Origin of the sequence: Aliivibrio fischeri (genome assembly GCF_009727955.1) — a bacterium.
Taxonomy (GTDB): domain Bacteria; phylum Pseudomonadota; class Gammaproteobacteria; order Enterobacterales; family Vibrionaceae; genus Aliivibrio; species Aliivibrio fischeri_A.
This window is the reverse complement of sequence record NZ_WOBR01000001.1, coordinates 1-107,664: the sequence shown is the minus strand read 5'-3', so window position 1 is coordinate 107,664 and position 107,664 is coordinate 1. Positions and strand designations below refer to the sequence as shown.

Below are 107,664 nucleotides of genomic sequence, written 5' to 3'. Positions count from 1 at the left end.
CAGATTAATAGGTTTCTAATTGTTAAAGAGCTTTTCTTCTACTTTCAAAGCGTTTCCGCTTTTCTGTGAAGAGGACGGTCATTTTATCGATTTAAGCTTCAGTGTCAAGCACTTATTTGAAACTAAATTTTTAATTGCCGTTCTGACCTTGATTGCTAACCCCTTATGGGATGGGCTCTCCGTGTCAGTGAGGTCGCATTATAGAGAGTTAGATCACATTAGCAAGCCCTTTTTTCAAAAAAAATCGTTTTTTTGTTTTTATGGTTAAAGTCCATACAAATCGGTGCTAAATTATCTTTTATAACGCATATTATTAACACTAAATTATCATTTTTAAGGCTTATTCTATGATTTCTTCATTACGACGCTATAAATCAAACTTTCCTTCAATTGGTTCTAATACTTATATAGATAGATCTTCAGTATTAATTGGAGATATCACTATTGGCCATGATTCTAGTGTTTGGCCTTTGGTTGTTGCTCGAGGTGATGTAAATAGCATTTCTATTGGCGATAGAACGAATATTCAAGATGGATCCGTTTTGCACGTTACTCATAAAAACCCTGAGAATCCAAAAGGTGCTCCTTTGTTTATTGGTAATGATGTCACTATTGGTCATAAAGTTATGCTGCATGGATGCGTAATTAAGGACCGAGTTCTAGTTGGTATGGGAAGCATTATTCTAGACAACGCTTATATTGAGGAGGATGTAATGATTGGGGCGGGTAGTCTTGTTCCACCAAATAAACGACTTGAAAGTGGCTACCTTTATATAGGTAGCCCAATAAAACAGGTTCGCCCTCTATCTATAGAGGAAATTACATCACTCAAAAAGTCTGCGTTAAATTACGTTAATTTTAAGAATGACTATATAGAAGAAGAAACTAATTGATTTCAATTTCTCCTGAAGCATTGAATTCTTCATCTTCAATCAATGCTTCAGCTCTCTCTTCTATATCAAAGCGTAGTTGATTAAAAATCTCATTCGCTTTATCTTGATGACAAATAGATTCTCCGCTTTCTTGTTCAAGCCATGAAAACGAAACTGAGCAGTTAATCAAGTTTCCCATTTGTTGCGCTGAAAAACGCACACACCGTTTTTCTAACTCTACGGTTAAATCATCTGAAAATAGAATCGATTGATTCATTACATACCTTCTAAGTTTTTTCGTAATTCACGTAAAATTTGTTTACTACCTGGGCGTAAGCCTCTCCATACAGTAAAGCTTTCTGCCGCCTGACCAACCAACATGCCTAATCCATCATAAGCTTGGTAGGCATCATGTTCTAACGCCCATTGATTAAAAATGGTTTTACCTGAGCCATACATCATGTCATAGCTAATCGCACCACCAGAGAATATTACCGGATCAATGTGAGGAAGCTCTCCAGATAAACTTGCCGATGTTGAATTAATAATGACATCAAATCCTTTATTAATATCACTCATCTCTTTTGCTTCTATCCTTCCATAAGAAGAAAACAACCCTGCAAGTTGTTTTGCTTTTTCGTAAGTTCGATTAACAAGAGTAATAGAAGCTGGTTTTTGTTTTAGCAAAGGAAGAATGACGCCACGAGCTGCGCCACCAGCACCAATTAATAAAATGTGCTTATCTTCTAAAGGTACTTGGTACTGCAGTAAGTCTTGAACTAACCCCTCGCCATCTGTGTTATCACCTAAAATAATCCCATCATCCAATTTTTTAAGTGTATTTACCGCACCTGCTAGTTTTGCCCTTTCTGTTAGTTGATCAGCAAACTGAAACGCTTCTTCTTTAAAAGGAACCGTTACATTACAGCCTTTTCCTTGTTGAGAAAAAAACACGGTCACTGATTCAACAAAGCCATTTATTGGTGCTTCAATTGCTGAATATTCTAAATCCTGCATTGTTTGACGAGCAAATAGAGTATGAATAAAAGGTGATTTGCTGTGTTTAATAGGGTTACCAAAAACGGCATACTTATCCATGTAAAAATATTCCCTGCAATGAAAGTACTAAAATGATGTGAGTAACCTTACCTTAAACCTATCATTGATGCATTAACCCTGACGTAGCGTATTACCTGTTTTCGCATCACGAATTTCAGTTGGTTGAGTTCGATTACCTACTTCGCCTTGAAAAATGACTACACCCGTATTTCCTAGTTGAGCTTCAACTTCGGCAACACTTCGACAAGGCTCTAATCCTGAAAGGTTAGCACTCGTTGAAGTAATAGGTTTACCGAATGCATTACAAATAGCTTTTACTTGAGGGTGAGCCGTTACTCTGACAGCAATACTATCAAATTGCCCCGTCACTAAAGGCAATGTGGTTGTTTTAACAGGAACAATCCAAGTCACAGGACCTGGCCATGATGCTTTAATGGTATTTACTTGCTCTTCTGTTAATTGTTCTAAATCGATATAAGGCAATAATTGCTCTATAGATGCAGCAATCAAAATTAGTCCTTTTTCTTTTGGTCTCTTTTTTACATCCAATAAATTTAGTAACGCTTGTTCGTTATCAGGATCGCAACCAACACCAAAAACACCTTCGGTTGGATAAGCGATAACATTCCCTAGCTTCAAAGCATCTACGACTTGATTTAGATTCTTCACATTAATACCACTCTCTTCTATATATAGTATCTATTCTATTGATCTACTCAAATCACACAACCGCTTTCCTTTTTTGAATTGTCATCATTCATTAATAAGTTTAGCTTTTCCTTACGCAAACGTTTTCCTTAATAAAAAATAACCGTATAATGCGGATAACTTTTCTATATTGCCAATATCTTTATTTAAGGAGTTCACAATGAAAGTCGGTATTATCATGGGTTCAAAATCAGACTGGCCAACAATGAAACTAGCCGCTGAGATGCTTGACCGCTTTAATGTGCCTTATGAGACAAAAGTGGTTTCTGCCCATAGAACACCTCAATTACTTGCCGATTATGCAACTCAAGCAAAAGATCGTGGAATTACAGTAATTATCGCAGGTGCGGGTGGTGCGGCACATCTTCCTGGAATGGCTGCAGCATTCACAAGTGTTCCAGTTTTAGGGGTTCCAGTACAATCTCGCGCACTTAAAGGTATGGATTCATTACTTTCAATTGTACAAATGCCAAAAGGTATTGCTGTTGGTACTCTTGCGATAGGTGAAGCGGGAGCGGCTAATGCGGGTATCCTTGCAGCTCAAATCATTGGAACATCAAACGAAGAAGTAATGGCTGCGGTTGAAGCTTTCCGTAAAGAACAAACTGAATTGGTGTTAGAGAACCCAGATCCATCAGAGGATTAATCATGAATGTTCTTATTTTAGGTTCAGGTCAATTAGCTCGAATGATGTCTTTAGCTAGTGCTCCACTAAATATTGATGTGATCGCTTATGATGTTAATAGCCAACAAATTGTACATCCATTAACTCAACAGCCGATTGATTTATCTTTAGAGCAAGCAATTAAGAAAGTCGATGTTATTACGGCTGAATTTGAACATATTCCCCATCATATTCTAGATATTTGCAGTATAAGTGGAAAATTCCAACCAACGCCTGATGCAATAAAAGCAGGCGGTGATCGCCGCCTTGAGAAAAAGTTATTAGATAATGCGCATGTTGCAAATGCTAAGTACCATAACATCAATACTAAACAGGACTTTCTGAAAGCCATCGATACCGTAGGGATCCCCATGGTCTTGAAAAGTGCTTTAGGCGGTTATGATGGAAAAGGTCAATGGCGCTTAAAAGATCTATCTCAAGTAGATGCTATTTGGAAAGAAATGGATGAACTAATTAAAAGCTCTCCAAATCAAGCAATGGTTGCTGAACAATTTATCCCATTTAATCGTGAAGTTTCACTCATTGGCGCTCGTAATAAAAACGGTCAAATGGTGACTTACCCACTAACTGAAAATATTCATGTGGATGGTGTTCTTGCTTTATCAACCGCTTTAGAAGGGACAAGCAATTTACAACAACAAGCCGATAAAATGTTTACCGCTATCGCTGATGAACTTAATTATATCGGGGTGCTTGCTATTGAGTTTTTCGATGTAGACGGAACGCTACTTGTCAATGAAATTGCTCCTCGAGTGCATAATTCAGGACACTGGACTCAACAAGGGACCGATATTTGCCAATTTGAAATGCACATTCGAGCGGTATGCAACTTACCATTAACGGGTAATCAATTACTTCGCTCAACAGCGATGATTAATATTTTAGGTGAAGATAGCTTACCAGATGAAATATTAACAATGCCAAATTGCCATATTCATTGGTATGGAAAAGAGAAGCGAGCGGGTAGAAAAATGGGGCATATTAACGTGTGTGCCGACTCCCCTGAAATGCTACAAAAAGAGCTTTCTAAACTTGCAAATATTTTAGATAAACAAGCCTTTAAAGCTCTTTCTTAAATCTCAGGGTATGAGTAACTTAATACTTGTGATTAAGTTACTCTGATTGGCTCTGAACTTCTGCACATTTTTTATCTGCACAGATTAAACGAGATCCTGCTGCTGTTTCTTTTTTTAAAAGCAATTCAAAACCACATTTTTGACAACACCCTTGCTGTGGCTCTAAATTAACCGCAAAACGACAAGCAGGGTAAGCATCACATGCGTAAAATGATTTACCAAAGCGAGATTGTTTCTCTTGTAGATGTCCTTTATGACAACTAGGGCAAACCGTTTCTGTCTGCGACGACTCTTTCTTTTGTTCTAAAGATTCAATATGAGTACATGATGGATATGCAGAACAACCGATAAACATTCCATATCGGCCTTGTCTCAACACCAATTCACTTTCACATTGAGGGCATGGGATCCCTAGTTCTTTCACTACATGACCATCATTACTTTTTAATGGACGAATATAGTCACATTCAGGGTAATTTTGACAGCCTAAAAATGGACCTCTTTTTCCATAACGAATGCTTAGTTCACCGCTACATTGAGGGCATATTTCATGCTCTAACGCATGCTCATGCGCTTGAAATAAATCTTTATCAATCTTTCCAGACATTCTCTCAGCCTTAGTGAGTCAAGCCTACATCAGAGGTATACAACAACTCTTCCATCTGTGTATAAGCGCTTTCCTGTCCTGGAACATTAAACAATACCATTAGAACAACCCACTTTAGATCATCTAATGACAGTTCATCCGTTTCTAAAGCCATTACTTGCTCAATTACCATTTCACGAGTTTCGCTAGTAAGTACTTTAATTTGTTCTAAGAAAAGTAAAAAACCACGACATGCCGTATTTATCCCATCAATTTCTTGTTGAGTATAAATTCGCATTGACGTTGACGTTCCTGTTGCAACACGAGCGTGCTCGTCCGTATCCTGTAAACGAGCCAGATCTTCTAGCCAATCTAACGCTTTATATACTGCTTCTTGGTGAAAGCCTGCTTTTAGCAATTCATCTTCTAATTTTTCTTGTTCTACATTCAGTTCAACATCACTATGGATATATGTTTCAAATAGATACATCAGAACATCCATCATGGCTAGCCCCTCCGCTTTTTAATGTAACCCCCTGGGACTGCAGCGATGAAACCTTGCAACTCTAATTCAAGTAATTGCATCATGATTTCATGTACAGGCATCTGACACCGCTCTGCGATTATATCGACAGGCGTCGCCTCACCGCCTACGGTAGCGAACACTTCAGGAAATGGCAATTGTTCTGTGATAACTTCTTGTTCGAAAAGTGATGGTTGATGAGATAGTGCACACTCAGTCAGAGCCCCAATTTCATTAAAAATATCATCAGGAGATGATACTAATGTTGCTCCAGATTTAATTAAACCATTCGAACCTTGAGCTGTTGGATTTTGAATGGAGCCAGGTAAAGCAAATACCTCTCGTCCCTGTTCATTTGCATATCTTGCTGTAATTAAAGACCCAGAGCGCTCTGCTGCTTCAACAACCAGAACCCCTGTTGATAAACCACTAATGATTCGATTTCGTCGTGGAAAATTATCCGCTCTTGGTGGAGCATCAGGCCTAAACTCAGAAACTAAGGCGCCATTTTCACTCACTCTCTGAGCTAAGGAGCGATGCTTGGCTGGGTAGATCTTTTCTAGACCAGAACCAAGAACAGCAATGGTCTTCCCTTTTGCTTCTATTGCACCATGATGTGCATATCCATCGACACCGAGTGCAAGACCGCTGGTTACAACATAATTATGCTGAACAATAGAACGAGCAAACTCTTTAGCACAATCCAATCCTTCCAGACTGGCATTTCGGCTCCCGACAATCGCCACTTGTGGCTCAGATAAACAGAGAGCATCCCCTTTAACAAACAACACTGGAGGTGGAGCGCTAATCTCAGACAACAATTTAGGGTATCTAGGATCTGTTAATGGCAATATCGTATGTTCAGAGCTCTTTTCTTGCCAAGTCAAACAGGTTTCAACCTGCTTATTTGTCGTCTGCTTTAGATAGGATATTTGAGATGAAGAGAGACCTAAAGCTTGTAATTGCTCATCATTGTATTGAAGAATATTTTCAGCTGAATCGACACTGAGTAAACGGGACATGACCTTCCCGCCTACTCTAGGACAAAAGCATAAGGTTAGCCAAGCCGACAGATGTTCTTCGGAAATGGACATAACGTTATTTATTCCTCATCAGGAGAAACCGCTATAACACCTTTGTGTATTGGCATTTCACTTTTTGTAATGAGTGCTAAGCTAAATTTTTCATAAGGCCTAATAACAATTAATTCACCAATTTCCGTTTGAGGTAATTGAATGCCTTTTTTCTTGGTGTCTTTATCGACTTCATAGTAATACTCGCCTTTATTGCCATTAACAATGTTTCCTTCCTCCTTCAAAGAAAACATACTTCCTTGCAATAAGCCGTCATTACTACCTTTATCTATCACTGCAACTTGATTAACCGCTAAGTATTCACCACCATCAATGGAACCAAGTATGGATACATCAATATCTTTTGGTGCAGGTTGAGGGTAAAACGTTGTGGTTAATTCTGTTTTTATTTCATCTGAAGAAATAGGTAAAACCACATCATTAATCGCAATTTCTTGTTGCTGTTTAACGATTTTTAATCCACTCATATCTTCATTACTTTCGGCTAGCTCAGCGACACCAACAAGACGAAGGGCATAAGATGAAGCTTTGTCATCCTTACGAGAAAATTCATTAACGACTCGGTATATACCCCATTCTTTATGCGATAGCTCAGCATCAACGTACACTCTTTCACTCGAACTTAAAAATTTACGACCATCACTAGTGCCAAGTACTCGGTAAGACGTTTGGTAATTCACATCATCAATTAAACGATCTGACTGTAAATAAGGTACCACTAAGCTAGTAGCTAAGGTAGGAACAGGCTCTTTCACCACCTTACGCATTTTAGGCGACAATTTTTTAAGCGGTTTAACACTTAATACCGGATTACCATTGTGCCAACTTAACGTTAATTCATCTCCAGGATAAATTAAGTGAGGATTATTTATATCTGGGTTAATTTTCCATAATTTTGGCCAAAACCAAGGGCTATCTAAAAATAACGCCGAAATATCCCAAAGAGTATCCCCTTTTTTAACGGTGTATTGTTCCGGATAATCTTGTTTTAAAACCAATTTATCATCACTTGATATCGATGGTGATGAGAATAAAATTACGCTAATTAATGATGAAAAAATGAGTGTTTTTTTTAACATGGTCCGCTTTCCTTGTCAGACATACCAACCGATGCTGTCATTTGCTCAATAAAATGTCTAGAATTGGAACTATTAGGTTTATGCCGTTTTCGGCGCAGTTCAACATTTTGAGTATTTATGGCTTTATTAGAAGTATTAACGTTCCCGGATGACCGTCTACGTACCGTAGCAAAACCGGTAGAAGCAGTAACACCTGAAATCCAAAAATTTGTCGATGACATGATTGAAACCATGTACGACGAAGAAGGTATTGGCCTTGCTGCTACACAAGTCGATTTTCACCAACGTATCGTTGTGATTGATGTTTCTGAAACTCGTGACGAACCAATGGTTTTAATCAATCCTGTTATCACACAAAAAAGTGGTGATGATGGTATTGAAGAAGGCTGTTTGTCTGTTCCTGGCGCAAAAGGACTCGTTCCTCGCTCAGCAGAGGTATCAGTTAGCGCTCTTGATCGCGATGGTAATGAATTTAGCTTTGATGCTGATGATTTATTAGCTATCTGTGTTCAGCACGAACTGGATCACCTTGATGGCAAGTTATTCGTTGATTACTTATCGCCGCTAAAGCGTAAGCGTATTAAAGAAAAACTAGAGAAAATCAAAAAATTCAACGCTAAAAATCAGTAATTGATACCGAGGTTAATTTGAGCAAACCATTACGCATTATTTTTGCGGGCACACCCGATTTCGCTGCTCGCCATTTATCAGCACTTATCGACTCTCACCATGAAGTGATTGGCGTATACACTCAACCTGATCGCCCTGCGGGTCGCGGTAAAAAGCTAACAGCAAGCCCAGTAAAAGAGCTGGCGCTTGAGCACAATATTCCTGTGTTCCAGCCTGAAAACTTTAAGAGTGACGAAGCAAAGCAAGAACTTGCTGACCAAAATGCTGATTTAATGGTTGTGGTTGCTTATGGCTTACTGCTACCACAAGCGGTGTTAGATACACCAAAACTGGGTTGCATTAACGTTCATGGCTCGATTCTTCCTCGTTGGCGTGGTGCTGCACCTATTCAACGCTCTATTTGGGCTGGTGATGCAGAAACTGGCGTAACCATCATGCAAATGGATATTGGTTTAGATACTGGCGATATGTTGAAGATTGCAACTTTGCCTATCGAAGCAAGCGATACAAGCGCCTCAATGTACGACAAATTAGCTGAACTAGGCCCAATCGCTTTAGTTGATTGTTTATCTGATATTGCTGATGGCTCTGCTATTGCACAAAAACAAGATGATGAACTGGCTAATTACGCGAAAAAACTAAGCAAAGAAGAAGCAAAGATTGATTGGACAATGGATGCCATTGCTATTGAACGCTGTGTTCGTGCTTTTAATCCATGGCCAATGAGTCACTTCTCTGTTGAAGATAAAGCCATTAAAGTATGGCAATCTCGTGTTGAAAGCTATACCGGAAATGCAACACCAGGCACCATTATCCAAGCGGATAAAACGGGCATTTATGTTGCGACAGGTTCAGATGCCATTGTCTTTGAACAACTGCAAGTACCTGGAAAAAAAGCAATGGGTGTTCAAGATATTTTGAATTCTCGTAAAGAATGGTTTGAAGTGGGTAATACCCTTAACTAATTCTTCAAAAATATAAAAAGGTGGCATAATTGCCACCTTCGTTTTTAAATGGCAAATATCGTATTTGCCTTTTTATTTTTGCCAACCATATTTTAGGTGATGACATGAACGTTCGTGCTGCGGCAGCCAAAGTTATTTATCAAGTTGTCGATCAGGGTCATTCTCTCTCTTCAGCGCTTCCAAAAGCTCAATCTGAGATCAAACCTCGTGACCAAGCTTTACTGCAAGAGATCTGCTATGGCGTACTGCGCTTTCTTCCTCGTTTAGAGTCTGTTGCTCAATCATTAATGGATAAGCCATTAAAGGGAAAACAACGAGTATTCCATCATCTAATTCTTGTGGGTATTTACCAACTGAGTTTCATGCGTATTCCTGCACACGCAGCAGTAGCGGAAACCGTTGAAGGTACAAAGAATTTAAAAGGTCCAAAACTACGTGGACTGATCAATGCGGTATTACGCAATTATCAACGTAGCCAAGAAGAGTTGGATGCGAAATCAGTAAGTCATGACTCAGGTAAATATGGTCATCCGGGCTGGTTATTGAAAATGCTACAACAAGCTTACCCAGAACAATGGGAAAATATTGTTGAAGCCAATAACAGTAAAGCACCAATGTGGTTACGTGTTAATAGCCAACACCACACTCGTGATGAATATATAGCTCTACTTGAAAAAGAAGAGATCAGTGTTACGCCACACAGCCAAGCGACGGATGCTCTGCTATTAGATAAAGCGCGTGATGTCTATACACTTCCTGGCTTTGAACAAGGTTGGGTATCGGTACAAGATGCTGCTGCTCAATTATCAGCAGAGTACCTACAACCTCAAGATGGCGAATTAATTCTTGATTGCTGTGCGGCTCCTGGTGGTAAAACCGCGCACATTTTAGAGCGCACACAAGATACAAGTGTGGTTGCCATTGATTGTGATGAAACACGTTTAAAACGAGTTTATGAAAACTTAGAGCGTTTAAACCTTAAAGCACAAGTTATTTGTGGTGATGCTCGTCATCCAGAAGAGTGGTGGAAAGGCGAACAATTTGATCGCATTTTATTAGATGCTCCTTGTTCTGCAACAGGGGTTATTCGTCGTCACCCTGACATCAAGTGGTTACGTCGTTCTGAAGACATTAAAGCATTGGCTGAACTGCAAAGTGAAATCTTTGATGCTATGTGGCTACAGTTAAAGTCTGGCGGTACCATGGTTTACGCGACTTGTTCAATTACGCCTTTAGAAAACTGCGATCAAGTAAAAGCGTTTTTAACACGTACAAGTGATGCAACGTTAATTGATAATACAGATCCTGAAAAACCAGGACGTCAAATTCTTCCAGGTGAAGAGAATATGGACGGCTTCTACTACGCTGTTCTACAAAAAGCCTAATCGGAATACGAGCGAGCAAACGGTATGAAAATCATCATCTTAGGTGCAGGTCAAGTAGGCGGCACATTAGCTGAGAACTTGGTGGGCGAAAACAACGATATTACGGTTGTTGATAAGAGCTCTGAACGACTGCGTGAGTTGCAAGATAAATACGATTTACGTGTAGTTCAAGGGTTTGCTAGTCACCCAGATACATTAAGAGAAGCCGGTGCACAAGATGCCGATATGTTAGTTGCCGTCACTAATTCCGACGAAACGAACATGATCGCCTGTCAAATTGCATTTACTGTATTTAATACACCAAACCGTATTGCTCGTATTCGTTCTCCTGAATATTTAAGAGAAAAAGAACGCCTTTTCCAATCTGATGCGATTCCAGTTGATCATTTGATCGCTCCAGAAGAACTCGTTACTGGATACATCGAACGCTTAATCGAATACCCAGGAGCACTTCAAGTAGCCAGCTTTGCAGAGAAGAAAGTAAGTCTTGTTGCTGTTAAAGCCTATTACGGTGGTCCTCTCGTCGGTAATGCGTTATCCGCACTTCGTGATCACATGCCTCATATTGATACTCGTGTTGCGGCTATTTTCCGTCAAGGCCGACCAATTCGTCCTCAGGGAACGACCGTTATCGAAGCTGACGATGAAGTATTCTTTGTTGCTGCAAGTAACCATATCCGTGCAGTAATGAGTGAATTACAGCGTTTAGAGCGTCCATACAAACGAATTATGATTGTTGGTGGCGGTAATATCGGTGCAGGTCTTGCGAGACGCTTAGAGCAAAACTACAGCGTTAAACTGATTGAACGTAATATGAAACGAGCAGAAGAGTTATCTGAACTGCTTGAAGAAAGCATTGTATTTTGTGGTGATGCAGCAGACCAAGAGTTACTAAGTGAAGAACACATCGATCAAGTTGATGTTTTCATCGCTGTCACTAACGAAGATGAAGCCAATATCATGTCAGCCATGCTAGCAAAACGCATGGGTGCTAAGAAAGTCATGGTATTGATTCAACGTGGCGCTTATGTTGATTTAGTTCAAGGTGGCGTTATTGATGTGGCGATCTCTCCACAGCAAGCGACAATTTCAGCGCTATTAACGCATGTTCGTCGTGCTGATATCGTTAACGTATCTTCTCTTCGTCGTGGTGCAGCCGAAGCGATTGAGGCCATTGCACATGGTGATGAAACCACATCAAAAGTGGTTGGTAGAGAAGTTCAAAATATTAAACTGCCACCGGGCACAACCATTGGTGCAATTGTTCGAGGCGAAGAAGTATTAATCGCTCACGATAAGACCGTGATAGAGCAGGATGATCACGTTGTTATGTTCCTAGTGGATAAGAAATACGTTCAGGATGTAGAACGCTTATTCCAACCGAGTCCGTTCTTCTTATAATTATGGTTAACTACAAACCGATCCTATTTGTAATAGGGCTTGTTTTATCAAAACTCGCCCTATTTATGTATATCCCGACACTCGTAGCACTGTTTACAGGTACTGGTGGTTTTATCGAATTTGGACAAGCGGTTGCCATTACTCACATAGTGGCATTTGCTTGTTTAACTTTGGGCCGCAGTAAACAGTTTAAAATGAACGTGCGGGATATGTTTTTAATAACAACACTTGTGTGGACCATTGCAAGTGCTTTCGCTGCACTTCCTTTTGTGTTTATTAACCACATCAGCTTTACCGACGCTTACTTTGAAACCATGTCAGGCATCACAACAACAGGTTCAACAGTGCTTAGTGGGTTAGATGATATGGCACCAAGTATTTTATTATGGCGTTCAACGCTACAGTGGCTAGGTGGTGTAGGTTTTATTGTAATGGCGGTAGCCATCTTACCTATGCTTAATGTAGGTGGTATGCGACTGTTCCAAACGGAATCTTCTGATTGGTCAGATAAAAGCGCCCCGAGAACCAAATATGTCGCCAAATACATAGTGAATGTGTATTTAAGCTTAACCTTGCTGTGTTTCTTAAGCTATTTAGTGACAGGGATGACACCATTTGAAGCCATAAACCACGCATTTACTACGCTATCCACAGGAGGATACTCCACCTCTGATAGTTCAATGAATCGTTTTTCAAATAGCACGCACTGGGTAGCATCATTCTTTATGTTTGCAGGTGGTTTGCCTTTCTTACTCTTTATTCAAGTACTTAAAAAGCGCGATCCCAAAGTTCTCTTTAAAGATGCTCAGGTCGTTGGGTTTCTAAAATTAGTATTAATCACCAGCTTATTAGTTGCGATTTGGTTAGTGATTCATAATGACTATGCCATTATGGATGCGTTACGTGTATCAGTGTTTAATATCATTTCTGTTGTAACTACAACCGGTTTTGGTTTGGATGACTTTACATCATGGGGCGCATTTCCAGCCATCATCTTTGCTTTTGTTATGCTAACAGGTGCATGTTCAGGCTCGACTGCAGGTGGTATAAAGATCTTCCGATTCCAGATTGCATCAACCATGTTGAATAAACAAATGATGAAACTGATCCACCCATCAGGGATCTTTGTTCAACGTTATAATGGCCGTCCAGTAACCGATGACATTGCACGTTCGGTTGTTGCGCTTGTCTTTACCTTCCTATTAACCATCATCATCATCTCAGCATTATTAGGTAGCTTAGGGCTCGATCCCGTAACGAGCATCACCAGTGCCGTTACAGCTGTTGCTAACGTAGGTCCGGGGATGGGGCATATTGTTGGTCCAACAGGTAACTTTGCCACACTACCAGATACGGCAAAATGGATACTCAGTATTGGAATGTTAATGGGGCGATTAGAAATTTTAACCGTATTGGTTCTATTCTTCCCAGCCTTTTGGAAGGGTTAATATTAAATTTAACTCACTAACGGATAACACAGTAACAATGAAAAATGGCCTAGTATTTCTACTAGGCCATTTTTATTTATAAACAGGTATTAAACCGGCTTTACGTAATAATAAATTGAAAAGAATTGAGTAATGCAGCCACCTAAAACAAACAGATGCCAAATAGCATGGTTGTATGGGATCTTTTTCGAGACATAAAAAATAACCCCTAAAGAGTAAATTACGCCACCAAGCCCCAATAAAATCACGCCATTAATATCAATATGAATAACCAATTGATACACAGCAATCACTGATAACCATCCCATAATGAGATAAGTAATTAGCGACAATTTTTTAAATCGATATACAAATACAATTTTTCCAATAATGCCGATAAGCGCAATAGCCCAAATAACGCCCATCAACCAGTAGGCTAATGGTGTTCTCAAACTCACCAATAAATAGGGTGTATAACTACCTGCAATCAAAAGAAAAATTGCACAATGATCCAAGGTTTTTAATAATCTTTTCGCTTTAGGTGCGGCAATAGAATGGTAAAGCGTCGACGCTAAAAAAAGTAAAATAATACTCGCACCATAAACAGACATACTGGTTATGGTTAACCAATCAGCATTGACTGTATTGGCTTTTAAAAGCAATAAGATTAAAGCAACAACACCAAAAACCATCCCTAAAGCATGGCTTAAACTGTTCGCTAATTCTTCTTTTTTTGAATATGGAGCGGAGGTAGGCATAATTATCTCATAGAGTGATTACTCGATAAGATCAGTATGACACATTTAAGCGTACAGTTGTAAGCTTAAATGTGTCATTTTTTCATCAAACCTATCAATTAGGTGGTTTGATTTAAGAAATCAATTACTTGCTTTCCGGCTTCTTCTGGCGTTAAACGAGTTGGTAGGCTTAATTTTCTTTTTAATTCACCACGTCCAAGCATTGAGGATAATAAACCTAAAGCCCCACCTTGGTGCCTTCTATCTATCTCGAACCATAATTGCAGCTCATCAGCCGCTCTATGAGCAATCATTTCAAGCTCTCGCCAACGACCATGATAAGGACCATCGAATGGTACGAACTCAAACTCTTGAACAAAAGGTAAATCAAACCCTTTAATGAATTCACACTCAACTTGGCGAATTCGTAATCCTTCGGTTTCTAAAGCAGTTAATACACCATCAAAGAGATCATCAGGGCGAACAGTAATCGGATCTTTATCAGTAGGATCTAAACCAAGAGAGATATCTAACCCTGTTTGAACCCACACTTTGGCATCACCAATCGTAATTGGTGTGTTTAATGGAAGGTCTAATTCCAATTCAAATTTACGCTCTTGTTTTGGCTCTATCGTAAACGCATAAGGCAAACTCCAATCTGCTAACACATGAGTTTGTTTAATAATTTGGGTTTGTGAACCGTTTTCACTTTTACGATGAACCTCTTTTTTGTACTGACAACATAATTTCAAATCAATATTATCAATATCTTGAGCCGTTGCACCGCCAGTAACTTCGATGGTTACTTGAGCTTTTTGTCCTGGAATCAAAACTTCATGGTGAATGATCGTATCCACGTTTGCAGAACCAATGCCTAATGACGCTAACGTTTTTTTAAAAAAAGACATTTTTATCTCCTAACCAATCCATGTTTTATGCTCTTATTATTACTCAGTTATCATAATTACGCTGAGATGCACCTCGACTAATTGACAGTTTATGTTACCCTTATAGGGTGTTTTTTAAACACATTATCCTGACTATTTATTTGGATTGGCGAAAGCTAAAAAGAGTTTCACCTTGATGTAACTCATAAATAGTTAGGTCATTAATTTGGCCAAGGAAGTGCCTGACTATAGAGATAGATAATGCGTCCTATGACTGTCAGGTTCTCACGCTCTGCTTCAACTCATAGCGTGGATCGTCGTCGCAGCCACTTTGTAAAAGCAGCTGTTGCGAAAAAGAACGTACCTGAAATGACTTTAGTGGTTTCAGAAAAAACAGAAACTGAAAAAGAAATTTCATGTGCGGCATAATTTAAAAGCGTAGCCTATTGGTTGCGCTTTTTTCTTTTCTGAGAATCATTTTTTATGTACCGTTATCAGACCACTTACTTAGTCTAATTGGTATTAACATCCCTTATAACTGATATATACTAACCCTAATAATTATAAGGAGAATGCTCAATGAAATGTCACCGCGTAAATGAATTAATCGAATTAATTCACCCTGAATGGAAAAAAGAACCAGAACTAAATCTTATGCAGTTTATTGTAAAACTTGCAGAAGAAACAAAATATGAAGGCAAATTAGAAGATCTTACTGACGATGTTCTGATTTATCACCTAAAAATGCGTAATAGCGAAAAAACAGAAATGATCCCAGGTCTTGCTAAAGACCAAGAAGATGATTTTAAAACTGCAATTCTAAAAGCTCGTGGGATTTTATAAGTAACTCACCATGCGATGATCTGGTTTGTCACCGAACCAGATCGATTTCCTATCAAATAAAACACACTTTTTTAACTAAATTTGAACCTTCTTACGTATTCCTTTTAGTCATCAGGCTATAATTCATCCGCAATGTCATCTAGTTACCAAGTAAAAAATAATGCTCAACATTACTCACTTGGTATCATAATAATAATATTTAGGAAGAATAATGAGTCAGGAAAAAATAGACATCAAGGATGTGACTCCAAAGCAATTTAACCCTAAGACCCACAAATCCAGTAGTGATCGCTTTAATCCAAGCTCTGGAATTTATGTTCGTCAAAGCAAAGGAACTTTTCAAAAATTACGCCGCTATGGAGCATGGTTTCTCCTTGCCTTATTTATTCTCACCCCTTGGATTTCCTTTGGTGAGCGCCAAGCTATTTTACTTGATATTGGAAATCAGCAGTTTAGCTTCTTTGGTACGACTCTTTTCCCTCAAGACCTGACTCTTCTTGCGCTTCTTTTTGTGATTGCAGCCTTTGGGTTGTTTTTTATCACCACTTTTTTAGGACGAGTATGGTGTGGTTATTTGTGTCCACAAACCGTTTGGACTTTCATGTACATTTGGTTTGAAGAAAAATTAGAAGGCTCAGCCAACAAACGTCGTAAACAAGATCAAATGAAAATGACCCCAAACTTGTTTCTTCGAAAAACACTCAAACACCTCGCATGGATTGCTATCGCCATTGCAACAGGCATTACTTTTGTCGGTTATTTTGTTCCTGTAAAAGAACTCGTTGTTGATTTTTTTACTTTCAATAGTGATTTTTTACCTGCATTTTGGGTTCTTTTCTTTGCTGGCTGTACTTATGGAAACGCAGGGTGGATGCGTTCAATCGTTTGTTTGCATATGTGTCCTTACGCTCGCTTCCAATCAGCCATGTTTGATAAAGACACTTATATTGTTGGTTATGACCCAAAACGAGGGGAAACTCGTGGTCCTCGTTCACGCAAAAAAGATCCAAAAGAATTAGGATTAGGCGACTGCATTGACTGTAATTTATGTGTACAGGTCTGTCCGACAGGTATTGATATTCGTGATGGTCTGCAATACGAATGCATTAACTGTGGCGCTTGTATTGATGCGTGTAACGAAACCATGGATAAGATGAAATATGACAAAAACCTTATCAGCTATACCACTGAACATAAATTAGCAGGACATAAAACTCATGTTCTGCGTCCAAAGTTAATTGGTTATGGCGTCGTTATGTTGCTGATGATAGGGCTATTTATTACTCAAATAGCAACGGTAGAACCTATGGGGCTAGATGTTTTACGCGATAGAAACCAATTAGCCAGAGTCAGCAGTTCAGGTTTAATCGAAAATACTTACACCTTAAAAATCATTAATAAAACCCAACAAATTCAAGAATACGAACTTAATGTAACAGGCATTGATAATCTTACTTGGTATGGAGAGCAACGTGTGAATGTTAAAGCCGGTGAGGTATTAAGCTTACCTATAAGCTTAGGAGCAAGTGAAACCAAATTAAATAAAACCATCACAACAATTGAATTTGAAATAACGAATTCTGATGGCCAAGTGATAAAAGCTGAAAGTCGATTCTTTAAAAAGCTATAATCACCTTATTACTGACACAAAAGGCTCATGATGAGCCTTTTTTATTGAGAATGACTATGTCTGAACACGCTTTTAATTTCAGTACGCTTACCCCTGATTTACTCTGGAATGCTCTTGCTGATATCGGCATTAGAGCAGAGTCAGGTTTTCTTGCTTTAAACAGTTATGAAAACCGTGTCTATCAATTTACCGACGAAGAACGACGTCGTTATGTTGTGAAGTTTTATCGTCCACAACGCTGGTCTGAAGCGCAAATTCTTGAAGAACACTTATTTGCTCGACAACTTGTTCAACAAGATATTCCAATCGCTGCTCCATTGGAAATTAACGGCAAAACCCTACACTCAGCCAATGGTTATTGGTTTGCACTTTTTGACAGCTTAGGAGGCCGCACATTTGAGGTCGATAATTTTGATCAATTAGAGTGGGTGGGACGTTTTTTAGGCCGCATTCATAAAGTAGGGGAATCCGAGTTATTTCAACATCGTCCAACAATAGGGCTAGATGAGTACTTGTATCAACCAAGAAAACTATTAGAAAACAGCTCGTTTATCCCGACACATTTAGAAAATAGCTTTTTCTCTGATATGGATATGTTGATTCAACAAATCGAACAACACTGGCAACCAAGTAAATCCATTCGACTGCACGGTGATTGTCACCCTAGCAATATTTTATGGCGTGATGGTCCATTATTTGTTGATTTGGATGACGCCAGAAATGGCCCAGCCGCACAAGATATCTGGATGCTGTTAAATGGTGATCGCCAAGATAAGCTTGTTCAGTTAGATATTTTGTTGGAATCTTATTCTGAGTTTTGCGATTTTGACCACAACCAGTTGAAACTAATTGAACCTTTACGTGGTCTACGAATGGTGCACTACATGGCATGGCTTGCAAAACGTTGGCAAGATCCTGCTTTTCCTATTGCATTTCCATGGTTTGCCGACGCAAAATACTGGGAAAGTCAGGTACTCGGATTTAAAGAACAAATAGCCGCATTAAACGATGCGCCTTTAGAACTGATGCCACAATGGTAAAATATAATACTAATCACAAATGGATTGGAGAGAGTTACACATGATGAAGAAAATGATGGCACTGTTTGGTGCTTTAGTACTGAGTTTTTCAGTAAATGCAGCAAACTTTACAGAAGGCGATTACTACAAAGTTCTTGACCTACCTGAATCAAAAACACCAACAGTGAATGAATTTTTCTCTTTTTACTGCCCACATTGTAATAGCTTTGAACCGCTTATTCAGGGTCTAAAGAAAACACTACCAGATAATGCAACGTTTAAGAAAACTCACGTTTCATTCATGGGTGGACCAATGGGCTTATCAATGAGTAAAGCCTATGCAACAATGGTTTCTCTAGGCATCGAAGATAAAATGGTTCCTGTTTTCTTCAACCGTATTCATACAATGAACAAACCACCACGTAATGAAAAAGAAATTCGTCAGATCTTCCTAGATGAAGGCGTTAATGCTGATGAGTTCGACGGTACATACAATAGCTTTGCTATTAACTCTATGGTTAACCGTTTTGATAAATCATTCCAAGACAGTGGTTTAACAGGTGTTCCTGCGTTAATCGTTAACAACAAGTACCTTGTTGAAACAGGCAAAATCAAAAGCGCTGATGAGTACTACGAGTTAGTAAACTGGTTACTTAAAAAGTAAAAAATAAACAAATAAAAAGGGAGCGAATTATCGCTCCCTTTTTTTATTCTTTGGTTTTTAAAACACCTTGAAGGTACTCATCTTTTTCTTTCCATAAGTCGTTTACCCACTTATGAAAGCCACGCTTAAAAGTTTTATCTCCAAAATAATCGCCATTCACTTTTTCATCATTTGGATGCAAGTTAATACGAACAACAACTTTGGTCAATTTCCCTTGTAGCATATCGATAAATGGTGATTCTTGGTTATCAGGATACGCAAGTGTGACATCAACAATCCCATCAAATAATTCACCCATAGCTGAAAGAGTAAAAGCGATACCACCAACCTTTGGCTTAAACAAATGTTGGTAAGGTGTTCTTGCATCTTTCAGCTTTTCAGGCGTAGCTCGTGTTCCCTCAACAAAATTAACCACCGTTGTAGGAACAGCACGAAAGTTTTCACAAGACTTTTGAATCGCTTTAAAATCATCTTCACGACGTTCAGGATCTCTGCGCATAAATGGCATATCCGCCCCCCAACACGCAAGCCCCACAAAAGGAACGTAAAGCAACTCATACTTCAAGAAAAACTTAGTCATCGGTATTTTATCTTTCATTACCGAAGACAAAATGACGATATCGGCCCAGCTCACATGGTTTGATAATAAAAGGTACCAATTATCTTGAGATAAGCTTTCACCACCTTCAATCTCCCACTCAATATTATTGTTAATATTGAGCATCCACAGATTTAATGTTGCCCATCCCCATAATGTTTTATTTGCCATCGATACTGTAATTTTTTTCACGATAGCAAAAGGAAGAAGCAATTTAATTATTGCAAAGAAGCTGATAATTAAAGATGTTAATGCTGTATTCAGCATTACAAGTAATACACTGATAACCAGCCTAATATTAGCAATCATAGGACTCTTCATTTATAGATTAGAGTGAATATTATCCACATGATAACAAGTCAGGCCTTCTTTTGTGAGTAATCTTTCATTACATCTCAATTAATGGATTAGACCGCTTGTGCAGATAATTGTTTTAATAATCGATCCATCGCTCGATAACCAACGGCTTCAGCTAAGTGGATTCGTTGAATTTTATCTTCCGCAGATAAATCAGCAATAGTACGCGCTACCTTAATAATCCGATGATAAGCACGAATAGATAACCCTAACTGATGTAGCGTATTTTCTAAAAATGCGGCATCTTCTTTATCTAGCGGACAATGCTTTTCAATTTCTCGACTTCCTAATAGCGCATTCACTTTACCATTACGCTCTAACATTCGAGCACGAGCCTGTAAAACTCGATGTTTTACTGCTTGCGTACTTTCGCCTCTATCTCCACCCTCGGTTAGCGTTCCCTTCGGCAATAGCGGTATTTCTAATGACATATCAAAACGATCTAACAAGGGGCCAGATATTCGATTAAGGTAACGTAAAATCAATTGCGGATTGGTTCGAGTTTGGTTCCCTTCATAATAACCCGTAGGGCTTGGGTTTAATGCTCCGACCAATTGAAAACGAGCAGGAAAACGTGTTTTACTCGCGGCGCGTGAGATGACTATCTCACCAGATTCTAGTGGTTCCCGCAGTGAATCAAGCACTTTTCTTTCAAACTCCGGCATCTCATCTAAAAATAAAATACCATTGTGAGCTAATGATATTTCCCCCGGTCGAGGAATAGAGCCGCCACCCACTAATGCCGCCATAGAACTAGAATGGTGAGGGGAACGAAAAGGGCGGGCTCGCCAATTAGATTCTGTAATATTTTGATGAGTTAACGAGGCTACCGCTGCGGTTTCTAACGCTTCATCATTGGTCATTTCTGGTAATAAATCACTCATACGAGAAGCGAGCATGGTTTTGCCTGTACCGGGAGGACCTAAATACAATAAATTATGTCCTCCCGCCGCCGCGATTTCTAATGCTCGTTTACCCTGCTGTTGACCAATAATATCTTGTAAATCACGCTCTAAAGATAAAGATTGCTCTTCTATCTGAGGGCTAGTTAATAAACTGAGTTGCTGTTGCCCACACAAAAAACCACACACAGCTAGTAGATGAGGCGCAGATTTGTGAATATCTTTGCCGACTAAAGCCGCCTGATCCCCATTGTCATCCGGAACAACTAAGCAACGTTTAGCATTAAGTGAGGCTAGGGCGGCAGGTAAAACACCTTTTACTCGACGTAACTCACCAGAAAGAGCTAACTCGCCAACAAACTCATGACCATCCAATTTATTTTCAGGTATTTGACCTGACGCAGCTAGGATCCCAAGAGCAATAGGAAGATCAAATCGTCCACCTTCTTTTGGAAGATCCGCAGGTGCTAAATTAACGGTGATCTTTTTAGATGGAAACTCAAAGTTAGCATTAATAATTGCACTTCTTACTCTGTCTTTTGCTTCTTTTACTGTTGTTTCTGGTAAGCCAACCAGACTAAATCCTGGCATCCCATTACTGATATGAACTTCAACCGTCACTGGTGGTGCTTCTACACCGACACAAGCTCGACTGTGTATTATTGCTAATCCCATTTATCTACCCAACTTATTTTATTAAAGACCAATCTGTATTGATTTTATGTTTTTGTTATATATAAGCGCTAAATGAACGAGAATTGTGAATTAAATGATAGTTTTTTCTTGTCATGAGAGCCATGTCTGTGTTACCACTAAGTTAATGTAACGAAATATCAAAAAGAAAACGTTTACGGATAGATTAAATGACCTTTTTTGCTCAACTGAATATTCTGATTATTAACATTCTAGTGGTGATTCTGGTCACCGCTCGGGGATGTGTGAGCAAAAAATAGAGTTACAAGCACACTAAAAACCCCCAAGCCAACAAGCAAGGGGGTTTTTTTATAAGTTCAGGAAGATATATGGGGGCACATGATGTGCGAGAGAAAACAGACAACCACTCACGCAGGGAGCGAAAGAGTATGAATGGCTCACAATTAGTAGTTAAAGCCTTAAGAGACGAAGGGATTGAAACTGTCTTTGGTTATCCTGGTGGGGCAATCATGCCTATTTATGATGCATTATATGATGGTGGCGTTGAGCACATCTTATGTCGTCATGAACAAGGTGCAGCAATGGCTGCAATAGGAATGGCAAGAGCAAGCAAAGATGTTGCTGTATGCCTTGCAACATCAGGCCCTGGTGCAACAAACCTAATTACCGGTCTTGCTGATGCCATGTTAGATTCCATTCCTCTTGTTGCTATCACAGGTCAAGTGGCGAGTAATTTAATCGGTACAGATGCTTTCCAAGAAATGGATGTCATCGGTATGTCTCTCTCATGTACTAAACACAGTTATTTAGTTACTGATATCAATGAACTTGCACCTGTGATTGCTGAAGCATTTGAGGTAGCAAAGTCAGGACGTCCCGGCCCGGTATTAATTGATATAGCCAAAGATGTGCAACTCGCTGAAGCCCCTGTTACTTCTCTTCCATATTTTGAAGCACCTAGTATCCCTGTTGTTGTTACTGAAGCAATTGAAGCCGCCAAGACGTTACTAAAAGCCAGTAACAAACCGGTATTGTATGTGGGTGGTGGTGTTCAACTGGCTCACGCAACCGACTCTGTTCGTGATTTTTTAACTAATAACCCTATGCCTTCAGTGAGTACATTAAAAGGCTTAGGTTCAATAGGAAGACACGATCCTCACTATCTTGGTATGGTAGGTATGCACGGCACTAAAGCTGCTAACTTAATAGTTCAAGAATCCGATTTATTAATTGTTGTTGGTGCCCGTTTCGATGACCGTGTGACAGGAAAATTAGAAAGCTTTGCACCTCACGCAAAAGTAATCCATATCGATATTGATGCAGCAGAATTCAATAAGCTTCGCCATGCTCATTCAACACTACGTGGTGATATAAAGGTTATTCTTCCTCAATTGAAACTAGAACAAGACCTTACCCCTTGGTTAGAACATGTTTCTTCTCTTCGCTCTGAATTTAAATGGCGCTACGATCACCCGGGTGAATTAATTTATGCCCCTCTGCTATTAAAGCAACTTTCTGACATGATGCCAGACAGCTCTATCGTATCGACAGATGTTGGCCAACATCAAATGTGGGCAGCTCAGCACATCCAACCTCGAGCTCCAGAAAATTACCTAACATCCGCAGGTCTTGGCACCATGGGGTTCGGTTTACCCGCTGCGATGGGAGCAAAAGTGGCTCGTCCTGATGATCAATCTATTCTGATTTCAGGTGATGGTTCTTTCATGATGAATGTACAAGAACTCGGTACGATTAAGCGTAAACAAATCCCTGTGAAGATGGTTCTTATTAATAACCAACGTTTAGGTATGGTTCGTCAATGGCAATCACTATTTTTTGATGGCCGCCACAGTGAAACTATTCTTGATGATAATCCTGATTTTGTTGCTCTTGCTGCCGCCTTTGGTATTCCAGGAAAAACCATAACAACAAAAGAAGAAGTAGAACCTGCTTTAAAAGAAATGCTTGAAAGCGATACCGCTTATCTGCTGCATGTTCTTATTTCAGAAGAAGAAAACGTATGGCCTTTGGTTCCGCCAGGTGCTGCAAACCAAGATATGGTGGAGGGAGAATAATGCAACGTTATATTTTAGAGATTGAAGCTAACGATAGACCAGTTTTATTAGAACGTGTATTACGCGTTATTCGTCACCGTGGTTTTATCATCAAGCAAGTATTAGCAACACAAAATCAAGCCAGCAAAGTAGCTGCAATTGAAATCATCGTAGAAAGTGACCGACCAATTAGCCTTCTTACTAATCAAATAGAAAAGCTTTGGGATATTACCGCCGTTAACGTTTCTACATTACATCGCGCATAAGGATTAGTGACAATGTCAAAGACAGCAGATTTTATTTGGTTTAATGGTGAGATGGTTCCTTGGGCAGACGCAAATGTGCACGTTCTAACTCACGCAATGCATTATGGAACATCCGTTTTTGAAGGGGTGCGTTGTTATAACACGCCAAATGGTCCAATTATTTTCCGCCACCCAGAGCACGCAAAACGTTTAAAAAATTCCGCTAAAATTTATCGCTTCCCAATTCCATATACTGAAGAAGAAATTATGGAAGCAACACGTGAAACCTTACGTCAAAACAAACTCGATTCTGCTTATATTCGTCCTTTAGGTTTTGTAGGAAACGTAGGTTTAGGTGTTTGCCCACCAGAAAATACGGAAATGGAACTCATTATTGCTGCATTCCCATGGGGATCTTACCTAGGAGAAGAAGCATTAGAAAATGGGGTTGATGCCATGATTTCAAGTTGGAATCGTGCTGCACCAAATACCATTCCAACCGCAGCAAAAGCAGGTGGTAACTATTTATCTTCTTTATTGGTTGGTGGTGAAGCTCGTCGTCATGGTTACGATGAAGGTATCGCGTTAAGTGTTGATGGCTATCTTTCTGAAGGTGCAGGTGAAAACCTATTTGTTGTTCGTGATGGTATTCTTTCTACACCACCAGCAACCAGTGCCATTTTACCGGGAATTACTCGAGACTCTATCATGACGCTTGCAAAAGATATGGGATATGAAATCCGCGAAGAAAACATTGCACGCGAAGCATTATATCTTGCAGACGAAGTATTTATGACAGGCACAGCGGCTGAAATCGTTCCAGTACGCTCTGTTGACAAGATTACCGTTGGTGAAGGTAAACGTGGTCCTATCACAAAAGAGATCCAAGCCGCTTACTTTGGTCTGTTCAATGGAACAACCGAAGATAAATGGGGTTGGTTAGATTACGTATACCCAGAAAATGCACCATCAGCTAAATAATTTATAAGGATATAACAATGCCAACTTATCGTTCAGCCACCACAACTCACGGACGTAACATGGCCGGAGCACGCGCTTTATGGCGTGCAACTGGCGTTAAAGAAGATGACTTTGGTAAACCCATCATTGCTGTTGTTAACTCATTTACTCAATTTGTTCCGGGTCACGTACATCTTAAAGACATGGGGCAACTTGTTGCTGGTGAGATAGAAAAAGCAGGTGGTATCGCCAAAGAATTTAATACTATCGCCGTTGATGATGGTATCGCTATGGGTCACGGTGGCATGCTTTATTCTCTGCCATCACGTGAACTCATTGCAGATTCTGTTGAATACATGGTTAATGCTCACTGCGCTGATGCAATGGTATGTATTTCTAACTGTGACAAAATTACTCCAGGAATGATGATGGCTGCAATGCGTCTTAATATTCCGGTGATTTTTGTGTCAGGTGGCCCAATGGAAGCGGGAAAAACGAAGCTTTCAGATCAAATCATCAAACTGGATCTTGTTGATGCAATGATCCAAGGTGCCGATCCTACGGTTTCCGATGCTCAGAGTGAGCAGATCGAACGTTCAGCTTGTCCAACTTGTGGATCGTGTTCAGGAATGTTCACCGCTAACTCAATGAACTGTTTAACCGAAGCTCTTGGTTTATCTCAACCTGGTAATGGGTCAATGCTAGCCACTCACGCCGATCGTGAGCAGCTGTTTATTAATGCAGGTAAACGTATTGTTGAATTAACAAAGCGTTATTATGAGCAAGATGATGAATCCGCTCTTCCAAGAAATATTGCCGATCGCGCTGCATTTGAAAATGCCATGGCACTTGATATCGCAATGGGTGGTTCAAGTAATACCGTTCTTCACCTTTTGGCTTCAGCTCAGGAAGGTGAAATTGATTTCGATATGAGTGACATTGATGAAATGTCTCGTCGAGTTCCTCATCTATGTAAAGTAGCTCCATCAACACCGAAATATCATATGGAAGATGTTCACCGTGCAGGTGGGGTAATGGCAATCCTTGGTGAGTTAGATAGAGCAGGACTTCTAAACAATCAAACAAAAACAGTTCTTGGTTTAACCATGCAAGAGCAACTTGCACAATACGATATTATGCAAACTGAAAACGAAGAGGTGCTTAAGTTCTTCCGCGCAGGCCCAGCAGGGATCCGAACAACTAAAGCATTCTCACAAGATTGTCGTTGGGATCGCCTTGATGACGATCGAAAAGAAGGGTGTATTCGAACCAAAGAAAATGCCTTTAGCCAAGAAGGTGGTCTAGCTGTCCTATCTGGTAATATCGCTGTTGATGGTTGTATTGTAAAAACCGCTGGCGTTGATGAAGAAAATCTAAAATTCCAAGGTCCTGCCATTGTTTTTGAAAGCCAAGACTCTGCGGTAGAAGGAATTCTAGGTGGAAAAGTTAAAGCCGGTGAAGTGGTTGTTATTCGCTACGAAGGTCCAAAAGGTGGGCCGGGTATGCAAGAAATGCTTTACCCAACCACTTACTTAAAATCAATGGGCTTAGGCAAAGCATGTGCTCTTTTAACTGATGGTCGATTCTCTGGTGGTACATCGGGCCTATCTATAGGTCACGCATCTCCTGAAGCAGCAAGTGGTGGTACGATAGGTTTAGTGAACGATGGCGATATCATTACCATCGATATCCCAAGTCGTTCAATTACTCTTGATGTACCTGAATCAGAACTGCAAGCTCGTCGAGCGAAACAAGATGAACTCGGTTGGAAACCTGTTAATCGTCAACGTGAAGTCTCTTTTGCACTAAAAGCCTATGCAAGTATGGCAACCAGTGCAGATAAAGGTGCAGTACGTGATAAATCTAAGTTAGAAGGGTAAGCCTATGAGCAACTCTTCATATCAAACTGGCGCAGAATATCTGCGTCAGATCTTACGAGCGCCAATCTATGAAGTAGCAACAGTAACACCACTTCAAGATATGCCTCGTTTATCTGAGCGCATTAATAACCGAGTTCAATTAAAGCGAGAAGACCGTCAACCGGTTCACTCCTTTAAACTTCGTGGCGCTTATAATATGGTTGCAAGTCTAACTAAAGAACAAAAAAATGCAGGGGTTATTGCTGCATCTGCGGGCAATCACGCTCAAGGTATGGCGCTATCAGGAACCAAGCTTGGTATTCAAACGACCATTGTTATGCCTAAAACGACACCTGATATCAAAGTTGAAGCCGTAAAAGGTTTTGGTGGGAATGTGGTTCTACATGGCAGTAATTTCGATGAAGCCAAAGCAGAAGCAGAACGTTTATCACAACTCCACGGTTATACTTTTGTACCTCCGTTTGACCACCCACTTGTTATTGCAGGTCAGGGGACAATTGGAATGGAGATGCTGCAACAAAATGGTCATCTCGATTATATCTTTGTGCCTGTTGGTGGTGGTGGTTTAGCCGCGGGTATTGCTGTGCTAATAAAGCAACTCATGCCTGAAATAAAAGTCATCGCCGTTGAGCCAGAGGACTCTTCTTGCTTAAAAGCGGCTTTAGATGCTGGCGAGCCTGTCGTTCTTGATCAAGTGAGTATGTTTGCCGATGGCGTAGCCGTTAAACGTATTGGTGATGAAACGTTCCGTTTATGTCAAAAATACCTTGATGGCCATATTAGTGTATCTAGTGATGAAATTTGTGCTGCTGTAAAAGATATTTTTGAAGATACAAGAGCGATTGCTGAACCTTCAGGTGCATTGGCATTAGCTGGTCTGAAAAAATTTGCAGATCAGCATCAATTAGAAAATAAACAATTAGGAACCGTACTTTCTGGTGCAAACACTAACTTCCATGGTTTACGTTATGTATCTGAACGCTGTGAGTTAGGTGAAAAAAGAGAAGGGCTATTAGCAGTAACGATTCCTGAACGTCAGGGCGCTTTCTTTGAATTTTGTAATCTAATTGGTGGCAGAGCTGTTACTGAATTTAACTACCGCTACAACGACGATAAGCTAGCTAACATTTTTGTTGGTGTTCGCTTACAAGAAGGGCAAGAAGAGCTTGATAACATCATTAATGATCTACAAAAGGGAGAATACCCGGTTGTGGATTTATCTGATGATGAAATGGCTAAGCTACATATACGTTATATGATTGGTGGTAAACCATCAAAAACAATACAAGAACGTTTATACAGTTTTGAATTTCCAGAATATCCAGGAGCGCTCGTTCGCTTCTTAAGTACTCTAGGTACTCACTGGAATATCAGCCTCTTCAATTATCGTAACCACGGTGCAGATTATGGACGTGTGTTATGTGGTTTTGAACTAACAGATTCTGATCTTGCTAGTTTTTCAAAACACCTTGAAGAGCTTGGTTATCAATGGAAAGATGAGACAGATAATCTAGCTTATCGATTCTTTTTATCCTAAGACCGTACGGCGTAATAAGGCTAATTAAAATTTAGCCTTATTTTCATTCAAATTTGAAATTATGCTATACAATCGGTTAAAAAATGCTATTATTTTGCTCGGCCTGTAAACAGACCTATTTATCTGTAATATTATGCTTTTGAAACCTTCGTTATACTGCTTTACCAGTTATGCTTGAAGCTTTTTATACATATGTTTTACCTCAAATAAATAATTCTTTATGGCTACAACTTCGCATTATGCGAATTATTTAATTTAAAAAAATTAGGATTTATTATGTCTAAATCAACTGGTATCGTTAAGTGGTTCAACGAAGAGAAAGGTTTCGGTTTCATTACTCAAGATAACGGCGGCGCTGACGTATTCGTTCACTTCCGTGCTATCGCAACTGAAGGTTTCAAAACTCTGAAAGAAGGCCAAGCGGTAACTTTCACTGTTGAACAAGGTCAAAAAGGCCCACAAGCTGCAGACGTTACTCCAGCTTAATTCGAATTTCTCGAATAGAATTTTTAAAAATGCTGACTTCGGTCAGCATTTTTTTTGTCTCAATTTTGTCTATAGATTAGACAGATAAAAAAAGAAGCCTAATGGCTTCTTTTTACTATCAATAGATTATCTATTAATTATTTTTTAGTTGGACGCTGCCAATTAGCAATGCGACGCTCTTTAGCGCGGCTGATGTAAAGTTCATTTTCATTCACATCTTTAGTCACTGTAGAACCAGCACCAACCGTTGCGCCATTAGCAACAGTAACAGGAGCAATCAACTGACTATCAGAGCCAACAAATACGTCATCACCAATAATTGTTTTAAACTTGTTCGCACCATCGTAATTACAAGTAATTACACCAGCACCTACATTTACACGCTTACCAATTTCTGCATCACCAAGATACGTTAAGTGATTAGCTTTAGAACCTTCACCTAAACGAACGTTCTTCACTTCAACAAAGTTACCAACGTGTGCATCATTACATAACTCAGCGCCTGGACGTAAACGAGTAAATGGACCAACTGTACACTCTTCACCAACTGTAGCACCTTCAATTACACTGTAAGGACGAATAACAGTATTATCATCGATCTCACAATCTTTAAGTACACAACCAGCACCGATAACCACGTTATCACCTAACGTCACATTACCTTCGATAATTACGTTCGCATCAATCTCAATATCCATACCACATTGTAATGTACCACGAAGATCAAAACGACTTGGATCACGAAGCATAACACCTTGCTCTAATAATTTTTGAGCTTGAGCTGCTTGATAAGCTCTTTCTAATCGAGCTAACTGAGCACGATCATTTACACCTTCAACTTCAATAGGACTAACAGGGTGAACCGCCTCGACAGCACGACCTTCATCATGCGCTGCCGCAATAATATCAGTTAAGTAATATTCACCTTGAGCATTTTCATTTTTAAGAGCCGCTAACCAACGTTTTAAATCACCGCCTGTAGCAACCATTACGCCCGTATTAATCTCTTTGATGAGCTTCTGCTCTTCGGTTGCATCTTTTTGTTCTACAATCGCGATTACAGGGCCATTACGACGAATAATACGTCCATAACCCATAGGGTTGTCTAGAACAACAGTTAATAAAGCAATACCGCCTGTAGGTTGTGCATCTAATAAGTTTTCTACAGTTTCAGCACTAATTAGTGGCACATCACCATAAAGAACCAGTACTTTTTCATCATCAGCAAATTCTGGTGCAGCTTGGTTTACAGCATGACCTGTACCTAATTGCTCTGCTTGAAGAACCCATTGAACACGCTCTTCACCCAGTTCAGCTTTCATCTGATCACCGCCGTGACCATACACTAAATGGATATTTTGAGCGCCAAGACCTTCGCATGTATCAATAACATGCTTAGCCATAGGTTTGCCCGCCAAAGTATGAAGTACTTTAGGTTTATTTGAGTACATGCGAGTGCCTTTACCCGCTGCTAAAATTACTGCACTGAAGTTCATGAAAAGCCCATTCTATTATTATGCTGACTTAATTTGCCTAGCTTGTTAAAAACCAAAATATGAAATCCATTACTTACTAACGCAATAGATAATGGAATTAATACTGAAGGTAAATTATATGCTAAAAAACCGATCGACGGGTGAGATAAAAATAAGAAATAAACAAAATTAAAAAGAAAAGGCGACCAATTGGTCGCCTTCTTTCTAATGGTGCTTGATTAACGCGAACGTTTTGTCAGCTCGATAACTCGAAGCTGTGCGATCGCTTTAGCCAAATCACTGGCCGCTTGAGCGAAGTTAATGTCGCCATGCTGATTTTGGATATTCTCCTCAGCCTTGCGCTTAGCTTCTTCTGCCTTAGCTGCGTCTAGGTCTTCACCACGGATTGCGGTATCTGCAAGAACAGTTGCCGAACCAGGTTGAACCTCAACAATACCACCAGAAACATAAATGATTTCTTCGTGGCCATGTTGTTTAACAATACGCACCATACCAGGCGTGATAGCGGTCAGCAGCGGTGTGTGTCCATGGAAAATACCAAGTTCACCTTCGCTACCGGTCACCTGAATCGTTTCAACCAGTCCTGAAAATAATTTTTTCTCAGCACTTACAACGTCTAGGTGAAAGGTCATTGCTGCCATATCGCCTCCTAATCAGCCTTATAGCTTCTTCGCCTTCTCAAGCGCGTCTTCAATCTTACCGCAGTACATGAAGGCTTGCTCAGGAACGTCATCGTAATCACCAGCAAGTAGACCTTTAAAGCCAGCTAATGTGTCTTTAAGTGGTACGTAAATACCTGGGTCACCAGTGAATACTTCTGCTACGTGGTAAGGTTGAGTTAAGAACTTCTCAATCTTACGAGCACGAGATACAACTTGCTTATCTTCTTCAGATAGCTCGTCCATACCTAGGATAGCGATGATGTCTTTTAGCTCTTTATAACGCTGTAATGTCGATTGAACGCCACGAGCGATATCATAGTGCTCTTGACCAACAACTAGTGGGTCAAGTTGACGAGATGTAGAATCTAACGGGTCAATCGCTGGGTATAGACCCATTGCTGCGATATTACGGTTAAGTACAACTGTCGCATCTAAGTGAGCAAACGTTGTTGCTGGAGATGGATCCGTCAAGTCATCCGCTGGTACGTATACCGCCTGTACAGACGTGATAGAACCTTGCTTAGTTGACGTGATACGTTCTTGAAGAACACCCATTTCTTCAGCTAGTGTAGGTTGGTAACCTACCGCTGATGGCATACGACCTAGAAGTGCTGATACTTCAGTACCTGCTAGTGTATAACGGTAAATGTTATCAACGAACAATAGAACGTCACGACCTTCGTCACGGAAACGCTCAGCCATTGTTAGACCAGTCAGTGCAACACGTAGACGGTTACCTGGTGGCTCGTTCATTTGACCGTAAACCATTGCTACTTTTGACTCTTCAGGTTTTTCGATGTTTACAACACCAGCTTCCTGCATTTCAAAGTAGAAGTCATTACCTTCACGAGTACGCTCACCTACACCTGCAAATACAGATAGGCCAGAGTGTTGTAGTGCGATGTTATTGATAAGTTCCATCATGTTAACGGTCTTACCTACACCTGCACCACCAAATAGACCGATTTTACCACCCTTAGCGAATGGACAAATTAAATCGATTACTTTAACACCTGTCTCTAGAAGTTCAGTCGAGTTTGACTGCTCTTCGTAGCTTGGCGCTTCACGGTGAATTGAATAATGCTCTTCAGCACCAATCTCACCACACTCATCAATCGCATCACCAAGAACGTTCATGATGCGACCTAGTGTTTTAGTACCCACTGGAACTGTAATTGGCGCGCCAGTATTTTTTACTGTTAAGCCACGACGTAAACCATCTGAGCTACCCATTACGATACAGCGCACAACGCCGCCACCGATTTGCTGTTGTACTTCAAGAACAAGACGTTCTTGTGCATCAACAACATTCAGAGCATCGTATACACGAGGTACTTCGCCCTGTGGGAACTCTACATCGACTACCGCACCGATGATCTGTACGATCTTACCTGTAGTCATCGTTAATCCTCTAAACTGTTTAAATACCTATGCTTAAACCGCTGAAGCGCCTGAAACAATTTCAGAAAGCTCTTGTGTAATCGCCGCTTGACGGGCTTTGTTATACACAAGTTGCAGTTCATCAATAATGTCACCAGCGTTATCCGTCGCTGCTTTCATCGCAATCATTCGCGCTACGTGTTCGCAGGCTAAATTCTCAACCACACCTTGATATACTTGTGATTCAACATAACGAACCAATAAAGCATCTAGTAGTGGTTTTGGCTCAGGCTCATAAATGTAGTCCCAAGCATGAGTGCGTTGCATTGCTTCATCTTCAGATTTAGGCAAAGGAAGTAATTGTTCAATTGCTGGTTCTTGTACCATAGTGTTGATGAACTTATTGTTCACAACATATAGTCGATCCAACTGGCCTTCATCGTATTTCTTTAGCATCACGCCAACAGTACCGATCAGTTCTTCTAGGCTAGGGTGATCCCCAAGGCCTGAGTTCTGAGCGACAACGTTACCGCCGTAGCTATTAAAAAATGCTGTTGCTTTTGAGCCAATAACGGCTAAATCAATTTCAACACCATCTTCTGACCATGTTTTCATTTCTGCCATGACTTTCTTAAACAAGTTAATGTTTAAGCCGCCACACAGGCCACGATCACTAGAAATAACGATGTAACCAACACGCTTAGCTTCACGTTCCTCAAGATACGGATGACGATACTCAAGGTTACCAAGCGCTAAATGACCGATTACTTTACGCATTGTGTCAGCATATGGACGAGACGCTTCCATCGACTCTTGCGAGCGACGCATTTTTGAAGCGGCTACCATTTCCATTGCTTTCGTGATCTTTTGAGTGCTTTTTACACTCCCGATCTTGTTACGAATCTCTTTCGCACCGGCCATCGTTACTCTCCGTTTTCGGGTGACCCATTACAGGCCACCAACGAATTACCAGGTCTGGGTTGCTTTGAAATCTTCAACCAGTTTCACGAACTGAGCTTCAATTTCATTATTCCAAGCACCCGATGTGTCGATCTCTTTTGCTAGATCGGCAAACTGACCACGAGCATACGACAGCAATGCTTCTTCAAAATCTGCAAGCTTAGCAAGCTCAACATCTTTCAAATAGCCTTTTTCAGCTGCGAAGATAACTAAAGCTTGGTCAAAAACAGACATTGGAGCGTACTGTTTCTGCTTCATAAGTTCAGTTACTTTCTCACCGTGGTCTAGCTGCTTCTTAGTCGCGTCATCAAGATCAGATGAGAACTGAGCAAACGCTGCAAGTTCACGATACTGTGCAAGAGCAGTACGAATACCACCAGACAGTTTCTTAATGATCTTAGTTTGTGCAGCACCACCTACACGCGATACAGAGATACCAGGATCTACCGCAGGACGAACACCAGCAGTGAACAGTTCTGTTTGTAGGAAGATCTGACCATCAGTAATCGAGATTACGTTGGTTGGTACGAATGCAGATACGTCACCAGCTTGAGTTTCGATGATAGGTAGGGCAGTTAAAGAACCTGTTTTACCTGTCACTTCACCGTTAGTGAATCGCTCAACGTACGCTTCACTTACACGAGCAGCACGCTCTAGTAGGCGAGAGTGTAAGTAGAATACGTCACCTGGGAATGCTTCACGGCCCGGTGGACGTTTCAGTAGTAGAGAGATTTGACGGTAAGCTACCGCTTGTTTAGATAGGTCATCATAAACAATCAGAGCATCTTCACCGCGGTCACGGAAGTATTCACCCATCGCACAACCTGAGTACGGTGCAAGGTATTGCAGCGCAGCAGATTCAGAAGCCGATGCAACAACAACGATAGTGTTTGCTAGTGCGCCGTGCTCTTCTAGTTTGCGAACTACGTTAGCAATTGTTGATGCCTTTTGGCCAATCGCAACATAGATTGAGAAAATACCAGAATCTTTCTGGTTAATGATCGCATCGATCGCCATTGCTGTTTTACCAGTTTGACGGTCACCGATGATTAGCTCACGCTGACCACGGCCGATTGGGATCATTGAGTCAACTGACTTATAGCCAGTTTGTACTGGTTGGTCTACTGATTTACGATCGATTACACCAGGTGCAATCACTTCTACTGGAGAAGTCAATTTAGCTTCAATTGGACCTTTACCATCAATTGGCTCACCAAGTGTGTTAACAACACGACCTAGTAATTCAGGACCAACAGGAACTTCAAGGATACGACCAGTACCTGTTACTTTCATGCCTTCCTGTAGGTCAGCATATGGGCCCATTACTACCGCACCAACTGAATCACGATTCAAGTTAAGTGCTAGCGCGTAACGGCCACCCGGTAATTCAATCATTTCGCCTTGCATTACATCAGCAAGGCCGTGGATATTGATGATACCGTCGCTTACCGACACGATAGTACCTTCATTGCGAGCTTCAGTTACAACGTTGAATTTTTCAATACGTTGTTTGATTAGATCGCTAATTTCCGTGGAATTAAGTTGCATGCTCCATTCCCCATCAAGACTGCAATGTTTCGCTCAGACGACCTAAACGGCCACGTGCTGAGTTATCAATGACTAGGTCTCCGGCTCGAATAATAACCCCTGCTAGAAGGGTCTCATCTACGCTACAATTCAGCTTCACTTTACGCTCTAGACGAGCTTCAAGTTTGGCACCAATGTCAGCTTTCTGCTGCTCTGTTAGTTCAATTGCAGATGTAACATCTGCATCAATCACTTTTTCAAACTCATGTTGTAAAAGGATAAATTGCTCTAACACTCCTGGTAGAACTTTCAAACGACCGTTTTCAGCCATTACATGAATTAAGTTCTGTCCAAACTCGTTCAGTTGTTCGCCACAAATAGAAATAAAAATTTCAGCTAATTGCTCTGATGCTACTGCACCATCCAACAATTGAGCGACGTCTTTATTTTTCGCGACTTCTGAACAAAAAGTTAGCATTTGAGCCCATTGGCTCAATTCGCCTTTTTCGACCGCAAAGTCAAAAGCTGCTTTCGCGTAGGGGCGTGCGATGGTTGCCATTTCCGACATATCTTGGCCCCTTTTCTTTACAATTTCGCAGTGATGTTATCAAGAATATCTTTCTGCGCTTCTACATCAATAGAACGCTCTAAGATTTTCTCGGCACCGATCACAGCCAGAGTTGCAACTTGTTTACGCAGTTCATCGCGGGCACGGTTGCGTTCAGATTCAAGTTCAGCTTCACCTTGTGTAAGAATCTTCTGGCGTTCAACCAGAGCTTCTTCACGAGCTTCGTCTAAAATTTGACTTTTACGCTTGTTAGCCTGTTCGATGATCTCAGTTGCAGCGCGCTTTGCTTCTTTTAATTGATCAGAAGCATTAGCTTGTGCCAAATCAAGGTCTTTAGCTGCGCGTTCAGCGGCAGATAAACCGTCAGCAATTTTTTTCTGACGTTCCTCGATCGCTTCCATGATTGGTGGCCATACATATTTCATGCAGAACCAAACAAACAGTGTAAAAGCGATTGCTTGACCAAGCAGAGTTGCGTTCATATTCACAACAGCTACCCCTCGTTAAGAATCAGCTACAAAAATTCAATTAGCAATGACTAGATTAGCCTGCTAGTTGACCAACAAATGGGTTAGCAAATGTGAATAGTAGCGCGATAACGATACCGATCATTGGAACCGCATCCAATAGACCAGCGATGATGAACATCTTAACTTGTAGCATTGGAGCCATTTCAGGTTGACGAGCTGCGCCTTCTAGGAATTTACCGCCAAGAAGTGCGAAACCAATCGCTGTACCAAGTGAAGCAAGACCTACAATAATGCCCACGGCGATTGCAGAAAAGCTCAGTAAAGTTTCCATTTACTTTCTCCAGTTTTATGTTGTCGGCAAAGTGCCATTGATAAATAAATTGTCTAAATTAGTGATCAGAGTCTTCATGTGCCATCGACAGATATACGATAGTCAGCATCATGAATACGAAAGCCTGAATCAAAATAACCAAAATGTGGAAGATAGCCCAAGGTAGTGCACCTACCCATTGTAAATACCACGGTAGCATTGCCGCAATAAGAATAAACACCACCTCACCAGCAAACATGTTACCAAACAAACGCATACCTAATGAAAGAGGTTTCGCTAATAGCGAGATAACTTCCAATAGTAGGTTGAATGGAATCATAATTGGGTGATTAAACGGGTGAAGTGCTAATTCTTTAGCGAACCCACCAAGTCCTTTCACTTTGATGCTGTAATAGATCATCAATGCAAAAACACCTAACGCCATTGCCATAGTGATATTCACATCAGCAGAAGGAACCACTTTAAGATAAGGGATACCCAACCAATGCTCTGCAGGATATGGTAAGAAATCGATAGGAACTAAATCCATCAAGTTCATTAAAATAACCCAGCAGAAGATAGTTAGTGCCAGTGGGGCGATCAACGGATTGCGTCCATGGAAAGTTTCTTTTACGTTGTCAGCAACGAATTCCACTATCATTTCAACAAAACATTGTAGCTTTCCTGGTACTCCTGTTGTTGCTTTCTTTGCTACAGAACGAAAAACCCAAAGGAATAACATCCCTGTAAACACAGAAAAGAACAGGCTATCTATATGTACGTTCCAGAAACTTGCTTCATCAGCTACCAGACCTAACTTAGCTAAAGATAGATTTGTTAAGTGATGCTCAATGTAACCAGATTGTGTTAGCGCTTCGCCTGGCGCAGCCATAACTTTTCCTATTTTCTGTTGTTAATAAAGAGAACTGGTGCAAAGATATTAATACCTAGTACCAGCAAATAGGTTAGTTTGAGGGGAACAAGTTCCACCTCCATATACACGTAGGCAACAGAAAATAAGACTACTGTAATCAGAATTTTTAGCACTTCGCCAGTATAAAAAGATACTGCAACCTTTTTAGCAGCTCTTGCTCCACTGAACATAAATGCACACCCTGCAAATACCGCATTAGCAATGACAAAAATGCCGCCACCAATGAGTGCAGAGATCCCCCAGCTAGCACTAACGGCTAAGCTCATTCCTACTGCCATAAAAATAACCACGCTAAGCTGGATCATTATGAGTCGTTTGGCTAGCAAACGGCCTGGTCTGGCTAACGTAGTTACCATGTATTCTTCCTTTAAAGCATCTTTGCTTTGATTTAAATCAAGTTAAAACAAAGATTTTACAAAAATTATACGTTGAGCTGATATGAATGCAATCAAATAGCATTAAAAAGTTACATTTATGAGAACATAACGGTGACTTTTACGACGTAAAGTACGGTTTTTATATCAACACACGTTTTATATCACATTTAGCTTTCTAGCTTTGCGATAAGTTGTTCTAATTTGTGAGCCTCGTCAAAGGTAATCGTTACCTTTCCTTTGCCCGCTGCATTTCGGCTTATCACAACTTTAGAGCCAAGAGTTGATGATAATTTATCCGAAATTGTCATCATTTCAGTATCAACTTCTTTTGGTTCTTCCTCTTTTTGAGGAGCCAATAACTCTTTTACTTTTTGTTCAGTTTGACGAACAGTCAGTTTCTTTTTGATTACAAGGTAAGCTAATTCAACTTGCTGTTCATTTTCTAATGCTAACAATGCACGAGCATGACCCATCTCAAGTTCTTTCTGCTCAACTAAGCCTTTCACTTCATCAGTCAATGCATTTAAACGCAGTAAATTCGTTACTGTTGTTCGAGATTTACCAATAACATCCGAAATTTGTTGATGAGTTAATTCAAATTCTTGTTGTAAACGCTCTAATGCTTGTGCTTCTTCAATCGCATTCAAGTCTTCACGTTGAATATTTTCAATTAAAGCCATTGCGATTGCGGCTTTATCTTCAACAGATTTAACCACACATGGAACGTGTTTTAGGCCTGCTTTTTTAGCAGCACGGAAGCGTCGTTCGCCAGCAATGATTTCATATTGTTGAGGTGCAACTTCACGTACAACGATCGGTTGGATGATACCTTGAGAACGAATAGAAGCAGAAAGCTCTTCAAGGGCTTCTTCTTCCATTACTTTACGAGGTTGATATTGACCAGCACTCAATTGGTGAATACCTAACTCAACCAATTGAGCATCTTTAGAAATGGACTCGCTTTGTGCAGCAGCTGTCTGCTTTTCACGTGCAATTGAACTTGTTGCTAATAGGGCATCTAATCCTTTGCCTAAACCACGTTTATTACTCATGAATTTCTGTTTCCCTTTCTTTTTCCATTTCGTCACGGCGAATTATCTCTCCGGCAAGGGCTAAATAAGCCTTTGCACCATTTGAGTATTTATCATAATACATTGCAGGTTTACCATGACTAGGCGCTTCTGCTAGGCGAACATTTCGAGGGATCACAGTGCGATACACTTTTTCACCAAAATGTTTTTTCAATTGATCAGATACATCATTCGCTAAGCGATTACGAGGATCAAACATGGTTCTAAGCAACCCTTCGATCTTTAAATCAGCATTCACTACAGCGGCTAATTTACCTATGGTATCAATTAAAGCCGTTAGTCCTTCAAGTGCGTAATACTCACATTGCATAGGAACTAATACAGAATCAGATGCTGCCATGGCGTTAATTGTAAGGAGATTTAGAGCGGGAGGGCAATCGATAAAGATGAAATCATAGTTACCACGAATTGGGTAGATCATGTTGCGCAAGCGAACTTCTCGCGCAAACACTTCCATTAACTTGATTTCAGCAGCAGTCACGTCACCATTGGCAGCAATTAAATCATAACCACCAGAGGTTTCCTCTATCACAACTTTGTCAAAAGGCACTTCGTCAACCAACAACTCGTAAGCGGTTGCATCCACATCATATTTATCAACACCACTGGCCATGGTTGCATTGCCTTGGGCATCAAGGTCAATTAATAAGACCTTTCGATGTGTTGCAGCCATTGATGCTGCAAGATTCACCGCTGTTGTTGTTTTACCTACGCCACCTTTCTGGTTCGCAATAGAGATAATCTTTCCCACACTAACCTCATTCCATTATTTTTTTCCGGCTAAGGTGACTAAATGTCTTTCACCCTCTAACTCCGGAACGATCAATGTCGCTACATTTTTAACTGAGCACCATTCAGGAAGATCATTCGCTTCTTCTTCTGAATAAATACCTTTTAATGCTAAAAATACACCATCTTCTTCTTTCGGTAGATGATGACACCAATTCACCATGTCTGTCATTGATGCAAATGCACGACTTAGGACTGCATCAAACTTTTCTTCAGGTTGAAACTCTTCAACACGGCTTTGAATCGGTGTTACGTTGGTGATTTTTAGCTCATGAATAACTTGTTTAATAAAGCGAATTCGCTTTCCTAAACTATCCAATAGTGTAAATGATTTATCTGGATTCATGATAGCTAATGGGATACCTGGTAACCCAGGACCTGTACCAACATCAATAAAACGTTCACCAGATAATTTTGGACTAACTACAATGCTGTCCAAAATGTGCTTAATAACCATTTCACTTGGATTTCTCACAGAGGTTAAGTTATACGCTTTATTCCACTTATGGAGTAGTGCAACATAACCAAGGAGTTGTTCTTTTTGCAATTCAGAGACATTTAAGTCAGTTTGAGCAATTAAACGGTCGAATTGTTGAGATAAATCGGTCACGTTACTCACCTTTCTTTAATAAACCGTGTTTTTTCAAATGAACTAATAAAATTGAAATAGCAGCAGGTGTGATACCTGAAATACGAGAAGCAATACCAATCGTTTCTGGTTTTGCATCACTCAGTTTAGCCACAACTTCATTTGAAAGACCTTTGACTTCTTTATAATCAAGGTCGAACGGTAATTTTGTATTTTCATGACGTAATGATTTTTCAATTTCATCACGTTGACGTTGAATGTAACCCGCATATTTTACTTGGATTTCAACTTGTTCAGATGCTTGTGAATCTTCAAGAGCAGGACCGAAGCCATCAATTGAAACTAGAGATTGATAATTAACTTCCGGACGACGTAGAAGATCCTCACCACTAGCTTCACGAGCAATTGGTGTTTTTAGGATCGCATTAACTTGATCCACTTGTTCTGATTTTGGATTGATCCAAATATCTTTCAAGCGTTGACGTTCTTGTTCCATGTTCTCTACTTTTTCGTTAAAGCGAGCCCAACGAACATCATCAACAAGACCTAAAGTACGACCTTGCTCAGTTAAACGTAAATCAGCATTATCTTCACGAAGTAATAAACGATATTCGGCACGAGATGTGAACATACGGTACGGTTCTTTAGTACCTAATGTTGATAAATCATCAATCAATACACCCATGTAAGCTTCATCACGACGTGGACTCCAGCCTTCTTTGCCTTGAGCAAACAAACTTGCGTTAAGACCTGCCATTAAACCTTGAGCAGCAGCTTCTTCGTAACCTGTTGTACCGTTAATTTGACCAGCAAAGAATAGACCTTCAATAAACTTAGTTTCATAAGTTGATTTTAAATCTCGAGGATCAAAGAAATCATATTCGATCGCATAACCTGGGCGCACAATGTGTGCATTTTCAAAACCTTTCATTGAACGTACGATTTGCAGTTGTACGTCAAATGGTAAACTTGTTGAAATACCATTTGGATATAGTTCGTGTGTCGATAAACCTTCTGGCTCAATAAAGATTTGGTGACTGTCTTTATCTGCAAAACGCATTACTTTGTCTTCAATTGAAGGACAGTAACGAGGACCTATACCTTCGATAACTCCAGCGTACATAGGGCTTCTATCAAGGTTATTACGAATTACATCATGTGTTTTTTCATTAGTATGAGTAATAAAACAGTTCACTTGCTGTGGGTGATGTTCACGCTTACCTAAAAATGAAAAAACGGGTGTTGGATTATCACCTGGTTGGGCTTCTAATCCTGAAAAATCAACTGAACGAGCATCAATACGTGGAGGAGTACCAGTTTTTAGACGATCAATTCTAAATGGACGCTCACGTAGACGTTGAGCAAGAGTGATCGAAGAAGGATCTCCTGCACGGCCTCCTGAGAAGTTTTCCATACCAATATGTATCTGACCCCCTAAAAAGGTTCCAGCGGTCAATACAACTGATTTAGCACGGAATTTAAGGCCCATTTGAGTTACAGCACCCATCACCTTATCGTTTTCGATAATAAGATCATCAACGGCTTGCTGAAATAACGTTAAGTTTGGTTGGTTTTCTAATACTGAACGAACATAAGCTTTGTATAACGCTCTGTCTGCTTGTGCGCGAGTTGCTCGAACAGCTGGACCTTTTGAAGCATTCAATGTTCTAAATTGAATACCACTATGATCGATGGCTTGTGCCATTAAACCACCTAAGGCATCAACTTCCTTTACCAGATGTCCTTTGCCGATCCCACCAATTGCAGGGTTACACGACATTTGACCTAATGTATCAATGTTATGAGTGAGTAGAAGTGTATTTTGTCCTGTTCTTGCTGCAGCAAGTGCTGCTTCAGTACCAGCATGACCACCGCCAATAACAATGACATCAAAGTTGTCTTGGTAAAACATGATTCGACCTTAGGAGTAATGAAAAGAGTTAGAAGAATTTAACTTAAGAGATGTATTTTACCCTTTTTCTAGCTTGGAAAGAAATGAAAAAGTGATGAAGTTCAAAAAAGAAAGATCACTTAATATATATAAGATCTTTTAAAGAGATCTTTTATTAGATCTATTATATAGATCGTCGATCTCTGTGGATAAGTGATAAATGATCAATAGGATCATATACTTTAGATGGATCCAAAGTTGTTATCTTTCTTTGATCTTCGATCGGACAGCTTGAGGACAAAAGAGTTAGTTATCCACAAGGGGGGAGGGCGTTAGATCTTATTCAATGGATAACTATAACTTGATCACTGGATCTTTCTATAGTTATCCACATAGTAGGTGTCATCTATTTAATAACTTTTATAGATCGGATTACACTTTTTATTAACAAATGTGTTGTTTTAGCCACAATTCTGCTGGTTCTTCTGGGATGCTATTTTGAGTTACATCTATCTCTAATAGAGGGAACTTTTCGATAGCGCCATGCTCTTTTAAGGTATTTTGAAGTGATTTACCTGCTGCGCAGAAAGTGTCATAACTTGAATCACCAATAGCAACAACAGCAAATTCAACGCTCGATAGTGGTTGGGTCATTGTTTCTAACTGTTGAATAAATGGCTTAATATTGTCAGGATAATCGCCTGCACCATGAGTTGATACAACAAGAAGCCATAAGCTATTGGTATTAATATCATCTAAATTAGGTTGATTATGGATGTCTGTGGCAAAATCTATTTCTTCTAATAAATCAGCAAGATGGTCGCCAACATACTCAGCTCCACCAAGAGTACTTCCTGTAATAATAGATACTTTTTTCATGAATTTATCCTATAAAAAATGGGCCTACATCGGCCCATTATCAATCTTATTAGTATTGGTTTTATTTACCAATACAGAACGAAGTAAATATACGTCCAAGTAAATCATCAGAGGTAAATTCACCAGTGATCTCACTTAGATGTTGTTGTGCAATACGAAGTTCTTCTGCAAGGATTTCTCCCGCCATGTAACCTTCTAATTGCTGTTGACCTATATCAAGATGCTGAGCGGCTTTTTCTAACGCTTCTAGATGGCGTCGGCGAGCCATAAAGCCACCTTCTTGGTTGCCTGAGAAGCCCATGCATTCTTTTAAATGGTTACGTAGAGCATCAACGCCTTCACCAGTTTTAGCTGATAGACGAATTAATGTTGGATCATTTACATGACAAATACCAAGATCTTCACCGGTTTGATCTGCTTTATTTCGGATCACTGTCATGCCCATGTTTTTTGGTAGACGATCAAGGAACTCTGGCCAAATTAATTTAGGGTCTGTTGCATCGGTTGTTGTTCCATCTACCATAAATAAAACACGGTCAGCTTGTGCTATTTCATCCCAAGCTCTTTCAATACCAATACGTTCAACCTCATCAGATGCTTCACGAAGGCCTGCGGTATCAATAATATGCAATGGCATACCATCAATATGAATGTGTTCTCTAAGCACGTCACGGGTTGTACCTGCTATGTCGGTAACGATAGCGGTATCTTTACCTGATAATACGTTAAGAAGGCTAGATTTACCTGCATTTGGACGCCCTGCGATAACAACCTTCATACCCTCACGCATGATAGCGCCTTGGTTTGCTTCTTTACGAACCGCATTAAGGTTATCAATGATACCTTGTAAGTCACCGCTGACTTTACCATCAGCAAGAAAATCAATTTCCTCTTCAGGGAAGTCGATGGCAGCTTCAACGTAAATACGTAGATAGATAAGCGATTCAACTAAGGTGTTAATCTTATTTGAGAAAACACCTTGTAATGAATTTAAGGCTGATTTAGCCGCTTCTTCAGAGCTTGCATCAATTAAATCAGCAATCGCTTCTGCTTGAGCTAAATCCATTTTGTCGTTTAAGAAAGCTCTTTCTGAGAACTCACCTGGACGTGCTGTACGGATGCCATCAATCTTTAGAATGCGTTTGATTAGCATATCCATGACGACAGGACCACCATGGCCTTGAAGTTCTAATACGTCTTCACCGGTAAATGAATGTGGGTTTGGGAAGTAAAGGGCAATACCTTGATCAAGCTCCAATCCATTTTCATCTTTAAATGGCGCATATTCTGCGTAACGAGGTTTTAGTTCTTTACCAATAACAGCAAGCGCAACGTCTTTTGCTTTTGGACCTGATACGCGAATGATACCAACGCCGCCTCGGCCTGGTGCTGTTGCTTGTGCAACAATGGTGTCTGTATGTAGTGTCATGATTATTCTTTATGTCTATTGCTTACTGATATTGTATGCTCATTGAACAAAAAAGGCGACCAATGGCCGCCTTTTGTTTTACTTCAAGAGTGAAAGGTTACTTAGAATGTAAGCCTTTTTTCTCTAGAGCACGGTAAATCAGAGTTTGCTGAATTAACGTTACGATGTTTGATACTAACCAGTAAAGAACTAGGCCAGATGGGAACCATAAGAAGAATACAGTGAACATAACAGGCATGAACGTCATGATCTTCTGTTGCATTGGATCCGTTACTGTTGTTGGGCTCATCTTCTGGATTAAGAACATACTTGCACCCATTAATAATGGCAGGATGTAGTATGGGTCTTGTGCTGATAAATCCGTGATCCAACCAAAGAATGGAGTATGACGAAGTTCAACAGATTCCATTAATGCCCAGTACAGTGAAATGAAGATTGGCATTTGAAGAAGAATTGGCAAACAACCACCTAGTGGGTTTACTTTTTCTTTCTTGTAAAGCTCCATCATTTCTTGGCTCATACGCTGACGGTCATCGCCAATACGTTCACGCATCGCTGTCAACTTAGGTTGAAGCATACGCATTTTAGCCATTGATGTGTATTGTGCTTTCGTTAGTGGGTACATTGCACCACGAACGATGAAAGTAAGAACAATGATTGCTAGACCCCAGTTCACAACGATGCCTTGGATGAAAGACAATAGTTTATGAAGTGGTGAAGCGATAAACCATAACCAACCGTAATCAACTGTTAGGTCTAGGTAAGGTGCTGTTGCAGCCATTTCTTTCTGAAGTTTTGGACCAGTCCAAAGTGTTGCAGAAAGTGTCGCTTCTTGACCTGCTGGAATAGTCACAGAAGGCATACGAACGCCAATGTAACCATAGTCACCTGCTACGCGAGATGTCAGTTTTGCATCATTTACGTTGCGAGGGATCCAAGCTGAAGCGAAGTAGTGTTGTAACATACCCGCCCAACCTTGACCGTTTGTCATGTCGATAGATAAGTTTTTATCTTCCATGTCGTCAAAGCTGTATTTTTTATAGCGTGTATCTTCTGTTGAATAAGCAGCACCACGGTATGTTGGCATAGTAAGGCTACCACCATCATCCATTAAGTTTTGCTTTAGGTTTGTGTACATTTCAACAGTTGCTGGTGCTGAAGATTGGTTATCAACTGTGTAATCAACATCAATAGCGTAGCTGTCGCGTTTAAGGATTAGTGTTTTAGTATAAGTAATACCGTCTTTCACTAATGTTAAAGGAACGCGTAATTCGTTTTGGCCTTCAGCTAAAACGTAATCTGTTTTTTGTGCTGTAAATTGAGCACGGCCAGAGTTTGAATCGATACCTTGAGGACCGATTAGACCACTTTGAGCAACGTAGCTGTGTGTTGCGTCGTTCTTAAGAAGAACAAACTTAGCTTTAGAGTCTAGTTCTGCGTCGTATTTATTAAGAACAGATTCAATGATGTCACCACCCAATGTATCTACTTTTAAAGTAAGCACATCAGTTGTGATTGTGATCAGCTTGTCAGACTGTGCTGAATCGGCTGGTGTATCACTGTTTGCTGTTGAAGAAGTTGGAACATCACCATCCGTTTGTGTTTGTTGAACGGTACTAACTGTAGCTGGTTGCTGCGGATTAGTTTCTACTTGCCATTGTTGGAAAAGTAAAAAAGAAACTAAAGCCAGTGCTAGCAACAGAATATTACGTTGGGTATCCATCGTTATTGTTCTCTGTCTTTATGCTGCTTGGGTGGGACGGGGTCATAGCCCCCATCATTCAAAGGATGACATTTTAATAGACGTTTGCCAGATAGCCAACACCCTTTTACTAAACCGTGTGACTTTAGTGCTTCAATTGCATAATGTGAACACGTTGGAGTAAATCGACAGCGAGGTCCAATCATTGGACTGATGACGAGTTGATAAAAACGGATGAGACCGATTGCTATCCACGAGAAGGGCGAGACAGGCGATGCCATAATTTGTCTAATAGCTTGTTGAAGTCTTCGTTACTCAATTCTTGAGCACTCTTTTTAGCGATAACTACAAAGTCTTTCGCAGGTAAGGAATGTTGCTTATTGCGGAAACTTTCACGAACGATACGTTTGAACTTGTTGCGACCAACAGCAGTTTTAATTTGCTTTTTAGGAACAGCGAGACCTAAACGAGGATGTGAAAGAGAGTTTTCTCTAGCAAGAATGGTGAAATGAGGCGAGCCAGCTCGATGAGCTTGCTTGAAGACAAATTTGTAATCTTCGGGAGTTAACAAGCGTAACTCCCGAGAGAAATCGTAATTCATCAAAATAATCTAGGATTACTTAGATAGACGCTTACGGCCTTTAGCACGACGAGCGTTAATTACGTTACGACCGTTCTTAGTAGCCATACGTGCACGGAAACCGTGAGAGCGTTTACGCTTAAGAACTGAAGGTTGGAAAGTGCGTTTCATTGGTATTACCTTATTACTGATCAGTAGTTATTAGGTTTAATTAAACCCGGCGTGGGACGTACATTCCGACGCCTCTCAACAAAGAGGCGGAATTGTAATCATTGACTCATAAATAGTCAACAAGAGGTTCCACGTATTTTCCGGATGGTGAATTATACGTTTTGTGAGCCAGAGCGCAAGGATCTTTATTCGATCCCAACTTGATTTAAGAATTTCTGCAATTTAGGATCCTGTGGATAACCAAAAATTTGCTCTGGTGTTCCTTGTTCGACGATCTTTCCATCAGCCATATAGATGACACGATCGGCTACTTCTCTCGCAAACTGCATCTCATGAGTGACAACTAACATCGTTTGATGCTGTGTCGCCAGTTTTTTCATTAAAGTAAGTACTTCGTTTACCCATTCAGGATCTAGTGCTGACGTGGGTTCATCAAAGAGTAAGAGCTCCGCCTCTAATGCCATAGCACGGCCAATACCTACTCGTTGTTGTTGGCCTCCTGATAAAGCGGCTGGGTAACTGTCTCCTTTATCACCGAGACCAATATCATCTAATATTTGCTGTGCTTTTTTGAGAGCGTCGTCTTTTTTCCACTTGTGGACAGTTATTAGACCTTCTGCAATGTTTTGACGAGCAGTTAAATGGGAAAAAAGAGCGTAGTTTTGAAAGATAAATCCTGTTTTTCTTCGTAATGCCAGTATTTCACTTTTTGTATGTTGTTCGCTATCGACGCTAACATCATCAATACTGATCACGCCTTTGTTTGCTGTTTCAAGAAAATTAATACAACGAAGTAGAGTGGATTTACCTGTCCCACTAGAACCGATAACAGCAATGATCTCTCCTTTATTTATTTCAAGATCGATTCCTGCAAGAACTTGAGTGTCGCCAAAGCTCTTATGTAAGTTTTTCACTTTTATCATCGTACATACGCCTTATTTAGTTTTTCTTCAGCCCAAATTTGCACTCGAGTCAGAATAACAACGACTCCCCAATAAATAAGTGCTACTGCAAGGAAAGCTTCAAAGAACTTAAAGCTGGATGAGGCTTCCATTTGTGCTTTTGCCATGATTTCTGCCACACCTAAAGTAAAAGCAAGAGAAGTGGATTTGATCATATCGATGAAGTAATTCATTAAAGAAGGCAGAGCAACACGAGTAGCTTGGGGTAAAATAATTCGACGCATCGCCTGAGAAGTTGTCATACCTATGGATAAACTTGCTTCCATTTGACTGCGATCGATACCAATAATCGCCGCACGAATACTTTCAGCCATGTAAGCGGCAAAATGGAGAGTAAGGCCTATAACAGCTGCACTAAATGCATCTAATCCAACAAAGATAGGAAAGACTTGAGGAAGCCCGTAATAGAGGAGGAAAAGTTGGACCAATAATGGTGTTCCTCGGAAGAAGCTAATATAAAGTTGGCTTAGTTGATCAAATACAGGCACTTTAAATACACGCAAGTTAGCGAGTACTAACGCGAGGATTAATGAAAAGAGTAATCCCCATAATGCCATTTCCATTGTGGTACCTAAATATTTAAATAATATAGGTAACAGCTCAATCATGTAGGTAAAATCAAATCCCATAATGCTCTCTGTAATTGTTCTTAGAAGAAAGTGGGTAATCCGAGCTTAGGCTGGTATTACTTGCTTGTGGGTTAGAAAGATGAAACCCACTAGTAATATAGTGGGCTTATTTGATGGATGGTAAGTAATAACTTACTTTGCGATCAGGCTAGCTTATTGAGTGATATCTGAATCAAACCATTTCTGAGAGATTTTTGCTAACGTACCATCTTCTCTCATAGTGTTTAATGCTTGGTTCACTTCTTTTTGTAGCTTTTGACCTTTTTCATTGTTTACGAATGGCCATGCATTTTCGATGGTTTCAAATGGTTTACCTGCCAATTGCAAAGGAAGACCTGATTTTTTAATTAATTGGGCCGCTGAAAGACGATCCATTACAAAAGCATCAGCACGTCCTAAAGCCACATCATGTTCGATACCTGTATCGTACGTTTTGATATTAATTTGCTCTGATTTGTCGTGATCACGCAATAACTTTTCAAAATTTGAACCTAAATTGACAGCCACGGTTTTGCCATTTAAATCATCAATACCTTTAATACTGTCATTGCCTTTACGTACTGTGATTTGAGCACCATCTACAACGTAAGGATCTGCAAATAGATATTTGGCTTCACGTTCTTTGGTTTTGGTAATTTGATTTGAAATAGTATCAATTCGACCGGTTTCTAATAAGCCAAACAGACCTGAAAAGCTCGCTGTTACGTATTCAACGTTATAATCGTTACGGCGACCAATCTCATCCCATAAATCGACTTCAAATCCTTGCAGTTTATCTTGCTTCACAAAGGTAAATGGGAAATAGCGTCCTGACATTCCTACTTTAACTTCTGTTGCTGCTTGTGCAAATTGAGTTGCTGCTAATGTTAGCGCTAATCCTGCTAGGATATTTTTAGTCCATTTCATGATTGATACTCCTATTATTCATTCAGTATTAGGATGATACTTTTTTTGCGACTGAGTTCTAAATACCCGATGGTTATGTGTAATAACTAAATCATTAAATTATGATCATTTTTTCCGCATTGTTGATGGTTTTGGGTATAAGTCAGGTAAAAAGTGTGTTGATCTAGGTAAAAAAGCGTGATCAGTGTGAATAACTTCGATCTTATTCACTGGATCATCGATCTAATACTGGCACTATAGTTATCCACAGTATAAAATTAACGACCTTTTGAAATTAATTATGAGTGGGGTTGTCCGTGTCTTCATCGCTTTGGCTGCAGTGTTTACAGCGCCTTCAAGAAGAATTACCTTCCGCAGAATTCAGTATGTGGGTTAGACCACTACAAGCAGAATTAAATGACAATACCCTAACGCTATTTGCGCCGAATCGATTTGTACTCGATTGGGTACGTGATAAGTACTTAAATAGCATTAACTCATTATTAAATGAGTTCTGTGGTAATGATATTCCTACTTTACGTTTTGAGGTGGGAAGTAAACCTGTATCTGCTCCTGCAGTACCAAAGCAGACCGCTGCTGATGTTGCGGCAGCTACTTCTGCACCTGCACAACTTCAAGCGCGTCAATCTGTTCATAAACCGTGGGAATCTGAGGGTGCTGGCCCTGTTGCTGCGGATTTAAATCATCGTTCAAATGTGAATCCTAAACATAAATTTACTAACTTTGTTGAAGGTAAATCAAACCAACTTGGTTTGGCGGCGGCACGTCAGGTTTCTGATAATCCTGGTACTGCTTATAACCCTCTCTTTTTATATGGTGGTACAGGTTTAGGTAAAACGCACTTATTACATGCGGTAGGTAATGCTATTGTTGATAGTAAGCCTGATGCACGAGTGGTTTATATGCACTCTGAGCGTTTTGTTCAAGATATGGTTAAGGCACTGCAAAATAACGCAATTGAAGAATTCAAACGTTATTACCGTAGTGTTGATGCTTTGCTTATCGATGATATTCAATTCTTTGCTAATAAAGAGCGTTCACAAGAAGAGTTCTTTCATACCTTTAATGCTCTGCTAGAAGGTAACCAACAAATCATTCTTACGTCAGATCGATACCCTAAAGAGATTAATGGGGTTGAAGATCGTCTTAAGTCTCGTTTTGGTTGGGGTCTTACAGTTGCGATTGAACCGCCAGAATTAGAAACCCGCGTTGCTATCTTGATGAAGAAAGCAGAAGATCATCAAATCCACTTAGCTGATGAAGTAGCTTTCTTTATAGCCAAGCGCTTACGTTCAAATGTACGTGAGTTAGAAGGGGCATTAAACCGCGTTATCGCGAATGCTAACTTTACTGGTCGTGCTATTACTATTGATTTTGTACGTGAAGCGTTACGTGATTTATTAGCATTACAAGAAAAGCTAGTGACGATTGATAATATTCAAAAAACCGTTGCTGAGTACTATAAGATCAAAATGGCGGATTTATTATCTAAACGTCGTTCTCGTTCTGTTGCTCGCCCACGCCAACTTGCAATGGCGTTGTCAAAAGAGTTAACTAACCACAGCTTACCTGAAATAGGGGATGCATTTGGTGGTCGTGACCATACAACGGTATTACATGCTTGCCGTAAGATTGCGCAACTTCGAGAAGAAAGCCATGATATTAAAGAAGATTATTCTAATTTAATTCGTACGTTGTCATCGTAAGCCATTATCTACTTTATATATAGACGAGTATTATGAAATTTTCTATTGAACGCAGTCTGTTATTAAAACCACTGCAACAAGTATCTGGTGCCCTTGGTGGCCGTCCATCTCTGCCTATTTTAGGAAATATTTTACTGCAGGTAGAAAATGGCCAGTTGTCGATGACAGCAACTGATCTAGAAGTTGAATTAATCAGCAAAATTACACTAGAAGGTGATTTTGAAGCGGGTGCTGTTACCGTTCCTTCTCGTAAATTTTTAGATATTTGTCGTGGCTTGCCTGATAGCGCAAACATTACTATCGTATTAGAAGGTGACCGTGTTTTAGTTCGTTCTGGACGTAGCCGATTCACACTTGCTACATTACCAGCAAATGATTTCCCAAACATTGAAGGTTGGGAGAGTGAAGTTGAAATTACACTTTCTCAAGCACAACTTCGTAAGCTAATTGAGAGTACTCAATTCTCTATGGCTAACCAAGATGTACGTTATTACCTAAATGGTATGATGTTTGAAACTCAAGGTAATATTTTCCGCTCAGTTGCGACAGATGGTCACCGAATGGCGGTATGTAACATGCCAGTCGAATCAGAATTACCTGAACAACAAGTGATCATGCCACGCAAAGGTATTCAAGAGCTGGTTCGCTTACTTGACTCACCCGATCAGAGTGTTACTTTACAGTTTGGTAATTCAAATGTGCGTGCAGAAGTGAATAACTTTGTCTTCACTTCTAAGCTTGTTGATGGTCGTTTCCCTGATTATCGACGCGTAATGCCGCAAAGTAGCAACAAAACGCTAGAAGCGGATTGTGATGAACTGCGTCAAGCATTTGCGCGTGCAGCTATTTTATCAAATGAAAAATTCCGTGGTGTTCGCGTTAATTTAGCAAATAACCAAATGCGCATTACAGCGAACAATCCAGAGCAAGAAGAAGCGGAAGAAATCCTTGATGTGGATTTCCAAGGCGATGATATCGAAATTGGCTTTAACGTAAGCTATGTATTAGATGTTCTTAATACTTTAAAATGTGAGCGTGTGCGAATTTCAATGACAACAGCTAATGCCAGTGCATTAGTGGAAGATTGTGCTAATGACGAAGCACAATACGTTGTTATGCCAATCCGTCTGTAGATTTTAACCGTCGATGCCATTATCTCGTTTAATCATTAATGATTTTCGTAATATAACAACGTGTGATATTCAATTATCACCTGGTTTTAATTTTGTTATTGGCCCTAATGGCAGTGGGAAAACCAGTGTCCTTGAAGCGATTTATTTGCTCGGACATGGTCGTTCATTCAAGAGCTCGTTAACAGGTCGAATTATTCGAAATGACTGTGACGAGCTTTTTATTCATGGGCGATTTACCACTCCAGAGCTGTTTGAACTACCTATTGGTATAAATAAACAGCGCGATGGCACAACTGAGGTTAAAATAGGCGGAGAAAGTGGTCAAAAACTGGCACAATTAGCTAAAGTTTTACCACTTCAATTAATTCACCCTGAAGGGTTTGAATTAGTTACCGATGGCCCTAAATTTCGCCGTGCATTTATTGATTGGGGAGTGTTTCACGTGGAACCTGCATTTTATGATGCATGGAGCCGAGTAAAGCGATTAACCAAACAACGTAATGCATTATTAAAAACGGCAAATAGCTATCGTGAATTGAGTTATTGGGATTTGGAACTTGCTCAACTGGCTGAGAAGATCGATCAGTGGCGAGTGGATTACATCAATCACATATCTGAAGCAACTCAACAAATATGTCAGGCATTCTTACCAGAATATGACATAAAGCTGTCATACTATCGCGGTTGGGACAGAGAAACCCCATACGCAGAACTGCTCAAGAAGAACTTTGAGCGTGATAAACAGCTGGGCTATACCGTTGGCGGCCCAAATAAAGCCGACTTAAGAATTAAAGTTGCAGGCACTCCTGTTGAGGATGTGTTGTCTCGCGGTCAACTTAAGTTGATGGTGTGTGCATTACGATTAGCACAAGGGCAACATTTAACTGAGGCAACAGGAAAGCAGTGCATCTATTTAATAGACGATTTTGCTTCTGAACTGGATAGCCATCGTCGCCAATTGCTGGCTCAATATTTGAAACAGACAAAGGCGCAGGTGTTTATCAGTTCGATTACTGCTGAACAGATTGCAGATATGCATGATGATGAAAGCAAGATGTTCGAGATTGAACATGGCAAAATAGCCCAAGGATAAAAACGCGAGAGTAACTCATGTCAGAAAATTATGATTCATCGAGTATTAAAGTACTAAAAGGCCTAGATGCGGTACGTAAGCGTCCGGGTATGTATATCGGCGACACCGACGACGGTACAGGTCTTCACCACATGGTGTTTGAGGTTGTCGATAACTCAATCGATGAAGCTCTTGCTGGTCACTGTAAAGATATTATTGTAACTATCCACGAAGATAATTCAGTTTCAGTAAGTGATGATGGTCGTGGTATCCCTACGTCAATTCACGAAGAAGAAGGCGTATCAGCAGCAGAAGTTATCATGACGGTACTTCACGCTGGTGGTAAGTTCGATGATAACTCTTATAAAGTATCTGGTGGTCTTCACGGTGTAGGTGTTTCTGTAGTAAACGCCCTATCTGAAAAAGTAGAATTAACGATTCACCGTGCAGGTGAAATTCACCAACAAGTTTACCATCATGGTGAACCAGAAGCGCCACTTGCGGTTATCGGCAAAACAGACACTACGGGTACTAAAATCCGTTTTTGGCCAAGTGAAGAAACATTTACTAACGTAGTGTTTGTTTATGAAATTTTAGCTAAGCGTCTTCGTGAACTGTCTTTCTTAAACTCTGGCGTATCTATCAAACTACAAGATATGCGTGAAGAAGATAAAGCCGATCACTTCATGTATGAAGGTGGTATTCAAGCGTTTGTACAACACTTGAACCGTAATAAAACACCTATCCACCAAAAAGTATTCCACTTTGATTCAGAGCGTGAAGACGGTATCTCTGTTGAAGTGTCTATGCAATGGAACGATGGCTTCCAAGAGAACATCTACTGTTTTACTAACAACATTCCACAACGTGATGGCGGTACACACTTAGCGGGCTTCCGTTCAGCATTAACGCGTACGTTAAATACGTTTATGGATAAAGAAGGTTTCTCTAAAAAAGCAAAAGCAGCGACCTCTGGTGATGATGCTCGTGAAGGTCTAACGGCTGTTGTTTCTGTAAAAGTACCTGATCCAAAATTCTCAAGCCAAACAAAAGATAAGCTAGTTTCTTCTGAAGTTAAATCAGCAGTTGAATCAGCAATGGGTGAAAAACTGTCTGAGTTCTTAGCAGAAAACCCAAGTGAAGCTAAGATGGTTTGTTCGAAGATCATTGATGCTGCTCGTGCGCGTGAAGCGGCTCGTAAAGCTCGTGAAATGACTCGTCGTAAAGGCGCGTTAGATATAGCAGGCCTTCCAGGTAAACTAGCGGATTGTCAGGAAAAAGATCCTGGTCTATCTGAACTATACATTGTGGAAGGGGACTCTGCTGGCGGTTCAGCTAAGCAGGGACGTAACCGTAAAAACCAAGCGATCCTACCTCTTAAAGGTAAAATCCTAAACGTTGAGAAAGCACGCTTTGATAAAATGCTGTCTTCTCAAGAGGTGGGTACACTGATTACTGCACTAGGCTGTGGTATTGGTCGTGACGAATATAACCCAGACAAACTGCGTTACCACAACATCATCATCATGACCGATGCCGATGTCGATGGTTCTCACATTCGTACGCTTCTTTTGACGTTCTTCTATCGTCAAATGCCTGAGCTAATTGAACGTGGTTACATCTATATTGCTCAGCCACCACTTTACAAAGTGAAGAAAGGTAAGCAAGAGCAATACATTAAAGATGAAGATGCAATGGCGGAATACCAAATTGCATTAGCGCTTGATAATGCTTCACTATTTACTAACGCTGATGCACCAGCAATTGCAGGTCAGGCATTAGAAGATCTTGTAGTTCAATACAACAGTGTAATGAAGCTAATTGATCGTATGTCTCGTCGTTACCCTGTATCTGTGCTGAATCGTCTTGTTTACACAGGTCGTTTAACACAAGAAATGTGTACTGATGAAGCAACTGCACAAGCATGGACTGAAGCATTTGTTGCTGAGTTAAATGCAAACGAAGTAGGTGCAAGCCAATACAATGCTGCTCTTTTATTTGATGAAGAAGCAAATGCATATCAACCTAAACTGGTTGTTCGTACTCACGGTGTTGAGCATGAATATGTACTAAGTATTGATCTACTGAACTCTAAAGAGTACGCACGTATTGCTGATTTAGCTGAAGCATTAGATGGTCTTCTAGAAGAAAGTGCTTACGCACAACGTGGTGAGCGTAAGCAACCAGTTTCTAGCTTTGAAGATGCATTGGCATGGTTAACTAAAGAGTCTCGTCGTGGTTTCTCTCTACAACGATACAAAGGTCTGGGTGAGATGAACCCTGAGCAACTTTGGGAAACAACGATGGATCCAGAATCTCGTCGTATGATGCAAGTAACGATTAACGATGCAGTAGCGGCTGATGAGTTGTTTACTACATTGATGGGTGACCAAGTTGAACCTCGTCGTAACTTCATTGAAGAGAATGCATTACGCGTATCTAACTTAGACATCTAAGCTGAGTAAATATTTGCTGTAATCACTGATTTCTGCGTCGAGGGTGCTCACTTATGTTCATAAGCTCCGCACCTTCTCCTTGAACTAAGCGATTACAGCGGCAATTTATCTCAACTTAGAATTTAGATATATGAGGAAGCACTGCTGTTGGCGGTGCTTTTTTTTATCTGAAATTTGAGGCGTTATACCAATTCCATTAATTACCTGATTATTATTACTGGTTAAATCACTCAATAGCCGCGTTAAAAATTATTATTGTAGAATAACTACTTATAAGAATTTTCGCCTTGCTCTTAAGTGATTTTCCTGCGTAATAAATAGATCACCTAATTAGTTACATTGGTATTATTTTTATTTATTGTTCATAGAGTTAGTGGTGTTTTGGGTTTAAATCGAAAAATAAATAGCTTTTATCTCTTGAAAGTAAAAACAGTAAACCACATATCTATTTATGAAGAGGATGCCGATAGGGTCTTCTGAAAATGACTTGTCCAAAAAGGAAAGTCTTACAATTTATTAGAGTCAACTAAGGACCCAAAGTTAGGGGTAGTTGTACTCACTATTGCTTAAATTAAAGGATAGTATTATGCGTAATGTAGATTTCACACCTCTATACCGTTCAGCAATTGGTTTTGACCGTCTTTTCAATCAAATGGAAAATCATTCGGCAAAAACAAATGGCGGTTACCCTCCGTACAATATTGAACAGCAATCTGAAAATAAATACCGTATTACTATGGCGGTAGCAGGCTTTGCTGATAATCAAATTGATTTAACTCAACACGAGAATATGCTGATTGTTCGTGGTGAACGTCCAAAAGACATTGAAGAAAAAACCTATTTATACCAAGGCATTGCTGAGCGTGACTTTGAACGTAAATTCCAATTAGCGGATTACGTGAAAGTGGTGGGCGCAACGATGGAAAACGGATTATTACACGTAGATTTAGAGCGTGAAATTCCAGAAGCGATGCAGCCTCGTAAGATTGAAATTAATGGCAATAACTTGCTTGAAGGCTAATGCTTAACGGTATTTATTATTGAACATAAAGGCGCTGTGATAGCGCCTTTTTTTGTGTTTGCTGAATTATTTATTCATGACTCATTGCTTTCCATCACGAATAGATTGCATTGGTAGAAGTGGCTAATTTAGCGATGACAAACAGAATTGTTTCCCCTAAAACAACAAGTCATTATTTGTGTTGATTAGATTGTTGTATCAATAGCTTATTGCTTTTCCATCATCAATAGATGGCATCTGTATGTGTTGTTTGCTTAGTGATGACAAACAGAATTGCTGACTCCAAAGCAACAAGCTATTATTTGAGTAGATTAGATTGCTGTCTTAATTACTTACTCTGAATACGCCTTCAACACTTCTTCTGCAATGATATTAATGCCTTTTTGCATCATGTCTTCATCTTGAACGTAATTCATACGTAAGCATTGATGAGCGTGCTCCCAACTGTCATCTTGCCCAATAAAGAAGTACTCACCCGGAACAATGAGTACACCACGTGCTTTCAAGCGTTTGTACAGTTCCATAGTTGTGATAGGCAGTTCATCAAACCATAACCATAAGAAAATAGCACCTTCAGGTTTATGGATGCGGAAACGTGGATCAGTTATCGCTGTTTGTAGCATGTTCACCGCTGTTTGCGACTTTTCATGATAGAAAGGCTGTATTACGTTTTCACTTAAACGTAATAAATCACCGGATTCAATCATGTGTAATCCCATTGCTGGACCAACGCTACCTGGAGCAAGGTTGATAATGCCGTTTAGATTTGTAATGGCTTCGGTCATCTTCTCATTTGCAATTACAATACCGCAGCGTAATCCCGGTAACCCTAACTTAGATAGGCTCATACATAGGATGGTATTGTCGTTCCAGAATGGTGTGACTTCTTCGAAGATAATATTAGGGAAAGGGGTGCCATAAGCATTATCTAGAATCAGTGGGATGTTATTTTCACGCGCTAATTTATCCAGCTTAATCACTTCTTCGTCTGTAATTACATTACCTGTAGGATTCGTAGGGCGAGAAACACAAATTGCTCCGATAGATTTATCAACAGTTAATTGACTGAAATCCACATGATATTTAAAGAGTCCATTGTCTAATAATTCAATTTCAGGACGATAAGAAATAAAACTATCAAATTCCAACTCAGAATCGGCGTAACCAATGTATTCCGGTGCAAGAGGAAGTAAAATTTTCTTTTTTGAACCGTCCGCGTAAGTACCAGCTAATAGATTGAATAAGCTAAAGAAAGCACTTTGAGAGCCATTAGTTAAAGAGATGTTTTTTTCTGAAATATCCCAACCGTACGTTTCTTTTAATAGCTTTGCTAATGCTTTTACAAAGCTGTCTTTACCTTGAGGACCATCGTAGTTGGCCATTGCCGCAATGAGCTCACCAGAGTCGAGCATTTTTTGTGAGGCGTCTTTAAAGTAGTCGAGCATGGCGGGAATACCGGCAGGGTTACCACCACCGAGCATGATGGCTCCAGGTGTACGTAAACCATCATTTAAATCATCCATTAATTGAGTGATCCCGCTGTAACGAGTAAATTTTTCGCCAAATTGAGTAAACTTCATTACGACTACCGCGCTAATTGTTGAGTCTGAGTATTGATTGTTTTAACAACATACCTCAACACCAAACAGAGTTAAAGAGGCAAGATAATCACCATTTTTATTGCTTAGCACGTAAAGTCATGGTGAATTTTAAGAAAGTGCTTATTTTTGCTACTCCCAAAGAGCCTCGTAAGGTATAGTTACTTGTTATATTTTTATTTATTACTAACGAATCGCGCGAATTAAATTATGCAAAAATACGATATCAAAACCTTCCAGGGAATGATCCTCGCGCTGCAGGATTATTGGGCACAAAACGGTTGTACTATTGTACAGCCTCTAGATATGGAAGTAGGTGCAGGCACCTCTCACCCGATGACTTGTTTACGTGCACTTGGTCCAGAGCCAATGTCAACAGCTTACGTACAACCATCTCGTCGTCCTACTGATGGCCGTTACGGTGAAAACCCGAACCGTCTTCAGCACTACTACCAATTTCAAGTTGCTTTGAAACCATCGCCTGACAACATTCAAGAGTTGTACTTAGGCTCTCTAGAAGTGCTTGGTATCGACCCATTAGTTCACGATATTCGTTTCGTTGAAGACAACTGGGAAAACCCAACACTAGGTGCATGGGGTTTAGGTTGGGAAATCTGGCTAAACGGTATGGAAGTAACGCAATTTACTTACTTCCAACAAGTAGGTGGTCTTGAGTGTAAACCAGTAACTGGTGAAATCACTTACGGTATCGAGCGTCTTGCTATGTACATTCAAGAAGTAGACTCTGTTTACGATCTTGTATGGAACATTGGCCCAGATGGTACTGCGGTTACTTACGGTGACATTTTCCACCAAAACGAAGTTGAGCAATCGACTTACAACTTTGAGCACGCAGACGTTGATTTCTTATTTGGTTTCTTCGACCAATGTGAAAAAGAATCTAAAGAGCTTTTAGAGTTAGAAAAACCGCTTCCTCTTCCTGCTTATGAGCGCATCCTAAAAGCGGCTCACGCATTTAACTTATTAGATGCACGTAAAGCGATCTCTGTAACTGAACGTCAACGTTACATCCTTCGTATTCGTAACCTAACTAAAGCGGTTGCAGAAGCATACTATGCATCACGTGAAGCTCTTGGCTTCCCAATGTGTAAGAAGAACGAGGAGAAGTAATCATGGCGAAGAATTTTCTAATTGAATTAGGTACAGAAGAGCTTCCACCAACAGCACTTCGTTCATTAGCTGAAGCGTTTGCATCAAACTTTGAAGCAGAATTAAAAGCTGCTGATTTAGCACACCAAGGTGTTAAATGGTATGCAACACCACGTCGTTTAGCTCTTAAAATTGCTGAACTAGCAGAAAGCCAAGCGGATAAAGTTGTTGAGAAACGCGGTCCTGCTGTTTCTGCTGCATTTGATGCTGATGGTAATCCAACAAAAGCGGCTCAAGGTTGGGCTCGTGGTAATGGTATTACGGTTGAACAAGCTGATCGTCTAAAAACAGACAAAGGCGAGTGGTTACTTCATAAAGAAGAAGTAAAAGGTAAACCAGTACAAGAGCTTGTTGTTGATTTTGCAGCAAAAGCATTAGCAGGCCTACCTATCCCTAAAGCAATGCGTTGGGGTAACTCTGACATTCAATTCATTCGTCCAGTAAAAACACTGACTATCCTATTAGGTGACGAGCTTATTGAAGGTTCTATCTTAGGTGTGAGTTCTGCTCGTACTATTCGTGGTCACCGTTTTATGGGTGAATCTGAATTTACGATTGATTCTGCTGATCAATACCCTGCTATTTTAGAAGAGCGCGGTAAAGTAATGGCAGATTACGATGCTCGTAAAGCGATCATCTTAGCTGATTCTGAAAAAGCGGCAGCCGCAGTAGGCGGTAAAGCAGATTTAGAAGACGATCTTGTAGAAGAAGTAACGTCATTAGTTGAATGGCCTGTTGTTCTTACTGCTAAGTTTGAAGAAGAGTTCTTGAAAGTGCCTTCTGAAGCATTAGTGTACACAATGAAGGGCGATCAGAAGTACTTCCCTGTATACGATGAGAACAAGAAACTGCTTCCTAACTTTATCTTTGTATCTAACATTGAGTCTAAAGAGCCTCGTCATGTTATCGAAGGTAACGAGAAGGTGGTTCGTCCACGTCTTGCTGATGCTGAGTTCTTCTTTAATACAGACCGTAAGCGTCCGCTTATTGACCGTCTACCTGAATTAGAACAAGCTATCTTCCAGAAGCAATTAGGTACGATCAAAGACAAAACTGACCGTATTACTGAGCTTGCAGGTTACATTGCTGAACAAATCGGTGCTGATGTTGAGAAATCTCAACGTGCAGGTCTTTTAGCTAAATGTGACTTGATGACATCTATGGTATTTGAATTTACAGATACACAAGGTGTAATGGGTATGCACTACGCAACTCATGATGGTGAAGATGAGCAAGTAGCATTAGCTCTTTACGAGCAATACATGCCACGCTTTGCTGGTGATGATCTACCAAGCACAGATATTTCTGCATCAGTAGCAATGGCTGACAAATTAGATACGTTGGTTGGTATTTTTGGTATTGGCCAAGCACCTAAAGGTTCGGATCCATTTGCACTTCGTCGTGCGGCTCTAGGTGTTCTACGTATTATCGTTGAAAAAGAGTACAACTTAGATTTAGTTGATCTTGTTGCAAAAGCACAATCTCTGTTTGGCGATAAACTATCGAATGCAAACGTAGCGACTGACGTAATTGATTTCATGTTAGGTCGTTTCCGTGCATGGTACCAAGATGAAGGTTTCAGTGTAGACATCATCCAAGCGGTTCTTGCTCGTCGTCCTACAAAACCAGCTGATTTCGATAAGCGTGTGAAAGCGGTATCTCACTTCCGTGAATTAGATGCAGCAGAATCACTAGCAGCAGCGAATAAGCGTGTTGGTAATATCCTAGCTAAATTTGATGGTGAGCTTGCTCAAGAGATTGATCTTGCTCTTCTACAAGAAGATGCTGAGAAAGCATTAGCTGAGAAAGTTGAAATCTTAGCTGAAGCGTTAGAGCCAGTATTTGCAGCAGGTAACTACCAAGAAGCGTTAAGTCGTCTTGCGGAACTACGTGAACCTGTAGATGCGTTCTTCGATAACGTAATGGTTATGGCTGATGACGAAGCACTTAAGACAAATCGTCTAACACTTCTGAATAAGCTACGTAACTTATTCTTAGATATTGCTGATATTTCTCTTCTTCAAAAATAAGAAATAGCCTTATCAAATGAAATACCTCGCTAATGCGGGGTATTTTTTTGTCTAAATATCGTATTTTCGAAAATTAGAGATTAATAATGTTGTTAACAATGGCTACAATTGAGTCACTGTTATTATTTTTAGGTTTCTGATTTCGATGAAATTGTCTGTTAGTGCAACACTTATTTCGCTGTCTTTATTAGTTGGGTGTCAAAGTACGCCATCAACTGATAATTCTTCTTTATCAGAAAACTCATCAAATCCATCATCAGACATAGCCAAGTCAACTAATAACGATGCGACTGATAGCGTAGATATCATTTGTCCTCAGCTAGGTATTCAACCTGTAACTGTCGTTGTTTCTGATTTGTGGGCCGATGGTGAGGTTGTCACTGATGCTTATACTGGACGTATTGCTCAAGTGAAAAATGGTAGTGTTACCTTAACACCGAGCCGTCATAGTGGTGGCTTATTGCTGTTAGAGTCAAAAAAAGAAGAAGTCCCTTTTCAATGGAAGAATGCCACTTTTTATCACATTGCAACGGATAGATTCTTTAATGGTAACAGTTGGAATGATCACAGCTATGGTCGACAAAAAACGGCACAAGGTTTTCAGGGCGGTGACATCTCAGGCCTTACTCAAAAGCTAGATTATTTAGCTGAGTTAGGTGTTGATGTTCTTTGGCTTTCGACGCCACTAGAGCAAGTGCATGGTTGGCTTCCAGGGAAAAATGGTAATTCTCCTGAATACCCATATGCAGGTGGGGCTACATTAGATTGGACTCAGCTTGATACCAATATGGGTACAGAGCAAGAAATGAGAACATTTGTGGATTCAGCTCATCAGTTAGGCATGCGAGTTGTATGGAGTGTTGATACCATTCCATCAGAACCAAGCCTTGCAGACTTACAACAATTTAATATCCAACCTAAAGATGCAAGTGACCTTCCTAGTTATTGGAATGAATGGCAACCGAAAGATGGTCAAAACCTGACAAATTATCTTGATGCATTTAAAGATGAAAATGGACAAGTACCACAGTGGTGGTCACCTGCGTGGTCAGATCCTAGCAGTGAAGGTAATATTTCAACGCCTGAGTTCTTCGCAAATAAACCCGTAACCAATGTAGCTCAAGTAAGCCGAGCTAAAAATGAATTACTAACTCAATGGATAACGACGTGGGTTGCTAAATTTGGCATTGATGGGGTGATTTTATCGGATTCAACACCACAATTGACTCAAAAGATAGAGGCGAGTGCGAGTAAAGCTTTTGAATTATGGAAAACACATAATCAATATAAAGCGCTTGAATCCTCTTCTTTCCTAGTTGTTGATTTAAATGAGAAGAAATCATTTAAACCACAAATAGTGTCGATGCAGAAAAATAAAGATCAGTGTTTTAGTCAATTTACTTATAGCTTATCTATGACTGAGAAATCACATGAGTTATACGCGATTAATTGGTTTGAAGAACGCGGTTTAGACGAGCTATCTGAAGCTAATTACTCTCAGTACAGAGATACGGCTTCTGCACTGTTATTATCACAGGGTAATATTGCTATTTGGTATGGTGATGAAACGGCTAAAAGCGGTGAGGCTTATAGCGAGATGAACTGGGATGAAATGACAGGATTACGTTTATCTCTTATGTCTCATTGGAAAAAACTATTAGCTTTTAGAGCCGATCACTCTGCATTATCTAATGGAGAATATCAGGTTATTGAAAACAATAGTTACTATGCTTTTATCCGAAAAAACAAGTCAGACAATGTGATGGTTGTTTACACTGGTGAATAGTTAAGTTGTCACCAAAGTTTAATAAAATCAGAATAAGAGTGTGATACTAGGCACATAGCTTTTGTTCTAGAGGTGATAATCTACAGTTAGAATAAGTTGTATTGGTAGATGTTTCTTAAGGAAAGGAGCTTATCATGACTCGTTTTTTAGCTATATCCCCTCAAAGTCAATGCTATCTATTTACTGTCGCATTAGCCCTTAATTTATTAGGGATGGTACTTACTGATATGTGGGTGCCTATGGTGGTTGGTGCAATCATTACAACAGGGTTGTCAGTTGATGCTTGGGTTCGGGTACATTATGTATTACCGATGAGAAAAGAGTTGAGAAACTTACAGAATCAAATTGAAGCGATACAAAAGCTAGCACGAGATATCAATACGTAGTTTATAAGAGAAAGGCAACCATAATGGTTGCCTTTTTTGTACGTATTATTTTGAGAGTCCTTTTCGGATCAAATAACGATAAGGAAGGGAATCTGTATCTTCTGCGATAAGTTCGTGATCCATAAAACGGCAAAAACTAGGAATGTCTCTTGTCGTTGATGGATCATCGGCTTTAATTAATAGCGTTTCACCATCTTCCATCTTTCGAATCGTTTTTCTAACCATCATGACAGGTTCTGGGCAGCGTAATCCTTCTGCTTCTAGTGTTTGTGTTGCTGTATCAAAGTTGATGGTCATGTTTGTATCTCTTTACAGTTAAAGGCGACCGAGATCATACTGCTGTAAAAAAAATAATCAATACGCGTTGGCAAAGAACTGAAAAGGGAGTAGATTAAATTTAACAACAAATTAACATTGGAACGTTAACTTGTTGTTTTATCCATTCTAACTCTCGGTTAGAAAGCAACAGAAGGATCGTTATTATGCTTACTCAAATAGATCGCTTAACTATTTATTGTGTTCTTTGTCTTGTTACTATTAGTTCATTAGTATTGCGTACTCCTGAAAACATCAGTTTATTTCCACTTATTAGTTTGGCATCTGTGATGGTAGCGCTAACGGTAGAATTAAAAACATGGTCAGAAGCAGAAACTGCGGAAGAACAAGATTCTTAACTTACTTCAAAATAATAAAAAGACTCTCCAGTTTCCCGTTTTTTTCATCATTCTTAATATCAAATAAGAGTTGAATGAAATGCGGGATTTTTTTTATCCAGAAAACAGTTACACTCACTACGTTGATTAAGCCTAGTAGGTCAGGTTATGGAATTAGAAGAAGTTTATCGTCGTGATTTAAATTTGTTAATTGCACTTAAAGTCTTGTTAGAAGAAAACAGTGTTAGCCAAGCTGCGGTTCGCCTTAATTTGAGTCAGTCGGCAATGAGCCGAGTATTAGGCCGATTGCGTGATTTGCTTGGAGACCCATTGTTTACCCGACAAGGTCAACATCTAGTTCCGACCCAAAAAGCATTAGAGATAAATGAACAGATAAACCTCCCATTAGAATCATTACGTCAGTTGCTTACACCAAGTGACTTCACGCCTATGCATTGTGATCAGCATTTTCTAATCGCAACGACTGATTATGCAATGCAAACTATTTTGCCTTATGCATTACCAAAAATTTATGAACAAGCGCCAAATATCTCATTGGAGTTTGCTCCTTTAAATCATGAAAACTTATTTAAGCAGCTCAGTACTGAGAAAGTAGATATGGCAATTTGTCGTCCAATTGGGTCTGTATTGCCACTTAAACAGGAAGTATTAGGGCAGGTTGGTGTGCTGTGCTTGTTATCTAAAAATCATCCGTTATCGGGTTCAATATTAACTTTGGATGATTATTTGTCTTTACCACATGCAATGATCGCAATTAGTGATGGGGTAAAGGCGCTAATTGATGCTGCATTATCAGGTCAAAGAGAAAGAAGACAAGTACTTAGGGCTTACCATTTAGAAGCGGCGTTAGCGATTGTCGATAAAATGCCATTGGTGATCACTGTACCCGCAGATTTGGCGTATTTAGTGGCTGAACGTTATGACTTAGTGATTAAACCATTACCTTTTGAATTTACTCCGTTTGATTACTCACTGATTTGGCACTCGCGTTGTGATACATCACCAGCTCAAACCTGGCTACGACGAGTGGTTAAAGAAGAGTGCGGTAAGTTAATTGAAAAACGTATTGAAGATATTGGTTTTGCATAACGTGTAGTACTCTGTATTTGGTGTAATTAATAGAATTCATAATGAATAATGCTTCTCAGAGTTATTCGTTAAGTTCGATTTTCTTTGCTCTCTCACATAACGTTATGGTTTTGAGGAGGGAGTTATGGAACAACATTATCAATATCATCAACCAACAAGCGCATTTATCATGGCATCATGGGGAGCGTTTGTTATTGGTTCTTCTGCTTATTTATTTGGCTTATGGAAATCCACCATGGAGCTGAATGAAAAGGGTTATTACTTTTCTTTATTATTGCTCGGTTTATTTGCAGCAATATCATTACAAAAAACCATTAGAGATAAACAAGAAGGGATAAACGTCACTTCAATGTATACGATGAGTTGTCGTGTTGCTTTGATTTCAGCGTTGTTGTTAATGGCTATTGGTTTAAGAAATGCGGAATTATTACTCAGTGAAAAGGGCTTTTTTGCAATGGCTTATACACTTTCATTATTTTCAGTTGTGACGATTCAAAAAAATATTCGGGATGTTGCAGCTAGTATAAGTGATGAAGGATTGTCTGAAGTAAAAGATGAGTTAGTAGAGTAATACTAATTATCCGTTCATTATGCGCTAAATAGATAATTACATTGATATAAAAAAGGCAGCGATTATGCTGCCTTGAATTACTGATGTTATCTAAAACTAAGTTAGGTAGGACTTAGTTTTAAACCTTTTAAATTTTAATTACTACTAGATTTTAATTACAACGCGACCTGTGATTTGACCGTTAGTAATGTCTTCAGCAGCTTGGATTGCATCATCAAGAGACACTTCTTTTGTTGCTTGGTCAAAGAATGATGCTGGTAGTAGTTCAGCTAATTGTTCCCATGCTTTAATGCGTTTTTCGCGAGGGCACATTACAGAGTCAATACCCTGTAGGCGAACATTGCGTAGAATGAATGGCATTACCGTTGTTGGTAAATCAAAACCACCAGCAAGACCACATGCCGCTACGGCGCCGTTGTAGTCTACTTGTGCTAATACTTTTGCTAATACTTTGCTACCAACAGTATCAATAGCGCCAGCCCATAGTTGTTTTTCTAATGGTTTTGCTGGTTCTTCTAATTCGCTACGCTCAACAATACGAGTAGCACCTAGAGATTTTAGTAATTCGCCATTTTCAGAAGCTCGACCTGTTACTGCTGCAACTTTATAACCCAATTGGTTTAGAAGTGTAATTGCAACACTGCCTACACCGCCGCTTGAACCCGTTACTAGGATTTCACCGTCTTCAGGTTTGATATCTGCATCAACGATTGCTTGTACACATAACATTGCAGTAAAACCAGCAGTACCGATTGCCATTACTTTTTTAGCATCTAGGCCTTTTGGCATAGGTACTAACCAGTCACCGTTTAGGCTTGCTTTCTCAGCCATACCACCCCAGTGACCTTCACCAACACCCCAACCAGTAAGAACAACTTCATCACCCGCTTTATAGCGAGGATCATCTGATTGAGAAACTACACCTGATAAGTCGATACCAGGAACCATTGGGAAGTTACGAACAATACGTCCTTTACCAGTGATCGCTAAGCCGTCTTTGTAGTTTAGAGAAGAGTAGTTTACGTCGATTTTAACATTACCTTCAGGTAGTTGAGATTCATCGATCTCAGTAACTGCTGCAATTGTATTTCTATCTTCTTGATTTAGAACTAATGCTTTAAACATAACGAACTCCAATAAGGATAATAACGAATATCAAACGGTCTGTTTGACCAATGAGAATAAGTGTAGGTGAGTTTTGAAAATAAAAAAAATGATACTTAAACATGAGTACTATGCGTTTTATGCATATACCCTAAGCTTATAAATTAAACAGAAAAATGAAAATAAGATCTTTACTTTTTTCTAGTTCGTGGTAATTTTGCGCCTTGCTCTAATGTATAGAGTTATTAATACAAGCAATAAGTACAAGTAAAACCCTCAGAAATATCTTCAAAAAAGTATTATCTCCGTGTTTCATTTCACTTTTCCAATCATTAATAATTGAACATTTCAGCAGATCGTTAGCAACGAATAAGCCTAACTGGATCTATTTATAATGTAATGTGACCGTGTGCAATCGAGGTTGTGAAAATGCGTCGGCTTTATACCTAACTAATGCTGTTAGGCTGCTTCCGTTACAAAGCAGAAAGATAAAGGACGTACAATCTCTCTAGTATAAATTACATAAGATAAATATCTCTTCTCAGGCTAAACGAAAAGCATCATTTGATGCATGTTTATACTTAAGTTAAGAAGGATATCTCATGTCTAAATCAACAGGCAGAAAGCGTTTTTGGTTCCACCAATCTCGTGATACAAAAACTACATTTAAAAAGTAGTCTGTTTATAGCACTACGCTATAGATAGAAAGAAAAGGTCGCTTCAATGTTCACTGAACAGAGAGCGACTTTTTTTGTTTTTAACGTTTGAATTTACTTAGTATTAAGGACGTTCGAATACGGTTGCTATTCCTTGACCTAATCCAATACACATTGTTGCGACACCTAACTTGGCTCCAGTTCGCTCCATGTTATTGATTAATGTGGTGGCAATTCGAGAGCCTGAGCAACCCAGAGGATGACCAAGAGCGATAGCGCCACCATTTAAGTTGACCTTTTCATCCATCACATCAAGTAAGCCCAAATCTTTAATACAAGGTAATGATTGAGCTGCAAACGCTTCATTCAGTTCGAATAACTCAATATCATCTAATGATAACCCAGCACGCTTTAATGCTTTTTTCGTCGCAGGAACAGGTCCATATCCCATAATAGATGGATCGCAACCGGACACCGCCATTGAGCGAACTTTAGCTCGAATAGGTAAACCTAATTCATTGGCTTTCTCTTCGCTCATAACAAGCATGGCTGATGCGCCATCCGATAATGCCGATGAGCTGCCTGCTGTAACCGTACCATTTGCAGGATCGAAAGCTGGTCGTAATGCAGCTAATCCTTCTAATGTTGTTTCTGGTCGAATAACCTCATCATGTGTGACTAAGGTTAAAGCGCCATTTTCATCGTGTCCTTCTATTGGAAGGATTTCCGAATCAAAATAACCTTCAATGGTTGCTTTATGTGCTTTTTGATGCGAAGCGAGTGCAAAGGCATCTTGTTGTTCTCGAGATATTCCATGCATCTTACCTAGCATTTCTGCTGTCAATCCCATCATTCCTGATGCTTTAGCAACACTTTTTGAAAGCCCTGAATGGAAATCAACGCCATGGTTCATTGGTACATGCCCCATGTGTTCAACGCCACCAATAATACAAATGTCGGCATCGCCAACCATGATGGCACGAGAAGCATCATGCAAAGCCTGCATAGATGAACCACATAAGCGGTTAACGGTTGTTGCTGCAATGCTTTGTGGTAAACCAGCGAGCAGTGCGGAGTTACGTGCAATATTGAAGCCTTGCTCTAAGGTCTGTTGTACACATCCCCAATAGATATCTTCAATTTCATTAGGGTCGACACTAGGGTTTCGCTTAAGCAAACCTTTCATTAGATGTGCCGATAAATCTTCAGCGCGAGTATAACGAAATACACCGTTTTTTGAGCGACCCATAGGTGTTCGAATACAGTCAACAATAACTACGTTTTTCATGATTAATCCTTCCCTAGGCTGACGGTGCTGATAATGATTGAGGCGCTGGGTAATAACATTCACCATCGGCGGCTTTTTGTTTGATGCTTTCTGGTACTTGATATACGGCACCTAGATGTTCAAATTCTTTTGCCATGTCGAGATAAGTGGTTAATCCAATGGCATCAAGATAGCGGAATACTCCTCCTTTAAATGGAGGGAAGCCCAAACCATAAACCAATGCCATGTCAGCTTCTGCAGGAGAGGCAATAATTCCTTCATCTAAGCAGCGGATGACCTCATTAATCATAGGTATCATCATGCGAGCACTGATCTGCTCTGATGTATAAGGTTGCGTTGTATTGGTTACTGTCGCAATAATGCCTGCTGTGCTTTCATCAATGTTCTTTTTAGGTTTACCTTTTCTATCTATGCTATATGCATAAAAACCGCTTCCATTTTTTTGACCATAACGATCGGATTCGAACATCGCATCAATCACATCTCGTCCATTTTTAGCCATTCGCTCAGGGAAGCCTTGTGCCATGACGGCTTGTGCGTGATGTGCTGTATCAATCCCAACGACATCAAGTAAATAAGCAGGTCCCATTGGCCAACCAAACTCTTTTTCCATGACTTTATCTATTTGTTGATAGTCACCACCATCACGCAACAACAAACTGAACCCTGCGAAATAAGGGAAAAGAACTCGGTTAACAAAAAATCCAGGGCAGTCATTGACGACAATAGATGTTTTTCCCATTTGAGAAGCGTAAGCAACAACACGATCAATGGTTTGTTGTGAGGTTTTTTTACCACGGATCACTTCAACTAATGGCATTCTGTGTACTGGATTGAAGAAGTGCATACCACAGAAATTTTCTGGGCGTTTTAATGATTTCGCTAGTAAGGAAATCGGTATGGTTGATGTGTTTGAGGCTAGTATTGCGTGCTCATTCACTTCATTTTCAACTTCAGCTAATACCGCTGCTTTAATCTTTGGGTTCTCAACGACGGCTTCTACGACAATATCTTTGTTTTCAATACTGGCATAGTTTAGTGATGGAGTAATGGAAGAGAGTACTTGTGCTATTTTTAAACCAGATAAGCGTCCTCGCTCTAATTGTTTATTAAGCAGTTTAGAGGCTTCACTCATGCCTAAATCTAATGATTGTTGAGCAATATCTTTCATTAGCACTGGGACGCCTTTTGATGCGGATTGATAAGCAATACCTCCACCCATAATTCCAGCACCAAGAACCGCTGCGCTAGTAACGGGTTCACTATTTTTTATGGCTTGTTTTGCTTTACTCTTTACTAATTGGTCGTTTAAGAAAATACCAACCAATGATTTAGCAACATCAGTTTGAGTTAGAGCAACAAAGTTTTTATTTTCAACTTCAAGTGCAGCATCACGATCCATGAAGGCACTATTTTCAATGGATTTTACTGCTGTCATTGGTGCTGGGTAATGTTTACCTGCCATTTTCATTATCATGCCTTTTGCGACATTAAATGACATTGCAGCTTCTAGAGGAGAGAGTTTTAATGGTGCTTTTTTCTGGGCACGACGAGATTGCCAATTTAGTTGACCCTCTATCGCTTTTTTAAGCATAGTGACAGAATCTGTTATCAAGGTTTCACGTGAAACAACACCATCAACCATTCCCAGAGCTAAGGCATCTTTTGCTCGTTTTGGCTTACCCGTTGTGATGACTTCCATTGCGGGATCGGCACCAATTAAGCGAGGTAAGCGCACAGAGCCACCCCAACCGGGCATTATCCCAAGCTGTGTTTCAGGTAAACCAATAGATGCCGTTTCATCTGCTAATCGAAAATCCGTAGCAAGGATACATTCACAACCGCCTCCTAAAGCAAATCCAGTAATAGCAGATAAAGTAGGTACTGGAATGTCTTCTAGACGATTAAAGATGGCGTTAGCTTGATGCAACCAATCACTGAGTTCTTCTGTTGGAATATCAAACAGACCAAGAAACTCTGTAATATCAGCACCAACAATAAATGCACTTTTATCTGATGATAGAAGTAGACCTTGTAAGTCCTTTTGTGAGTAGAGTGCATCTATGGCTTTACCAACCGATTGTAGGGTGGCTAAGTTGAGCTTATTTACACTGCCTTTAGCATTAAATACTAAGTGAGCAATGCCCGGTTCGATGTAGTCTACAGAGAGGTTTTCACCTTGATAAATCATTTTCTATCTCCATGAAATAAAAACCAGAGAGGTGTATTCGTTATTATATTAATCTGGTTTGACCAGTTAATATTGGTTCTTATTTAAACAGATTTCAAATTAAATTTAACAATTTGTTTACGTTTATCTTGTTCGATCACAAATTTGTTTGGTGCAATGAGAGAATAAACATCAGCTTAAAAGAGTAAATTTCGACAGAAGTGATACACTTTAAGGTTCCGTTTTTGCTATCAGTGTAAGCTATGAATGACCAGCCATATCAAGTACCCAAAGCCATGGTGGTATTTGAAGAAGAGATAAAAAAAAGCATCTTTATAACGTATTTAGCTCGAACGTCTTCTGTTGATGACGCGAAAGCATTTGTTGCTGAAATAAAAGCTAAGCATTCAGATGCTCGTCATAACTGCTGGGGGTTTGTTGCGGGTCGACCTGAAGATTCGATGAAATGGGGATTCAGTGATGATGGTGAGCCGTCTGGTACTGCAGGTAAACCAATATTAGCTCAACTGAGTGGCAGTGGTATTGGAGAGATAACCGCAGTTGTTACGCGTTATTACGGTGGGGTGCGTTTAGGTACTGGTGGTTTAGTAAAAGCTTATGGCGGCGGAGTTCAACAGGCATTAAAACTGATAGAAACAGAAGAAAAAAGAATTACCGATACGGTTATTTTACATTGTGATTATAACTTAGTGAGTTTGGTCGAAACTTTATTGAGTCAATTTGAAGGTATTCAAGTAGATGCACAATACAGTGATAAGGTAGTGATGAGCGTTGAGTTAGAAAAGCGCGTTATTGAAGAATTTAAGATTGCCATTATCAATAAGAGTGGCGCAAAAATTGAATTTCCTTCAGATACATGAAATTCAAATACCATTAATTATTTAGGATATGAGTGACGCCAAGCGTCCAATAAACCATGCAGTTTCGTTCAATTATTCGTATCGTGGGTATTTTACTCGCAGTATTCAGTTTCTTCATGTTGGCTCCTGCTTTTATCGCGTTTATATATCGTGATGGTGCTGGTGTGCCATTTGTTATTACCTTCTTCTTATTATTAGCAGGTGGCGGGGCGCTTTGGTTCCCTAATCGTCAGCATAAGCATGAATTAAAATCACGTGATGGTTTTTTGATTGTTGTTCTTTTTTGGATGGTTATCGGCAGTGCAGGAGCATTGCCATTTTTGTTTTCAGGTTCACCAGATATTTCGGTAACTAACGCCTTTTTTGAATCATTTTCAGGGTTAACGACAACGGGTGCAACGGTATTAACAGGGTTAGATCATTTACCAAAAGCGATTTTATTTTATCGCCAACTTCTTCAATGGTTTGGTGGGATGGGGATCATCGTATTAGCTGTTGCTATCTTACCTGTATTGGGAATTGGTGGAATGCAGTTGTATCGAGCTGAAATTCCAGGACCTGTTAAAGATTCAAAAATGACACCACGAATAGCGGAAACTGCAAAGGTGCTTTGGTATATCTACCTAACCTTAACTATTGCCTGTGCATTGGCGTTTTGGGTTGCAGGAATGGGATGGTTTGATGCGATTTCTCATAGTTTTTCAACCATCGCTATTGGTGGGTTTTCTACTTATGATGCCAGTATGGGACATTTTAATAGTCCTGTGATTAACGCTATTACGGTCGTGTTTTTATTGATATCGGCTTGTAACTTTTCACTTCACTTTGCTGCATTCGCATCGGGTGGTGTTCATCCTAAATACTATTGGCGTGATCCTGAATTTAGAGCGTTTATTTTCATTCAAATTCTCTTATTCTTAATCACCTTTTTATTGTTGTTAAAGCACAATACGTATAATTCGGTAGGAACTGCAATTGATCAGGCGTTATTCCAAACCGTGTCAATTTCAACGACAGCAGGATTTACGACGACTAGCTTTGCTGAATGGCCACTGTTTTTACCTGTTTTATTGCTGTTTTCTTCTTTTATTGGTGGTTGTGCTGGCTCAACCGGTGGCGGTATGAAAGTAATTCGTATTTTATTACTGTCATTGCAAGGTATGCGTGAAATTAAGCGATTGATTCACCCAAGAGCGATTTATACGATTAAGATTGGAACTAAAGCATTACCTCAGCGTGTGGTTGATGCGGTATGGGGTTTCTTCTCTGCTTATGCCTTGGTGTTTGTTATTTGTATGCTGGCATTAATCGCAACAGGGATTGATGAATTAACTGCTTTCTCTGCAGTTGCAGCTACATTAAATAATTTAGGACCAGGTTTAGGTGAGGTAGCGGTTCACTTTGGTGAGGTGAATGATGCTGCAAAATGGATTTTGATTATAGCTATGTTGTTTGGACGTTTAGAGGTGTTTACACTTCTTATTTTGTTCACACCGACGTTTTGGCGTAGCTAGTTTTTATAATTAAACAGATTAAAGGGTTTACTGTGGAAAGAGTATTACTTCTTCACTCAAGTCGTGAAGGTCAAACGATTAAAATATTGAACTATATTGCGACAAAGTTAGGAAGTGATGTTCAATGTGAGCTTGTCGATTTACATCAACCGTTATCGGTTTCATTTTCTGATTATGATCGTGTTGTTATTGGCGCTTCAATTCGTTATGGCCACTTAAATAAAAAGCTGTATCAATTTATCACTAAATACCAAACGGAATTAGAACGAGCTAAAGCTGGGTTCTTTATTGTTAATTTAACGGCTCGTAAAGAGGGGAAAGATACGCCTGAAACGAGTGTTTATTTTAAGAAGTTCTTACTTAAATCGTCTTGGATCCCTGCGTTGCAAGATACGTTTGCTGGCGCATTATTTTATCCTCGTTATAACTGGTTTGATCGTGTCATGATTCAGTTCATTATGAAAATGACGGGGGGGGAAACGGATCCAACTAAAGAAGTTGAATACACTAACTGGCAACGAGTTGATCAATTTGTAGAGAAGATTAAACGCGGTTAAGTTTTATTCATTTTGGATAAAATAGTGCGATATAAGTAGAATTTTTGTTTTAGATTCAAATTTTTAGCTTCAAAAGTATGGATTTTATTATTGAAGTGATTACAATAGCACGCACAACAGGGGTGTAGCTCCAATTGGCAGAGCAGCGGATTCCAAATCCGCGTGTTGGGAGTTCGAATCTCTCCACCCCTGCCATATTTAAAGAAGGCTTGTATCGAAAGGTACAAGCCTTTTTGCTATCTGTGGTTTAGGAAAAGAGCCGCGGATTCCTCCACCATAAGAACGCGCGTGTTGGGAATTCGAATCTCTCCACCCCTGCCATATTTAGAGAAGGCTTGTATCGAAAGGTATGAGCCTTTTTGCTATCTGTGGTTTAGGAAAAGAGCCGCGGATTCCTCCACCATAAGAACGCGCGTGTTGGGAGTTCGAATCTCTCCACCCCTTGCCATATTTAAAGAAGGCTTGTATCGAAAGGTACAAGCCTTTTTGCTATCTGTGGTTTAGGAAAAGAGCCGCGGATTCCTCCACCATAAGAACGCGCGTGTTGGGAGTTCGAATCTCTCCACCCCTGCCATATTTAGAAAAGGCTCATATCGAAAGGTATGAGCCTTTTTGCTGTCTGTGATTTGAGAAAAGAGCGACGGATTCCCCCGCTATAAAAACACGCGTGTAGGGCGTTTGACATTCTCTGCTTTAAGGATATTTATAGAGGCTGTATCTAAAGGTAGAAGTCTTTTTGTTTTCTACCACCTAAAAAAGGGGAGTGAGTTTGCTTGAATATGAAAGCAGATGTACATCGAAAGTTATTAGCTTTTTCTTTTAAAATGCCTCCAATTTGTTAGAATATCGCGCATATTTAAAGGAGAGTAATACAATGTCAATGTATGTAGTGGGCCATAAGGTTCCAGATTCAGATTCAATTTGTGGTGCGATTGCACTAGCTTACTTAAAAAATCAGATTGGTGAAGCAGCGATTCCTACTCGTTTAGGTGAAGTATCTCCTGAGACTGCATTTATCCTAGAAAAATTTGGCCTTGAAACGCCAGAATTAAAAACAAGCTACGCTGGTGAAGAAGTGTACATTGTTGACCATTCAGAGTTAACTCAAGCACCTGATGATATTGCTGAAGCGACTATCGTAGGTATTGTTGACCACCATAAATTAGGTGACCTAACAACGTCAACTCCTCTTGAGTGTTGGATTCGTCCTGTTGGCTGTAGTAACACAGTTATTAAGATGATGTATGATTTTTACAATGTAGAAATTCCACAAAACATTGCTGGTATCATGTTATGTGCAATTTTAAGTGACACTGTAATTTTTAAATCACCAACATGTACAACAGCTGATATCAAGTGTGTTGAAGCACTAGCTGAAATTGCTGGCGTTGAAGATTTCAAAGCATTAGGCATGGAAATGTTTAAAGTTAAATCAGCTGTGCAAGGTACACCTGTACGTGACCTTGTTATGCGTGATTTTAAAGACTTTAACATGAATGGCGAGCTTGTTGGTATTGGTCAATTAGAAGTGATCGACTTGTCTGTATTTGATGAAATTAAAGAAGAATTAGAAGCAGATATCGCAGCAATGAAAGCTGAAGGTAACCGCCACACTATGATTCTTCTATTAACAGATATCATGAAAGAAGGCTCAGAAATGTTAGTTATCAGTGATAACGAAGAGCTAACAGAAAAAGCATATGGTAAAGCGTCTGTAAATGGTCGTGTATGGCTTGATGGCGTTCTAAGCCGTAAGAAACAAGTTGTTCCTCAACTACAAGAAGTATTTGCTTAATCTTTAAATATTAAGTGATAGATAAAAGCCCATGTAGTGATGCATGGGCTTTTTTATTGGCTTTAAACCGCTTCTTCTAATTCTAGTTTTCGTTTATCTAGAAAGATCCCATCTTTTTTTACTACACCGCATTCAGAACAGATAATTGTCTCTTGGTTATCAGAAATTAGTAGTTCATCTGATAGACATACTGGGCATTCTTGTACTTCATTCATAAATGTTCCCCTTAGCAAGTGTTGTTGAGCATTAATAGATCTTATTTAGTTTGTATAGTTAGTTTCTCTTAATGGAAGATGAGATTAAATACTAAAAATGAGATTGTTCGATTATTGAGATGCGAATCAATGAAATCATTATAAATTAAAGATGGCTAAGTGTAGATTTTATGAAAAGGATTTTTTGTGAACTGACAGCAAAGATTTACTGTCAGTATATGGAGATATTAAAAAAGGGTATTAATTAAATGCCTATCGAGATAGTTTGATTCGTAGAGTTCGCTTTTGCCAACTTCTTACTACTGAGTAGCGCCAAAGCCCACGAATACCAAAATAACCAATAAGAGCAGACGAAATACCACAAATAGCGCATCCTAATAAGAATGGAGGACCAATTGTCGACATTTGTGAACCAATAAATTCCCACGAAAGCTCAAAATGAAAATGCTGGGCAGGAGTAGATAAAACCCATGCGCCAATTTTATATGCACCATAAAAAAGCACTGGCATAGTAACAGGGTTACTAACCCAAACTAAAGCAATAGAGAGGGGAAGGTTAACACTACATAAAATAGCTAGACCAGCTGCCATGATCATTTGACTAGGAAGAGGAACGAAAGCCATAAATAACCCGACAGCAAACGCGCCTGCTGCTGAGCGACGATTTAAGCACCATAAGTTTGGATTGTACAAAACATTACCAAATATTTTTAAGGCTTTTTGGCGCTTAATGGTTTCGTGGTTTGGTAAAAAACGTTTAATGAGTTTTCTTGGCATTAGTTTATGCTTCTGTTAAATGACATACGTATAAAGATCGTTGTCGTAATTCTTATTCTTCTTTCATCGACTTTTTGGCCGACAAACCTGCCGTCGTCTGTATTTTTTTTGTGTATTATTAGCTATTTAGCAGCTTTAAAATATTCCCAATTAAAGGTGATACAAGGTATCTTTTTGGGATTAATCATCACATCCTTACACATAACTTACTATCAAAACTTAAATAAAAGTCTTTATAGTCAAGGACATGATATTACCATCAAAGGTGAAATTCAAAGTCTAATTGCATTTAAAGAAACGACATCTTCAATTTTAGTACAAGTTACTGAGTTTAATAGTAATAAGTTTTTACCTAATTTTTCCCCTTTAGTAAGGTTGTCGATTCGAGATTTTAAAAAGCAATTGACTGATGATACATCTATTCTCTTTAAGCAAGGTGAGGTATGGCAATTTGATGTTTCTTTGAGACCTCCTATAGGACGGCATAATGAAGTTGGGTATAAACTTGAAGGGTACGCATTATCAAAAGGCATACATGCATACGGGAAAGTGAAATCAGCAAAAAGACAAGTTGCTTCAGGATCTTATCGAAGTAATTTATTTATACAGTCTTATGAAAATACGTCCAATTACGATTATCAATCACTACTGCTAGCTCTTACTTTTGGATATAAAGGAGATATTTCGGCGAGTGAGTGGCAAATTTTACGTAATTCTGGTTTAGCACATCTTATGGCTATTTCAGGTTTGCACATAGGTTTTGTTTATGGAATTGGATGGTTTATTGGCAGAGGTATAAGAGCTTTATCGCCCCAATCTTATAATGTTTGGTTACCTGTTCTACTTGGTGGTTTTTTTGCTACTTCTTATGCGTGGCTTGCTGATTTTTCACTACCAACAATTAGAGCCCTTATTGCTTGTTTTCTAGTCTCGATTTTACTGGTTTTACGAATTAAGTGGCCAAAGCATCTTTATTTCTTATGGTGTTTATTACTTTGTTTGGTTATTAATCCATTTTCATCATTATCAATGAGTTTCTGGCTCTCTTTTTGTGCAGTTAGTGTTGTTCTTTTTTCTTTGTATATCTATCAAAAAATAGGAACAGACAAATTAAATGGAAAAGTAAAAAAAGTGAGCCAAGTTGTTTTTATTCAATTTGGTTTATTTACATTGTTGATCCCTATCCAAGGGTATTTTTTCTCCGGAATAAGTTATTTATCACCATTTATCAACTTGATAGCCGTCCCATGGGTGAGTTTATTTACGGTTCCTCTTAGTCTGGTAGGAGTCGTATTTGATATGCTGAGTTTACCAATTAGCGCATGGTTCTGGAAAGGGGCTAATGGTTCACTAAAGCCGATATGGTGGTTAGCTAAACAAGCGGAACATTCATGGCTTTTGCTTCCTACCGTATTTAATCAAGTCATTATATTTGTTCTTATATTGTTAATGCTTAAATTTTTTATGTCACTTAAAGCATTGGTTAATCCTTTATTTATATTACTCATTTGTGCGGCTTTTATAAGGCCGGATAAAAAATGGCAAGTTGATTTTTTAGACGTTGGCCATGGTTTAGCCGTGCTCATTGAAGCTAACGATAAAACGATTATTTACGATACAGGAATGAAATGGAATAACGGTAGTATTGCTGAAAGTGTTATAGAGCCAATTTTACACCGTCGCGGGATACAATCGATCACCGGTTTAATCTTAAGTCACCTGGATAATGATCATGCTGGTGGTAAAGATTATTTAATAGAGCGATTTGCACCTAATTGGGTTCGTACCAGTGAGATAAGCAACATAACAATACCTTGTATACAAGGTGAAAAGTGGCAAGAAGGAAGTATAGAGTTTGAGGTTTTATGGCCACCAAAATTAGTCAAGAGAGCTTACAACCCACATTCTTGCGTGATTAAATTTGATATTGATAAATGGACATTTTTATTAACTGGGGACATTGATGCTATTTCAGAGATGTTGATATTAAACCAAAATGATTTTAGTTCTGTAGATGTTCTCCTAGTTCCTCATCATGGTTCAACAACATCGTCAACAGATCGTTGGGTTAATGAAATGAAGAATAAAACAGCAATTGTATCAACAGGGCGATTTAGCCCATGGAATTTACCTAGTAAACAAATAAAACAAAAATACAGCGAAAATAATATAACTTGGTTAGATACTGCACAATCTGGACAAATAAGCCTTCATGCAACTAATGATAAATTACATATTAATAGGTATTCAGAAGTGAATCAGAACGTTTGGTACAGAAAGCTATTTGGCGATAACTTAAATTCAGAGTAGAATATAGATAATTGTATATGAAGAATAAGTACTTATGACTATTGAAAAAGACGAATCTACATGGGCAACATTTAAACGTTTATGGCCGCATATTTCTCTGTATAAAGCGGGACTTGGCGTTGCTGTTGTCGCCCTTGTGATTAATGCCTTAAGTGATACCTACATGATCTCTTTACTAAAACCACTTTTAGATGAAGGTTTTGGTAGTGCAGATTCTGACTTCTTAAAGAAAATGCCATTTATTATTTTAGCTATGATGTTTATTCGTGGTTTAAGTGGCTTTGTCTCTGGTTATTGTATGAGCTGGGTTGCGAGTAACGTAGTTATGCGTATTCGTCGCCAGATTTTTAATCATTTTATGCATATGCCTGTAAGTTATTTTGATCAAGAATCAACAGGGCGTTTGCTGTCTCGAATTACTTACGACTCAGAGCAAGTTGCTGCTGCGACAAGTAAGGCGTTAGTTAATATTGTACGTGAATCTGCGAGCATTATTGGTTTATTAGGTCTGATGTTCTGGAACAGTTGGCAGCTTTCCTTGGTATTAGTAGTTATTGCTCCAGTTGTTGCGTTCGCTATTAGCAATGTTTCTAAACGTTTTAGAAAGATCAGTAAAAACATGCAAACGGCGATGGGTTCTTTAACCGCAACGTCTGAGCAAATGCTAAAGGGACACAAAGTAGTACTTAGCTACGGTGGTCAAAAAGTTGAATCTGAACGTTTTGATAACATTAGTAACCACATGCGTCAGCAAAATATGAAAATGGTGGTTGCTCAAGGTCTAGCTAACCCTATTATTCAAATGATTGCTTCGTTTGCTTTAGTTACCGTGCTTTATTTGGCAAGTGTTGATTCAATTAAAGAGACATTGACTCCGGGTACTTTCACTGTTGTTTTCTCTGCAATGTTTGGTTTATTGCGTCCATTAAAAGGGTTAACAAGTGTTACTTCTGATTTCCAACGTGGTATGGCAGCATGTCAGACTTTGTTTGAATTGATGGATATGGATAAAGAAAAAGACGACGGTACGATTGAAAGAGATACCGTAAAAGGTGACATCAAAGTTGATAATGTGACTTTTACTTATCCAACAGCCGACGGCCCAGCATTACGTAATGTTAGCTTTGATTTACCTGCGGGTAAGACAATTGCTTTAGTTGGTCGTTCTGGTTCAGGTAAGAGTACTATCGCGAACTTATTTACTCGTTTCTATGATGTTGATTCTGGTGAAATAAGTCTTGATGGCGATAAGATTGAAGATTACCGTTTACCAAACTTACGTAAGCACTTTGCTTTAGTATCTCAAAATGTTCATTTATTTAATGATACCGTTGCAAACAACATCGCTTATGCATCTGAAGGTAAGTTTACCCGTTTAGAAATAGAGAAAGCAGCAGAGCTTGCTTACGCTTCTGACTTTATTAATAAAATGGATGACGGCTTTGACACCATGATTGGTGAAAATGGCGCAAGTTTATCAGGTGGTCAACGTCAGCGTATTGCGATTGCTCGAGCATTATTACAAAACGCACCCGTATTAATTCTTGATGAGGCGACATCGGCACTTGATACCGAATCAGAAAAAGCGATTCAGTCAGCACTCGATGAACTTCAAAAAGACAAAACAGTATTGGTTATTGCTCACCGCTTATCAACCATTGAAGATGCCGATCAGATCTTAGTTGTGGATGAGGGTGAAGTGGTTGAACGTGGTAATCATGCTGAACTTATTGCTCATGATGGAGCTTATGCTCAATTACACCGTATTCAGTTTGGTGACTAATGATTGACAAAATTTGGTTTGATAACCATTTTTTAGGAAAGCTATTGTGGCCATTATTGTGGCCACTTAGTTGCCTATTCAAATGGATAGCCACAAAACGAAAATCAGATTACCAAAATGGTAAAAAACAAAGTTACCGTTCTTCGGTTCCTGTTGTCGTTGTTGGTAATATTACCGCTGGTGGTAATGGTAAAACGCCGGTTGTTGTATGGCTTGTTGAGCAGCTGCAATTAAAAGGTTATAAAGTAGGGGTTGCCTCTCGTGGTTACGGTGGTAAAGCTCCGCATTACCCTTATTTATTAACAGAAACCACAACGCCAGATATTTCAGGTGATGAGCCCGTCTTAATTAAACAACGAACCAAAGCTGAAGTTGCTGTTGCGCCAGTTCGCAGCGAAGCAGTTAAAATGCTTGAACAACAAGGCGTTGATTTTATTATTACTGATGATGGCTTACAGCACTATGCGCTTCAACGAGACATAGAGTTTATTGTTATTGATGGAAAACGTCGTTTTGGTAATCAGCATTATATTCCTCTCGGTCCACTAAGAGAGGGCGTAGAGCGTTTATCTAGTGTTGATTTCTTAATTTGTAATGGTGGAGAACCTCAAGAAAATGAGGTATCAATGCGACTTCAACCAAGTGAAGCGATTAATTTAGTTACCGGTGAAAGACGCAGTGTTTCATCGTTATCAAATTTAGTTGCTTTTGCTGGAATAGGTCATCCTCCACGATTTTTTGAGACTCTTAATCAGCTGAAAGCGAATGTGGTTCATACTCAAGGTTTTGAAGATCATAAAGCGTTTGAACCAACAGAAATTGAACAACTAATGCAGTATGGCGAACAGTTAATCATGACAGAAAAAGATGCCGTTAAATGCCAATCTTTTGCTCAATCGTCATGGTGGTACTTGCCTGTTGATGCGACATTCCCAGAAGAAAAAGCACAACAAATATTAAATAAAATTATTGAGGTAAAAGAATAATATGGATTATCGTCTTCTTGAAATCGTAGCTTGCCCGGTATGTAAAGGAAAACTGAACTACGATAAAGATAAGCAAGAGCTTATTTGTAAAATTGATCGTCTTGCTTACCCAATCAAAGATGGCATTCCTGTAATGCTTGAGCCTGAAGCTCGTCGTATGACAATGGAAGAGGTTGAATCATGTCGTTCACAGTCATAATTCCTGCACGTTACCAATCAACTCGTTTACCAGGTAAACCGTTAGCTGACATTTGTGGTAAGCCGATGATTCAATGGGTTTACGAACAAGCATCAAAGGCTGGCGCAGATCGTGTGATCATAGCGACTGATGACAGTCGTATTGAAGCTGTTGTAAAAGATTTCGGTGGTGATGTATGTATGACGTCACCAAACCACGAATCAGGTACAGAACGTCTTGCTGAAGTGATTGAAAAATGTGGAATTTCAGCTGATGAGATCGTTGTAAATGTACAAGGTGATGAGCCGTTAATTCCACCGAGTATCATTCAACAAGTTGCACAAAATCTGTCAGATTCAGTAGCACCAATGGCAACATTAGCGGTGACTATTGATGAAGAAGACGATGTATTTAACCCTAATGCAGTTAAAGTTGTTACGGATGCCGAAGGTTATGCGTTGTATTTTAGCCGAGCTTCAATTCCATGGGATCGTGATGCTTTCGCTCAAGGAGAGACGCTTACCACTAACCCTTTACTTCGTCATATCGGTATTTATGCGTATCGTGCAGGCTTTATTAATACGTACATTAATTGGCAACCAAGTGTTCTTGAAAAAATTGAATGCTTAGAGCAACTTCGTGTTCTTTGGTATGGTGAAAAAATTCACGTTGCAGTAGCAAAAGAAGCACCTGCGGCAGGAGTTGATACCCCAGAAGATTTAGAAAAAGTACGCGCGATTCTATCTAAGTAATATCAATCAATATAAAAAAGCACATACCGTTTTAAACAGTATGTGCTTTTTTTATTTGTATACGTTTTTATTGTTCGTCAGGTAAAGGTAGGGAATCTTTTAATTCGTCTACTTTTTCCATAACATCTTCAATTTCAAGTTTCGGAGTCTCTTGAGCTTGTTGCTCTTTCTTCATCACTAAGTCTTTTAATTGCATAAACCAACGACCCATTTGCTCATACCAGAAACGTTCACTTTGCTCTAAATATTTTGCTTTAGGTGCGTACTTATCCCAAGGTTGCTTAACCTCTGAATGAGCAAGGTAGTTGGTTGGTGCAGGAACTGGATCCATTCCTAATTGATGGAACTCCGACATTGCTCTTGGCATATGACTCGCCGAAGTAACAAGAACCAGTGTACTTTTGCCAACTGAATTAAAAGTTTGAACTGCTTCTTCATGAGTGTCTCTAGCGCTTTCTAATAATAAGATATCTGATTTCTGGACACCTAAAGAAAGAGCAACACGCGCCATCATACGAGCATGGCTCACTGTCGTTCCACCGTTATAGCCCGAAAGAATCATTTTAGAACCAGGATACATACGATATATACGGATCCCTTCTGTCAATCTCATGACAGCGGCTCTAGATAGCTCTGAAATAGGGGATATTTCGTCATCGACAACGTGACCATTACCAAGAACAAGTACGTATTCAACTGGCGTCTCTGGCGCAATAAACGAAGGATAAATTCGTTCAGTTGATTTTAATAATGGTGTTGTGATTGGTTGAAAAGAGAGCAGAAAAATACCCAAAAGAGATAAAGTTAATAAAAAAGAGGCAAATCCTTTCCTTTTTGAAAACCATAAAATCAATAATCCAATGAACCCTATTAGGAGAAAACCAGGTAGGGGCATTAACATGGATGATAAAAACTTCTTTAACTCAAACATATTTTTTAACTATTACCGCTGATATAGAATGAAAAATCACCACTTGAGAACAAAAAACAGCGTCATGCTGTTACTTCCTTGAGCTCTTATGCGACAATGCATGTTTCCAATAGATAATATCATAACTTAACCACTGTGAATAAAGACCGTAATTTCGACGACATCGCCCACAAATTTGCGAAGAACATCTATAGTTCCGACAAGGGCGGGATCCGTCAAACAATTGTATGGCAAGATATGGAAACTATCTTAGCTGAAAATAATGCAAAATCTGAGCCACTTACTGTGCTAGATGCCGGTGGTGGGATTGGACAAGTTTCTCAGCAAATTGCAAAACGCGGTCATTCAGTAACGTTATGTGATATTTCTTCAGAAATGCTGAAATTAGCGAAAGAAGCAGTCGAAGACAACGGTTTATTACCGCAATATCAATTTATTCATACTGCTGTACAACAAATTGAACAGTATAATGTCGGGGAGGTTGATATTCTTCTATTCCATGCGGTTATGGAATGGTTAGATAATCCAAAAGAAGCATTAGACATTCTTTTAAAACAAGTAAAACCGGGTGGATATGCGTCCATCATGTTTTATAACCATCACGGCCTTGTGCTCAAAAATGTGATTTGTGGCAATATTCCTCATGTTTTAGATGGTATGCCCCATCGAAAAAGGTTTAAGTTACAACCTCAAAAAGGTCTAATGCCTAATGACGTGTATCAGTGGATTGAAGATGCAGGTTATGAAATTAAAGGAAAATCAGGCATTCGTTCATTTCATGATTACATTGGTAATATGGAATACATGGGCGATTACCAAATAGAAGACGTATTAAAGCTCGAAGAGCAATTATGCCGTCAAGAACCTTATCTCTCTCTTGGCCGTTATATTCACGTATGGGCGAAGAGAAAATAATAATGATGTACACAAAGGATACACAATGAGTGAGTTTTCTAATGCTGTTACAGACCAAACTGTTGATGAACTGGTTGGTTGGGTAAAACAGCACGATTTCTCATTGAATTTGCCAACTGAGCGTTTGGCATTTTTGTTGGCCATTGCTGTTCTCAGTAATGAAAGATTTGATGATGAGCTAGGTGAAGGCGAACTTCACGATGCGTTTGGAATCATCAGTGGGTTATTTGGACAATCCAGTGACACCATTGCTTTTCGTGCGAACAATGCAATCAATGAATTAGTAAAACAACGTTTAATTAGCCGCTTTAGTGGTGAAAGTACTGATGGAATGAACATCTATCGTCTTACGCCATTAGCTATAGGGATCACTGATTATTATGTGCGCCACCGTCAATTCTCTAAATTGAAGCTTTCTATTCAATTGGCGATGGTTGCAGAAGAGATCCAAAAAGCATCAGAAGCGGCGGAAAAGGGCGGTGAAGCAAAACACTGGCGTAAAAACGTTTATGGTGTTCTGAAATACTCTGTTGGTGAAATCTTTGATCGTATCGATTTAAACCAACGTGTTATGGATGAACAACAGCAATCAGTAAAAGAAGAAATTGCGGAACTTTTAAACCAAAACTGGCGTGAAGCGATTTCTAGCTGTGAAAAATTGCTTGATGAAACATCTGGTAATTTACGTGAACTGCAAGATTCATTACAGGCTGCGGGCGATCAGCTGCAAACAGAATTGTTGAATATTCAAGAAATTGTTTACGGTAATGAAGAGCTCGAGTTTATTGACGCTCTGTTGTATTCATTACAAATGAAGCTAGACCGTATTGTAAGTTGGGGTCAGCAAGCGATTGATCTTTGGATCGGTTATGACCGACATGTTCATAAGTTTATCCGTACCGCAATTGATATGGATAAGAACCGAGCATTTAGCCAACGTTTACGTGATTCTGTTAAAGGTTACTTTGATGCGCCTTGGCTACTGACTTACGCTGATGCTGCTCGTCTTCGTGATATGCGTGATGAAGCATTGATACTGCGTGATGATGAAGTAACCGGTATTGTTCCAGATGAAATGGAATATGAAGAATTGAGTGTGATCACAGATATTCTTGCAGAGCGTGTAGCAGAGATGCTTCAACATCACAAAGATACGGGTGAAGCAATTGAATTAGGTACGATCCTTAAGAATTACCTATCAACATACCCACATTCTCAGCACTTTGATCTTGCCCGTTTAGTGGTAGATCAAGCGGTGCGCCTCGGTTATTCAGAAGCCGATTTCCAAGCCGTTCAACCTGATTGGCAGTCTATTAACGAATTCGGTGCGAAGGTACAAGCAAATGTCATTGACAAATATTGAAGAATTTATGCCTGAGAAGTTAGCAAAAGCCATTGCTAATCCATTATTCCCAGAGCTAGACAGTTTATTACGTTCTGGCCGTCATGTAGCCAGTGAAGATTTAGATAATCACGCATTACTATGTGAGTTTGAACATGAGCTAGGCCTGTTTTATCAACGTTATAACGCTGAATTGGTAAAAGCACCTGAAGCTTTTTTCTACCTACGTCCACGTTCAACGTCTTTCATTGCACGTAGTGTTTTAGCTGAAATTGATATGCTTGTTGGTAAAGTATTGTGTTTCTTATATCTAAGTCCTGAGCGTTTGGCTCACGAAGGTATCTTTACTAATCAAGAGTTATTCGATGAGCTACTAGTATTAGCTGATGAACAAAAGCTAATGAAGTTAGTAACAAACCGTGCTTCTGGTTCTGACTTAGATAAAGAAAAGCTGTTTGATAAAGTAAGAACGTCGCTTCGTCGTTTAAAACGTCTAGGAATGATTATCCCTGTTGGTGAACAAGGTAAATTCCGTATCAGTGAAGCGGTTTTCCGTTTCGGTGCAGATGTACGTACAAGCGATGATATGAAAGAAGCACAATTACGTTTAATCCGTGATGGTGAAGCGGTGGTTGTTCATCAAGAAGAAGCGAGTCAATCTAGCTTAGACCTTGATGCAGATAGCAATGAAAAACCGGCTGAAGAGCAACATGAATTAGAATTGGAAGGTGATCTATGAGTATGATTGAACGTGGTAAATATCAATCACTCACCATGGTTAACTGGAACGGCTTTTTTGCCCGTACTTTTGACATTGATAATCTAGTAACCACACTTTCTGGTGGTAACGGTGCGGGTAAGTCGACCACAATGGCGGCGTTTATTACCACGCTTATTCCTGATCAGTCACTACTGCATTTCCGTAACACAACAGAAGCGGGTAGCTCTCAAGCTTCTCGTGACAAAGGTCTACACGGTAAATTAAAACCGGGTGCATGTTATGCAGCGCTAGATATTGTTAACTCTCGTAAGCAACGTGTACTTTTTGCGGTTAAATTGCAGCAAGTAGCTGGTCGTGATAAGAAAGTTGATATTAAACCATTCATCGTTGTTGGTTTACCAAGCCATGTAAAACCAACGGATTTAATGATTGAATCGGTTTCTGACAATCAAGCTCGTGTTCGTCAAATCAATGACGTAAAAGAGATGGTTTCACAGTACGAAGGCGTTCAATTTAAAGCGTTTAATTCTGTAACGGATTATCACGCTCAAATGTTTGATTACGGTGTATTACCGAAGAAACTTCGTAACACAAGCGATCGTTCTAAGTTCTATCGTTTAATCGAAGCGTCTTTATACGGTGGTATTTCAAGTGCGATCACTCGTTCATTGCGTGATTACTTACTGCCACAAAATGGTGGTGTTAAGAAAGCCTTCCAAGATATGGAAGCAGCACTACGTGAAAACCGTATGACATTAGAAGCGATTAAGACGACTCAGTCTGATCGTGATTTATTCAAACATTTAATCACAGAATCAACTAATTACGTTGCTTCAGATTACATGCGTCACGCTAATGATCGCCGCAAGAAAGTTGAGCAAACATTAACGCACCGTGTTGAGTTAATGAATGCACAACGCAGCTTAGTGGATCTATCATCTGTATTAAATAATATGCAGAGTGAATTAGAGCTTCTTACTGAATCAGAATCAGGACTTGAACAAGATTATCAAGCAGCATCAGATCATCTTCAATTAGTACAAACTGCGGTTCGTCAACAAGAGAAGATTGAGCGTTATTCTGAGGATCTAGAAGAGCTAACAGAGCGTCTAGAAGAGCAAGTGATGGTGGTGGAAGAAGCCGCAGAACAACTTGCAATGGCTGAAGAGCAAGCACTATTAACGGAAGAAGAAGTTGATAGTCTTAAAACACAGCTTGCTGATTACCAACAAGCGTTGGATATGCAGCAAACTCGTGCGCTTCAATACCAACAAGCGGTTAAAGCACTTGAAAAAGCGCAGCAATTAACAGCAAATGAGTCGTTAACTCAAGATAATGCCATTGATCTTCAAAGCGAATTAAAAGCGAAAGAAGAACTTCAAACTACCGCATTACTTGCGATTAAACATAAGTTGGATCTTTCTTCTGCGGCAGTTCAACAGTTTGAACGCGGCTTAGCATTAGTAACTTCGATTGCAGGCCATGTTGAGCGTAATGAAGCATCAGATAAGGCAAAAGCTTTAATTGAACAAGCTCGCCAGTTCAACAATATTGCAGAGCGTGCAGAGCAGCTTAAAGCACAATACAAAGATCTTGAGCGTGCAGTTCGACTACAACGTCAAGCTCAAGAACTGGCTGAAGAATACGCAAAACGTTTCAATATTACGATTGATTCTGAAATGGTTCTTGAAGAAGAGCAAGCACGTCATGAAGAGATGCTTGAAACGGTTCAAGAACAGCAAGAAAACATCGTTGATAAACGTTCAGAACTAAAACGCCAAGAACAGCAATATCGTTCAGAATCTCACCGTTTAGAGTCTATTGCACCTAAATGGATTGCAGCAAATGACGCTCTACACAAACTGAATGATCAATGTGGTGTTGAACTGGAAGATAGCCAAATGGTTATCAGCCAAATGCAAGAAACGCTAGAAAATGAGCGTGTATTGTCGACAAACAAAGATCGTCTAGCTGCTCGTAAAGAAGAGTTAGAATCTGAAATTGAGCGATTAGCCGCTCCTGGCGGTAGTGGCGATGCACGTCTTAAAGGTCTTGCTGATACACTAGGTGGTGTACTGCTTTCTGAGATTTATGACGATATTACATTAAGTGATGCACCGTATTTCAGCTCATTATACGGCCCAGCTCGTCACGCTATCGTTGTTTCTGATTTATCAGGCATTAAAGATAAACTGGTTGATCTTGAAGATTGTCCGGATGATCTTTATATCATTGAAGGCGATATTGACGCGTTTGATGACAGCGTATTTGATGCTGAGGAAATGGAAAATGCAGTTTGCGTTCATTTAAATGATCGTCAAATGCGTTACTCTCGTTTCCCTGAATTGCCATTATTTGGTCGTGCAGCTCGTGAACAGCGTTTAGAAACACTACGTGAAGAGCGTGAAATTGCAGTTGAAGAACACGCAAAAGCGGCGTTTGATTCACAAAAATTACAGCGCCTGTACCAAAGCTTTAATAGCTTTGTGTCAACTCACCTTGCTGTGGCGTTTGATGCAGATCCAGAAGTTGAATTGAAACAAGCTCGTGAGCAATTAGCGCAGGTTAGCCGTCAGTTAACGGAATTAGTTGCGACAGAGCAACAGCATAAATCACAAATTTCAGCGTCTAAAGAAGCGTTATCTCAACTTGCTAAGATCGCACCTCATATCAATGTGCTTGAAGATGAAACCATCACAGAGCGTTTTGAAGAGATCAGTGCTCAAGTTGAACAAGTATCAGAAGCAGAAAGTTTCTTACGTCAAAATGGTAAAGCGATTGCAGAACTAGAAACGCTGCAACGTGCGTTAGAAGTAGACCCTGAACAATTTGATGCATTAAAAGCAGAGCATGAACAAATTGATGCACAGCTACAAAGCCTTAAAGCACAGTTGTTTGCTATTTCTGATTTGGTTGAACGTCGTCATCACTTTGGTTACGAAGATGCCGTTGCGTTACTGAATAAGAGTAGTGAACTGAACGAACAACTTAAAGCGAAACTAGTACAAGCAGAGCAAGCGCGTACTAAGGCGAAAGAGCAGCAGAAACAAGCTCAATCTCAAGCAAACCAATACAACCAAGTAATGGCGTCGCTTAAGAGTTCGCATCAAGCAAAACAAGAAACCGTTCAAGAGTTTAAACGTGAACTACAAGAACTTGGTGTTCATGCAGATCACAGTGCATTAGAGCGTGCTGAAGTACGTAAGAGTGAGCTAAATGAGCGTCTACACAGCTCTCGTGGTCGTAAGAGTGAGCTAGAAAAAGGCATCACTTCAAATGAACTTGAGATTAAAGGCCTAGTTAAGCAATCACGTAAAGTTGAAAAACTGTACAAAGACTTACGTACTTTTGTTGTTAATGCAAAAGCGGGCTGGTGTTCAGTTCTACGTTTAGCTCGTGAGAACGATGTAGAACGTCGTCTACACAAACGTGAACTTGCGTACTTAAGTGCGGAAGAATTACGTTCAATGTCGGATAAATCATTAGGTGCACTTCGTTTAGCTGTTGCCGATAACGAAGACCTACGTGATTCGCTGCGTGCTTCTGAAGATACAAGTAAGCCAGAGCGTAAAGTTCTGTTCTACATTGCGGTATACCAACATCTTCGTGAGCGTATTCGTCAAGATATCATCCATACTGATGATCCAGTTGAAGCAATTGAAGAGATGGAAACTGAGCTTGGTCGTCTGACTGAAGAGCTGACATCTCGTGAAAACCGTTTAGCATTAAGCTCTGAAAGTGTTGCGAACATCATTCGTAAGACTATTCAGCGTGAGCAAAACCGTATTCGTATGTTGAACCAAGGTTTATCACAAATTGGTTTTGGTCAAGTAACGGGTGTTCGTCTAAACGTAGGTATTCGTGAAACTCACGCAACACTACTAGCGGGTCTGTCTGAGCATCAAGCACAACACCAAGATCTATTTGGTAATGCTCGTTTAACCTTCTCTGAAGCGATTGCGAAATTGTTCCAACGTATTAATCCGCATATCGATGTTGGTCAACGTTCACCACAAACGTTAGGTGAAGAGTTACTGGATTACCGTAACTATCTTGAACTAAACATTGAAGTAAACCGTGGTGCAGATGGTTGGCTACAAGCAGAATCAGGCGCTCTATCAACAGGTGAAGCGATTGGTACGGGTCAAGCGATCCTACTAATGGTTATCCAAAGCTGGGAAGAAGAGTCTCGTCGTCTTCGTAGTAAAGATATTATGCCTTGTCGTCTATTATTCTTGGATGAAGCGGCGCGTCTAGATGGTAAATCTATCGCTACGTTATTTGAATTGTGTGACCGTCTGGACATGCAACTTCTTATTGCAGCACCAGAAAACATCAGTCCAGAGAAAGGGACAACCTATAAACTAGTTCGTAAGATCTTTAAAGATCGCGAGCACGTCCATGTGGTTGGTCTTAAAGGTTTTGGACAAGAGTCAGCAGCAAGCCGTACTCAACAAACGCTAGAAGAAGCAGAAATTGCGGAATAAGCGTTAAATAACGTTGATAAGTGAATGGCAGTCAGAAATGGCTGCCATTTTTTTTGGAAAGATAATTGCATAGCTTCTACTGTTAAATTTAAATAATAAAAAGGATGAAAAATTGACAGAAAACACAAACATAGATAACGCTAATGGTGAATTTGAAAACCCATTAGTGTGGTCATTATTTGAGGTGTTGCAAGAGTCAAAACAAGTATGGAAGGTGCATACGTTATCTACCCATCTAATGGAAAAGGGATTACTTAGTCACTTAGATGAAAATCCTGAGAAAGACTTATTTAAACGCAACTTTTTGATCATGAATGCACTTTATCAATTGCAGAATGAACTGTATCCAGAGCAATGGTTACAAGTTGAATCCATGAATATTTTATTATTTCCAGTTTCAAAAACGGCGGAAGCGGAATGCGTGATTGATAAAACACATCCATTGCGTGAATACTATTTAGATTGGTCAAATTATCAAGCAAATGAAGATGAAGTAAAACGTTTATTAAATGAGTTTTGGAGCAGCTATCGACGTTATCTTGGTGGGGATAGTATTAAAACGATGGATCGTATCCAAGCGTTAAAGTTATTTGGTTTATCAGAAAGTGCAACGGCAAAAGAGATCCGTAGACAATGGCGAAAATTAGGTATGAAGCACCACCCAGACAGAGAAACCGGTGATGCTGATACCTTCAGAATAATGTGTGAGGCGTGGAATATATTAAAGTAAAGAGTTATAGCTCAGACGCTAACTTTTCTTGAAATAACAATCGTGCTCTTAGCCCAGGATAATTATCACTTAAGCTGATCTGCCCATCATGTAGCTTCATTACTGTATTAACTAAGGCAAGTCCTAAACCAAAACCGTGTTGAGTGCGACTCGGGTCTAATCTAACTAATTGACCTAATGCGCGCTCTCTATCTTCAGGTTTAATACCTCTACCGTTGTCAGCAACAACCACACCAAAACAATCGACAATTACTTCGATAACGCCACCTTCATGAGTGTACTTAATGGCATTATCAATAATATTGAATACGGCACGGAAAATAAGGCTAGGGTTAGCGTAAAGTAAACAGGGCATTTCTTCTGTGAAATGAAGTGTTTGTTTTTTATCTGCTACTGTAGGTTCGGCAAATTCAATGGCATCACGTACAATTTTACTTAAATCACACATCTCTTTATTGATAGGAGTACCTCCATTCTCAAGATGATATAGCTCCATCATGCCATTGAAGGTTTCAAGTAATAAAGAAAAGTCAGATTGTATATTATCTAATTGTTCAGTGTGTTGCTGAGAAAGAGATTCGTCATAGAGTAGATCTTCTATTCTTAACTTAATCCGTCCCATAGGCGTTCGAAGATCATGAGCAATATCGACAGTTAATGATTTTAACTTAGACTCACTTTGTTCCATCTGTTCAAGCATAGAATTCAAGTGAAGGGCTAACAAATCGAATTCGTTCATATCTGGGCCGACTTTTAATCGTACATTGCGTTCACCAAGCATGACTCGATTCATCGTCGCATTAACCAGATTAAGACGCTTTAAAATGTAGAGAGCAATCAAAATTGCGATTAAACACAATGCAATGAAAGGAAAAAATGTCCCCCAAATTACCGATGAGTCTAATTGTTTTTTAAAGCTCTGATAGCGATTTTGATCAATTCCCACCATCAGTTCAGAACCATCTGGAAGGGTTATCTTAGTGGCTCGCATATCAGGTAACCCAGTGTTATTTGAAGATTGTTTTATCTGTGCAATAACGGGATAGGCTGTGGCCGCAGTATTGGTTGGTGTTGGTGATGCGTGATGAACAAGTTGATAAATATACCGATTATCACCTTGGGTATTATTGATGTTTTGTTGAATGCCATCGACACCTTGAGTATCTACAATCGCTTGCAGCTGTGCGGTTTCAGCTCTAAGCCATTCATCTAGGTTGTGATTATATAACTGAACGGACGTTGAGTAGAGTTGATAAATAATCAACCCCATCATTAGAAATAAGCCAATGGCAAACCATATTAATAGTTTTAAGATAGAAGAGCGGTAAAGTTCATCACGTTGTTCTAAGAACATAACCTGCTCCACGTACCGTTTCTATTAGGTTTACTGCTCCTGAGTTATCCAATTTTTTGCGTAATTTAGCAATATGAACGTCAATAACATTGGTTTTTGGGTCAAAATGATAATCCCATGCCGCTTCAAATAGTCGCATTCGGGAAACCACTTCATCAGCGTTTTCAGCAAGATAACGTAATAAAACAAACTCTTTATTTTGTAATGGAATAATAGTGTCGTTAATGGTCACTTTTTGTGAGCGTAAATTAATATTTAGATTCTTAATTTTTAATTCGTTTGACGCACTTTCGACGGGTCTATTTCGACGTAATATAATATTAATGCGAGCTAATAATTCAGCTAAAGCGAAAGGCTTGGTTAAGTAATCGTCACTGCCGGCGGTAAGGCCTTCAACCCTCTGATCTACACTATCTAAAGCACTTAGAATAAGTACAGGTGTATTATTACCAGTGGCACGAATTGCCGATAAGATTTTTAATCCATCAAGATTCGGGAGCATACGGTCAAGAATAATTAGCTGATATTCGCAGCTAATTGCCATCATTAAGCCTTCTTTTCCATCTTCGGTGCTATCAGTAATAAACCCTTCTTGCTCTAGTGCTTTTGTTACAAAATCTCGGGTTGTTTGGTCGTCTTCAATAACCAATATTTTCATACATAACTCTCTCATTAAGAATGTTTATTATAACAAGAAAAAGTCATTGAATCATGAATATGGGGGAAACTATGGGATAACTCTCAGCTCTTTTTGATGAATAAAAAACATCAACATTCATTTTTGCGTAAATTTAAGCAAAGTTGAACATTTAACTCTGGTGCAATAATAATCGATTGTTTATAAATTCTACGGCTATTGAGTAAGTTGAAAATAATAAATCTTATAATAGTGGTGGAGAAGTAATATGAGTAATTATTTTGACGATTTTCCTGAAGAGAATCCGAGAAATGGGGTTGGAAAGCAATTTAATTTTGAATTAGCTCAATATTTTCGTGAGCAACAAGAATCTAGTGATGAGGTGACAACAGAGATAGTCACGCTAGAGGAAGCGAGTCAGGCTTTAATTGAACAAGAAGAACGAGAGCAGAGAGAATTAAAGCTTGAGTTTTTATCGAGAATAGAAAAGTGCCCACATTGCAATGAGACAGAATTAAATATCTACCATTTTACTAGTGAACTATTTAGATACGAATGTCAAAACTGTGGAATTTACGGTAATGGAGTAAATGAAGCTGAAGCCTATCAGGCCATGCTACTTGCTATTGAAGAAGGATTTGATTGGCGAAAAAATCAAATTGCATTATAAAAAGTAAAGAGCCTTAACGGGGGAACATTAAGGCTCTGAGTTTACAACATAATATCTGGTACGAATATTATGAAGTTAAGCGTTCAAAATCACTTTCATTTCTGCAGCAACTTTGTCTACTTTTCCTAAGCCAATAATGACTTGTAAACCACCTTTACCCATTGGAACAACGCCTGCTGCACCAAGAGCTTTTAATTTTGCACTATCAGCAAGACCTGAGTCTTTTACCGTTAAACGTAAACGAGTAATACAGTTATCTACTTCAACAATATTATCTGCACCACCAATCGCTTCGATATACGCTTTTGTTACTTCTGTGATGTTTTCTTCTTGCTCATCTTTATTCATATCTTCGCCACGACCAGGAGTTAAGAAGTTGAATTTCTTAATCGCGAATCTAAAGATAGTGTAGTAAAGAACAAAGAATACAAGACCTTGTGGGATCAACATGTACCATTTTACAGCTAGTGGGTTTTGACTTGAAAGAACAAAGTCAACAAGACCTGCAGAGAAACCAAAACCTGCCATCCATTCCATGCTTGCTGCAATGAATAGAGATAGACCCGTTAAAATAGCATGAATTAGGTATAACCATGGAGCAAGGAACATGAAGCTGAATTCTAGTGGTTCAGTGATACCAGTAAAGAATGAAGCCATTGCAGCTGCAAGCATGATAGAGAATACAGCGGCTTTGTTGCGTTTCTCTGCACAGTGATAAATAGCAAGTGCAGCACCTGGAAGACCAAACATCATAATAGGGAAGAAGCCTGCTTGGTACATACCTGTTTGACCAGGAATACCAGTACCATTAGCAATAGATTGAGCACCACCTAAGAAGTTTGGAATATCGTTAATACCCACAACATCAAACCAGAAAACAGGGTAAAGCGCATGGTGCATACCAACGGTTAGCATTAGACGGTTAAAGAAACCGAATAGACCAGCACCTACGGCACCCATTGATTGAAGTTGTGTACCAAAAGCAATTAATGAATCGAAAATTGCAGGCCATACATACAAAAGAACAAACGATAGAACCATACCTGCAATAGAGGTAAGGATTGGAACTAGACGTTTACCACTAAAGAAAGCCAATGCTTTAGGTAATTCAACTGTTGAGTATTTGTTGTAAATTTCAGCGGAAATAATACCTACGATAATACCGACAAATTGGTTGTTGATTTTACCAAATGCGGCAGGAACTTGATCTAAGGGGATATTTTCAAGTTGCGCGACAACTGCAGGAGAAAGCAGTGTTGTTACTACCGTAAAACAAATGAAACCTGCTAACGCTGCAGAACCGTTTTTATCATTACTTAAACCAAATGCAACACCAATAGCAAAGAGCATTGGCATTACATCAATAATAGCACCACCTGATTTGATCAAGAAAGCAGCGAAAACACTGTTTGCTCCCCAACCAGTTGGATCCATCCAATAGCCAACACCCATTAATATTGCTGCGGCAGGAAGCGTTGCGACGGGAACCATCAACGCTTTACCGATTTTTTGCATGTAACCTAATACACTCATATCGTATACCTCAAAATTAGTCTGTTATTTTTTAAACTAAGAGAAGAATACAAAAGGGCGGATTAACAAAAGATTGTGCCAACATTAACTATAGTTAATGTTGGCACTTTAAGAAGCAAATTGTGAGTGAGATCTAATTAATTCGAGGTGGAAATTAACCTGGATGCCCATCTACACGTTTTGACCATAGCATAGGAGCAAAATGCCAAATGAATAAACCAAATGCAATCGTCCAAAGTACAGCGGTAACGTTGATCATATCCAGCATAAATTCAGGAAATAAAATCACGCCAAATGAACGGATAAATGCCGCTAAGATAATGGCACTGTATGCGATCCACATTGATGGGCCTTTGTAGATTTCACGCCCCGTGTGTCCCATAGTAACTCGAGCAATCATAGCCAGAATGACACCACCTAATGCACCAATAGCAAATAAGTGTATTCCTGTGTGAGAAATAAAATAATCAGTACTTAAGCCACGTAACAATAAACTTAATGGGATACATAAATAACCAGCATGAAGAGACCAAACCAGCGGTTCACTTAGCGTTTTATATCCTTTCCAACGGATCATTCGGATTAACTGAGCAACGCCAGCAATGATCATCAAATATGGGCTTACTTGCTCTGAGGTTAGAGGGAAAAAGCTTAAAATAAACAGCATAGCTAATGGGATATTGCATAACATATCTAACCAAAGAATAGGCTGAGCTTTTTCAAATTGAAAGCGACGTGCAGTAAAGAAAGGGATAACACGAGCACCCATCACTGAAAGCAATAGAGTAAACCACCAAAGCATGGATTCCCAAACCGCAGCAGAGGTAAAAGGAGGCATTCCTTTAATCGTTGCATAGCTTGCAAAATTGGCAGCAATTGCGACTAAGAATAATGGAATAAAAAAGAAGTTTCTCACTCCTTTAGTTTTGATTACACGAAAACCGACTTCATAAGCAATAGCGAGTACAAATAGCGCCTCTATGCTTGATATTAGCCAGAGTGGAGTGGGTGTCCAAAATAAGAATCTTGGCAATAACCATAATAAAACAATGAATCCAAGGCGTTTATCGGATGTACCTTTAACCCCTGTCCAATTCTGAACTGCACTCAAAACAAAGCCAGCAACGATAGCCATTGAAAACCCAAATAACATTTCGTGAACATGCCACCATAGTGCTGGAACTTGTAGGTAAGCTGGTTGGCCAGTTTGAAAAGCCCAAACCCAAATTACAACGGCGATAATGGCATAAATGCTACCTAGCAAGAAGAAAGGGCGAAAGCCTAAGCGTAAGATGGGTGGGATCTTCTCTTCAACGGCTTTATCAGTAATATTTATCATAATTTTTTCTCAATTTTTAGTGACAAAACAAGTATAACGCAAAGGTAAAATAATAACATGTATTTTTTATGCATGTTTAAGGTTATCATTAAAACACCTATTTGAGTGCTCTTATGGTTGTTGGTTTATTGTTAATAAATTAGAACAATAACTCGACATTAATGAGTCATAAGTTAAGATGAATCCATAAAAATGATAAATGGATTAATGTATGAGCCAAAAGATTTACTTTGATACTGAGAATAAATTCAGTGCTAAACGCAGTGCTTTGAATGCTGTGACTCGTTTGCATCACTTATTAATTCCAAGCCATGCAAAGAAAATGGGAAGAAAGTTATTATTAACGCCTGTCAGAACTAAGCCGAAAAATTTAGAGCCGAAGGAGTTAATTAAAAGTAAATTAACATCTCCAGAAGGAGACCTTAGCCTGTATCAATTGGGTGAGGGGCCGATATGGATATTAACGCATGGTTGGTCTGGAAATTCGAGTCAGTTTTATCCGTTAATGGAATATATTGCTTCTCAAGGTTTTACTGCTATTGCATTTGATCATCCAGCTCATGGTGAAAGTGAAGGAAAGCACGCTCATTTACCTGCATTTATTGAGGGCTTAAATGCGGTCTTGGATTTTTGTAATGAGGTGGTTGGTGTGGTGGCTCATAGTATGGGAACGGCTGCAGTTCTAGAGTGTCACCATCATAAATTAGACAAAACTCCTTTGCTGTTGATTGCACCTGTTTTGAACTATACCGAGAATTTGTTTAATAGTATTGAGCGTTCAGGTTACTCAATGAAATTGTTTACAGCCATTGTTGGAGATATTGAAGACCAATATCAGAGAACCATCGACAGTTTTAATCCATATCAACGGTTACAACAAAGAGAAACTCAGACGATAATCGTACATGATAAAGAAGATCGTTTTACTAGCTTTGAGCTTTCAAAAGCGGCATCGAATCAAATTGAAAGAGTAACTTTATATCCAACAATAGGTTTGGGTCATGGACGTGTAATGGCAAGTGATGAGGCTAAAAAAGCCTTTGATGCGTTAAGATAAATAATAAAGTAATGTTGAAGTCGATGCATAGAATTGAAGTATGCATCGGCTTTTTTATTATCTGAATAAAATTCGTTTAAATGGTGTTTTATCCATGATCAAAACAAACAATGTAGATACGGTTGCGGTGCCAAATACAATGATAAAATCTCGCATTGCTAATGTTATCTCCATCATTGCGGTAATATTTAAGAACACGACCACAAATAGCAAATGACAGACGTAAATGCCCAACACATGCTTACTTAATGTGAAAGTGATAGGGTGATGTCCAAGTTGTGGGTTGGATAACAATAGGAAAAATACGCCAATTCCAATTAAAGGTGTACCGATTAAAAAGTCATGTAAATTAAAAGGCACATCGAACTGAGTCAACCAATAAGCCTCGCTAAAATGAATAGCAAAACCAACCAGTAATAAGATCATAGCATTAGTTGATGAGAGGGTAATTTCTCTTCTTCTTAATTCAAACCCAATGACCACCATTAAGGTACTAAAGAAAGGGCCATTTCGAGTAAAAAATGGAGTCCAAACTTCTGTAAGCGTTTGATAGCTACCGCCAGCAAGGCCGTATACATATAAGATCACAGCGACAGGGATAAGCCATGTCGTCTTTTTAAAGTGAACGAGTAACCCAATAATAGACACTGCGATAATAAGGGCGGGGATAAACCATAAGTGCACCATGCCACCTTCAAACAAAGCGTTTAATGGGTTCTGCGTTAACCAATTCCAGTACCCCGAGCGCTCTGCTAGATACCCATTTTCAGCGACTTTTCTCCAATGAAAAGGCAAAGCTAAACTCAACACGCTCCATACTATCCATATTTTCAATAAAGGCGCACAGTAAGATTGAATTGTTTTTAAAGGAGCATGCGTTAATTTAGGTTGAATAAAATAACCAGATAAAATGAAAAAGAAAGGAACCGCAAAACGGGTTAGCTGGTTAAATATATTGCCGAAAACTGGGAAATCATCCATAAGTAGATAAGTCATGAAAACTTGTGAGTGCAAAGCGATGATCGCGAACATAGCGAGAAGGCGTCCTAGCTCTAAGCTTGCGATTTTATTTGAATTTTCCATAATGAGTACCAATAAATTTTTCGACAATCTACCAATCTGTTTTTGAATAAAATATGAGATAGATTAATTTTGTAGAGGTTGAACGTAAGATGTTTACGAAATTGAGATTGCTTTCACATATAACCTTTACATTTAAAAATGAATTTATTTGATAAACGCATTGACCTTCCCCTAAGTGGAAGCCTTAGTATTAAGTTAATTCTGTAATATTGAGTGTTTATTTGTGATTACTTCTTTTTCTAAATGGTTAGTGACGAGCGTTACGCTGATGGCATTAGTGCTATCAAGTGTTGCTTACAGCTACCCGATGAAAATGGAAGTGATGAAGATGGATATGGCACAACATCAAGAGATGATGGCGTCAGATTGTCATTCAACACAAAGTGACACTACAGACTGTAATATGAACACGATGACAATGAATTCCGCTCATCATTGTTCAGATAAAGGGGAAACTTGCTGTAAGACGGTTTGTATTGCTTCTGTTTTCGCTTTGCCTTCAAATTTACATGCTTATATAAACTCAACAGTATCGGCAGTTCACTATCCTCAATACAGTGAGCAGCCTCGCTCATTTATTTCCTCCTCTTTATTTCGACCTCCAATTCTTTAATTCCAATTAAAACTCATTAAATCAATTAGCTAAATAGTTTTTTATCTCTATTTATCGGTTTAATTATGGCGGTGATCTGCTTATTGGGTCACGTCATTATTGGAATAAACTCATGAAAAAATTACGACTTATACGTTTTAAAAAAGCGTGGTTGGTTTCTGCTATTTCAGTGGTGTTATCTCATCAAGCGATGGCGGAGAACCAGTTAACGCAACTAATTGAACAAGCGTTATCCTCTGATGCGAGCAGAGAGCAAATATATGAGCAATCTCAGGCGATGCGAGCGACAGGTATTGCTAGCTCAACATTGGCAGATCCAACATTAAAAGTAGGATTTGGCGGTTTACCTGTTGATAGTTTTAAGTTTGATGAAGATCCAATGACGAATATCTCTGTAGGATTAATGCAGAAATTTGGCCGTGGATCGAGCTTGGATTTACAGCAAAAACAAATGGGGCAACAAGCGGATGTATTAGCGATGCAAGTGCAAGTTCGTGAACTCGACGTTGCCAATGCAATTAGTCAGTTATGGATTGAACTTGGTTTTTTACAAAAAGCCGAAGTGATCTTGCATGAAAATCGTCGTTTGCTGAGCGAAATGGAATCTTATATTAGTACCAATTATTCCATTGGTAAAAGTGAGAGCCAAGATTTATTGCAAGCGCAATTGCAACTCACTCGCTTAGATGAAAGAGTGCAAACCAACAAGCAATCTCAAGAGCGAATTTATGCACAGTTAACGGAATGGTTACCGAATCTATCACAACAACAGTTAAATAAAATTAAGCCTCTTAAATGGGATTATTTAGAGCAAATTCTAGCGACAAATACCCATAAAACTACTGATTTTTATCACTTATTAAAAAACAATCCAACCATAAAAATGAGCGAATTGGCCATTGTTGCAACCAAAACAAAAGTCGATATTGCTGATGAATCTTATTCGCCTCAGTTCGGTGTAGAAGTGATGTATGCCTATCGTCAAGCTAATGGTATGGGAGGTCAACCAGCATCAGATTTAGTTAGCGCTTATGTCACCATGGACATTCCCTTATTTACAGACAAACGACAAGACCAAAATTATGCAGCTGCTCAGTATCAAGTGGGGTCAGCGAAATCACAACGTGATGTGTTATTGCGTCAAATGAACGCGAAAGTGAACGCATTATTAGTGGATAAAAGTAATTTAGAGCAGCGTCTTACTCGTTATGATGAAACGTTATTACCTCAATCAAAGGAGAGAACAAAAGCGGTTGAGCGTGGGTATGAAAATAATACCGCACAATTTAACGATGTCATTTTAGCCTCTAATGATGAGCTGAGTTTAGAGTTAGAAAAACAACGGTTAATGAGTGATTTAGATAAAACAAACAGTAATTTGGCTTTTTATCTGAACGGTTTTAATTATCACGTATCTGCTCCACAAGTGTCACCGTCTAAGTATTAAGGAATAAAACATGAAATCATTAAAAATTGTCGCACTTTCGGTGGTTATTGGCGGTGTTATTGGTGCTGGAAGCATGAACTTATATTCAGCGCATTCAATGGACATGGTGTCGATGAATTCCGATAGTATCTCAGCCAGTTCGAATAATGAGCCTTTGTATTGGGTAGCTCCGATGGATGCAAATTACCGTCGAGATCAACCCGGTAAATCACCAATGGGTATGGATTTGGTTCCTGTATATGCTGATGATGCTAAAGGAGATAAATCACCTGTAGGGACAGTTACGATTGACCCAAGTGTGGTTAATAATCTTGGAGTGAAAAGCGCATTTGTAGAGAAAACCATTCTTTCACCAAATATCGATACCGTAGGTTACATTGCTTTTGATGAAAGTAAATTATGGCAAGTGAACGTACGAGCTGCAGGTTGGGTTGAAAAACTCAACATTAACGCGATTGGTGAGAGAGTAAATAAAGGCGATGTGTTATTTACGCTTTATTCTCCAGAGTTAGTTAAAGCTCAAGAAGAGTTATTGAATGCGTATCGAACAGGACGTAAAGGATTAGTAAAAGGCGCTCGAGAGCGTTTGTATTCATTAGGTGTTGATAAAGCCCAAATTAACTCTATTGTTAGAACCGGTAAAGCGAATAAAAACATAGAGATAAAAGCAACTTCAAATGGTGTGATTGCGAGTCTTAATATTCGTGAAGGGGGGTATTTATCACCTTCACAAATAGTGATAACCGCTGGCCCATTAGAGGACGTATGGGTTGATGCCGAAGTATTTGAACGTCAAGCTCATTGGTTATCTTCAGGCAATAAAGCGGTAATGACACTGGATGCGGTTCCTGGAAAAACATGGGAAGGCGAAGTGGATTATGTTTATCCTATTTTAGATCCAAAAACACGTACTATGCGTATGCGCTTGAAGTTTGATAATCAAGATGGTGCATTAAAACCAAATATGTTTGCCAATATAACAATACAACCTAAAACCAAAGAGGAAGTATTAACCATACCACGTCAGTCAGTTATCCGTTCAGGTGGTATGACACGCGTTGTATTAGATGAGGGAAATGGTAAATATCGTTCTGCTCGAATTGTGGTAGGACGAGAAGCAGGGAATAAGACAGAAGTTGTTAAGGGATTGAAAGAAAACGATAAAGTAGTTACATCTGCTCAATTCTTGTTGGATTCTGAGTCAAGCAAAACCGCAGAATTAAGTCGTATCAATGGCCCTGAAAACAGTATTTGGATATCGGGTGATATCACTATGTTAATGGCTGATTTTGGGATGGTGACTTTTGAGCATAAAGCCGTTTCACAATGGGATTGGAAGGCGGGAGAAATGAATTTCTCAGTTGAAGAGGGGATTGATCTTTCCTCATTTCGTGAAGGTGAATCAGTTCAGTTTTTAGTACAGAGAGACAATGATGAATTCAAATTATTAGACATTGAAAAAGAAGGGGAAGCACTATGATCCCTTCCATTATTCGTTGGTCTATTAAAAATCGTTTTTTAGTTTTAGTTGCTACCTTTGCCCTTGTTGTTGCAGGAATTTACAGTGTAAAGAATACGCCTGTTGATGCTTTGCCGGATCTTTCAGATGTACAGGTGATCATCAAAACAAGTTATCCAGGACAAGCACCACAAGTGGTGGAGGATCAGGTGACTTATCCTTTAACGACGGCCATGTTAGCTGTACCCGGAGCTGAAACGGTTCGAGGTTATTCATTCTTTGGTGATTCTTACGTATATATTATTTTTAACGATGATACTGACATGTACTGGGCACGTTCGCGTGTTTTAGAGTATTTAAGTCAAGTTGCACCTAAGTTACCAGCAGAAGCAAAACCCACATTAGGGCCAGACGCTACTGGTGTAGGTTGGGTGTATAGCTATGTATTACAAGACAAAACCGGTCAACATGATCTTGCAGAACTGCGCAGTTTACAAGACTGGTTTTTAAAATATGAATTGCAAACGGTTGATGGTGTATCGGAAGTCGCTACGGTAGGCGGAATGGTAAAGCAGTATCAGGTTGAAATTGATCCTGATAAGTTGAGAGCCTATAACTTAACCTTACAGCAGGTTAATAAAGCCATCAAAGAGGGAAATCAAGAAGCTGGCGCGTCTGTTGTTGAGATTGCAGAAGCTGAACATATGGTACGTACATCAGGTTACTTAAGCAGTATTGAGGATATTCAATCCTTACCACTAAAAGTAACAGATAAAGGTACACCACTGTTATTAGGTGATATTGCGGATATTAATCTAGGCCCACAAATGCGCCGAGGGATCTCTGAGTTTAACGGCGAAGGTGAAGCCGTTGGTGGTGTGATTGTGATGCGATTTGGTGAGAATGCCAGTGAAGTTATTGCTAACGTGAAAGAAAAGTTAGCTCAACTTCAAAAGGGCTTACCAGATGGCGTTGAAATAAAAGCCACTTATGATCGTTCCACATTAATCGATCACGCAGTGAAGAACCTTTGGGAGAAATTAGCTGAAGAGTTCATCGTTGTTGCCATTGTTTGTGCTCTGTTCCTATTTCATATACGTTCTTCATTGGTTATCGCATTAAGTTTACCTGTTGGGATCTTGAGTGCTTTTATCGTTATGCATTGGCAAGGTATTAACGCCAATATCATGTCTTTAGGTGGTATTGCGATAGCAATAGGCGCAATGGTGGACGGAGCGATCGTAATGATCGAAAACGTTCATAAACATATAGAGAAAACGCCATTAACAGATAAAAACCGTTGGCAAGTGATTGGTAAAGCGGCAGAAGAAGTTGGTCCTCCATTATTTTTCTCATTACTTATCATAACGTTAAGCTTTGTACCTGTATTTGCTCTTGAAGGGCAAGAAGGAAAAATGTTTTCTCCGTTAGCCTTTACTAAAACCTTTGCGATGGCTGCATCTGCTGGCTTAGCGATTACATTGGTACCCGTATTAATGGGGTATTTTGTACGCGGAAAGATCTTACCTGAGCATAAGAACCCGATTAATAAAACATTGGTTTCATTATATCGACCGTTACTTAATGTGAGTTTGCGTTTCCCTAAAACGATGTTACTTGTTGCTATGGTGCTAATGGGCTCCGCTTATTATCCAATATCTAAGATGGGGAGTGAGTTTATTCCTCCATTAGATGAAGGAGATTTAATGTATATGCCCACAACTTATCCCGGCATATCCATTGGTAAAGCGCGTGAACTGTTGCAGCAAACCAATAAGCTAATTAAAACAGTTCCTGAAGTAGAGACGGTATGGGGAAAAATTGGTCGAGCAGAGACGGCAACGGATCCTGCACCTTTAACAATGATCGAAACGGTGATTCAGTTTAAACCCAAAAACGAATGGCGTGACGGCGTCACAACTGAATCAATTAAAAATGAGCTAGACCAACTGATTCAATTTCCCGGAATTACAAACGCATGGGTCATGCCGATTAAAACTCGTATCGATATGTTGGCGACAGGGATTAAAACACCAATCGGAATAAAAGTAGCAGGCCCCGATCTTAACGTAATTGAAAAGATAGGCGCTGAGTTAGAACCGATTTTAAATAATATTCAAGGAACAACTTCTGTTTACGCTGAGCGGGTGGCTGGCGGTCGTTATGTCACTATTGATATTAAACGTCGTCAAGCAGCACGATATGGGCTAAATATTAAAGATATTCAGCAAGTTATATCAACAGCTGTTGGTGGGATGAATGTTGGTGAAACCATCGAAGGCCTAGAGCGTTATCCAATTAATGTTCGATATCCGCAATCATATCGAGACTCAGTCGTTAAATTACAAAACTTACCTCTTATTACATCAAGTGGAGCTCGCATTGCTCTAGGTGATGTGGCGGAGATCCGTTATGAAGATGGGCCACCAATGATCAAAACTGAAAATGCACGTCCAAATGGCTGGGTATTTGTTGATATTGATGGAAGGGATCTTGGTTCATACGTTCATGAAGCACAACAAGCAGTGCATGACCAACTGGATCTTCCTGCTGGTTATTCTTTGGGATGGTCTGGGCAATATGAATATATGGAACGTGCTAAAGAACGTCTAACCACAGTTGTCCCAATTACGATTGGCATCATTATGCTGCTTCTGTATCTGAGTTTTAGACGATTTGGTGAAGTGTTAATTATCATGGGGACACTACCATTAGCAATGGTTGGTGGACTTTGGTTGATGCACTTACTTAATTTTAATTTCTCAATTGCCGTTGGTGTTGGCTTTATTGCATTGGCCGGTGTCGCTGTTGAAATTGGCGTGATCATGTTGGTTTATTTGAATCAGGCATGGCATGAAAAGCAGATCGCAGCCCAAGAACTAAACAACGCATTAACTCAGCAAGATTTAACTCATGCAATTGAGGATGGCGCTGGTTTACGGGTACGTCCGGTAATGATGACAGTATTAACCGTGATTATCGGCTTAATCCCAATTATGTATGGTTCAGGCACTGGTTCTGAAGTGATGCAACGAATAGCGGCCCCTATGATTGGAGGAATGGCGTCAGCTTTATTATTAACGCTACTTGTATTGCCCGCGGTATTTAAATTATGGAAACAGTCACAGTGTAAATAAGGTTTATACCATTTTTATTGGTGCTCAACCTCATTATTAATGGCTTACGAAATAGGTAGTAAGCCATATATCAATTAAGAAATGAAAGGAAAATCAAATGAAAAAAACAGTATTAGCAATTGCATTAACGCTTGTTGCAAGTTCAGCAATGGCAGAGATGGACCACAGTAAAATGGATCATAGTTCAATGGATATGAAAAGCATGGACATGAGTAAGATGGACAGCATGTCGATGAAAGATATGAACGCAGTAGGTATGCCTGCAACAGGCATGAAACCAGATAAAGTTGTGCATGTGATTTTATCAGATGATATGAAAATTACATTTAAGAAAGAAGTCGATATACAACCAAATGACATTGTACAATTTGTGATCATGAATACAGGGAAAATTGATCATGATTTTGCTATTGGTAATGAAGCTGAACAATTAGAACATCGTGAGATGATGAAGAAGATGACATCGGGTCATGCACATGACAGTGGTAGTACAGTAACTGTTAAGCCAGGAAAGGCAAAACAAATTATTTGGCATTTTCATGGTGATAAGAATGTGGAATTTGCATGTAATATTCCAGGGCATGCAGAAGCAGGTATGGTGAAAAAAATTACATTGTAATATCAATGCCACTAAATAGATCAGATAATTAGTGGAATATGTATTACCTGCATAATATGAAAAAGCGGTAAGGTGGGTGGTCTTACCGCTTTCTTTTATGAAGAGAAAAACTATAACTTAAAGAATGACAGTTGTTGTTTCTGCTCTTCAGCTAGTCGAGACAGTTCTGAACTTGCAATGGCACTTTGGCTGATGCCTGTGACGTTTTGGTTCACTAATTCAGACATATTAACGACGTTACGATTAATATCTTGAGTTACTTGCGATTGCTCTTCGGCCGCCGTAGCAACTTGAGTGTTCATGTCGTTGATGGCATTGATTGATTCAGTAATACCAATTAACGCATCGCCAGCTTTTGCCGTTAGCTCTTTATTTAACTCCAACATATCAAGGCTGGTTTGCATACTTTCATTAGCTAAACCAGATTGCTCTTGAAGGGCTTCAATAATGGTTTGGATCTCTTGAGTTGAAGATTGTGTGCGTGCAGCAAGTAGGCGAACTTCGTCAGCAACAACAGCAAAACCACGACCAGATTCACCAGCACGTGCCGCTTCGATTGCTGCGTTTAGAGCAAGTAGGTTAGTCTGCTCTGAAACGCTACGGATTACTTCAATAACGTTATTAATTTGCTCTGATTGCTCTTTAAGGCGATTAACAACGACAGCAGCATCTGTTAATGCAACGGCC

General features: G+C 39.5%; 100 protein-coding genes and 1 tRNA gene. 53 read left to right on the top strand and 48 right to left on the bottom strand.

All coding sequences use genetic code 11. From position 1 onward, the window contains the following. Positions 1-350: 350 nt before the first annotated feature. Positions 351-893 carry a gamma carbonic anhydrase family protein gene (locus tag GNP81_RS00510; protein WP_336495384.1) on the top strand — a complete coding sequence of 181 codons (543 nt, stop codon included), beginning with the start codon at positions 351-353 and terminating at the stop codon, positions 891-893. Here the strand turns inward: GNP81_RS00510 and GNP81_RS00505 are convergent. The 3 genes from GNP81_RS00505 to tsaC all read right to left on the bottom strand — a co-directional run bounded on the left by GNP81_RS00505 (position 886) and on the right by tsaC (position 2,600). Beyond that, positions 886-1,149 carry a DUF1488 family protein gene (locus GNP81_RS00505; RefSeq protein ID WP_155673647.1) on the bottom strand — a complete coding sequence of 88 codons (264 nt, stop codon included), beginning with the start codon at positions 1,147-1,149 and terminating at the stop codon, positions 886-888. The genes GNP81_RS00510 and GNP81_RS00505 overlap by 8 nt on opposite strands. Further along, a complete protein-coding gene (gene aroE, locus GNP81_RS00500; RefSeq protein WP_155672165.1) occupies positions 1,149-1,970 on the bottom strand; it encodes a shikimate dehydrogenase in 822 nt (273 codons plus the stop codon). The genes GNP81_RS00505 and aroE overlap by 1 nt, the downstream gene beginning before the upstream one ends. A 72-nt stretch (positions 1,971-2,042) precedes the next feature. After that, a complete protein-coding gene (gene tsaC / locus GNP81_RS00495; RefSeq protein ID WP_336495375.1) occupies positions 2,043-2,600 on the bottom strand; it encodes an L-threonylcarbamoyladenylate synthase type 1 TsaC in 558 nt (185 codons plus the stop codon). 199 nt (positions 2,601-2,799) lie between these two features. Between tsaC and purE the strand changes: the two genes are divergently transcribed. Next, positions 2,800-3,285 (top strand): 5-(carboxyamino)imidazole ribonucleotide mutase, encoded by a 486-nt coding sequence (gene purE, locus GNP81_RS00490; protein WP_155672166.1) that lies wholly within the window; start codon positions 2,800-2,802, stop codon positions 3,283-3,285. 2 nt (positions 3,286-3,287) lie between these two features. Beyond that, positions 3,288-4,400: a 5-(carboxyamino)imidazole ribonucleotide synthase gene (locus tag GNP81_RS00485; protein ID WP_155673648.1), complete on the top strand. Its 1,113-nt coding sequence runs from the start codon at positions 3,288-3,290 to the stop codon at positions 4,398-4,400. A gap of 37 nt (positions 4,401-4,437) precedes the next feature. Here the strand turns inward: GNP81_RS00485 and GNP81_RS00480 are convergent, their stop codons facing one another. Genes GNP81_RS00480 through GNP81_RS00465 form a run of 4 tightly spaced genes read right to left on the bottom strand, consistent with a single transcriptional unit; the run spans position 4,438 to position 7,682 of the window. Next, positions 4,438-5,007, bottom strand: coding sequence for a DNA topoisomerase family protein (locus GNP81_RS00480; protein WP_155673649.1), 570 nt, complete (start codon positions 5,005-5,007; stop codon positions 4,438-4,440). A gap of 10 nt (positions 5,008-5,017) precedes the next feature. After that, entirely contained in the window at positions 5,018-5,491 is a 474-nt protein-coding gene (locus tag GNP81_RS00475; RefSeq protein WP_005421519.1) for a DUF494 family protein, read from the bottom strand. A gap of 2 nt (positions 5,492-5,493) precedes the next feature. After that, complete coding sequence (gene dprA, locus GNP81_RS00470; protein WP_336495385.1) at positions 5,494-6,597, bottom strand: DNA-processing protein DprA; 1,104 nt, start codon at positions 6,595-6,597, stop codon at positions 5,494-5,496. Between the two features lie 14 nt (positions 6,598-6,611). After that, entirely contained in the window at positions 6,612-7,682 is a 1,071-nt protein-coding gene (locus tag GNP81_RS00465; protein WP_155673651.1) for a LysM peptidoglycan-binding domain-containing protein, read from the bottom strand. 117 nt (positions 7,683-7,799) lie between these two features. Between GNP81_RS00465 and def the strand changes: the two genes are divergently transcribed. The 5 genes from def to GNP81_RS00440 all read left to right on the top strand — a co-directional run bounded on the left by def (position 7,800) and on the right by GNP81_RS00440 (position 13,511). After that, positions 7,800-8,312 (top strand): peptide deformylase, encoded by a 513-nt coding sequence (def, locus tag GNP81_RS00460; protein ID WP_011262885.1) that lies wholly within the window; start codon positions 7,800-7,802, stop codon positions 8,310-8,312. Between the two features lie 17 nt (positions 8,313-8,329). Continuing rightward, positions 8,330-9,277 (top strand): methionyl-tRNA formyltransferase, encoded by a 948-nt coding sequence (fmt, locus tag GNP81_RS00455; RefSeq protein WP_155673652.1) that lies wholly within the window; start codon positions 8,330-8,332, stop codon positions 9,275-9,277. A 104-nt stretch (positions 9,278-9,381) separates the two neighbouring features. Beyond that, complete coding sequence (rsmB, locus tag GNP81_RS00450; RefSeq protein ID WP_155672175.1) at positions 9,382-10,662, top strand: 16S rRNA (cytosine(967)-C(5))-methyltransferase RsmB; 1,281 nt, start codon at positions 9,382-9,384, stop codon at positions 10,660-10,662. Between the two features lie 24 nt (positions 10,663-10,686). After that, a complete protein-coding gene (gene trkA, locus GNP81_RS00445) occupies positions 10,687-12,063 on the top strand; it encodes a Trk system potassium transporter TrkA (RefSeq protein ID WP_005421528.1) in 1,377 nt (458 codons plus the stop codon). A gap of 2 nt (positions 12,064-12,065) precedes the next feature. After that, positions 12,066-13,511, top strand: coding sequence for a TrkH family potassium uptake protein (locus tag GNP81_RS00440; RefSeq protein ID WP_155652232.1), 1,446 nt, complete (start codon positions 12,066-12,068; stop codon positions 13,509-13,511). 89 nt (positions 13,512-13,600) lie between these two features. Here GNP81_RS00440 and trhA read toward each other — a convergent pair whose 3' ends face one another. After that, positions 13,601-14,248 (bottom strand): PAQR family membrane homeostasis protein TrhA, encoded by a 648-nt coding sequence (gene trhA / locus GNP81_RS00435; protein ID WP_155673653.1) that lies wholly within the window; start codon positions 14,246-14,248, stop codon positions 13,601-13,603. Between the two features lie 98 nt (positions 14,249-14,346). After that, a complete protein-coding gene (locus GNP81_RS00430; protein WP_155673654.1) occupies positions 14,347-15,135 on the bottom strand; it encodes a sporulation protein in 789 nt (262 codons plus the stop codon). A gap of 240 nt (positions 15,136-15,375) precedes the next feature. Here GNP81_RS00430 and GNP81_RS00425 point away from each other — a divergent pair, with 240 nt between their 5' ends. The 5 genes from GNP81_RS00425 (at position 15,376) to GNP81_RS00405 (ending at position 19,270) form a co-directional block, all read left to right on the top strand. Then, positions 15,376-15,543: a hypothetical protein gene (locus tag GNP81_RS00425; RefSeq protein WP_155649397.1), complete on the top strand. Its 168-nt coding sequence runs from the start codon at positions 15,376-15,378 to the stop codon at positions 15,541-15,543. Positions 15,544-15,693: 150 nt separating this feature from the next. Continuing rightward, positions 15,694-15,957: a YihD family protein gene (locus GNP81_RS00420; protein ID WP_005421548.1), complete on the top strand. Its 264-nt coding sequence runs from the start codon at positions 15,694-15,696 to the stop codon at positions 15,955-15,957. Positions 15,958-16,168: 211 nt separating this feature from the next. Next, positions 16,169-17,587, top strand: coding sequence for a cytochrome c oxidase accessory protein CcoG (gene ccoG / locus GNP81_RS00415; protein ID WP_155673655.1), 1,419 nt, complete (start codon positions 16,169-16,171; stop codon positions 17,585-17,587). A gap of 56 nt (positions 17,588-17,643) precedes the next feature. Continuing rightward, positions 17,644-18,627, top strand: coding sequence for a serine/threonine protein kinase (locus tag GNP81_RS00410; protein WP_005421552.1), 984 nt, complete (start codon positions 17,644-17,646; stop codon positions 18,625-18,627). 43 nt (positions 18,628-18,670) lie between these two features. Next, positions 18,671-19,270 (top strand): thiol:disulfide interchange protein DsbA/DsbL, encoded by a 600-nt coding sequence (locus tag GNP81_RS00405; RefSeq protein ID WP_026029200.1) that lies wholly within the window; start codon positions 18,671-18,673, stop codon positions 19,268-19,270. A 43-nt stretch (positions 19,271-19,313) separates the two neighbouring features. Here GNP81_RS00405 and GNP81_RS00400 read toward each other — a convergent pair whose 3' ends face one another. Continuing rightward, the gene (locus GNP81_RS00400; protein WP_196587346.1) at positions 19,314-20,177 is read right to left on the bottom strand and encodes an acyltransferase; all 864 of its coding nucleotides are present in this window, start codon (positions 20,175-20,177) and stop codon (positions 19,314-19,316) included. A gap of 98 nt (positions 20,178-20,275) precedes the next feature. After that, positions 20,276-21,802, bottom strand: coding sequence for a YifB family Mg chelatase-like AAA ATPase (locus GNP81_RS00395; protein WP_155673656.1), 1,527 nt, complete (start codon positions 21,800-21,802; stop codon positions 20,276-20,278). A 407-nt stretch (positions 21,803-22,209) separates the two neighbouring features. On the opposite strand from GNP81_RS00395, the gene ilvG reads away from it, so the two are divergent. The 6 genes from ilvG (at position 22,210) to cspE (ending at position 28,943) form a co-directional block, all read left to right on the top strand. After that, positions 22,210-23,856 carry an acetolactate synthase 2 catalytic subunit gene (ilvG, locus tag GNP81_RS00385; RefSeq protein WP_155673657.1) on the top strand — a complete coding sequence of 549 codons (1,647 nt, stop codon included), beginning with the start codon at positions 22,210-22,212 and terminating at the stop codon, positions 23,854-23,856. Further along, positions 23,856-24,101: an acetolactate synthase 2 small subunit gene (gene ilvM, locus GNP81_RS00380; protein WP_005421570.1), complete on the top strand. Its 246-nt coding sequence runs from the start codon at positions 23,856-23,858 to the stop codon at positions 24,099-24,101. The genes ilvG and ilvM overlap by 1 nt, the downstream gene beginning before the upstream one ends. 12 nt (positions 24,102-24,113) lie before the next feature. After that, complete coding sequence (locus GNP81_RS00375) at positions 24,114-25,061, top strand: branched-chain amino acid transaminase (protein ID WP_017018726.1); 948 nt, start codon at positions 24,114-24,116, stop codon at positions 25,059-25,061. 17 nt (positions 25,062-25,078) lie between these two features. After that, positions 25,079-26,920 (top strand): dihydroxy-acid dehydratase, encoded by a 1,842-nt coding sequence (ilvD, locus tag GNP81_RS00370; RefSeq protein ID WP_155673658.1) that lies wholly within the window; start codon positions 25,079-25,081, stop codon positions 26,918-26,920. A 4-nt stretch (positions 26,921-26,924) separates the two neighbouring features. Further along, a complete protein-coding gene (ilvA, locus tag GNP81_RS00365; protein WP_155671928.1) occupies positions 26,925-28,457 on the top strand; it encodes a threonine ammonia-lyase, biosynthetic in 1,533 nt (510 codons plus the stop codon). A 276-nt stretch (positions 28,458-28,733) separates the two neighbouring features. Continuing rightward, complete coding sequence (cspE, locus tag GNP81_RS00360; protein ID WP_005421580.1) at positions 28,734-28,943, top strand: transcription antiterminator/RNA stability regulator CspE; 210 nt, start codon at positions 28,734-28,736, stop codon at positions 28,941-28,943. Between the two features lie 137 nt (positions 28,944-29,080). Here the strand turns inward: cspE and glmU are convergent, their stop codons facing one another. The 23 genes from glmU to GNP81_RS00245 all read right to left on the bottom strand — a co-directional run bounded on the left by glmU (position 29,081) and on the right by GNP81_RS00245 (position 49,245). Next, on the bottom strand, positions 29,081-30,439 hold the full coding sequence (gene glmU / locus GNP81_RS00355; RefSeq protein ID WP_017018723.1) for a bifunctional UDP-N-acetylglucosamine diphosphorylase/glucosamine-1-phosphate N-acetyltransferase GlmU: 1,359 nt from the start codon (positions 30,437-30,439) through the stop codon (positions 29,081-29,083). Between the two features lie 218 nt (positions 30,440-30,657). Further along, positions 30,658-31,080, bottom strand: a complete 423-nt coding sequence (locus GNP81_RS00350; RefSeq protein WP_005421584.1) for a F0F1 ATP synthase subunit epsilon — start codon at positions 31,078-31,080, stop codon at positions 30,658-30,660. A gap of 18 nt (positions 31,081-31,098) precedes the next feature. Next, positions 31,099-32,502 carry a F0F1 ATP synthase subunit beta gene (gene atpD / locus GNP81_RS00345; protein ID WP_155671926.1) on the bottom strand — a complete coding sequence of 468 codons (1,404 nt, stop codon included), beginning with the start codon at positions 32,500-32,502 and terminating at the stop codon, positions 31,099-31,101. Between the two features lie 33 nt (positions 32,503-32,535). Continuing rightward, complete coding sequence (gene atpG / locus GNP81_RS00340) at positions 32,536-33,402, bottom strand: F0F1 ATP synthase subunit gamma (protein WP_063644955.1); 867 nt, start codon at positions 33,400-33,402, stop codon at positions 32,536-32,538. 45 nt (positions 33,403-33,447) lie between these two features. Continuing rightward, the gene (atpA, locus tag GNP81_RS00335; protein WP_065595599.1) at positions 33,448-34,989 is read right to left on the bottom strand and encodes a F0F1 ATP synthase subunit alpha; all 1,542 of its coding nucleotides are present in this window, start codon (positions 34,987-34,989) and stop codon (positions 33,448-33,450) included. A 13-nt stretch (positions 34,990-35,002) separates the two neighbouring features. Next, entirely contained in the window at positions 35,003-35,536 is a 534-nt protein-coding gene (gene atpH / locus GNP81_RS00330; RefSeq protein ID WP_005421590.1) for a F0F1 ATP synthase subunit delta, read from the bottom strand. Positions 35,537-35,553: 17 nt separating this feature from the next. Next, on the bottom strand, positions 35,554-36,024 hold the full coding sequence (atpF, locus tag GNP81_RS00325; protein WP_005421591.1) for a F0F1 ATP synthase subunit B: 471 nt from the start codon (positions 36,022-36,024) through the stop codon (positions 35,554-35,556). Positions 36,025-36,079: 55 nt separating this feature from the next. Next, positions 36,080-36,337, bottom strand: coding sequence for a F0F1 ATP synthase subunit C (atpE, locus tag GNP81_RS00320; RefSeq protein ID WP_005372317.1), 258 nt, complete (start codon positions 36,335-36,337; stop codon positions 36,080-36,082). 58 nt (positions 36,338-36,395) lie between these two features. Continuing rightward, a complete protein-coding gene (gene atpB, locus GNP81_RS00315) occupies positions 36,396-37,208 on the bottom strand; it encodes a F0F1 ATP synthase subunit A (protein ID WP_005421592.1) in 813 nt (270 codons plus the stop codon). An 8-nt stretch (positions 37,209-37,216) separates the two neighbouring features. Next, positions 37,217-37,606: a F0F1 ATP synthase subunit I gene (locus tag GNP81_RS00310; RefSeq protein ID WP_005421593.1), complete on the bottom strand. Its 390-nt coding sequence runs from the start codon at positions 37,604-37,606 to the stop codon at positions 37,217-37,219. A 188-nt stretch (positions 37,607-37,794) separates the two neighbouring features. After that, positions 37,795-38,679 (bottom strand): ParB/RepB/Spo0J family partition protein, encoded by an 885-nt coding sequence (locus GNP81_RS00305; protein ID WP_155654488.1) that lies wholly within the window; start codon positions 38,677-38,679, stop codon positions 37,795-37,797. Then, positions 38,672-39,469 carry a ParA family protein gene (locus GNP81_RS00300; RefSeq protein ID WP_005421597.1) on the bottom strand — a complete coding sequence of 266 codons (798 nt, stop codon included), beginning with the start codon at positions 39,467-39,469 and terminating at the stop codon, positions 38,672-38,674. Before GNP81_RS00300 ends, GNP81_RS00305 begins: the two co-directional genes overlap by 8 nt. A gap of 15 nt (positions 39,470-39,484) precedes the next feature. Next, positions 39,485-40,117 carry a 16S rRNA (guanine(527)-N(7))-methyltransferase RsmG gene (gene rsmG, locus GNP81_RS00295; RefSeq protein WP_017018721.1) on the bottom strand — a complete coding sequence of 211 codons (633 nt, stop codon included), beginning with the start codon at positions 40,115-40,117 and terminating at the stop codon, positions 39,485-39,487. Position 40,118: 1 nt separating this feature from the next. Next, positions 40,119-42,008, bottom strand: coding sequence for a tRNA uridine-5-carboxymethylaminomethyl(34) synthesis enzyme MnmG (mnmG, locus tag GNP81_RS00290; RefSeq protein ID WP_011262905.1), 1,890 nt, complete (start codon positions 42,006-42,008; stop codon positions 40,119-40,121). Between the two features lie 423 nt (positions 42,009-42,431). Continuing rightward, on the bottom strand, positions 42,432-42,866 hold the full coding sequence (mioC, locus tag GNP81_RS00285; protein WP_155673659.1) for an FMN-binding protein MioC: 435 nt from the start codon (positions 42,864-42,866) through the stop codon (positions 42,432-42,434). A 61-nt stretch (positions 42,867-42,927) separates the two neighbouring features. Beyond that, positions 42,928-44,295 (bottom strand): tRNA uridine-5-carboxymethylaminomethyl(34) synthesis GTPase MnmE, encoded by a 1,368-nt coding sequence (gene mnmE / locus GNP81_RS00280; RefSeq protein ID WP_155673660.1) that lies wholly within the window; start codon positions 44,293-44,295, stop codon positions 42,928-42,930. Positions 44,296-44,392: 97 nt separating this feature from the next. Beyond that, positions 44,393-46,018, bottom strand: a complete 1,626-nt coding sequence (gene yidC / locus GNP81_RS00275) for a membrane protein insertase YidC (protein WP_005416774.1) — start codon at positions 46,016-46,018, stop codon at positions 44,393-44,395. A 2-nt stretch (positions 46,019-46,020) separates the two neighbouring features. Beyond that, the gene (yidD, locus tag GNP81_RS00270; RefSeq protein ID WP_005416776.1) at positions 46,021-46,278 is read right to left on the bottom strand and encodes a membrane protein insertion efficiency factor YidD; all 258 of its coding nucleotides are present in this window, start codon (positions 46,276-46,278) and stop codon (positions 46,021-46,023) included. Further along, complete coding sequence (rnpA, locus tag GNP81_RS00265; protein ID WP_011260895.1) at positions 46,245-46,598, bottom strand: ribonuclease P protein component; 354 nt, start codon at positions 46,596-46,598, stop codon at positions 46,245-46,247. The genes yidD and rnpA overlap by 34 nt, the downstream gene beginning before the upstream one ends. Positions 46,599-46,613: 15 nt before the next feature. Beyond that, complete coding sequence (gene rpmH, locus GNP81_RS00260) at positions 46,614-46,748, bottom strand: 50S ribosomal protein L34 (protein WP_005416778.1); 135 nt, start codon at positions 46,746-46,748, stop codon at positions 46,614-46,616. A gap of 185 nt (positions 46,749-46,933) precedes the next feature. Next, the gene (locus tag GNP81_RS00255) at positions 46,934-47,671 is read right to left on the bottom strand and encodes an amino acid ABC transporter ATP-binding protein (RefSeq protein WP_155671920.1); all 738 of its coding nucleotides are present in this window, start codon (positions 47,669-47,671) and stop codon (positions 46,934-46,936) included. Beyond that, the gene (locus tag GNP81_RS00250; protein WP_005416780.1) at positions 47,668-48,339 is read right to left on the bottom strand and encodes an amino acid ABC transporter permease; all 672 of its coding nucleotides are present in this window, start codon (positions 48,337-48,339) and stop codon (positions 47,668-47,670) included. The genes GNP81_RS00255 and GNP81_RS00250 overlap by 4 nt, the downstream gene beginning before the upstream one ends. 153 nt (positions 48,340-48,492) lie before the next feature. After that, the gene (locus GNP81_RS00245) at positions 48,493-49,245 is read right to left on the bottom strand and encodes an amino acid ABC transporter substrate-binding protein (RefSeq protein WP_155673661.1); all 753 of its coding nucleotides are present in this window, start codon (positions 49,243-49,245) and stop codon (positions 48,493-48,495) included. Positions 49,246-49,541: 296 nt separating this feature from the next. On the opposite strand from GNP81_RS00245, the gene dnaA reads away from it, so the two are divergent. The 5 genes from dnaA to ibpA all read left to right on the top strand — a co-directional run bounded on the left by dnaA (position 49,542) and on the right by ibpA (position 56,633). Further along, positions 49,542-50,951 (top strand): chromosomal replication initiator protein DnaA, encoded by a 1,410-nt coding sequence (gene dnaA / locus GNP81_RS00240; RefSeq protein ID WP_005416782.1) that lies wholly within the window; start codon positions 49,542-49,544, stop codon positions 50,949-50,951. 32 nt (positions 50,952-50,983) lie between these two features. Further along, positions 50,984-52,084 (top strand): DNA polymerase III subunit beta, encoded by a 1,101-nt coding sequence (gene dnaN / locus GNP81_RS00235; RefSeq protein ID WP_005416783.1) that lies wholly within the window; start codon positions 50,984-50,986, stop codon positions 52,082-52,084. Between the two features lie 13 nt (positions 52,085-52,097). Continuing rightward, entirely contained in the window at positions 52,098-53,177 is a 1,080-nt protein-coding gene (gene recF, locus GNP81_RS00230; protein ID WP_155671914.1) for a DNA replication/repair protein RecF, read from the top strand. A 17-nt stretch (positions 53,178-53,194) separates the two neighbouring features. After that, a complete protein-coding gene (gyrB, locus tag GNP81_RS00225; protein WP_155673662.1) occupies positions 53,195-55,612 on the top strand; it encodes a DNA topoisomerase (ATP-hydrolyzing) subunit B in 2,418 nt (805 codons plus the stop codon). Between the two features lie 586 nt (positions 55,613-56,198). Next, entirely contained in the window at positions 56,199-56,633 is a 435-nt protein-coding gene (gene ibpA / locus GNP81_RS00220; RefSeq protein ID WP_155673663.1) for a small heat shock chaperone IbpA, read from the top strand. A 332-nt stretch (positions 56,634-56,965) separates the two neighbouring features. Here the strand turns inward: ibpA and GNP81_RS00215 are convergent, their stop codons facing one another. Further along, positions 56,966-58,213: a valine--pyruvate transaminase gene (locus GNP81_RS00215; protein WP_155673664.1), complete on the bottom strand. Its 1,248-nt coding sequence runs from the start codon at positions 58,211-58,213 to the stop codon at positions 56,966-56,968. A gap of 228 nt (positions 58,214-58,441) precedes the next feature. Here GNP81_RS00215 and glyQ point away from each other — a divergent pair, with 228 nt between their 5' ends. From glyQ to GNP81_RS00195, 4 genes are all read left to right on the top strand, one after another. After that, positions 58,442-59,362: a glycine--tRNA ligase subunit alpha gene (gene glyQ / locus GNP81_RS00210; protein WP_005416792.1), complete on the top strand. Its 921-nt coding sequence runs from the start codon at positions 58,442-58,444 to the stop codon at positions 59,360-59,362. Between the two features lie 2 nt (positions 59,363-59,364). Further along, on the top strand, positions 59,365-61,431 hold the full coding sequence (gene glyS, locus GNP81_RS00205; RefSeq protein ID WP_054775564.1) for a glycine--tRNA ligase subunit beta: 2,067 nt from the start codon (positions 59,365-59,367) through the stop codon (positions 61,429-61,431). A 145-nt stretch (positions 61,432-61,576) separates the two neighbouring features. Continuing rightward, positions 61,577-63,217: an alpha-amylase gene (locus tag GNP81_RS00200; RefSeq protein ID WP_155671910.1), complete on the top strand. Its 1,641-nt coding sequence runs from the start codon at positions 61,577-61,579 to the stop codon at positions 63,215-63,217. Between the two features lie 134 nt (positions 63,218-63,351). Then, entirely contained in the window at positions 63,352-63,603 is a 252-nt protein-coding gene (locus GNP81_RS00195) for a hypothetical protein (protein ID WP_005416798.1), read from the top strand. Between the two features lie 45 nt (positions 63,604-63,648). Here the strand turns inward: GNP81_RS00195 and tusA are convergent, their stop codons facing one another. Next, entirely contained in the window at positions 63,649-63,900 is a 252-nt protein-coding gene (gene tusA / locus GNP81_RS00190) for a sulfurtransferase TusA (protein WP_005416800.1), read from the bottom strand. Positions 63,901-64,085: 185 nt separating this feature from the next. On the opposite strand from tusA, the gene GNP81_RS00185 reads away from it, so the two are divergent. From GNP81_RS00185 to yiaA, 3 genes are all read left to right on the top strand, one after another. Further along, positions 64,086-64,277, top strand: coding sequence for a hypothetical protein (locus GNP81_RS00185; protein WP_005416802.1), 192 nt, complete (start codon positions 64,086-64,088; stop codon positions 64,275-64,277). A gap of 147 nt (positions 64,278-64,424) precedes the next feature. Then, entirely contained in the window at positions 64,425-65,366 is a 942-nt protein-coding gene (locus GNP81_RS00180; protein WP_011260906.1) for a LysR family transcriptional regulator, read from the top strand. 124 nt (positions 65,367-65,490) lie between these two features. Beyond that, positions 65,491-65,937 (top strand): inner membrane protein YiaA, encoded by a 447-nt coding sequence (gene yiaA / locus GNP81_RS00175; protein ID WP_146865341.1) that lies wholly within the window; start codon positions 65,491-65,493, stop codon positions 65,935-65,937. 144 nt (positions 65,938-66,081) lie between these two features. Here yiaA and acuI read toward each other — a convergent pair whose 3' ends face one another. The 3 genes from acuI to fadB form a co-directional block, all read right to left on the bottom strand. Then, positions 66,082-67,062, bottom strand: a complete 981-nt coding sequence (gene acuI, locus GNP81_RS00170) for an acrylyl-CoA reductase (NADPH) (protein WP_005416807.1) — start codon at positions 67,060-67,062, stop codon at positions 66,082-66,084. A 759-nt stretch (positions 67,063-67,821) separates the two neighbouring features. Further along, positions 67,822-68,985 (bottom strand): acetyl-CoA C-acyltransferase FadA, encoded by a 1,164-nt coding sequence (gene fadA / locus GNP81_RS00165; protein ID WP_186809450.1) that lies wholly within the window; start codon positions 68,983-68,985, stop codon positions 67,822-67,824. A gap of 13 nt (positions 68,986-68,998) precedes the next feature. Then, entirely contained in the window at positions 68,999-71,176 is a 2,178-nt protein-coding gene (fadB, locus tag GNP81_RS00160; RefSeq protein ID WP_155673665.1) for a fatty acid oxidation complex subunit alpha FadB, read from the bottom strand. Positions 71,177-71,418: 242 nt separating this feature from the next. On the opposite strand from fadB, the gene GNP81_RS00155 reads away from it, so the two are divergent. The 5 genes from GNP81_RS00155 (at position 71,419) to GNP81_RS00135 (ending at position 75,902) form a co-directional block, all read left to right on the top strand. Next, positions 71,419-72,036 carry a YigZ family protein gene (locus GNP81_RS00155; protein WP_005416813.1) on the top strand — a complete coding sequence of 206 codons (618 nt, stop codon included), beginning with the start codon at positions 71,419-71,421 and terminating at the stop codon, positions 72,034-72,036. 56 nt (positions 72,037-72,092) lie between these two features. After that, positions 72,093-73,550 (top strand): TrkH family potassium uptake protein, encoded by a 1,458-nt coding sequence (locus GNP81_RS00150; protein ID WP_011260910.1) that lies wholly within the window; start codon positions 72,093-72,095, stop codon positions 73,548-73,550. Between the two features lie 32 nt (positions 73,551-73,582). Then, complete coding sequence (gene hemG, locus GNP81_RS00145) at positions 73,583-74,107, top strand: menaquinone-dependent protoporphyrinogen IX dehydrogenase (RefSeq protein WP_336495376.1); 525 nt, start codon at positions 73,583-73,585, stop codon at positions 74,105-74,107. 118 nt (positions 74,108-74,225) lie between these two features. Beyond that, positions 74,226-74,302 (top strand) — tRNA-Trp (locus GNP81_RS00140). Between the two features lie 679 nt (positions 74,303-74,981). Next, positions 74,982-75,902 carry a manganese-dependent inorganic pyrophosphatase gene (locus tag GNP81_RS00135; RefSeq protein ID WP_155674939.1) on the top strand — a complete coding sequence of 307 codons (921 nt, stop codon included), beginning with the start codon at positions 74,982-74,984 and terminating at the stop codon, positions 75,900-75,902. Between the two features lie 62 nt (positions 75,903-75,964). Here the strand turns inward: GNP81_RS00135 and GNP81_RS00130 are convergent, their stop codons facing one another. Together GNP81_RS00130 and GNP81_RS00125 are read right to left on the bottom strand one after the other, a co-directional pair. After that, positions 75,965-76,117: a nonsense-mediated mRNA decay protein NMD3 family protein gene (locus GNP81_RS00130; protein WP_155672704.1), complete on the bottom strand. Its 153-nt coding sequence runs from the start codon at positions 76,115-76,117 to the stop codon at positions 75,965-75,967. A 252-nt stretch (positions 76,118-76,369) separates the two neighbouring features. Then, positions 76,370-76,894, bottom strand: coding sequence for a DUF2062 domain-containing protein (locus GNP81_RS00125; protein WP_005422525.1), 525 nt, complete (start codon positions 76,892-76,894; stop codon positions 76,370-76,372). 6 nt (positions 76,895-76,900) lie between these two features. On the opposite strand from GNP81_RS00125, the gene GNP81_RS00120 reads away from it, so the two are divergent. Genes GNP81_RS00120 through kdsB form a run of 5 tightly spaced genes read left to right on the top strand, consistent with a single transcriptional unit; the run spans position 76,901 to position 82,903 of the window. After that, complete coding sequence (locus GNP81_RS00120; RefSeq protein ID WP_155674941.1) at positions 76,901-79,204, top strand: DNA internalization-related competence protein ComEC/Rec2; 2,304 nt, start codon at positions 76,901-76,903, stop codon at positions 79,202-79,204. A gap of 34 nt (positions 79,205-79,238) precedes the next feature. Beyond that, the gene (gene msbA / locus GNP81_RS00115; RefSeq protein ID WP_005422535.1) at positions 79,239-80,987 is read left to right on the top strand and encodes a lipid A ABC transporter ATP-binding protein/permease MsbA; all 1,749 of its coding nucleotides are present in this window, start codon (positions 79,239-79,241) and stop codon (positions 80,985-80,987) included. Next, positions 80,987-81,973 (top strand): tetraacyldisaccharide 4'-kinase, encoded by a 987-nt coding sequence (lpxK, locus tag GNP81_RS00110; protein WP_155674943.1) that lies wholly within the window; start codon positions 80,987-80,989, stop codon positions 81,971-81,973. The genes msbA and lpxK overlap by 1 nt, the downstream gene beginning before the upstream one ends. Position 81,974: 1 nt before the next feature. After that, on the top strand, positions 81,975-82,172 hold the full coding sequence (locus GNP81_RS00105) for a Trm112 family protein (protein WP_005422539.1): 198 nt from the start codon (positions 81,975-81,977) through the stop codon (positions 82,170-82,172). After that, on the top strand, positions 82,154-82,903 hold the full coding sequence (kdsB, locus tag GNP81_RS00100; RefSeq protein WP_155674945.1) for a 3-deoxy-manno-octulosonate cytidylyltransferase: 750 nt from the start codon (positions 82,154-82,156) through the stop codon (positions 82,901-82,903). The genes GNP81_RS00105 and kdsB overlap by 19 nt, the downstream gene beginning before the upstream one ends. A gap of 67 nt (positions 82,904-82,970) precedes the next feature. On the opposite strand, the gene elyC is transcribed toward kdsB, so the two are convergent. Next, positions 82,971-83,834: an envelope biogenesis factor ElyC gene (gene elyC, locus GNP81_RS00095; RefSeq protein WP_155672708.1), complete on the bottom strand. Its 864-nt coding sequence runs from the start codon at positions 83,832-83,834 to the stop codon at positions 82,971-82,973. 135 nt (positions 83,835-83,969) lie between these two features. On the opposite strand from elyC, the gene cmoM reads away from it, so the two are divergent. The 5 genes from cmoM (at position 83,970) to GNP81_RS00070 (ending at position 92,029) form a co-directional block, all read left to right on the top strand. Then, positions 83,970-84,749 carry a tRNA uridine 5-oxyacetic acid(34) methyltransferase CmoM gene (gene cmoM / locus GNP81_RS00090; protein WP_336495509.1) on the top strand — a complete coding sequence of 260 codons (780 nt, stop codon included), beginning with the start codon at positions 83,970-83,972 and terminating at the stop codon, positions 84,747-84,749. Between the two features lie 25 nt (positions 84,750-84,774). After that, positions 84,775-86,112, top strand: a complete 1,338-nt coding sequence (gene mukF / locus GNP81_RS00085) for a chromosome partition protein MukF (protein WP_005422547.1) — start codon at positions 84,775-84,777, stop codon at positions 86,110-86,112. Continuing rightward, positions 86,093-86,830 carry a chromosome partition protein MukE gene (gene mukE / locus GNP81_RS00080; protein WP_155674947.1) on the top strand — a complete coding sequence of 246 codons (738 nt, stop codon included), beginning with the start codon at positions 86,093-86,095 and terminating at the stop codon, positions 86,828-86,830. The genes mukF and mukE overlap by 20 nt, the downstream gene beginning before the upstream one ends. A 2-nt stretch (positions 86,831-86,832) precedes the next feature. Next, positions 86,833-91,299 (top strand): chromosome partition protein MukB, encoded by a 4,467-nt coding sequence (gene mukB / locus GNP81_RS00075; protein ID WP_155674965.1) that lies wholly within the window; start codon positions 86,833-86,835, stop codon positions 91,297-91,299. 112 nt (positions 91,300-91,411) lie between these two features. Next, the gene (locus tag GNP81_RS00070) at positions 91,412-92,029 is read left to right on the top strand and encodes a DNA-J related domain-containing protein (RefSeq protein WP_155674949.1); all 618 of its coding nucleotides are present in this window, start codon (positions 91,412-91,414) and stop codon (positions 92,027-92,029) included. 4 nt (positions 92,030-92,033) lie between these two features. Here the strand turns inward: GNP81_RS00070 and GNP81_RS00065 are convergent, their stop codons facing one another. Further along, a complete protein-coding gene (locus GNP81_RS00065; protein ID WP_155674951.1) occupies positions 92,034-93,383 on the bottom strand; it encodes a sensor histidine kinase in 1,350 nt (449 codons plus the stop codon). Further along, positions 93,364-94,041 carry a response regulator transcription factor gene (locus tag GNP81_RS00060; RefSeq protein WP_155674953.1) on the bottom strand — a complete coding sequence of 226 codons (678 nt, stop codon included), beginning with the start codon at positions 94,039-94,041 and terminating at the stop codon, positions 93,364-93,366. Before GNP81_RS00060 ends, GNP81_RS00065 begins: the two co-directional genes overlap by 20 nt. Before the next feature lie 247 nt (positions 94,042-94,288). Here GNP81_RS00060 and GNP81_RS00055 point away from each other — a divergent pair, with 247 nt between their 5' ends. Beyond that, on the top strand, positions 94,289-94,690 hold the full coding sequence (locus GNP81_RS00055; protein WP_155674955.1) for a hypothetical protein: 402 nt from the start codon (positions 94,289-94,291) through the stop codon (positions 94,688-94,690). Between the two features lie 75 nt (positions 94,691-94,765). Here the strand turns inward: GNP81_RS00055 and nagE are convergent, their stop codons facing one another. Both nagE and GNP81_RS00045 read right to left on the bottom strand, forming a co-directional pair. Beyond that, the gene (gene nagE, locus GNP81_RS00050; protein ID WP_155672712.1) at positions 94,766-96,223 is read right to left on the bottom strand and encodes an N-acetylglucosamine-specific PTS transporter subunit IIBC; all 1,458 of its coding nucleotides are present in this window, start codon (positions 96,221-96,223) and stop codon (positions 94,766-94,768) included. Positions 96,224-96,377: 154 nt separating this feature from the next. Continuing rightward, on the bottom strand, positions 96,378-97,562 hold the full coding sequence (locus tag GNP81_RS00045; protein WP_155674957.1) for an NnrS family protein: 1,185 nt from the start codon (positions 97,560-97,562) through the stop codon (positions 96,378-96,380). 211 nt (positions 97,563-97,773) lie between these two features. On the opposite strand from GNP81_RS00045, the gene GNP81_RS00040 reads away from it, so the two are divergent. Beyond that, entirely contained in the window at positions 97,774-98,619 is an 846-nt protein-coding gene (locus GNP81_RS00040; RefSeq protein ID WP_155674959.1) for an alpha/beta hydrolase, read from the top strand. A gap of 57 nt (positions 98,620-98,676) precedes the next feature. Here the strand turns inward: GNP81_RS00040 and GNP81_RS00035 are convergent, their stop codons facing one another. Next, positions 98,677-99,702: an acyltransferase gene (locus GNP81_RS00035; protein ID WP_196587444.1), complete on the bottom strand. Its 1,026-nt coding sequence runs from the start codon at positions 99,700-99,702 to the stop codon at positions 98,677-98,679. A 223-nt stretch (positions 99,703-99,925) separates the two neighbouring features. On the opposite strand from GNP81_RS00035, the gene GNP81_RS00030 reads away from it, so the two are divergent. The 5 genes from GNP81_RS00030 to copI all read left to right on the top strand — a co-directional run bounded on the left by GNP81_RS00030 (position 99,926) and on the right by copI (position 106,977). Beyond that, on the top strand, positions 99,926-100,315 hold the full coding sequence (locus tag GNP81_RS00030) for a hypothetical protein (protein ID WP_336495508.1): 390 nt from the start codon (positions 99,926-99,928) through the stop codon (positions 100,313-100,315). Positions 100,316-100,427: 112 nt separating this feature from the next. Continuing rightward, positions 100,428-101,762: a TolC family protein gene (locus GNP81_RS00025; protein ID WP_155674960.1), complete on the top strand. Its 1,335-nt coding sequence runs from the start codon at positions 100,428-100,430 to the stop codon at positions 101,760-101,762. A 10-nt stretch (positions 101,763-101,772) separates the two neighbouring features. Then, positions 101,773-103,242, top strand: a complete 1,470-nt coding sequence (locus tag GNP81_RS00020; RefSeq protein WP_155674962.1) for an efflux RND transporter periplasmic adaptor subunit — start codon at positions 101,773-101,775, stop codon at positions 103,240-103,242. Beyond that, the gene (locus tag GNP81_RS00015) at positions 103,239-106,358 is read left to right on the top strand and encodes an efflux RND transporter permease subunit (protein ID WP_155674963.1); all 3,120 of its coding nucleotides are present in this window, start codon (positions 103,239-103,241) and stop codon (positions 106,356-106,358) included. The genes GNP81_RS00020 and GNP81_RS00015 overlap by 4 nt, the downstream gene beginning before the upstream one ends. A gap of 97 nt (positions 106,359-106,455) precedes the next feature. Continuing rightward, positions 106,456-106,977 carry a copper-resistant cuproprotein CopI gene (copI, locus tag GNP81_RS00010; RefSeq protein ID WP_155674964.1) on the top strand — a complete coding sequence of 174 codons (522 nt, stop codon included), beginning with the start codon at positions 106,456-106,458 and terminating at the stop codon, positions 106,975-106,977. Between the two features lie 110 nt (positions 106,978-107,087). Here copI and GNP81_RS00005 read toward each other — a convergent pair. Next, positions 107,088-107,664: methyl-accepting chemotaxis protein (locus GNP81_RS00005; protein ID WP_236803820.1), on the bottom strand; the 577-nt coding region annotated here is incomplete at its 5' end.

Excerpts from the sequence above, each read along its gene's own strand:
- GNP81_RS00505 (WP_155673647.1), bottom strand. The coding sequence starts at position 1,149 with ATGAATCAATCGATTCTATTTTCAGATGATTTAACCGTAGAGTTAGAA.
- aroE (WP_155672165.1), bottom strand. The coding sequence starts at position 1,970 with ATGGATAAGTATGCCGTTTTTGGTAACCCTATTAAACACAGCAAATCA.
- purE (WP_155672166.1), top strand. The coding sequence starts at position 2,800 with ATGAAAGTCGGTATTATCATGGGTTCAAAATCAGACTGGCCAACAATG.
- GNP81_RS00485 (WP_155673648.1), top strand. The coding sequence starts at position 3,288 with ATGAATGTTCTTATTTTAGGTTCAGGTCAATTAGCTCGAATGATGTCT.
- GNP81_RS00480 (WP_155673649.1), bottom strand. The coding sequence starts at position 5,007 with ATGTCTGGAAAGATTGATAAAGATTTATTTCAAGCGCATGAGCATGCG.
- GNP81_RS00475 (WP_005421519.1), bottom strand. The coding sequence starts at position 5,491 with ATGATGGATGTTCTGATGTATCTATTTGAAACATATATCCATAGTGAT.
- GNP81_RS00465 (WP_155673651.1), bottom strand. The coding sequence starts at position 7,682 with ATGTTAAAAAAAACACTCATTTTTTCATCATTAATTAGCGTAATTTTA.
- def (WP_011262885.1), top strand. The coding sequence starts at position 7,800 with ATGGCTTTATTAGAAGTATTAACGTTCCCGGATGACCGTCTACGTACC.
- rsmB (WP_155672175.1), top strand. The coding sequence starts at position 9,382 with ATGAACGTTCGTGCTGCGGCAGCCAAAGTTATTTATCAAGTTGTCGAT.
- trkA (WP_005421528.1), top strand. The coding sequence starts at position 10,687 with ATGAAAATCATCATCTTAGGTGCAGGTCAAGTAGGCGGCACATTAGCT.
- GNP81_RS00440 (WP_155652232.1), top strand. The coding sequence starts at position 12,066 with ATGGTTAACTACAAACCGATCCTATTTGTAATAGGGCTTGTTTTATCA.
- trhA (WP_155673653.1), bottom strand. The coding sequence starts at position 14,248 with ATGCCTACCTCCGCTCCATATTCAAAAAAAGAAGAATTAGCGAACAGT.
- GNP81_RS00430 (WP_155673654.1), bottom strand. The coding sequence starts at position 15,135 with ATGTCTTTTTTTAAAAAAACGTTAGCGTCATTAGGCATTGGTTCTGCA.
- GNP81_RS00425 (WP_155649397.1), top strand. The coding sequence starts at position 15,376 with ATGCGTCCTATGACTGTCAGGTTCTCACGCTCTGCTTCAACTCATAGC.
- GNP81_RS00420 (WP_005421548.1), top strand. The coding sequence starts at position 15,694 with ATGAAATGTCACCGCGTAAATGAATTAATCGAATTAATTCACCCTGAA.
- ccoG (WP_155673655.1), top strand. The coding sequence starts at position 16,169 with ATGAGTCAGGAAAAAATAGACATCAAGGATGTGACTCCAAAGCAATTT.
- GNP81_RS00410 (WP_005421552.1), top strand. The coding sequence starts at position 17,644 with ATGTCTGAACACGCTTTTAATTTCAGTACGCTTACCCCTGATTTACTC.
- GNP81_RS00405 (WP_026029200.1), top strand. The coding sequence starts at position 18,671 with ATGAAGAAAATGATGGCACTGTTTGGTGCTTTAGTACTGAGTTTTTCA.
- GNP81_RS00400 (WP_196587346.1), bottom strand. The coding sequence starts at position 20,177 with ATGATTGCTAATATTAGGCTGGTTATCAGTGTATTACTTGTAATGCTG.
- GNP81_RS00395 (WP_155673656.1), bottom strand. The coding sequence starts at position 21,802 with ATGGGATTAGCAATAATACACAGTCGAGCTTGTGTCGGTGTAGAAGCA.
- ilvG (WP_155673657.1), top strand. The coding sequence starts at position 22,210 with ATGAATGGCTCACAATTAGTAGTTAAAGCCTTAAGAGACGAAGGGATT.
- ilvM (WP_005421570.1), top strand. The coding sequence starts at position 23,856 with ATGCAACGTTATATTTTAGAGATTGAAGCTAACGATAGACCAGTTTTA.
- GNP81_RS00375 (WP_017018726.1), top strand. The coding sequence starts at position 24,114 with ATGTCAAAGACAGCAGATTTTATTTGGTTTAATGGTGAGATGGTTCCT.
- ilvD (WP_155673658.1), top strand. The coding sequence starts at position 25,079 with ATGCCAACTTATCGTTCAGCCACCACAACTCACGGACGTAACATGGCC.
- ilvA (WP_155671928.1), top strand. The coding sequence starts at position 26,925 with ATGAGCAACTCTTCATATCAAACTGGCGCAGAATATCTGCGTCAGATC.
- cspE (WP_005421580.1), top strand. The coding sequence starts at position 28,734 with ATGTCTAAATCAACTGGTATCGTTAAGTGGTTCAACGAAGAGAAAGGT.
- glmU (WP_017018723.1), bottom strand. The coding sequence starts at position 30,439 with ATGAACTTCAGTGCAGTAATTTTAGCAGCGGGTAAAGGCACTCGCATG.
- GNP81_RS00350 (WP_005421584.1), bottom strand. The coding sequence starts at position 31,080 with ATGGCAGCAATGACCTTTCACCTAGACGTTGTAAGTGCTGAGAAAAAA.
- atpD (WP_155671926.1), bottom strand. The coding sequence starts at position 32,502 with ATGACTACAGGTAAGATCGTACAGATCATCGGTGCGGTAGTCGATGTA.
- atpG (WP_063644955.1), bottom strand. The coding sequence starts at position 33,402 with ATGGCCGGTGCGAAAGAGATTCGTAACAAGATCGGGAGTGTAAAAAGC.
- atpA (WP_065595599.1), bottom strand. The coding sequence starts at position 34,989 with ATGCAACTTAATTCCACGGAAATTAGCGATCTAATCAAACAACGTATT.
- atpH (WP_005421590.1), bottom strand. The coding sequence starts at position 35,536 with ATGTCGGAAATGGCAACCATCGCACGCCCCTACGCGAAAGCAGCTTTT.
- atpE (WP_005372317.1), bottom strand. The coding sequence starts at position 36,337 with ATGGAAACTTTACTGAGCTTTTCTGCAATCGCCGTGGGCATTATTGTA.
- atpB (WP_005421592.1), bottom strand. The coding sequence starts at position 37,208 with ATGGCTGCGCCAGGCGAAGCGCTAACACAATCTGGTTACATTGAGCAT.
- GNP81_RS00310 (WP_005421593.1), bottom strand. The coding sequence starts at position 37,606 with ATGGTAACTACGTTAGCCAGACCAGGCCGTTTGCTAGCCAAACGACTC.
- GNP81_RS00305 (WP_155654488.1), bottom strand. The coding sequence starts at position 38,679 with ATGAGTAATAAACGTGGTTTAGGCAAAGGATTAGATGCCCTATTAGCA.
- mnmG (WP_011262905.1), bottom strand. The coding sequence starts at position 42,008 with ATGTTTTACCAAGACAACTTTGATGTCATTGTTATTGGCGGTGGTCAT.
- mioC (WP_155673659.1), bottom strand. The coding sequence starts at position 42,866 with ATGAAAAAAGTATCTATTATTACAGGAAGTACTCTTGGTGGAGCTGAG.
- mnmE (WP_155673660.1), bottom strand. The coding sequence starts at position 44,295 with ATGACACTACATACAGACACCATTGTTGCACAAGCAACAGCACCAGGC.
- yidC (WP_005416774.1), bottom strand. The coding sequence starts at position 46,018 with ATGGATACCCAACGTAATATTCTGTTGCTAGCACTGGCTTTAGTTTCT.
- yidD (WP_005416776.1), bottom strand. The coding sequence starts at position 46,278 with ATGGCATCGCCTGTCTCGCCCTTCTCGTGGATAGCAATCGGTCTCATC.
- rnpA (WP_011260895.1), bottom strand. The coding sequence starts at position 46,598 with ATGAATTACGATTTCTCTCGGGAGTTACGCTTGTTAACTCCCGAAGAT.
- rpmH (WP_005416778.1), bottom strand. The coding sequence starts at position 46,748 with ATGAAACGCACTTTCCAACCTTCAGTTCTTAAGCGTAAACGCTCTCAC.
- GNP81_RS00255 (WP_155671920.1), bottom strand. The coding sequence starts at position 47,671 with ATGATAAAAGTGAAAAACTTACATAAGAGCTTTGGCGACACTCAAGTT.
- GNP81_RS00250 (WP_005416780.1), bottom strand. The coding sequence starts at position 48,339 with ATGGGATTTGATTTTACCTACATGATTGAGCTGTTACCTATATTATTT.
- GNP81_RS00245 (WP_155673661.1), bottom strand. The coding sequence starts at position 49,245 with ATGAAATGGACTAAAAATATCCTAGCAGGATTAGCGCTAACATTAGCA.
- dnaN (WP_005416783.1), top strand. The coding sequence starts at position 50,984 with ATGAAATTTTCTATTGAACGCAGTCTGTTATTAAAACCACTGCAACAA.
- recF (WP_155671914.1), top strand. The coding sequence starts at position 52,098 with ATGCCATTATCTCGTTTAATCATTAATGATTTTCGTAATATAACAACG.
- gyrB (WP_155673662.1), top strand. The coding sequence starts at position 53,195 with ATGTCAGAAAATTATGATTCATCGAGTATTAAAGTACTAAAAGGCCTA.
- ibpA (WP_155673663.1), top strand. The coding sequence starts at position 56,199 with ATGCGTAATGTAGATTTCACACCTCTATACCGTTCAGCAATTGGTTTT.
- GNP81_RS00215 (WP_155673664.1), bottom strand. The coding sequence starts at position 58,213 with ATGAAGTTTACTCAATTTGGCGAAAAATTTACTCGTTACAGCGGGATC.
- glyQ (WP_005416792.1), top strand. The coding sequence starts at position 58,442 with ATGCAAAAATACGATATCAAAACCTTCCAGGGAATGATCCTCGCGCTG.
- glyS (WP_054775564.1), top strand. The coding sequence starts at position 59,365 with ATGGCGAAGAATTTTCTAATTGAATTAGGTACAGAAGAGCTTCCACCA.
- GNP81_RS00200 (WP_155671910.1), top strand. The coding sequence starts at position 61,577 with ATGAAATTGTCTGTTAGTGCAACACTTATTTCGCTGTCTTTATTAGTT.
- GNP81_RS00195 (WP_005416798.1), top strand. The coding sequence starts at position 63,352 with ATGACTCGTTTTTTAGCTATATCCCCTCAAAGTCAATGCTATCTATTT.
- tusA (WP_005416800.1), bottom strand. The coding sequence starts at position 63,900 with ATGACCATCAACTTTGATACAGCAACACAAACACTAGAAGCAGAAGGA.
- GNP81_RS00185 (WP_005416802.1), top strand. The coding sequence starts at position 64,086 with ATGCTTACTCAAATAGATCGCTTAACTATTTATTGTGTTCTTTGTCTT.
- GNP81_RS00180 (WP_011260906.1), top strand. The coding sequence starts at position 64,425 with ATGGAATTAGAAGAAGTTTATCGTCGTGATTTAAATTTGTTAATTGCA.
- yiaA (WP_146865341.1), top strand. The coding sequence starts at position 65,491 with ATGGAACAACATTATCAATATCATCAACCAACAAGCGCATTTATCATG.
- acuI (WP_005416807.1), bottom strand. The coding sequence starts at position 67,062 with ATGTTTAAAGCATTAGTTCTAAATCAAGAAGATAGAAATACAATTGCA.
- fadA (WP_186809450.1), bottom strand. The coding sequence starts at position 68,985 with ATGAAAAACGTAGTTATTGTTGACTGTATTCGAACACCTATGGGTCGC.
- fadB (WP_155673665.1), bottom strand. The coding sequence starts at position 71,176 with ATGATTTATCAAGGTGAAAACCTCTCTGTAGACTACATCGAACCGGGC.
- GNP81_RS00155 (WP_005416813.1), top strand. The coding sequence starts at position 71,419 with ATGAATGACCAGCCATATCAAGTACCCAAAGCCATGGTGGTATTTGAA.
- GNP81_RS00150 (WP_011260910.1), top strand. The coding sequence starts at position 72,093 with ATGCAGTTTCGTTCAATTATTCGTATCGTGGGTATTTTACTCGCAGTA.
- GNP81_RS00135 (WP_155674939.1), top strand. The coding sequence starts at position 74,982 with ATGTCAATGTATGTAGTGGGCCATAAGGTTCCAGATTCAGATTCAATT.
- GNP81_RS00130 (WP_155672704.1), bottom strand. The coding sequence starts at position 76,117 with ATGAATGAAGTACAAGAATGCCCAGTATGTCTATCAGATGAACTACTA.
- GNP81_RS00125 (WP_005422525.1), bottom strand. The coding sequence starts at position 76,894 with ATGCCAAGAAAACTCATTAAACGTTTTTTACCAAACCACGAAACCATT.
- GNP81_RS00120 (WP_155674941.1), top strand. The coding sequence starts at position 76,901 with ATGCTTCTGTTAAATGACATACGTATAAAGATCGTTGTCGTAATTCTT.
- msbA (WP_005422535.1), top strand. The coding sequence starts at position 79,239 with ATGACTATTGAAAAAGACGAATCTACATGGGCAACATTTAAACGTTTA.
- lpxK (WP_155674943.1), top strand. The coding sequence starts at position 80,987 with ATGATTGACAAAATTTGGTTTGATAACCATTTTTTAGGAAAGCTATTG.
- GNP81_RS00105 (WP_005422539.1), top strand. The coding sequence starts at position 81,975 with ATGGATTATCGTCTTCTTGAAATCGTAGCTTGCCCGGTATGTAAAGGA.
- kdsB (WP_155674945.1), top strand. The coding sequence starts at position 82,154 with ATGTCGTTCACAGTCATAATTCCTGCACGTTACCAATCAACTCGTTTA.
- elyC (WP_155672708.1), bottom strand. The coding sequence starts at position 83,834 with ATGTTTGAGTTAAAGAAGTTTTTATCATCCATGTTAATGCCCCTACCT.
- mukF (WP_005422547.1), top strand. The coding sequence starts at position 84,775 with ATGAGTGAGTTTTCTAATGCTGTTACAGACCAAACTGTTGATGAACTG.
- mukE (WP_155674947.1), top strand. The coding sequence starts at position 86,093 with ATGTCATTGACAAATATTGAAGAATTTATGCCTGAGAAGTTAGCAAAA.
- mukB (WP_155674965.1), top strand. The coding sequence starts at position 86,833 with ATGATTGAACGTGGTAAATATCAATCACTCACCATGGTTAACTGGAAC.
- GNP81_RS00065 (WP_155674951.1), bottom strand. The coding sequence starts at position 93,383 with ATGTTCTTAGAACAACGTGATGAACTTTACCGCTCTTCTATCTTAAAA.
- GNP81_RS00060 (WP_155674953.1), bottom strand. The coding sequence starts at position 94,041 with ATGAAAATATTGGTTATTGAAGACGACCAAACAACCCGAGATTTTGTA.
- GNP81_RS00055 (WP_155674955.1), top strand. The coding sequence starts at position 94,289 with ATGAGTAATTATTTTGACGATTTTCCTGAAGAGAATCCGAGAAATGGG.
- nagE (WP_155672712.1), bottom strand. The coding sequence starts at position 96,223 with ATGAGTGTATTAGGTTACATGCAAAAAATCGGTAAAGCGTTGATGGTT.
- GNP81_RS00045 (WP_155674957.1), bottom strand. The coding sequence starts at position 97,562 with ATGATAAATATTACTGATAAAGCCGTTGAAGAGAAGATCCCACCCATC.
- GNP81_RS00040 (WP_155674959.1), top strand. The coding sequence starts at position 97,774 with ATGAGCCAAAAGATTTACTTTGATACTGAGAATAAATTCAGTGCTAAA.
- GNP81_RS00035 (WP_196587444.1), bottom strand. The coding sequence starts at position 99,702 with ATGGAAAATTCAAATAAAATCGCAAGCTTAGAGCTAGGACGCCTTCTC.
- GNP81_RS00025 (WP_155674960.1), top strand. The coding sequence starts at position 100,428 with ATGAAAAAATTACGACTTATACGTTTTAAAAAAGCGTGGTTGGTTTCT.
- GNP81_RS00020 (WP_155674962.1), top strand. The coding sequence starts at position 101,773 with ATGAAATCATTAAAAATTGTCGCACTTTCGGTGGTTATTGGCGGTGTT.
- GNP81_RS00015 (WP_155674963.1), top strand. The coding sequence starts at position 103,239 with ATGATCCCTTCCATTATTCGTTGGTCTATTAAAAATCGTTTTTTAGTT.
- copI (WP_155674964.1), top strand. The coding sequence starts at position 106,456 with ATGAAAAAAACAGTATTAGCAATTGCATTAACGCTTGTTGCAAGTTCA.